The sequence below is a fragment of the Cerasicoccus maritimus genome, from assembly GCA_031296935.1.
In the GTDB taxonomy this organism is placed as follows: Bacteria; Verrucomicrobiota; Verrucomicrobiia; order Opitutales; family Cerasicoccaceae; genus Cerasicoccus; species Cerasicoccus maritimus.
The window spans coordinates 1-114,497 of record JAVDPD010000004.1 but is presented as its reverse complement, the minus strand read 5'-3'; the positions used below and the strand labels follow the sequence as shown (position 1 = coordinate 114,497).

At 56.2% G+C, this 114,497-nt stretch carries 100 protein-coding genes and 1 tRNA gene; 50 read left to right on the top strand and 51 right to left on the bottom strand.

Features of this window, described 5'->3' with window-relative positions; all coding sequences use genetic code 11:
- Positions 1-3: 3 nt before the first annotated feature.
- Positions 4-567, top strand: coding sequence for a peroxiredoxin-like family protein (locus RBB62_RS03605; RefSeq protein WP_309397136.1), 564 nt, complete (start codon positions 4-6; stop codon positions 565-567).
- Between the two features lie 75 nt (positions 568-642).
- On the opposite strand, the gene RBB62_RS03600 is transcribed toward RBB62_RS03605, so the two are convergent.
- The 3 genes from RBB62_RS03600 to RBB62_RS03590 form a co-directional block, all read right to left on the bottom strand.
- The gene (locus tag RBB62_RS03600; protein WP_309397134.1) at positions 643-1,119 is read right to left on the bottom strand and encodes a NanQ anomerase/TabA/YiaL family protein; all 477 of its coding nucleotides are present in this window, start codon (positions 1,117-1,119) and stop codon (positions 643-645) included.
- Between the two features lie 159 nt (positions 1,120-1,278).
- The gene (carB, locus tag RBB62_RS03595; protein ID WP_309397132.1) at positions 1,279-4,512 is read right to left on the bottom strand and encodes a carbamoyl-phosphate synthase large subunit; all 3,234 of its coding nucleotides are present in this window, start codon (positions 4,510-4,512) and stop codon (positions 1,279-1,281) included.
- Positions 4,513-4,659: 147 nt separating this feature from the next.
- The gene (locus tag RBB62_RS03590) at positions 4,660-5,238 is read right to left on the bottom strand and encodes an HD domain-containing protein (RefSeq protein WP_309397130.1); all 579 of its coding nucleotides are present in this window, start codon (positions 5,236-5,238) and stop codon (positions 4,660-4,662) included.
- An 83-nt stretch (positions 5,239-5,321) separates the two neighbouring features.
- Here RBB62_RS03590 and RBB62_RS03585 point away from each other — a divergent pair, with 83 nt between their 5' ends.
- The 8 genes from RBB62_RS03585 to RBB62_RS03550 all read left to right on the top strand — a co-directional run bounded on the left by RBB62_RS03585 (position 5,322) and on the right by RBB62_RS03550 (position 14,630).
- Entirely contained in the window at positions 5,322-5,669 is a 348-nt protein-coding gene (locus RBB62_RS03585; RefSeq protein ID WP_309397128.1) for a hypothetical protein, read from the top strand.
- A 409-nt stretch (positions 5,670-6,078) separates the two neighbouring features.
- Entirely contained in the window at positions 6,079-6,864 is a 786-nt protein-coding gene (locus RBB62_RS03580; RefSeq protein WP_309397126.1) for a cytochrome c oxidase assembly protein, read from the top strand.
- A gap of 803 nt (positions 6,865-7,667) precedes the next feature.
- Positions 7,668-8,723, top strand: coding sequence for a LacI family DNA-binding transcriptional regulator (locus tag RBB62_RS03575; RefSeq protein ID WP_309397124.1), 1,056 nt, complete (start codon positions 7,668-7,670; stop codon positions 8,721-8,723).
- Between the two features lie 72 nt (positions 8,724-8,795).
- On the top strand, positions 8,796-10,061 hold the full coding sequence (locus RBB62_RS03570) for an alginate lyase family protein (RefSeq protein WP_309397122.1): 1,266 nt from the start codon (positions 8,796-8,798) through the stop codon (positions 10,059-10,061).
- A 155-nt stretch (positions 10,062-10,216) separates the two neighbouring features.
- Positions 10,217-11,146 (top strand): hypothetical protein, encoded by a 930-nt coding sequence (locus tag RBB62_RS03565; RefSeq protein ID WP_309397120.1) that lies wholly within the window; start codon positions 10,217-10,219, stop codon positions 11,144-11,146.
- A gap of 116 nt (positions 11,147-11,262) precedes the next feature.
- A complete protein-coding gene (locus RBB62_RS03560) occupies positions 11,263-11,973 on the top strand; it encodes a type II secretion system protein (RefSeq protein WP_309397118.1) in 711 nt (236 codons plus the stop codon).
- 38 nt (positions 11,974-12,011) lie between these two features.
- Positions 12,012-13,016, top strand: coding sequence for a hydroxyacid dehydrogenase (locus RBB62_RS03555; RefSeq protein ID WP_309397116.1), 1,005 nt, complete (start codon positions 12,012-12,014; stop codon positions 13,014-13,016).
- Between the two features lie 114 nt (positions 13,017-13,130).
- Positions 13,131-14,630 (top strand): ADP-ribosylglycohydrolase family protein, encoded by a 1,500-nt coding sequence (locus tag RBB62_RS03550; RefSeq protein ID WP_309397115.1) that lies wholly within the window; start codon positions 13,131-13,133, stop codon positions 14,628-14,630.
- Between the two features lie 232 nt (positions 14,631-14,862).
- On the opposite strand, the gene RBB62_RS03545 is transcribed toward RBB62_RS03550, so the two are convergent.
- Positions 14,863-14,994 carry a hypothetical protein gene (locus tag RBB62_RS03545; protein ID WP_309397114.1) on the bottom strand — a complete coding sequence of 44 codons (132 nt, stop codon included), beginning with the start codon at positions 14,992-14,994 and terminating at the stop codon, positions 14,863-14,865.
- Between the two features lie 182 nt (positions 14,995-15,176).
- Between RBB62_RS03545 and RBB62_RS03540 the strand changes: the two genes are divergently transcribed.
- On the top strand, positions 15,177-16,181 hold the full coding sequence (locus RBB62_RS03540) for a virulence RhuM family protein (protein WP_309397113.1): 1,005 nt from the start codon (positions 15,177-15,179) through the stop codon (positions 16,179-16,181).
- Positions 16,182-16,260: 79 nt separating this feature from the next.
- Here the strand turns inward: RBB62_RS03540 and RBB62_RS03535 are convergent, their stop codons facing one another.
- The 8 genes from RBB62_RS03535 to RBB62_RS03500 all read right to left on the bottom strand — a co-directional run bounded on the left by RBB62_RS03535 (position 16,261) and on the right by RBB62_RS03500 (position 26,065).
- On the bottom strand, positions 16,261-17,133 hold the full coding sequence (locus RBB62_RS03535) for a hypothetical protein (RefSeq protein WP_309397111.1): 873 nt from the start codon (positions 17,131-17,133) through the stop codon (positions 16,261-16,263).
- Between the two features lies 1 nt (position 17,134).
- Positions 17,135-18,154, bottom strand: a complete 1,020-nt coding sequence (locus tag RBB62_RS03530) for a hypothetical protein (protein WP_309397109.1) — start codon at positions 18,152-18,154, stop codon at positions 17,135-17,137.
- 69 nt (positions 18,155-18,223) lie between these two features.
- A complete protein-coding gene (locus RBB62_RS03525) occupies positions 18,224-19,498 on the bottom strand; it encodes an NERD domain-containing protein (RefSeq protein ID WP_309397107.1) in 1,275 nt (424 codons plus the stop codon).
- Positions 19,499-19,892: 394 nt separating this feature from the next.
- Positions 19,893-20,600: a DNA-binding domain-containing protein gene (locus RBB62_RS03520; RefSeq protein WP_309397105.1), complete on the bottom strand. Its 708-nt coding sequence runs from the start codon at positions 20,598-20,600 to the stop codon at positions 19,893-19,895.
- Between the two features lie 888 nt (positions 20,601-21,488).
- On the bottom strand, positions 21,489-22,793 hold the full coding sequence (locus tag RBB62_RS03515; protein ID WP_309397103.1) for an IS1182 family transposase: 1,305 nt from the start codon (positions 22,791-22,793) through the stop codon (positions 21,489-21,491).
- A 139-nt stretch (positions 22,794-22,932) separates the two neighbouring features.
- Positions 22,933-23,775, bottom strand: a complete 843-nt coding sequence (locus RBB62_RS03510) for a carbohydrate ABC transporter permease (RefSeq protein ID WP_309397101.1) — start codon at positions 23,773-23,775, stop codon at positions 22,933-22,935.
- The gene (locus tag RBB62_RS03505; protein ID WP_309397099.1) at positions 23,772-24,689 is read right to left on the bottom strand and encodes a carbohydrate ABC transporter permease; all 918 of its coding nucleotides are present in this window, start codon (positions 24,687-24,689) and stop codon (positions 23,772-23,774) included. Before RBB62_RS03505 ends, RBB62_RS03510 begins: the two co-directional genes overlap by 4 nt.
- Positions 24,686-26,065 carry an ABC transporter substrate-binding protein gene (locus RBB62_RS03500; protein WP_309397097.1) on the bottom strand — a complete coding sequence of 460 codons (1,380 nt, stop codon included), beginning with the start codon at positions 26,063-26,065 and terminating at the stop codon, positions 24,686-24,688. Before RBB62_RS03500 ends, RBB62_RS03505 begins: the two co-directional genes overlap by 4 nt.
- A gap of 290 nt (positions 26,066-26,355) precedes the next feature.
- Between RBB62_RS03500 and RBB62_RS03495 the strand changes: the two genes are divergently transcribed.
- The 4 genes from RBB62_RS03495 (at position 26,356) to RBB62_RS03480 (ending at position 29,176) form a co-directional block, all read left to right on the top strand.
- Positions 26,356-27,102, top strand: coding sequence for a hypothetical protein (locus RBB62_RS03495; RefSeq protein ID WP_309397095.1), 747 nt, complete (start codon positions 26,356-26,358; stop codon positions 27,100-27,102).
- Positions 27,103-27,739: 637 nt separating this feature from the next.
- Positions 27,740-28,321, top strand: coding sequence for a hypothetical protein (locus RBB62_RS03490; RefSeq protein ID WP_309397093.1), 582 nt, complete (start codon positions 27,740-27,742; stop codon positions 28,319-28,321).
- 9 nt (positions 28,322-28,330) lie between these two features.
- Positions 28,331-28,570, top strand: coding sequence for a hypothetical protein (locus tag RBB62_RS03485; RefSeq protein WP_309397091.1), 240 nt, complete (start codon positions 28,331-28,333; stop codon positions 28,568-28,570).
- 9 nt (positions 28,571-28,579) lie between these two features.
- Positions 28,580-29,176: an NTP transferase domain-containing protein gene (locus tag RBB62_RS03480; protein ID WP_309397089.1), complete on the top strand. Its 597-nt coding sequence runs from the start codon at positions 28,580-28,582 to the stop codon at positions 29,174-29,176.
- 18 nt (positions 29,177-29,194) lie between these two features.
- Here the strand turns inward: RBB62_RS03480 and RBB62_RS03475 are convergent, their stop codons facing one another.
- Complete coding sequence (locus tag RBB62_RS03475; protein ID WP_309397087.1) at positions 29,195-29,974, bottom strand: carboxylesterase family protein; 780 nt, start codon at positions 29,972-29,974, stop codon at positions 29,195-29,197.
- Positions 29,975-30,058: 84 nt separating this feature from the next.
- Positions 30,059-30,697, bottom strand: a complete 639-nt coding sequence (locus RBB62_RS03470; protein WP_309397085.1) for a GOLPH3/VPS74 family protein — start codon at positions 30,695-30,697, stop codon at positions 30,059-30,061.
- Positions 30,698-30,987: 290 nt separating this feature from the next.
- Here RBB62_RS03470 and RBB62_RS03465 point away from each other — a divergent pair, with 290 nt between their 5' ends.
- Genes RBB62_RS03465 through gnd form a run of 3 tightly spaced genes read left to right on the top strand, consistent with a single transcriptional unit; the run spans position 30,988 to position 33,464 of the window.
- Entirely contained in the window at positions 30,988-31,629 is a 642-nt protein-coding gene (locus RBB62_RS03465) for a phosphatase PAP2 family protein (protein WP_309397083.1), read from the top strand.
- A 9-nt stretch (positions 31,630-31,638) separates the two neighbouring features.
- Positions 31,639-32,466, top strand: coding sequence for a polysaccharide deacetylase family protein (locus RBB62_RS03460; protein WP_309397081.1), 828 nt, complete (start codon positions 31,639-31,641; stop codon positions 32,464-32,466).
- Positions 32,457-33,464: a phosphogluconate dehydrogenase (NAD(+)-dependent, decarboxylating) gene (gene gnd / locus RBB62_RS03455; protein WP_309397079.1), complete on the top strand. Its 1,008-nt coding sequence runs from the start codon at positions 32,457-32,459 to the stop codon at positions 33,462-33,464. Before RBB62_RS03460 ends, gnd begins: the two co-directional genes overlap by 10 nt.
- 89 nt (positions 33,465-33,553) lie before the next feature.
- Here the strand turns inward: gnd and RBB62_RS03450 are convergent, their stop codons facing one another.
- Positions 33,554-35,050, bottom strand: a complete 1,497-nt coding sequence (locus RBB62_RS03450) for a trypsin-like peptidase domain-containing protein (RefSeq protein WP_309397076.1) — start codon at positions 35,048-35,050, stop codon at positions 33,554-33,556.
- A gap of 363 nt (positions 35,051-35,413) precedes the next feature.
- Between RBB62_RS03450 and RBB62_RS03445 the strand changes: the two genes are divergently transcribed.
- A complete protein-coding gene (locus RBB62_RS03445) occupies positions 35,414-36,751 on the top strand; it encodes a thymidine phosphorylase (protein WP_309397075.1) in 1,338 nt (445 codons plus the stop codon).
- Positions 36,752-37,073: 322 nt separating this feature from the next.
- On the opposite strand, the gene RBB62_RS03440 is transcribed toward RBB62_RS03445, so the two are convergent.
- The 6 genes from RBB62_RS03440 to RBB62_RS03415 form a co-directional block, all read right to left on the bottom strand.
- The gene (locus RBB62_RS03440; RefSeq protein WP_309397073.1) at positions 37,074-37,787 is read right to left on the bottom strand and encodes an IS630 family transposase; all 714 of its coding nucleotides are present in this window, start codon (positions 37,785-37,787) and stop codon (positions 37,074-37,076) included.
- A 136-nt stretch (positions 37,788-37,923) separates the two neighbouring features.
- A complete protein-coding gene (locus RBB62_RS03435) occupies positions 37,924-38,805 on the bottom strand; it encodes a sulfotransferase domain-containing protein (protein WP_309397071.1) in 882 nt (293 codons plus the stop codon).
- Between the two features lie 100 nt (positions 38,806-38,905).
- On the bottom strand, positions 38,906-40,849 hold the full coding sequence (locus RBB62_RS03430) for a mechanosensitive ion channel family protein (protein ID WP_309397069.1): 1,944 nt from the start codon (positions 40,847-40,849) through the stop codon (positions 38,906-38,908).
- A gap of 150 nt (positions 40,850-40,999) precedes the next feature.
- Positions 41,000-41,269, bottom strand: a complete 270-nt coding sequence (locus RBB62_RS03425; protein ID WP_309397067.1) for a hypothetical protein — start codon at positions 41,267-41,269, stop codon at positions 41,000-41,002.
- Between the two features lie 47 nt (positions 41,270-41,316).
- A complete protein-coding gene (locus tag RBB62_RS03420) occupies positions 41,317-42,261 on the bottom strand; it encodes a Gfo/Idh/MocA family protein (protein ID WP_309397065.1) in 945 nt (314 codons plus the stop codon).
- Positions 42,262-42,309: 48 nt separating this feature from the next.
- A complete protein-coding gene (locus tag RBB62_RS03415; RefSeq protein ID WP_309397063.1) occupies positions 42,310-42,924 on the bottom strand; it encodes a YiiX/YebB-like N1pC/P60 family cysteine hydrolase in 615 nt (204 codons plus the stop codon).
- A gap of 270 nt (positions 42,925-43,194) precedes the next feature.
- Between RBB62_RS03415 and RBB62_RS03410 the strand changes: the two genes are divergently transcribed.
- The 4 genes from RBB62_RS03410 to RBB62_RS03395 all read left to right on the top strand — a co-directional run bounded on the left by RBB62_RS03410 (position 43,195) and on the right by RBB62_RS03395 (position 48,173).
- A complete protein-coding gene (locus tag RBB62_RS03410) occupies positions 43,195-43,401 on the top strand; it encodes a hypothetical protein (protein ID WP_309397061.1) in 207 nt (68 codons plus the stop codon).
- An 86-nt stretch (positions 43,402-43,487) separates the two neighbouring features.
- Complete coding sequence (locus tag RBB62_RS03405) at positions 43,488-45,053, top strand: YifB family Mg chelatase-like AAA ATPase (RefSeq protein WP_309397059.1); 1,566 nt, start codon at positions 43,488-43,490, stop codon at positions 45,051-45,053.
- A gap of 178 nt (positions 45,054-45,231) precedes the next feature.
- Positions 45,232-46,752, top strand: a complete 1,521-nt coding sequence (locus RBB62_RS03400; protein ID WP_309397057.1) for an ankyrin repeat domain-containing protein — start codon at positions 45,232-45,234, stop codon at positions 46,750-46,752.
- Positions 46,753-47,213: 461 nt separating this feature from the next.
- Positions 47,214-48,173, top strand: a complete 960-nt coding sequence (locus RBB62_RS03395; protein WP_309397055.1) for a Gfo/Idh/MocA family protein — start codon at positions 47,214-47,216, stop codon at positions 48,171-48,173.
- Between the two features lie 52 nt (positions 48,174-48,225).
- Here the strand turns inward: RBB62_RS03395 and RBB62_RS03390 are convergent, their stop codons facing one another.
- Positions 48,226-50,850 (bottom strand): family 16 glycosylhydrolase, encoded by a 2,625-nt coding sequence (locus RBB62_RS03390; RefSeq protein WP_309397053.1) that lies wholly within the window; start codon positions 50,848-50,850, stop codon positions 48,226-48,228.
- A 193-nt stretch (positions 50,851-51,043) separates the two neighbouring features.
- Here RBB62_RS03390 and RBB62_RS03385 point away from each other — a divergent pair, with 193 nt between their 5' ends.
- On the top strand, positions 51,044-52,873 hold the full coding sequence (locus tag RBB62_RS03385) for an ABC transporter substrate-binding protein (RefSeq protein ID WP_309397051.1): 1,830 nt from the start codon (positions 51,044-51,046) through the stop codon (positions 52,871-52,873).
- Positions 52,874-52,878: 5 nt separating this feature from the next.
- The gene (locus RBB62_RS03380) at positions 52,879-55,134 is read left to right on the top strand and encodes an ABC transporter permease subunit (RefSeq protein ID WP_309397049.1); all 2,256 of its coding nucleotides are present in this window, start codon (positions 52,879-52,881) and stop codon (positions 55,132-55,134) included.
- A 271-nt stretch (positions 55,135-55,405) separates the two neighbouring features.
- On the opposite strand, the gene RBB62_RS03375 is transcribed toward RBB62_RS03380, so the two are convergent.
- The gene (locus RBB62_RS03375; RefSeq protein ID WP_309397047.1) at positions 55,406-56,836 is read right to left on the bottom strand and encodes a hypothetical protein; all 1,431 of its coding nucleotides are present in this window, start codon (positions 56,834-56,836) and stop codon (positions 55,406-55,408) included.
- A gap of 204 nt (positions 56,837-57,040) precedes the next feature.
- On the opposite strand from RBB62_RS03375, the gene RBB62_RS03370 reads away from it, so the two are divergent.
- Positions 57,041-62,344: an Ig-like domain-containing protein gene (locus RBB62_RS03370; protein WP_309397045.1), complete on the top strand. Its 5,304-nt coding sequence runs from the start codon at positions 57,041-57,043 to the stop codon at positions 62,342-62,344.
- A 79-nt stretch (positions 62,345-62,423) separates the two neighbouring features.
- Here RBB62_RS03370 and RBB62_RS03365 read toward each other — a convergent pair whose 3' ends face one another.
- Positions 62,424-65,303, bottom strand: a complete 2,880-nt coding sequence (locus RBB62_RS03365) for an FAD-dependent oxidoreductase (protein ID WP_309397043.1) — start codon at positions 65,301-65,303, stop codon at positions 62,424-62,426.
- Positions 65,304-65,373: 70 nt separating this feature from the next.
- On the opposite strand from RBB62_RS03365, the gene RBB62_RS03360 reads away from it, so the two are divergent.
- Positions 65,374-66,210, top strand: coding sequence for a helix-turn-helix domain-containing protein (locus RBB62_RS03360; RefSeq protein ID WP_309397040.1), 837 nt, complete (start codon positions 65,374-65,376; stop codon positions 66,208-66,210).
- A 5-nt stretch (positions 66,211-66,215) separates the two neighbouring features.
- Here the strand turns inward: RBB62_RS03360 and RBB62_RS03355 are convergent, their stop codons facing one another.
- The 3 genes from RBB62_RS03355 to RBB62_RS03345 all read right to left on the bottom strand — a co-directional run bounded on the left by RBB62_RS03355 (position 66,216) and on the right by RBB62_RS03345 (position 69,276).
- The gene (locus RBB62_RS03355; protein WP_309397038.1) at positions 66,216-67,265 is read right to left on the bottom strand and encodes a PEP-CTERM sorting domain-containing protein; all 1,050 of its coding nucleotides are present in this window, start codon (positions 67,263-67,265) and stop codon (positions 66,216-66,218) included.
- 214 nt (positions 67,266-67,479) lie between these two features.
- Positions 67,480-68,283 carry an alpha/beta hydrolase gene (locus RBB62_RS03350; protein WP_309397036.1) on the bottom strand — a complete coding sequence of 268 codons (804 nt, stop codon included), beginning with the start codon at positions 68,281-68,283 and terminating at the stop codon, positions 67,480-67,482.
- A gap of 75 nt (positions 68,284-68,358) precedes the next feature.
- Positions 68,359-69,276, bottom strand: a complete 918-nt coding sequence (locus RBB62_RS03345) for an SRPBCC family protein (protein WP_309397034.1) — start codon at positions 69,274-69,276, stop codon at positions 68,359-68,361.
- 225 nt (positions 69,277-69,501) lie between these two features.
- Here RBB62_RS03345 and leuD point away from each other — a divergent pair, with 225 nt between their 5' ends.
- From leuD to ffh, 3 genes are read left to right on the top strand one after another with little or no spacing between them, the layout of a single operon-like run.
- Positions 69,502-70,101, top strand: coding sequence for a 3-isopropylmalate dehydratase small subunit (gene leuD, locus RBB62_RS03340; protein WP_309397032.1), 600 nt, complete (start codon positions 69,502-69,504; stop codon positions 70,099-70,101).
- Positions 70,102-70,109: 8 nt separating this feature from the next.
- Positions 70,110-70,445, top strand: a complete 336-nt coding sequence (locus RBB62_RS03335) for a hypothetical protein (protein ID WP_309397030.1) — start codon at positions 70,110-70,112, stop codon at positions 70,443-70,445.
- A 33-nt stretch (positions 70,446-70,478) separates the two neighbouring features.
- Positions 70,479-71,837 (top strand): signal recognition particle protein, encoded by a 1,359-nt coding sequence (gene ffh, locus RBB62_RS03330; protein WP_309397028.1) that lies wholly within the window; start codon positions 70,479-70,481, stop codon positions 71,835-71,837.
- Positions 71,838-72,022: 185 nt separating this feature from the next.
- Here the strand turns inward: ffh and gmk are convergent, their stop codons facing one another.
- Both gmk and RBB62_RS03320 read right to left on the bottom strand, forming a co-directional pair.
- Positions 72,023-72,622 (bottom strand): guanylate kinase, encoded by a 600-nt coding sequence (gene gmk, locus RBB62_RS03325; RefSeq protein ID WP_309397024.1) that lies wholly within the window; start codon positions 72,620-72,622, stop codon positions 72,023-72,025.
- Positions 72,623-72,780: 158 nt separating this feature from the next.
- Complete coding sequence (locus RBB62_RS03320; protein ID WP_309397022.1) at positions 72,781-73,320, bottom strand: hypothetical protein; 540 nt, start codon at positions 73,318-73,320, stop codon at positions 72,781-72,783.
- Positions 73,321-73,534: 214 nt separating this feature from the next.
- Between RBB62_RS03320 and RBB62_RS03315 the strand changes: the two genes are divergently transcribed.
- Entirely contained in the window at positions 73,535-73,744 is a 210-nt protein-coding gene (locus RBB62_RS03315; protein WP_309397017.1) for a hypothetical protein, read from the top strand.
- A gap of 72 nt (positions 73,745-73,816) precedes the next feature.
- Here the strand turns inward: RBB62_RS03315 and RBB62_RS03310 are convergent, their stop codons facing one another.
- Positions 73,817-74,017, bottom strand: a complete 201-nt coding sequence (locus tag RBB62_RS03310; RefSeq protein WP_309397015.1) for a hypothetical protein — start codon at positions 74,015-74,017, stop codon at positions 73,817-73,819.
- On the bottom strand, positions 74,014-74,700 hold the full coding sequence (locus RBB62_RS03305; RefSeq protein WP_309397013.1) for an arylesterase: 687 nt from the start codon (positions 74,698-74,700) through the stop codon (positions 74,014-74,016). The genes RBB62_RS03310 and RBB62_RS03305 overlap by 4 nt, the downstream gene beginning before the upstream one ends.
- 39 nt (positions 74,701-74,739) lie before the next feature.
- Here RBB62_RS03305 and RBB62_RS03300 point away from each other — a divergent pair, with 39 nt between their 5' ends.
- From RBB62_RS03300 to RBB62_RS03290, 3 genes are read left to right on the top strand one after another with little or no spacing between them, the layout of a single operon-like run.
- Positions 74,740-75,438 carry an ABC transporter ATP-binding protein gene (locus RBB62_RS03300; RefSeq protein WP_309397009.1) on the top strand — a complete coding sequence of 233 codons (699 nt, stop codon included), beginning with the start codon at positions 74,740-74,742 and terminating at the stop codon, positions 75,436-75,438.
- Positions 75,439-75,447: 9 nt separating this feature from the next.
- Positions 75,448-75,798, top strand: a complete 351-nt coding sequence (locus RBB62_RS03295; RefSeq protein ID WP_309397007.1) for a VOC family protein — start codon at positions 75,448-75,450, stop codon at positions 75,796-75,798.
- A complete protein-coding gene (locus RBB62_RS03290; RefSeq protein ID WP_309397004.1) occupies positions 75,798-78,323 on the top strand; it encodes an ABC transporter permease in 2,526 nt (841 codons plus the stop codon). Before RBB62_RS03295 ends, RBB62_RS03290 begins: the two co-directional genes overlap by 1 nt.
- A gap of 233 nt (positions 78,324-78,556) precedes the next feature.
- On the opposite strand, the gene RBB62_RS03285 is transcribed toward RBB62_RS03290, so the two are convergent.
- On the bottom strand, positions 78,557-78,946 hold the full coding sequence (locus tag RBB62_RS03285; protein ID WP_309397000.1) for a hypothetical protein: 390 nt from the start codon (positions 78,944-78,946) through the stop codon (positions 78,557-78,559).
- Positions 78,947-79,593: 647 nt separating this feature from the next.
- Here RBB62_RS03285 and RBB62_RS03280 point away from each other — a divergent pair.
- Positions 79,594-80,853, top strand: coding sequence for a hypothetical protein (locus RBB62_RS03280; protein WP_309396998.1), 1,260 nt, complete (start codon positions 79,594-79,596; stop codon positions 80,851-80,853).
- Between the two features lie 3 nt (positions 80,854-80,856).
- Positions 80,857-81,726, top strand: a complete 870-nt coding sequence (locus RBB62_RS03275; RefSeq protein ID WP_309396992.1) for a hypothetical protein — start codon at positions 80,857-80,859, stop codon at positions 81,724-81,726.
- 74 nt (positions 81,727-81,800) lie between these two features.
- On the opposite strand, the gene RBB62_RS03270 is transcribed toward RBB62_RS03275, so the two are convergent.
- Positions 81,801-82,028 carry a DNA-3-methyladenine glycosylase I gene (locus RBB62_RS03270; RefSeq protein ID WP_309396989.1) on the bottom strand — a complete coding sequence of 76 codons (228 nt, stop codon included), beginning with the start codon at positions 82,026-82,028 and terminating at the stop codon, positions 81,801-81,803.
- A gap of 222 nt (positions 82,029-82,250) precedes the next feature.
- Positions 82,251-82,325: transfer RNA gene (locus tag RBB62_RS03265), tRNA-Gly, on the bottom strand.
- Positions 82,326-82,445: 120 nt separating this feature from the next.
- Here RBB62_RS03265 and RBB62_RS03260 point away from each other — a divergent pair.
- From RBB62_RS03260 to RBB62_RS03250, 3 genes are all read left to right on the top strand, one after another.
- Complete coding sequence (locus tag RBB62_RS03260) at positions 82,446-83,609, top strand: type II secretion system F family protein (protein ID WP_309396987.1); 1,164 nt, start codon at positions 82,446-82,448, stop codon at positions 83,607-83,609.
- A gap of 36 nt (positions 83,610-83,645) precedes the next feature.
- Entirely contained in the window at positions 83,646-84,167 is a 522-nt protein-coding gene (locus tag RBB62_RS03255) for a response regulator (protein WP_309396985.1), read from the top strand.
- A gap of 251 nt (positions 84,168-84,418) precedes the next feature.
- A complete protein-coding gene (locus RBB62_RS03250) occupies positions 84,419-84,952 on the top strand; it encodes a hypothetical protein (protein WP_309396983.1) in 534 nt (177 codons plus the stop codon).
- Between the two features lie 93 nt (positions 84,953-85,045).
- Here RBB62_RS03250 and RBB62_RS03245 read toward each other — a convergent pair whose 3' ends face one another.
- Entirely contained in the window at positions 85,046-85,540 is a 495-nt protein-coding gene (locus RBB62_RS03245) for a UvrB/UvrC motif-containing protein (protein WP_309396981.1), read from the bottom strand.
- Between the two features lie 580 nt (positions 85,541-86,120).
- On the opposite strand from RBB62_RS03245, the gene infC reads away from it, so the two are divergent.
- Genes infC through RBB62_RS03225 form a run of 4 tightly spaced genes read left to right on the top strand, consistent with a single transcriptional unit; the run spans position 86,121 to position 89,866 of the window.
- Positions 86,121-86,780, top strand: coding sequence for a translation initiation factor IF-3 (gene infC / locus RBB62_RS03240; protein ID WP_309396979.1), 660 nt, complete (start codon positions 86,121-86,123; stop codon positions 86,778-86,780).
- On the top strand, positions 86,777-87,814 hold the full coding sequence (locus tag RBB62_RS03235) for an N-acetylmuramoyl-L-alanine amidase family protein (RefSeq protein ID WP_309396977.1): 1,038 nt from the start codon (positions 86,777-86,779) through the stop codon (positions 87,812-87,814). The genes infC and RBB62_RS03235 overlap by 4 nt, the downstream gene beginning before the upstream one ends.
- Positions 87,811-88,188, top strand: a complete 378-nt coding sequence (gene crcB, locus RBB62_RS03230; RefSeq protein WP_309396975.1) for a fluoride efflux transporter CrcB — start codon at positions 87,811-87,813, stop codon at positions 88,186-88,188. The genes RBB62_RS03235 and crcB overlap by 4 nt, the downstream gene beginning before the upstream one ends.
- A 10-nt stretch (positions 88,189-88,198) precedes the next feature.
- The gene (locus RBB62_RS03225) at positions 88,199-89,866 is read left to right on the top strand and encodes a TIGR03790 family protein (protein ID WP_309396973.1); all 1,668 of its coding nucleotides are present in this window, start codon (positions 88,199-88,201) and stop codon (positions 89,864-89,866) included.
- 53 nt (positions 89,867-89,919) lie between these two features.
- On the opposite strand, the gene RBB62_RS03220 is transcribed toward RBB62_RS03225, so the two are convergent.
- The 9 genes from RBB62_RS03220 to RBB62_RS03180 form a co-directional block, all read right to left on the bottom strand.
- Positions 89,920-90,540, bottom strand: coding sequence for a ClpP family protease (locus RBB62_RS03220; RefSeq protein ID WP_309396971.1), 621 nt, complete (start codon positions 90,538-90,540; stop codon positions 89,920-89,922).
- Positions 90,541-90,724: 184 nt separating this feature from the next.
- Entirely contained in the window at positions 90,725-91,270 is a 546-nt protein-coding gene (locus tag RBB62_RS03215; RefSeq protein ID WP_309396968.1) for a hypothetical protein, read from the bottom strand.
- Between the two features lie 78 nt (positions 91,271-91,348).
- Positions 91,349-91,909, bottom strand: a complete 561-nt coding sequence (gene sufT, locus RBB62_RS03210) for a putative Fe-S cluster assembly protein SufT (protein ID WP_309396966.1) — start codon at positions 91,907-91,909, stop codon at positions 91,349-91,351.
- The gene (locus tag RBB62_RS03205; protein ID WP_309396961.1) at positions 91,906-93,774 is read right to left on the bottom strand and encodes a mechanosensitive ion channel family protein; all 1,869 of its coding nucleotides are present in this window, start codon (positions 93,772-93,774) and stop codon (positions 91,906-91,908) included. The genes sufT and RBB62_RS03205 overlap by 4 nt, the downstream gene beginning before the upstream one ends.
- Positions 93,775-93,830: 56 nt before the next feature.
- Positions 93,831-95,168 carry a Fe-S cluster assembly protein SufD gene (gene sufD / locus RBB62_RS03200; protein ID WP_309396959.1) on the bottom strand — a complete coding sequence of 446 codons (1,338 nt, stop codon included), beginning with the start codon at positions 95,166-95,168 and terminating at the stop codon, positions 93,831-93,833.
- Positions 95,169-95,232: 64 nt separating this feature from the next.
- Positions 95,233-96,642: a Fe-S cluster assembly protein SufB gene (gene sufB, locus RBB62_RS03195; RefSeq protein ID WP_309396957.1), complete on the bottom strand. Its 1,410-nt coding sequence runs from the start codon at positions 96,640-96,642 to the stop codon at positions 95,233-95,235.
- A 31-nt stretch (positions 96,643-96,673) separates the two neighbouring features.
- On the bottom strand, positions 96,674-97,582 hold the full coding sequence (locus RBB62_RS03190) for a ribosomal protein L7/L12 (RefSeq protein WP_309396955.1): 909 nt from the start codon (positions 97,580-97,582) through the stop codon (positions 96,674-96,676).
- 9 nt (positions 97,583-97,591) lie between these two features.
- Positions 97,592-98,350, bottom strand: a complete 759-nt coding sequence (sufC, locus tag RBB62_RS03185; RefSeq protein WP_309396953.1) for a Fe-S cluster assembly ATPase SufC — start codon at positions 98,348-98,350, stop codon at positions 97,592-97,594.
- A 43-nt stretch (positions 98,351-98,393) separates the two neighbouring features.
- Positions 98,394-98,840 (bottom strand): Fur family transcriptional regulator, encoded by a 447-nt coding sequence (locus tag RBB62_RS03180; RefSeq protein ID WP_309396951.1) that lies wholly within the window; start codon positions 98,838-98,840, stop codon positions 98,394-98,396.
- A 464-nt stretch (positions 98,841-99,304) separates the two neighbouring features.
- On the opposite strand from RBB62_RS03180, the gene RBB62_RS03175 reads away from it, so the two are divergent.
- The 4 genes from RBB62_RS03175 (at position 99,305) to queF (ending at position 102,245) form a co-directional block, all read left to right on the top strand.
- Positions 99,305-100,303: a hypothetical protein gene (locus RBB62_RS03175; RefSeq protein ID WP_309396949.1), complete on the top strand. Its 999-nt coding sequence runs from the start codon at positions 99,305-99,307 to the stop codon at positions 100,301-100,303.
- 22 nt (positions 100,304-100,325) lie between these two features.
- Entirely contained in the window at positions 100,326-100,949 is a 624-nt protein-coding gene (locus RBB62_RS03170; RefSeq protein WP_309396947.1) for a PEP-CTERM sorting domain-containing protein, read from the top strand.
- 63 nt (positions 100,950-101,012) lie between these two features.
- Positions 101,013-101,810 carry a LolA-like protein gene (locus RBB62_RS03165; protein WP_309396945.1) on the top strand — a complete coding sequence of 266 codons (798 nt, stop codon included), beginning with the start codon at positions 101,013-101,015 and terminating at the stop codon, positions 101,808-101,810.
- A 63-nt stretch (positions 101,811-101,873) separates the two neighbouring features.
- Positions 101,874-102,245 carry a preQ(1) synthase gene (gene queF, locus RBB62_RS03160; RefSeq protein WP_309396944.1) on the top strand — a complete coding sequence of 124 codons (372 nt, stop codon included), beginning with the start codon at positions 101,874-101,876 and terminating at the stop codon, positions 102,243-102,245.
- Between the two features lie 116 nt (positions 102,246-102,361).
- On the opposite strand, the gene RBB62_RS03155 is transcribed toward queF, so the two are convergent.
- On the bottom strand, positions 102,362-103,012 hold the full coding sequence (locus tag RBB62_RS03155) for a 7-carboxy-7-deazaguanine synthase QueE (RefSeq protein ID WP_309396943.1): 651 nt from the start codon (positions 103,010-103,012) through the stop codon (positions 102,362-102,364).
- A 67-nt stretch (positions 103,013-103,079) separates the two neighbouring features.
- Between RBB62_RS03155 and RBB62_RS03150 the strand changes: the two genes are divergently transcribed.
- Positions 103,080-103,574, top strand: coding sequence for a hypothetical protein (locus RBB62_RS03150; RefSeq protein ID WP_309396941.1), 495 nt, complete (start codon positions 103,080-103,082; stop codon positions 103,572-103,574).
- 13 nt (positions 103,575-103,587) lie between these two features.
- On the opposite strand, the gene RBB62_RS03145 is transcribed toward RBB62_RS03150, so the two are convergent.
- Together RBB62_RS03145 and queC are read right to left on the bottom strand one after the other, a co-directional pair.
- Positions 103,588-104,022 (bottom strand): 6-pyruvoyl trahydropterin synthase family protein, encoded by a 435-nt coding sequence (locus tag RBB62_RS03145; RefSeq protein ID WP_309396939.1) that lies wholly within the window; start codon positions 104,020-104,022, stop codon positions 103,588-103,590.
- Positions 104,019-104,723 carry a 7-cyano-7-deazaguanine synthase QueC gene (gene queC, locus RBB62_RS03140; RefSeq protein ID WP_309396937.1) on the bottom strand — a complete coding sequence of 235 codons (705 nt, stop codon included), beginning with the start codon at positions 104,721-104,723 and terminating at the stop codon, positions 104,019-104,021. Before queC ends, RBB62_RS03145 begins: the two co-directional genes overlap by 4 nt.
- A 320-nt stretch (positions 104,724-105,043) precedes the next feature.
- Between queC and RBB62_RS20240 the strand changes: the two genes are divergently transcribed.
- Together RBB62_RS20240 and RBB62_RS03130 are read left to right on the top strand one after the other, a co-directional pair.
- Entirely contained in the window at positions 105,044-106,762 is a 1,719-nt protein-coding gene (locus RBB62_RS20240) for an SDR family NAD(P)-dependent oxidoreductase (protein ID WP_425499879.1), read from the top strand.
- Between the two features lie 66 nt (positions 106,763-106,828).
- On the top strand, positions 106,829-107,353 hold the full coding sequence (locus RBB62_RS03130) for a discoidin domain-containing protein (RefSeq protein WP_309396936.1): 525 nt from the start codon (positions 106,829-106,831) through the stop codon (positions 107,351-107,353).
- Positions 107,354-107,407: 54 nt separating this feature from the next.
- On the opposite strand, the gene RBB62_RS03125 is transcribed toward RBB62_RS03130, so the two are convergent.
- The 4 genes from RBB62_RS03125 to RBB62_RS03110 form a co-directional block, all read right to left on the bottom strand.
- Entirely contained in the window at positions 107,408-108,106 is a 699-nt protein-coding gene (locus tag RBB62_RS03125; RefSeq protein WP_309396934.1) for a carbonic anhydrase, read from the bottom strand.
- A 111-nt stretch (positions 108,107-108,217) separates the two neighbouring features.
- Complete coding sequence (locus RBB62_RS03120; protein WP_309396932.1) at positions 108,218-109,525, bottom strand: PDZ domain-containing protein; 1,308 nt, start codon at positions 109,523-109,525, stop codon at positions 108,218-108,220.
- Between the two features lie 87 nt (positions 109,526-109,612).
- Positions 109,613-111,196 carry a glycerol-3-phosphate dehydrogenase/oxidase gene (locus RBB62_RS03115; protein WP_309396929.1) on the bottom strand — a complete coding sequence of 528 codons (1,584 nt, stop codon included), beginning with the start codon at positions 111,194-111,196 and terminating at the stop codon, positions 109,613-109,615.
- Between the two features lie 229 nt (positions 111,197-111,425).
- Positions 111,426-112,772: a competence/damage-inducible protein A gene (locus RBB62_RS03110; RefSeq protein WP_309396927.1), complete on the bottom strand. Its 1,347-nt coding sequence runs from the start codon at positions 112,770-112,772 to the stop codon at positions 111,426-111,428.
- A gap of 159 nt (positions 112,773-112,931) precedes the next feature.
- Between RBB62_RS03110 and RBB62_RS03105 the strand changes: the two genes are divergently transcribed.
- On the top strand, positions 112,932-114,398 hold the full coding sequence (locus tag RBB62_RS03105; protein ID WP_309396925.1) for an excinuclease ABC subunit UvrC: 1,467 nt from the start codon (positions 112,932-112,934) through the stop codon (positions 114,396-114,398).
- Positions 114,399-114,497 lie beyond the last annotated feature (99 nt).

Sequence of the window (114,497 nt, the reverse complement as noted above, 5' to 3'; positions counted from 1 at the left end):
GTCATGTCTGCTGTCGAAATTGGCCAATCCCTCCCTGACTCCATTCGCGCGCTGACCTTGCTCCGCGCCGACGGCGAGTCCGTGTCGCTCGCATCGCTGATAGCTAAGCCGGCGATGGTGCTCGTGTTTCTGCGTCACTTTGGCTGCCTGGCGTGCCGCGAGCATGTGGGCTTGTGGAAGCCGCATTTGGCGAAGTTTGTGGAGCTTGGTGTGCGGGTGCATTTCGTGGGCAATGGCGATGTCGCGCACCTGCGGGAGTTCATTGATAAGGCTGGGCTGACCGATGCGTCGGCCGACGTCTTGACCGACCCTGAGCAGCGTGTCTATGCGGCGCTGGGATTGGAAAACTCCGTGGCCTCGGTGCTGAGCCCGGGCGCGATGTTCAACGCCCTGCGCGCGGTCGCACGAGGTAATATTCAAACCTCCGTGGAGGGCGACCCGACGCAGCAAGGCGGCGTGTTGATTGTCGATGCTGACGGCCAGGTCGTGCTGCTCCACCGCGAGGCGCGCTTGGGTGATTATCTACCGGTCGAAGACGCGCTCGCCAGCGTCCCGCTGGACCGATAGATTTGCACATTGTGCAAATGCCATTCTGGCGTGGCGGCTTGTCTGGAGACTGCGCCCTACCTTTGGGCAGATTGCCTACAGCTTCAGGCGGCTGAGGCCGACTTTGACGACGACCTTCTTCACGCTGACGATTTCGCTGCCGGGATTGAGCGCGGGCATGTGGGCGTCTTGCGGGAGGAGGAGGGCGAACGTGCCGGGGCGCATGGTCAGTTGGAGCTGGGCGGGCGTCTCGTAGTGGTAGAACTCGGCGTCCTTTTCGGCCAGGTAGCCGGTCTTTGATTTGAGCGTGTGCGTCGGATAAACGGCTATGCGCTCGGCTTCCACGAGCGACATCTGGATGTCGGCAAACTTCTCGTGCGACTCAAGGATCGCGTCGGGCGCGTCGGCGGCCTTGGTGTCGTAGGTCATGACGCGGGCAAAGAGGTCATCGCCGTCGATCGGGTATTCGCCATCGGCGGTGTAGGGGCCGATGGAGGTCAGGAAGGCAAACGCCTTCTCCCAAGCTTCGCCGAGCGTGTAAGTTTGCCAGTTGGAAATGTGGTCAACGATCATTCTACAAGCAGATGCGAACCCCAGTGCGAACGCAAGCCGTCACGTTCGCTAATGCTGGTTGAGCACAAAAAAGTTCGGCTTGGCGAAACTCAATCCACCAAGCCGAACTTTAAACTTTTTCCTTTAATCTTTAATCTCACGCGCCATTGGAGCGGGCCCTTACAGCTCGCGAGCGAACTCCTGCAAGGAGCGCACTTCAAGCGGGCTTTCCTTGAGGGCCTTGATGCCGTTGAGCGCACCTTCGGCGAAGCTGAGCGTCGTCATGATACACACCTTGCGGAGCACGGCTTCTTCGCGGATCTGGTTTTCGTCCATGCGCGGAGTCTGGCCGCTGGGCGTGTTGATGATCAGCTGCATCTGGCCGTTTTTGAGCATGTCGAGCACGTTCGGGCGGGCGCCTTCACTGAGCTTGAACAGGCGCTTGACCGGGATGCCCGCTTCTTCGAGGACGGCGGCGGTGCCGGAGGTGGAATGGATCTTGAAGCCGAGCTTGTCGAGCTCACGGGCCAGCTCTACGGCGCGTGGCTTATCGCTGTCGCGGACGGATAGGAAGACGTTGCCTTCGGTCGGCAGGGCGGGCTGAGCCGCCATCTGGCTCTTGGCGATGGCCAGGCCGAGGTCGTAGTCGAGGCCCATGACTTCACCCGTGGAGCGCATTTCCGGCGAGAGCGTGATCGCGGCGCCCGGGAAGCGGACGAACGGGAACACGGCCTCCTTGACGGCCCAGTAATGCGGGGTGACTTCCTTGGTGAAGCCGATGTCCGTGAGCTTCTCGCCAGCCATGACGCGGGCGGCGTATTTGGCCAACGGCGTGCCGATCGCCTTGGAGATGAACGGCGCGGTGCGTGAGGCGCGCGGGTTGACTTCGAGGATGTAAAGTTCGTCGTCCTTGATCGCGTATTGGACGTTCATCAGGCCGATGACTTCCAGCTCGCGGGCGAGGTTATAAGTCGCTTCGCGCACGGTATCGAGCATCTCCTTGGAGAGCGTGTGCGGAGGCATGACCATGGCCGCGTCACCGGAGTGAACGCCGGCGTATTCGATGTGCTCAAGCATGCCGCCGATGACGACCGTTTCGCCGTCGCTGATGGCATCCACGTCGAGCTCGATGGCGTCTTCGAGGAACTTGTCGATGAGCACGGGCTTGCCGGGAGCGGCGTCGAAGGCTTCGCGGATCACGCGCTTCATGTCGTCGGTATTATAGACGATGAACATGCCGCGGCCTCCGAGCACGAAGCTCGGGCGCAGGAGGATCGGGAAGCCGATTTCGCCCGCCAGCTCGTAAGCCTGCTCCGGCGAGAGCGCGGTGGCGTTGCGCGGCTGCTTGAGGCCGACGCGGTCGAGGATCTGCTTGAAAAGCTCGCGGTCTTCAGCGGCGTCGATCATTTCCGGCGAGGTGCCGATGATGTTCACGCCGTTTTCCTTGAGCTGCGTGGCGAGGTTGAGCGGGGTCTGGCCGCCGAACTGCACGATGGCACCGCAGCAGCCTTCCTGATGGTAAACTTCGAGGACGTCCTCCAGCGTGAGCGGCTCGAAGAAGAGGCGGTCGGAGGTGTCGTAGTCCGTGGAAACGGTTTCCGGGTTGGAGTTGACCATCACGGTCTCGTAGCCGGCGTCGCGCAGGGCGTAGCTGGCGTGGACGCAGCAGTAGTCAAACTCGATGCCCTGGCCGATGCGGTTTGGGCCGCCGCCGATGATCATGACCTTCTTGGTGTCGGTCTTGGTGATCTCGTTTTCGACGCCGTAGGTGGAATAATAGTAAGGCGTGTAGGCCTCAAACTCAGCCGCGCAGGTGTCGACCAGGCGGTAAACCGTCTTAATATCCCACTCGTCGCGGAGCTTTTTGACGTTGCGGATCTTGGTGTTGAGGATCTCTCCGAGCTGCACGTCGCTGAAGCCGCTTTCCTTGGCTTCGCGGAGAAGCTCCGGGGTGAGGCCGGACAGCTTGACTTCGCCGAGCCTCTTTTCGAGCTCTACGATTTCCTGGAGCTGCACGAGGAACCAGCGGTCGATCTTGGTGAACTCGAAAATCTCGTCCAGAGTCATGCCGGCGAGGAGGCCGTAGCGGATGTAGAACACGCGCTCCATGGTGGGCTTGGCGAGGCCGGCGCGGATCGAGGTCTTGTCGGGCAGGTCGTTGCCGCCGTATTTGCCGCCGCCGCCGCCGAAGCCGCGTGCGCCGATTTCGAGCGAGCGAAGCGCCTTTTGGAAGGATTCCTTGAACGTGCGGCCGATGGCCATGGCTTCGCCGACTGACTTCATGGAAGACGTCAGGGTCGGGTCGGCACCCACGAACTTTTCAAAGGTGAAGCGCGGCATCTTCGTGACGACGTAGTCGATGGTTGGCTCGAAGGAGGCTGGGGTCTCGCGCGTGATGTCGTTCTTGAGCTCGTCCATCGAGTAGCCCACCGCGAGCTTGGCGGCGATCTTGGCGATCGGGAAGCCCGTGGCCTTGGAGGCCAGCGCCGAAGAGCGCGATACGCGGGGATTCATCTCGATGACGATCATGCGGCCGTTCTCGGGATTGACGGCGAACTGGATGTTCGAGCCGCCGGTCTCGACGCCAATGGCGCGGATAACGGCGAACGACGCGTCGCGCATGAGCTGGTATTCCTTGTCGGACAAGGTCATCGCCGGGGCGATGGTGATGGAGTCGCCCGTGTGGACGCCCATCGGGTCAAAGTTTTCAATGGAGCAAATGACCACGCACTGGTCCTTGTGGTCACGCATGACCTCCATTTCGTATTCCTTCCAACCCAGGAGGCATTCTTCGACGAGCACTTCGTTGACCGGGGATGCGTCCAGGCCGTAGGCGATCATCTTGTCGAATTCTTCCTTGTTGTAGGCAATGCCGCCGCCAGTGCCGCCGAGGGTGTAGCTCGGGCGGATGATGAGCGGATACTGGCCGATCTCCAACGCGGCTTCGCGCGCGCCCTCGAGGGTGTGAACCGTCTTGGACTTCGGGATGTCGAGGCCGATCTCGATCATGATCTGGCGGAACTTTTCACGGTCTTCGCCGCGCTCGATGGCATCCTTTTTCGCGCCGATCAGCTCCACGTTGTATTTCTGGAGGATGCCGAGCTCGTCCAGCTTGAGGGAGAGGTTGAGACCGGTCTGGCCGCCGAGGGTCGGCAGCAGGGCGTCGGGCTTCTCGCGCTCGATGATCTTTTCGAGGATCTCCGGGGTCAACGGCTCGACGTAAGTGGCGTCGGCGAAGTCCGGGTCGGTCATGATCGTAGCCGGGTTGGAATTAACCAGGACAACACGGTAGCCCTCTTCTTTAAGAGCTTTACAGGCTTGGGCGCCAGAGTAGTCGAATTCACAGGCTTGGCCGATGATAATCGGGCCGGAGCCAATGATCAGGATGGTTTCAATGTCGGTGCGCTTGGGCATAGTCGGGTTCTAGATTTGGGCAAAATTTGGCGGAGTTTTGGCGCCTACTTGCGCGGGCGCAAGTAAGATTAAAGGAAAAAGGAAAAAGATTAAAGTGGTCGAAATACGGCTATTGGGGCCGTTTAATCGCAAGTTACTGATGGTGAGTTATTTCAATAAACCGTCGGCCATGGCTTGGTCGAGCTTGCCTTTGACCACCTCCCAGACGGCCTCGCTGCCCTTGGCAATGCGGCTGTTGACCGCATAAACGCTGGCCGCCGGGATGTTGTGGGTCTTCCAGCTGTGGCCGTCGCTGTTGATGTTTTGCAGGATCGGCGGAATGCGGTCGATGGCGCGCGCGTAACGGGAGTCCGCAGTCTCGCCGGCCTCGAATTCATACCAGAGCGCGAGGTAGTCCGCAGCCTGGGCGTTGGGCAGGTAGGCCAGGAGGCGTTTGACGCCCTCGGCTTCCTCGGCCTTCAGCTCGGGGGCCTCGCTGGCGTAGATAATGGTGTCGCCGACGTCGATCTCGCCCAAATCATGGATAATGAGCATGCGGATGACGCGGTCGATGTCGATGGGCTCGTTGGCGTGGTCGCGCAGCGTCAGGGCGAGCAGGCAGACGTGCCAGCTGTGCTCGGCGGAGTTCTCATAGCGGTCGAGGCCGGTTGGCTTTGTCTTGCGGTGGACGTTTTTCAGTTTTTCGACTTCGACAATGAAGTCTAGAATGCGCGTAATTTCCTCCATAGTGATATGTAAAAGCGTGCCCCGTTGTTAAAGTGCAGCATTAGGTAGCACATGAACCCCAAAATGGCTATTCTGCAAATCCCGTGAAAGAAGACTACGTCATCATCCTGCTGGGCTGGGAGAAGCGGCGGCTGGTTTACAACGGCTTGCTCATCGCGGTGACGGTGGCGCTCTGTGTGCAATACAACCTTTGGGCGCGTCTGGGGAAGGAGTTCTTTCAGTTCAATTTGGTGATCCTGGCAATGGGCGCGAATTTGCTCTACCTGACGGGCCCGGCGATGGAGTGCTACCTCACGCACCGCGGGCGCGACTGCTTCTGGATTCGACGCGGGATGTTTTGGGGCGGCACGCTATTTTCGATGGTCCTCGCGGCCTACACGCTCCACAGCATCGCCAACCCGCTACAGTATCGGATGCTATTTTCGTTTTAGGCAACGAGTAGTCCGGGTATTCATTCTGAGCGCGACGGCGTGGATTCATCCTGGCCAATGGAAACGGGTATTTTGCTTTCGAGAGTTCTACCCCAAGGGGGGCTACGCATCAATAGCCCAGGGTTGGCTTGAGGCCACAAAGCGGCTGAATGCCTACCCTGGAATCATACGGAATACTAGAGGTAGGGACGGTTGCCCTCAACCGTCCGGCTTCATCGGGTTGGCATTCATGCGTGGCGGACGGTTGAGGCAACCGCCCCTACCTTGCGCTCACGCAACGGACGGCGTCGCGTCAATGTTGGTCTTAGCGGGCTTGGCATGATCAGTTGACAATGGCCGACGATCACGGAGCATTGCCGCCAGTTTGGCCAGTTGCTTTTCTCCTTTAATCTGCTCACTTTAATCTCCCATGCCCATCCCCCTGCATTGGCACACTGAGCCCCTTTTGCTGCTGCTCCTGATTGGGGCGGGCTGGCTCTATGCCTTGGCGACGGGGCCGCTGCGCGAAAAACTCGCGCCCGGCGAATGCTTCAATGCGCGCAAGGCCACGAGCTTTTACCTGGGCCTGATCGCGGCGTATTTGACGGTGGGCTCGCCGCTGGATCAGTGGGGTGAGGACTTCCTGTTTTCGGCGCACATGGTGCAGCACATGTTGCTCGTTTACCTCGTGCCGCCGCTGCTGATCCGCGGTTTGCCAATGTGGCTCGCGGACTGGCTCCTCGCGCCCAAAGCGGTGCGCGCGGTGGTGAGGATTTTGGTTCACCCCTTTGTGGCGTGGCTAAGCTTCACGTTTCTCTACACGGTGTGGCACATTCCGGCGCTCTACGAGCTGGCGCTCCAGCAGAAGTGGGCGCACATCCTGGAGCACTGGAGCATGTTTATTCCGGCGGTAATGATGTGGTGGCCAATCATCAGCCCAAGCAAGCTCGTGCCGCCGATCAACTACGGGCCGCGCATGCTCTACCTGTTTTTGCTGATGGTTGGGCAGCTGCCGGTGTTTGGCTTTTTAACGCTGTCCGAGACCGTGCTTTACCCGACCTACGAATGGGCGCCGCGCGTGGTCGACCTCAGCCCGCTGCAAGACCAGATTCTCGGCGGCCTGATTATGAAAATCACCAACATGGGCGTCTCGCTGACGCTGCTTGCGTGGTGTTTTTACGCGTGGTATCGGCAGGATAATCCCGAGACGCCCTGAGCTTCGCGTGGGTGCGTAATTTTTTTTCACTTTATTGGAATAAATGGCCGCACGAGGCGTCTTACATTCGTAAATGCGAAAGCAAAGAGATCGTTTAAAGAGTTAGCATTAAAGATAGCAGCATACATAAAGTCAGAATAGCAGGTTCAAGCAGGCGGCGGTCTTAGGAGTGAGACCGCCGCCTCTCTTGTCCCAATATGGTATTAATCACCGTCTTTGCCGAATGAAAACTGTTGCAGGAAGCTACCTCCGCTCGGCGTCGCTGTGATAAACGAATGAGTGTGCGTGATTCTCTGGACATGAAGACCACTCCAGCCTTCCGCACTCCTCCCGAGACGACGTTTTTTCAACTAAGGCGCGATGTTCCCTTGTCGCACTTACTCACTTTTTATTCAGAATCTGGGACCACGCAGATGCTCTGCTCGTTCCCTAATCCATCCACCAGAATATTTAAGACGAAGGTGCCTCCACCATCAATTAAATGGTTCATCGCCAAATACGGGGGAATGTAGTGCAAGGAAGCAGTGAATTCGGCGAGGCAAGCATATGACTACCGGGACCGCCCCAAGCTCGCATTGGATAGCCCCATCTGAAAGATTGTATTCGGATTTTCTTGGGCGGAAGAAAGAGGCTTAGGAAACTGGCCAATTGAGCCCGAGGACGTTTCGCACCCTCCGGCAGCGGCTAATTCACCTCAGGGGCAGAAGTAGGCAGGGCTGAAACTTCCCTCACGGACAGACTCATCGGTTGAAATGCTTGCGGTAAAAAAATGCTGCGACTAGAAGAAACGGCTTTAGCACAGTATGCCTCAAAATCTCAAAGTAGAGAAAGGAGCCAAAAGGACGACACAAAAGGACCTCGCAAATGAGCTTGGGCTGGCGCAGTCAACTGTGTCAATGGCACTTCGACATCATCCTGACCTTCCTCAGGAAACCATTGACCGAGTCCTTAAGCACGCTAAAAAAATCGGATACAGGCCAGACCCTTACCTTACCGGGCTGGCTGCATACCGGAAAAAGAATGCGCCCGCACATTATACTGCAACTGTTGCTTGGTTATCAGTAGTACCCACTGAATGGTGTTGGAGGCATTCTCGGATATATAGTGCTTATTTTGATGGCGCTTGCCAACGTGCTGAGGAGCTAGGATATCGCATCGAAGAGCATGTCTTCGATTTGGAAAAAGACAATTCCAAGTCTTTAAAGAGAGTTTTTAACGCTAGAAATATTCAGGGTATTCTGATTGCGCCTTTGCCTGGATATGACAATTCCCTGGAATTTGACTTTTCTCGTTTTTACGCAATTGCCTTCGGATTTACGCTTCAATCTCCTAAGCTACACCTTGTATCGCATCAGCACTTGCAGTCTGCATTTATGGCGATGGATGAGCTATTCTCTCGAGGCTACCGAAGAATTGGTTGTTGTATTTCGTCTGAATCTGATAGGCGGACGTTTCATGGGTGGAGCGCAGGAGTGCGCTCATATCAGGCTAAGTTGCGTAAGGAAGAACGAATTCCTATTCACTTTACTGAGATCAATCAAGAAGGTGATGAATTGGAGTGGTATCTCAAAGCTAAGCCTGATGTGATTTTGACTCAAGGAGCACACATTTACGATATCCTAACTGCCGCAGGAATTGCGGTCCCAGAAGACGTGGGGTATGCTGTCCTTGATGCATGGAAGGAGACTCCATTTTTATCCGGAGTTGATCAAAATGCTCACTTGACCGGAGCGCGAGCGTTAGAGCTTCTAGTAGAGAAAATCAATATTCAGGAGATTGGTGTTCCTCAGATTGCTACGCATGTCTTGGTGGAAGGTTCTTGGAACGAAGGAATGACCTTACGTAAGCGGGTTGAATGAGAGTCATGCCACTGAACTGTATCAGTTGCGTGTTTCTTGATGAAATAACCTGCGGTCCTCAATATTGTCTTCATGCAAACCCCCTGGATAAGTTGCTTTGTAGCAGTTGCTGGCCTTTTTTTTGTAGTTGGTTGCAATAATACCCAAAAGGCGAGCACAGTGCCGGACATGTCTGAGCATTCGGAAGCTCAATATGGGCCTTCCACCGATGCTATTCCAAATACTACAATATGGCAGGGTGAGTGGCTTGCAGAAATGCAAGCAAACTACAGAGAGAACCCGGATATGAAGTCTCCAGAGGTTGAGGAATTGATTCGCCTTGCGGAAGAGGCTCTGAATCGCCAACCCGCCACTATCGTAAATAAAACATCACTTCCGGCAAGTGGAGACCGCCATGATTATTCAAGTATGGGACCCTATTGGTGGCCCAATCCGAACACTGACGATGGCAAACCTTACATTCGAAAGGATGGGCAATTCAACAAGGATAACTTTAAAGACATGGAAAGCATGGGGGCTGTCCTGAATGCGGTGCGTCGACTTTCATTAGCATACTATATTACTGACGATGAACGATATTCTGAGTGTGCTGCTCTTTGGCTGCGGACATTCTTTCTCAATGAATCGACTCGAATGAATCCGCATTTGCGCTATGCGCAGGCGATACCTGGATTGTGTGAAGGTCGCTCAATTGGCATGATAGACACATGGTCTCTGCCAACTATGCTTGATGCCGTGGTGCTCATTCAAGGCTCAGCGCATTGGACAGATGAAGATAACGCTGCACTTCAACTATGGGTAAGCGAATTGCTTGATTGGTTTTTGACAAGTGACTTCGCGGCGGAAGAGTCTGCACAAAAGAATAATCATGGAGTCTGGTATTTTGCGCAAATTGGGGCTTACGGCGTGTTCAGTGGGCGAGGTGACGAAATTCGAGGCATTTACGCTGAGAAGGCGCCTAGTCTGACTCAGCAGATTCAGCCTGATGGCAGTATGCCAGTGGAACTTGAACGCACACGACCGTTGCACTATTCTACTTTTTGTCTGCAAGCCTACCTCAATATTTTGGCAGTTAGCGATAAGCTTGGGATGGCTTTTCCTGAGCAAGACAAGAGCATCCATCGGGCAGTTGCCTATTTGGGATATTATATGGATCATCCTGAGGAGTGGCCGTACAGCGAGCTTAAGGAGAACGATGGTAAAGACCTCTGGGGGGTATTTCGCCGTGCGGGGAAGCGCTTTGACGACCCACGCTGTCGCCTCTGGGAATTGGAAGCGCCAAAGCCCAAGAAAAAAGATACTTACATTCGTTTGGTATTTGCTCCTGTGCCTGAGTAAGTTGATCGGCTGTTTTTCTAAGAGGGCGTCTAAAAAGTCTGATCGATTCGCTGAACTGTATCAGGAATGCCAATATTGATTGGCCAACCAATACTTGCATAATGTCAAATTAAATCCCCTTTCACCCCTAAACAATAACACAAAATCAAAATAAGATGTTAATAAACAACCCCTTACATGGAAGTATTCTCTCAACCGCGTTGACCTTGGTATTGTCTGGTGCCTTCACTTCCAGCCAAGCGGCTACAGTCTTCGAATTCGGGCCTTCGGCATCCTATGTTGATAGCGATACCAGCTTTGAACGCACTGCAAGCGAGTCGGGCTCGGGCCCATACATTTTTGAGAACGCCTTTAGCGATACAACCGCTCTGAGTCCCTCAAGCGGCTACTCGGGTCCCAAAGTCTATGGTGGCTACATCTTTACTAGTAGCGACATTGATAGCGGATTCTCGAATCAAGCCGTACGAAACAATTACTCCAACCTCGGTTCTAACGATACCCTTTGGCTGCAAACCTTTCGCTCGCTGGGATGGGGAAGCGGCACATTCTCATTTGCTGCCGTCTATCTATTTAAGCAGGAGGAGTTCAACGCCGGTTTTGAAACTGGAAACGTAGGTGTTGATGGATTTTCGATTAGCTTCTACCAGAATTCAAGTGGTTCGCCAGCAGACAAGTTCTCACCTGTAGGACGGTGGATGGTTGAAATTGATGGAGTGTATTATCTCTCGGAAGCAACCATAAGCGGTGGTAACGGTGTCGGAAACACAATTTCAATCAGTGGTAGTGAATTGTCCTCTACTCAGTGGGCTGTTTATTCTCCAGAAAGCTCGATACTGTTCGATGCTGGCTCAGCAACCTTCGAAACCATTAGCTTGAGCGGTGTAACTGCTGTAGGTGTCAATTTTAGCGATGATAGCTTTACTGGTGATGCTAGCGGTTCTTCAGTCGTTTCATTTGGCGTCTCGGAATTTTCTGTGACTGGAACCACTATTCCTGAAGCAAATTCATTCATGTTGATATTACCAGCGGTCTTCCTGGTTGGCATTCGTTGCTTCTCTAGAAAACATCGTCGTGGAGGAGCCTAATGGCTCTGACACGATAGACGTTCTCTAATAATATACGATTTGGATTAACCTCAAGAATTGAGGGCGGCTTTTTGTTGAAAAATGTAGTCGATGCATCCCTCCAATTCATCTCTCCAATGAATGTTTTATCCCATTTGGGCGTGCCAAATAAGAGTCAAATCTTGCAGCAGAAAGCCCTCTCCCAAGGCTTTACGCTCGTGGAACTATTGACCGTTATTGCCATTCTCGCGATTCTCGGCACGCTAGCTCTAGCGGGTATACCACGAGTCCGTAACTATGCAGCGCTTAGTAAAAGCATAAGCAATCTGCGCTCACTGCAATTAGCCAATACTTTATATAGTAATGAGCATATGGGTGCCTTCGTTCCCGTAGCCTATTGGTCAGAGGAGGGCGATTCCTTTACGTGGTACACTGATCCAGAGTTTTGCCAATATCTTGCCATTGAGCCAGGGAAAAATTGGCCAGAAGGATTAGTTGCACCCAACGCAGAAATCTCGAATTCAAAAGGGCTAAGAATCGAGCGGGCCTATGGCTATAATGTTACAAGCCTTAGCGCAAAATGGGGTGAGCCCAACGAAAAATATCAAGTGAACATTTCTGATATTTTCAACCCGCCCCGGAAACTCGCGTTTTCTGATGCATTAGATTGGATTATCCACATCGATGGTGCAGACAAATATCCAGGTTCCGAAGTTTATACGAAACATGCTGTCGCTTATCGATATGATGGTAAGACTGCCGCCGTTTACTTTGGCGGGAATGCAGAGGCGCTAACGCGAGAGGATGTAGTTGGCAATGACAGGCTGTGGCGGGTAACCGAAAAGTAATATTATATTAAATAGCCACATTCGTACAATTCAAATCTATGTCAAAACTTCCACAAAGTGCGTATATACTAAGTTCTGTTTCATTAAGAAGAATCTATTCGGAACAAACGCAACGGCGGATAGGCAAATTGACCCGTCCCCTTGGTAGAATAATCACAGCGGAAAATTGGCGCGAGCATACAGATGAATTAGCTACCGTTGAATGCATTCTGTCAGGTTGGGGAATGCCATTGATGGATGATTATTTCCTGGATGCGATGCCCCAGTTAAAGCATGTATTTTATGGGGCTGGCTCAATTCGTGGGTTTTATACGGAAGCAGCCCGATCCCGATCCATAGGCGTGTCCTCTTCTTGGCGAGCGAATGCGATCCCAACTGCAGAGTTTGCCTATGCTGCAATCTTGCTAAGCCTTAAAAAATATTGGCGTGCACAGCAACGCACTGAGATGAGCCATGCATGGCAAAAGCCGCCAGAGGCAGCGGGCATTTTTCGCTCAACAGTTGGCATTGTTTCTTTAGGAGCAGTTGGTCGAAAAGTTGCTAGCTTTTTGACTCATGGGCATTCGCTCAATGTCCTTGCTTACGATCCTTTCATTAGTCAAGAGTCGGCGAATGCAATTGGCGCTCATGGTGTTTCGCTAGAGGAGTTATTTGCTTCATCGGATGTCGTCAGCCTACACGCACCGAGTCTTCCTGAAACAGAAGGAATGATAGATAATACATTGCTGGCGTCTATGAAGCCGCATGCAACACTGATCAATACAGCTCGCGGTGCTTTAATCGATGAAGCGACGTTGATTTCTTTTCTACAGGAGCGTACCGATATCGATGCTGTTTTAGATGTTACCAGTCCTGAGCCATGCCCGGCCGACAGCTTGTTGTGGAAATTGCCAAATGCATTTATCACACCTCACATTGCGGGTAGCCTGAATACTGAATGCTATCGCTTGGGTGAATACATGGCAGATGAACTTGAACGCTACTTAGAGGGACTTGATTTGGAGCACGAAGTCACAGAAGAAGTTTTATTAACGATGGCATAGTGCTAGATGCTGTGAATATCTACTCCAAGTTTATTGAGATAAGCCTCAATGATATGTGTTTACGTGCGAACGCATACTTTAGGGGGATTTAATCAAGTCAGGAGACAAATACATATGACATTTTCAAAGGTAAAAGAAGACGTCCTCGCAATACCAAATTATCGTGATCGAGTAATGGGGTGCTGGCTGGGAAAGGCAGTAGGGGGGACACTGGGGATGCCATACGAGGGGCACACTGGGCCCCTTAAGCTGACTTACTACGACCCAGTGCCCGAGACGATGCTTGCTAACGACGACTTAGACCTTCAGGTGCTGTGGGCATGTCTATTAGATGAAAGAGGAGAGCGTCCTAACGTTTGTCCAGAGCTCTTTATCAAAGGATGGCGTGACCATATTAATTTTCCCTGGGATGAGTATGGTGTATGTAAAAGAAATCTTGAAAATGATATTTTGCCTCCATTGACCGGCGCTTATGACAATTGGTTTGCAAACGGCATGGGCGCGGCGATTCGTAGCGAAATATGGGCGTGCTTGGCTCCTGGAAATCCCGCACTCGCGGCCGCCTATGCTCGTGAAGACGCATGCTTGGATCACGCCGGGGATGGGCTTTGGGCAGAGGTCTGGTTAGCCTCCCTTCAGAGTGCTGCCTTTGTCGAAAGTGACATCAATAAAGTTATTAGTATCGGCTTGGAGTATATCCCTGAGGGTGCGCAGTTGCGACAAGCCATCCAGGACACCCAACTTTGGTGGGACCAGTGTCATGATTGGAAAAAAATACGTGCCAAAGTCTTAGCTAAATACGGACATGAGAATTTTACGAATGTCACTGAGAATTTGGCTTTCATCTATCTTGCTCTATTAGATGGAGCAGGTGATTTTAGTCGTAGTATCTGCACCGCAGCAAATTGCGGCAAGGATACGGATTGTACCGCAGCGACAGTTGGTGCACTTCTCGGAATTATGAACCCTCAGTGTATAGATGAAAAATGGCTTCGTCCAATTGGTCGTAACCTGGTTCTGAGTAAGGAAATTACTGGTATTCAGCCACCAGATACGCTTGGTGGCTTTACAGATTTAATATTAAGTTTGAACAAGCGCTTGGATGGAAAGTGGCCTAAACGGGCAACCCCGCATACAATCGACCGGGATCTGGAAATTCGGGCATATGTTGGTAGTAAGGATGTCGATTGGTTTAGTCATGGCTGGCAAACGGGTAAGCCCTATTTACTTGATTTACCACCAATGACACCGGTTAATTTCGATGGTACATTTGCTCGTTTTGACATCAGCCAGGTCCACGAAAACGCAATTTTTGTTCAATACCGGTTTAGGTTGGAGCAACGCATGCGCACACGAGTTATGTTTAACTCGCCTCATCCATGCCTGGTATTCCTCAACAATCAGTTTTGCTTTGGACGGGAGGAAGGTCGAATGGCGCCTTCCCCACATCGGGTCCCAATGCATCAATCAGTCGACATGCATTTAGATAAGGGGGAACACACGCTACATGCTGTTTTGAACAAACCGGATAGCACGAAATTCGTCGAGTGGGTCGTCGGTTTAAGTAATTGCGATGATAATGATCTGTGGCTTTCGTTTCCATGGATAAAATAATTCGACTTGGACACCTGCCAGACACCGCTGCTCAATTCTACGGGTCAGTTCGCACACAAACAGCCTGCCGGATTTAAATGCGTTTATGCGGGATTGGGAGCATTTCGGGGGGTGGCTTGACCCTGCCTTGTTCGTCGAAAAGTAACTCTGAGGCATTCTCGCGGCTCGAAAAATTAAAGCCGACAGGCTGCCAGGGCGGCCTTGCCGTTCTTGACCATGCGCGGGCCCAGTGTCAGCGCGGCAAAGTCCTTGCGGTCGAGTAGCTCGGCCTTGCGCTGTCCTCCTCAATCAGCTCAGGGTCGAGGCTGCTCCAGGCAACGTGAAAGGACGGGTCGAGAAAAGGGTGCGGCTGTGGTTCGCTCATGGCCCTGCTGGACATTTAGCCAGCCCACAAAGTCAATTGCCGATGCGAGATGTCACGCATGGGCGGGGGTGATACCTGTGTGCAGTTGGCTGTCCGTCATTCCGTCACGAGCGCCGTTTTGTCACGGAAAACCCTTGCGCGAATCGGCTGCATATCACGAAATATCGTCAACGATTGATTCCATGGCTGACGACTTGATACTCTACACCTCGCCCGATGGCGAAACGCGCATCGACCTCCGCGTCGAGGGCGGCACGGTCTGGCTCACCCAATTGGAAATCGCCGAGCTGTTTCAGGTCACCAAGCAAAACGTCAGCCTCCACGCCAACAATATCTTTGAAGAGGGTGAGCTAACCGCCGAGGCAACTGTCAAGGAATCCTTGACAGTTCAAACCGAAGGCCAGCGGCAGGTAAAGCGCCGGATTACGCTCCACAATCTCGACCTCATTCTCGCCATCGGCTATCGCGTTCGCTCCGAGCGCGGGACGCAATTCCGGCAATGGGCCACGCGCCACCTGCGGGAATACCTCGTCAAAGGTTTTGTCATGGACGACGAGCGCCTTAAGGACCCCGGCGGCTGGGATTACTTTGATGAGCTGCTCGCGCGCATTCGGGACATCCGCGCCTCAGAGAAGCGCTTCTACCAAAAGGTGCGCGATCTCTTTGCCTTGAGCCGCGACTACCAAAGCAACGATCGCGACGCCCAACTCTTCTTCGCCGAAACGCAAAACAAGCTCCTCTACGCCGTCACGGAGTTGACCGCCGCCGAGCTCATCCGCGAGCGCGCCAACCCGGAATTACCCAACATGGGCCTGACGGCCTGGAAGGGCTCACGGGTGCGCAAATTGGATGTTGTCGTTGCCAAGAACTACCTGACGGCCGACGAGATCGATACGCTCAACCGCCTTGTGGTGATCTTCCTGGAGCAAGCCGAGCTGCGCGCCAAGCAGCGTCAGGACCTCACGCTCGATTTCTGGCGCCGCAATGTCGACCGCCTCCTTGAGTTCAATGAACGCCCCGTCCTCGATCACCATGGTTCCCTGACTGGCGATGAGGCCCGCACTCTGGCTGAAGACCGCTACGAAACCTTCGATGCCCACCGCCGCCAACAAGAAGCTGACGCCGAGGACTTGATTGAGCTAGAGCAGATTGAAGAGGAGCTGAAGCGGATGCCTAAGCCGGAGTGATGGTGGGCGAGTATGGGATTAAGGTCTGATTTTGTTTAATGTCTAATGTTCATGCATTTCCCATGTTGGTATGCATCGATTACGAACTGGCGATGCTTCTAAGTATCTCAAAGTATATTATTCCAATCCAGTTAATGAATATTGGGTTTAATATTCTGAAGAATTCGTTTGGCTCTTTTATTTGATAAGTGTCTATATTTTTTTGGCCGCCTATTGCAAAATGGAAATATTTATTTCTGATAGTGACTATAGCGTTGATGATCTCAGAATATTTTATTGATGCTTCATTCGTTTGTGTGTCGACAGTTATCATGCCGTCTAACTTTTCACTGTAGCAAGAGGTGAATCTTGCTGCCAGTATAGGGTCTAGCCCGACTAGATTGATGTCTGCGGTTGCATTTAAAATAGGATCTCCATCGAATAGTTTGTTGACGAACTTGTTGAAGAACTTGAGTTCCCCGCCATCTCCCCTGAAGAAGCCTTTTAGCATTGTGAAGGTTCCTTGGAAGTTGCTTGAATTGGATGCGTGAACTAATGGGAATGAGTATGAAATATACTCTAGTATTCTGTAGATATGTAGGAATGCCGGGAGGTGTGTGTGTTCTTGTGAATAATGAAAGTAATAAGCTAATTCACATGAGACATTTCTGAATAGCCCGGAGTTTGGTCGAGAGAAGTCTCTTAAGTATTTTTCGCATTCATTAAATGTTAGCGGTCTTAAGGAATCTCTTAGTGTTTTTGATGTGATGTTTGTGTGGGAGATTTCTGTTGCGGTAGTCAGGTTTTTCCTCTGTGTGATGGAATTGCCGGTTGTGGTATGTTTTATGTCGCATGTTCCTGTAAGCATTCGGATGACGAATAACTCCCAGTTTTCATTCGATGTGATTTGAAGGCTCTGCGGGACATGCCTCAGATAGCGAGAGCCAATTGCCTCGGTATATTGAAATGGCATTTTAATCTAATTCATTAAACCGCAATAGCATGTCGTCACTATCCATGACCTGGAAGGTAATGAAATCGCTAAACAGTTCTTCTGTTAGTTTTCGACGCTCTCTACTGAGCTTGATTTTTGATACATCTAGATCTGAAAATGCTTTTTCAAAGGTTTTGATCGTGTTTAGAAAAGATTCAGTGTCGCATGATTTGACTTCTCTTAGGGAGTCTTTCACCCCAACTGCGAATCCAATTAAGTTATTTAGGTTTTTAAACCACTTCATGAGGTATTCTATCCTTGTAAATCGGGCGATCTCTTTGATTACATCGCCAAACTCAATGTCACTTGACGTATTTTTGGATTCAATAATCTGACGAGCAATGAGCTCATCCATCTTGGACTCGATTATTTTGGCGCTTTCTATATTAGTGCTACCGCTCAGAAATGCAATGTAAGCAGATATGATATCTGACTTTTTAAAGGCGTCTCTTGGCCGTTTTTGTGCTGACTCTTTTTCGGTTACTATGTTAATTCCAAGCTTTTTAAAGTCGTAGATATTGGCTGCCAGCATTTCAATTTGATGCCTAGCGGTCATAGGCTTTTGCCCATTGTTCAAAGTGATCATCCGATACAGTAGATTGTCTTTGGAATGGCAGATGATTATGTTGAGGAATATTGGCAGGTCTATGTCTAGGTTTCCTCTATCATATACTCTTTTCAGCGTGTTTAAGCGCTGTATCCCGTCTAGTACGAATGCGCTTCTAATGTTTTTGTTGACTAGGGATTCCAGCTCTTTAAGCGACGCATTTGAAAGGTTTTTATCATCTACAAGCGCTAAGGTTAATGGAGGCATAATGCAGCCCTTTGTAAGGTCAGTCTCCAATCTCTTATAGAACTTCTCATTTTGAATTTTCCTCTGGATGTGAAGTCTGTTGATGAGTGGATAAATGTTTTGAATTGAATATCCATAGCTGGTGTTGCCCGTTAAGAAAATGCCATTGATTACGCCATCTTCATTTTTGGTGTTCAGTTTTATCATATCTATGGATACTGCGAATGTTCTATAGGCAATCAACTTATAAGTGTGGAATCGCTATATTTAATTTGCTCAATTCAACGACTCCGCGTTCTCGCGCCAGAGGGCGGCGTCGATGCGGTTGAGGGTGGTGGTTTCGAGTGGGTAGGGTGAGTGGAAGGCGTAGCTCTTGATCATGGCGTCGTTGATGACGGCGGGGCCGCGGCCCTGGTTTTGGTAGTCGATCCACCAGCCGGGGATGACGATGATCGGGGTGACGGAGATTTGGTGGCCCAGCTGGCCGGAGAGCCATTCGGCGAAGGTGCGCGCGTTAGCCTGGGCTTGGGCGATGGGCTCGTCGTAGGAGCCTTGGGGGAAGTGGAGGCGCTGGCCGTCGTAGCGGACTTTGTAGTTCGGCTTTTGGTCGGCGTCGAGGGGCTTGCGGCGGGTCTTGGTCTCGATAACGAACACGCCGCCCGGGCCGGCGACCACGTGGTCGATGTTAAACTTTTTGCCCGCGCGCTCGAAGACGAAGTCGTGGTAAACGCAGCTGACTTCCGGTCGCCGCATTTGCCGGTTGAGCGCCTGGCCGACGTGGCGCTCGCCATCGAACCCGAGGCTGTAGGCGGCGACTTTCTTGAGGAGAGCTCGCAGCTTCACCGATTGCCAAAAGCCGGTGAAGAACAAGACCGCAAGCGTGGTGATCACGAAGAGGAAGGTCCAGATGTTAAATTCCGCGTTGGGGTCAGCTGGGACACGCGGCACCAGCAAAAACAGGAATATGCTCAGCCATGCTAGCATGAAGATGAAGAGCAGTTTGCCAACGTAGTCCCATTGCAGGTCTTCGAGTTTGCGGCGGGTAGACTCACCGGGTGGTCGCGAGGTGTCGTTGGAAAACGGGCGGGCGGATGTCTTCTTTTTCCGGTAATCGAGGAACGCCCAACCGGCGAACCACATGGCAGGCAGGCTGAGGATGAAGGCAAAGAATATGCGGATGGCCATTGAAGTTATTACCCTATCCGCCGGGTGCCGAAGCGACTTCTTTGCGCCCTCATTTTTGAGGGGGGCGGCGGTGTGCGCGGTGAGGTCGCAGGCGTGGCGGGTGTGCATGACATCCTCGATTTCGCGTTGCCCACCTGATCCGATTTCTACCATTTTGTTGACGTCAACAAAATGGTTGGAGCCTTCGCAAGCGGTTTCAGCCTTGGCAATTGTCTTTAAGAAATTGCGCCACTCGGTGTAACCCAGCAATGACTGATCGCCGTTTCGTGGAATTGGTTGTGGCTTGGCGCGGTGCGGCGACGACGGAGCGTCGCCCTCCAGCTTGAGCGGAGATTCATAGGCGCACGAGGTCGCGTTTGGGCCCACTGGTGTTTTTTGACAAAATCCACCAGTGTTTTCTGTCGGTTTGCCCCAGTGTTTTTTGTCGGTTTGCCCCAGTGTTTAGTGACGCAATCCACTGGTGGGTTGTGTCGCAACCCTTAGGTGTTTTGCGTCGGAAAACACTGGTTGGTTGGGTTACAAAACTCCGGAGTTTTTGATCAGAAAACACCAGTGGTTTTTGTCAGTTTGCCCCATTGGATTCTGTTAAAAAACACCAGTGGAATTTGGCAAAAAACAGCAGTGGGTTTTCGCAAAATGCACCAGTGGGTTTTGCTGGAAAACACTGGTGGTTTTCCAAGGTCTGGGGTACGCACAAAAAAACGCCCCCGCCGTGGCAGGCGGGGACGTTGGTGGTTGGCAGCTGTGGATCTCGTTAGGCTTAGGCCGTGGCCAGGGTGGCTTCGAGGCGGCTGGCGCGCAGGGCACCGGTTGGCGTGAAGCGCTTGCGCAGCTCGAGCGCAAAGCTCGTGGCCGCAGGCAGGTCGGCGGGGACGAGGAACAGGAGTTCCTTGGGCACGTTGTGCGGGACTTGCTCGACGCGGGTTTCCGTTTGGTCCGTGAGGTTGATGAGGAACAGGCCTTCGTCAGCCCGGACGGCGTTGTAGTTGAGCAGGTCGCCTTTCAGCGTGGCGGTATTGGCCGGCGAGAGGATGTTGTCGTAGGTGGTCGAACCGTGGTCATAGAGCCGCTGGAGAATGGGCAGGACGCCCGGTTCGGTCAGCTTCTCGACTTCCGCGGCGTCGCGCAGACCATTCAGGAGGCTGCGGTCAGCAACGGCGTGAAGCACGAGCTCGTGGCGTGATTCGTCGTAGGCGTCATCGGGCCCGAGGAACACGCCGCGAATGGACGGGAACAACCGGACGAGGCCGCCGAGGTTGACGCGTTTGCCCGCGAGGACCTGGCGCTTGATGACGCGCAGGAACTCGATCAGCACGGCGCGCGTTTCGGACTCGGCGACGGTGGTGCCGCGTTCGTCCATGTCGGCGATGATGGCTTCGAGATCGAATGGATCGCCGAGGCGCATCGATGCAGCGTAGCTGCCGTCGTTGGTCAGTGCGTTGGGGAGGAGTTTGTATTTGATGCTCATAGTGGTGTTGTGATTTTCGAAGGTTCGTAAGTGAGAACGTTCGTGAGTTATTTGGATTGATGTTAAGTGTCGCTTGGGCGGGCGCCTTCGCCCCAGTGACGAGTGGATAATATCAAGAAGCATGAGAACGGTCAATGACTGCACGGGCTACACAGGTTGCGTGGGCTATATGGGCTGCGTGGGCCACTTTTTCGATATTATGTCTATTTTCTGGCGCCACTGAGAGCTACTCACTCGTAGTGAAAGCCACTGACTAATAGTGAGTGGCTCTAGCTAATAGTGAAACGGGGCTTTGCGGGCGGGAAATTCGGGGCCGCAGAAAACTTTTTTGAAAAAAGTTGGGGAAAGGTGAGGAAGGTGGAGACGGGGCTAGCGGGGCGTGGGTTTTGAACAGAAGGGAGGAAAGAGAGCAAAGCCAGGGATGCGTATTTTTTAAACAGGAAGATCGGGAAGAGCGGGAAGCTAACGAGACGAGGGGTTAACCGCAGAGAACGCGGAGAGCGCGGAGGGTGGGGAGGGCACGGAGGGTAGGGAGGAGTCTCTAGGGCCAACGGACATTCATTCTGAGCGCCAAAGGCGCGGTCTCATGCTAGCCTAGGGTCAGCAAGGAGCTCAGCGACGCAGCGCAGCCCTAGGAATAATCAACCTGTTTTTGGAGTGCTGAAAGCACTGCCTCATGAAGCCGCCCCTTCAGGGCTTAGCAGTTTGTTTGTGTCCTGATACCTAGCAGCCTGTCGGCTTTAAGAGTTTCCTTTAAGAGCTGTGTCTGTCGAGGAGTTGGTCGCTGCGTGGTCTATTGGTGATGTTTGATATGAGCCGGTGGTTTTTCGGGGGTATTGGAGTTTTGTGGCAGTGGTTTGGTGAGCCGCTGGGGCTTGTTGGTGGATTTTAGGCGTTTTGTGGTTGTTGGGTGAGGTTGAAGAGGCGTTTGCAGTTGTAGGCGAGGCATACGAGGGTCCACTCGGCGCTGACTTTGGAGAGGCCACGGAGTAAAAACTGGCGAAAGCCCATGGCTTGTTTGATGATGCCGAAGACTGGTTCGACGCTTTGTTGGCGCAGGGCGTAGATTTTGCGTCCGGCTTCGGTGCGGATTTTTTCGCGCATGTCGATGAGGGTGGGATGGACGAGTTTTTGGGGTGCTTTGGCGAGGGCTTTTTCGGGTCGTAAATCGTAGCGGCGCTGGTTGTGGGCGGCTTCGTTTTGAACGCTCACATACAGGTCGATGCCGCTTTGCTGGATGCGTTCGATGGCTTCGATCTGGACGAAGCCGCTGTCGGCAAGACCTCGCTCAGGGCTCCCCAGTTGGGCGGGGATGTTTTGGATGCCTGCTTCGAGCTCGCCGTTGTCGGCGCTGCATTGGCTGATGTGGGCGCTGACGACCAGTTGGCTGCCGTCGGCGTCAACGCTGGCCTGGGCGTTGTAGCTTTGCGTCACTGAGCCGTTTTTGCCTTTGCGCATCAGGCGCGAATCCGGGTCGCTCAGATTGGTTTGTTCGCCGGGGTCAGGTTGGTCGCTCGGCGGCTTGGGACGACGGCCCTTGCCATTGCGCTTTTGGTGCGCCTGAAGTTTGGCTTCGTAGGCTGGGCGCTGGGCGGCGGCGCGCTCTTTGGCCCGTGCTTGCAGGGTCCGCTGGGCCGCATCCATCTGCTCACGCAGGGCCTGGCGACGGGCAATCTCCGCCGGCAAGCGCTCGTCTACTTCCGTGTTGTCGGCCTGCTCGGCCCGAGTGCAAAGCGCCTCGATGTCCGCGCTCAGGCGCGTTTCGAGCTGCCGGGCTCGTTCGTAGGTGACGTTGCGGTCCTTGCTCGCGTTGGCCCTCAGGTGCGTGCCATCGATGGCGACCGTGCCCAGCTTGAACAGCTTCAACTCGCGCGCCAGCAGCAGCACCTCAAGAAAACACGCCGTGAAGGCTGCGTGGTTTTCACGACGAAAAGCGCAAATGGTGTCGTGGTCCGGGTGCGTGTCGCCCGTCAGGTAACGCACGCAAACGTCCCGGTAGGTCGCACGCTCGATTCGGCGGGAACCGAACAATCCGTGGCTGTAACTGTAAATCAGCAGCGCCAACAGCATCCGCGGCGGATACTGCGACTTGCCCGCTCGCGTGCGTTTTACCTTGAAAGCGCTCAAGTCAACGCGATCAACCGCCTCCAGGATGAAATGCACCGGGTCGTCTTCCGCAACCCAATCACGCATATCAACCGGCAACAAAAGAGGCGTGTCACGATCTACTGTCACAAAATCCATCAAAACAGCAAATCAACTTCACCACAGCTAGGCCATCAAATCCGACAGGCTGCTAGCAATCAATAAAAATATTATTTCCAGATAACAATCAGCCTTTGCCGCCGGTGGTGGCGATGCCTTCGACGAAGTAGCGTTGGCAGAAGAAGTAGAGCACGATGACCGGGAGCACGATGAGCGTGGATGCGGCCATGAGGTAATTCCAGCTCGTGCCGCCGCCCTGCGATTGGTAGGACTGTAGGCCGAGGGCGAGCGTCATGTCCTGCTGATCATTGAGGTAGATCAGCGGGCCGATGAAGTCGTTCCAGGTCGCCATGAATTGAAACAGCGCGACCACGATTATCGCCGGCCGAGCCAGCGGCATGATCACGTGCCAGAAGATTTGAAACTCGTTGCAGCCGTCGATGCGCGCGGCCTCGGACAGCTCCTTGGGCAAGGTGAGGAAGAACTGCCGCAACAGGAATACATTGAACGCGCCCGCGAAGAAAGTCGGCACCCAGAGCGGCTTGAAGGTGCCCGTCCAGCCGATGATCTTGAACAGCGTGTAGATCGGCACCATGACGACGGGGAACGGAATCATCATCGTGGCGAGCACGAGGATAAACACCTTGTCGCGGCCGCGCCATTCGATGCGCGAAAAGCCGTAGGCGGCCACCGCGCTGCTGCACACCGTGCCAATGACGGTCATCACGCAGAGGAAAAGTGTGTTGCCGAGGTAGCGCCAAAAGAAGCGCATTTCGTCAATCGCCTCGGGATAGTTCTCCCACAGGAACTCGCTGGGAATCCACCGCGGCGGGATGGACATCGTTTCGTTGAGTGGCTTGAGCGAGGTCGACACCATCCACAAAAACGGCGCGAGAAACATCGCCGCACCCAGCACGAGCAGCACGTAAAGGCAGATGGTTTGGGTCTTTCTGGCGGCGTCGGACTTCATTTGCCTTCGTAGTGGATGTGGCGCTCGGAGAGCTTCGTCGCCGCCAGGGTGAGCCCGAGGATGATCAAGAACAGCACCAGCGAAATGGCGCACGCGTAGCCCATGCTGAGGCTGCGGAAGGTCTTGTTGAAAATATACGTTGCCGCAAAAAGCATCGAGCGGCCGGGGCCTTCGCCACCACCCGTCATCACGTAAGGGACGGCGAAAACCTGGAACGAACCAATGAGCGACATGATGCCGTTAAAGTAAATGACGGGCGAGATGATGGGCAGAGTCACGTGGCGTGTTTTCTGCCAGAAGTTCGCCCCGTCGAGGTCGGCGGCTTCGTAAAGCGCGCGCGGCACATCCTGCAAGCCGGCGAGGAAAATGACGACCATGTTGCCGACGCCCCACGCGCCCGCGAGGATCAGCCCGAGCTTCGCGTAGGCAGGGTCGGCCAGCCAGTTCGGGGGCATGAAGTTCGTGCCGAATGCGCCGTTGAGAAAATCCGTGAACGGCCGCAGCGCATTGTTGATGAGCCCGATGCGGCCATTGAGCATCCATTGCCACAGCACCGCGAGACAGACCATGGGCACGAGCGACGGGAGGAAGTAAATTGTGCGGAAAATCTTTTTACCCGGCAGATCGAAGTTGAGCAGGATGGCTAGGAAAAGCGCGATGCCGAGGTTGAGCGGAATGCTGATTGCGGCGAAGTAGGCGGTATTCCAAATGGACTGCCAGAAGAGTTTATCGACGGCCATGTCGGCATAGTTTTCGCCGCCGATGAAGACTGGCTTCGACAAGGTCGAGTAGTCCGTAAACGACAGCGCGAACGAACTGACCAGTGGGTAGAGCGACATCAGCAGGAAGCCGGTCAACCACGGGCTGATGAAGAGCAGGCCCAGGCGCAGGTTGCGTTTTTCGCGGCCGGTCATCGGGCGGCCTCCTGGTCAAGCGCGTCCCATTCGGCCTCGCGCGTTTCCTTCACCTGGTTCCACCGTCGCTGCATGCGGTCGAACTGTTTTTGCTGGCGCTGCTGAACTTTACCCAAGGCCTCGGCGGGCGTGGCGACGGCGCGGCTCACGCTGTTGTTGGCGTTGTTCATGTCGGCCTGATATTCGTGCATCGTGGTCAGCGGCGGGCGGGCGGTGGCGCGGGGATCGGCGGCGAGGTCGCGGTAAATTTTAATGTAGGGGTTCGGGTGCTCGGCGTAAAATGTGTCGCTGACTTGGATGAGCGGCGAGAACTTCCGCTGCAGGAGGCAGAGCTTTTCGATGTGCTCGCGCTGCTGCATCCACGCGATGAATTCGAACGCCGCGTTGGGGTGCTTGGCGCCGCGCGGGATGACGAGCAGGTTCGTTTCGACAACGTTCACGCCGTAGTCTTCGGGCTTCTCCGTGGGGAAGGGCGCGACTCCCCATTCGAAGTCTTCAGGCGCAAAGTTGTTGATGAAATTATACATCCACGGCCCTTGAATCTGCATGGCGATGCGGCCTTGGAAAAACGGGTTTTGCGGCGAGGCGAAGTTGCCGCTCAGGTCCTGAAATGCGAGTAACTTGTCGCGGCCAAAGCGCTCGGGGTAAGTGCCGATCCACGTGAGCGCGCGGATGTTGCCCGGGGCGTCGGCAGTGATCTGCTCGCCATCCCAATACTGCCCGCCAAACCAGTAGCACCACGCGTCCTGCCACCAGCCGGGATCGCTGGGCAGGTGGCCGAGCACTTCGATTTCGCCGCGCTCGTTGAAGCGGGTGATTTGTTCGTTGATGGCTTCGAGTTCGGCAATGGTTTTGGGCGGCGTGTCGGGGTCGAGCCCGGCTTCGCGGAAGAGCTTTTTGTTCCAATGGAGCGCGGTGTTGCCGGGGGTGGTGGGCAGCCCCCAGAGGCGGTCATGCAGGTTGATCATGTTCCACACGGCGGGCAGGTAGTCGTCCTGCGCAATGCCGTAAAGCTTGGCGTAGCGGTTGAGCGGGGTTAGCGCGCCGTTCTCGGCAAAGACGGGGATATCGGCTGAGCGCACGCCAGCGATGTCGGGCGGGTTGCCGCCAGCAGTGGCCAGCAGGAGCTTACGCTCCATCTGGCTGACCGACAGGAAGTTGATGGTGATGCGGTCCTGCGAGGCGTTAAAGTCATTAACGAGCTGCTGCATCGCATCGCGTTCAAAGCCGCTCCAGACCTCCCAGTAATCCAAATGAATGCGGCCATCGTCGGGCTCATTGTCCGCGCATCCGCCGAGCAGGCACACCGCGACCAGCATGGCGCAGGCGGCAAACAGAAGTTGTGAATAGCTGGCGGGGGGATGGCGCCCGGTCATGGGCATGGAGTCAACAGCCGTGCGTTCGGAAAAGCAAGCGGGCTTTGCGGCGGTGGGTCTGAAATGCACGCACCCGTAGCGAAGCTCCGAAGGAAGTGCGGCCATCTTCGCTGTGCGCCCCGCATTCATACGCCTCAATCGTAACCATGCTTGGCCCTTTGGCTGCCGGAGTCGCAATAAGCATGATAGTGCAGCAACTTGTCGGGTCGATCTAAAGTCCGTAAGTCATCTTTAACGAACCTGCGAACTCTTCGTAAATCATGCTTGGTAATTTTGGTGCAAACGCCAGAATGCTCCGCATGGCCGAAGTGTATTTTATTCTGGGTGCCGAGGGTGCCGGACGCCGTGGAGTCGTGCGTGACCTGATCGAAGGCGGTTTTGCCGACGACGAGGTTGTCGTAGTTGCTCAGCATGCCAGCGAATCTGATTCCACCGCCACCGAGCAGCTCGAAGCGCGCGCCAGCAATCGCGTGCTCGCTTACGAAGAACTGCGCCACATTCAGGCGCCCGCCGATGCCGAGGCCATCTTCATCATCGCCTCCGGACGCGGCAACCCGTTGGACTACCTTGAGGCTTTTGGCGAGTGGCTTCAAATCAGCGGTGAGTCACTGGCGCGCATCATTACGGTGGTTCATTGTCAACTTCTTCACGCACAGCCGAAGTTGGAGCTTTGGCACCGTGCCTGTATTCACTTTTCCGACGTCGTGCTCCTCGACCGCCGCGAAGGCGTGCCCAACAAGTGGTTCAGCGACTTTAAGAAACCCTACGAGCAAGACCACTACCCATGCCTTTTTGAGCTCGTAAAAAAGGGCCGCGTGAAGAACCCTGCGCTCATTCTTGAACCACAGCCGCGCCGTCTTTCTCTAGCCTTCGATGACGATATCGACGCGATAGACTTGCTCGACATCGACGAGGACGACCTGCCCGAGGAGCCCATCGATCTCACTCGTCCGACTGATCCCTGGCTGGTCCGTCTGCCGAGTGGTCACTGGGAAAAGCACCTGCCGGATATCGCAACTTTCCTCGATTCGGAATGATCACTTGGCGACTTGTCGCGCTGAGTTATCGTCAATTGGGCGTGGAGACGTGCGACTGGGCCCGCTTCAATAACCGCCGTCCAGTCGGCAGCTACACTGGACCGTGCCCAATTAGATATGGGCTTTGGCGAATTCCGCAAGCGTGGGAGAGTCAATTAGGCTGACTTGCGACCTAGAAGTCGGCGGAACAGACCGCCGCGTGGGGCAGTATCCTGACTGGTGCACGTTATGCCATTTAGCTTCATCATTCCTGTGCCTTCCGTGTGGCTGCGAGTGTAGGCCGGTACGGCTTGGTGAAGCGGAGCGTGGTTGAGTGCTGACAGGTCTGGCTTCTTGTTTCTCATGGTTTCAATAGTGCCCGAGTAACGCGAAAAAACAAAATTATTCTTGATCGGGGATTCCCTATCTCCTTGAAATGCAAATATCTAGAGGTTTGATTAGATCAGGGAGACTCAAAGGGATAACTGGGAGTGAGCCCCCGGAGGCTGAGCTAAGTATTAACCTGTAGATCCTCTTAAATATAAGCCTCTGTTGTCTAAAAATGCCCAGCTTGAGGCAGCATTAATAAAGGCTTTTTACTGGATTTTACACTTCGATTGCTTCACACTTTAATTTCCTTAACCAATTCGAAATGACCATGAAATACCTTACTACGCTTCTTGTTTTTTCTCTCGGCGTTTCCAGCGCCTCCGCAGGCTTTTTTGATAGCCTCAAAGACTCGGCGACTGAACAGGCAAAATCCAGCGCCGAAAGCGCAGCGAGTGACGCGATCGGATCGGACGCCGCCAGCACGCTGTCGCAGGCTGCCTCGATGCAATCTATGGTCGCCAACGCTGTGGATACTTCCAAGCAGTTGCAATCCTTGCTGGGCAGCAACCCTGAGCTTCAGTCATTGTTGACCAATTCCATGACTTCGCTTGCGCAGAAGCAGGACTACATTGCGCTGCAAGACATTAATAAGCTCATGGACGCCAAACTGACTGACGAGCAGAAGGGCCTCGCAACTTCGCTGCGTAGCGATGTGGAAGTACTCGCGCTCAAGCGTCAACTGCCGGATTCCGGCCCCGTGACCGCCGCGACTAAGGCGATTCAAGGGGGGGATTATCAAGGTGCGGTCGCCCAGCTTAATACAGTGATGAAAAGCGGGACACTGACTGATGGGCAAAAGCAGCTCGTATCGTCGATCATCAGTGAGCACGCGCCGACCGTCGCGAAGTAGCCGGTCAGTATGCGCAATTTGCGAAATATTGGCATTGGGGTGATGATTTTGGGCAGCCTGTGGCAAACGGGTTGCCAAAGCGCTGAGAATTCCCAAGCTCAAGCTTCAGTCGCTGAGGCGCAGCTGGTTTTGCCTGATTTTAGCCCGGAACGTGCTGCCAGCGAAGCCGACGCATTCAACTCGTATAAATCCAAACCAGATTTCACCCAGCTCGACGTCGTGGCGATCGTCCCGGCTGACGAGAATTAGTCCAAAGCTATGTCATTTGTTCAGGAAAATCTCTACGGCCTGGTATTGGCCGGAGGCCGTAGCCGCCGTCTTGGACGCGATAAAGCCACGCTCGTTTACAAAGGCCAGCTTCAGCTTGATCGCAGCATCGGGATGCTCAAGCGCTACTGCGAGCAGGTGTTTATCTCCGTTCGAGACGATCAGGATTACACGGTAGGTGCCGAGCCGATCATTGACCGTATGGGTGAGATTGGCCCGTTGGGCGGCATCCTTTCTGCCTTCTTTTACCACCGGGACAAAGATTGGCTCGTGCTGGGCGTCGACATGCCCTTCATCAACGTCTTTACGATCAAGGAAATCATCGCTGCTCGCGACAAGGAGAAGTTAGCCACCTGTTTTAAGACGCCCAGCGGTGAGCCTGAGCCGCTCTGCACGATTTACGAAAACAAGTTCAAGGCCAGCTTGCTCAACGCCGCCAAATCTGGCGAGCGCTCGCCCAAGCGTATTTTGCAAGAGCAGGGGGACGCCGTCCAGATGGTCGCTCCGAAGGACCCGACTCAGCTGGATTGTATTGTGACGGCCGATGACTACCTGGCCGCGCAAACGCGTTTTCTCGGCGGGCGGTAGTAGCGCGCCTCGCGCTAGCTAATCCTCCACCTTCACGCGTTCTTCGCGTGAGTGGGAGAGCATCCAGTCGTAGAGGGCGTCGTTGCTGTAGGTGGGGTCCCAGGAGTTGTGGCCCACGCCCTCATAGACAGTAAATTCCGGTTCGCCGCCGGCTTCGGCGACTGCGTCGATTGCTTTTTGGCCTTTAGATAACTCCACTGCTTGGTCTTCGTCACCATGGAATGCCCAGATGGGCATATCCTTGAGCGCAGCGTAATTCACATCAGGGCCCCAGCCGCATACCGGCGCAATGGCGGCGAATTTCTCAGGGTTGTTCACGGCCCAATTCCAAGTGCCGTTGCCGCCCATGCTAATGCCGGTCAGGTAGACTCGGTCTGGATCGACGCGGTAAGTTTCCATGATGTCGTCGTAGAAAGCGTTGAGCATCTCCACGCTCCACCAACCGCCGTGTGGGCACTGGGGGGAGACTATGATCATGGGGAATTCCTTGCCCTTCTCGACCAGCTTGGGCGGGCCGTGGCAGGCGACTTTTTTCAGGTTGTTGCCTCGTTCGCCGGAACCATGCAGGAAGATCATGAGCGGCCACTTCTTGGCGGGTTCCTCTTCGTAGCCCTCTGGCAGATACAGTAGGTAATCGGCCTCGACTGTCTTGACGATCTCGCGCTCAAAGTGCGCACTGCGTTGTCGGTTAATTTCGGTTCCGGCACGAAGCGGCGTCCCCAGCACCAACAGTGTTAGTGCAAATAGACCCGCACAGAAGCTGCGCGTATGAATCAGTTGCAAGTCACGAGCTGTCATAGCGGTATGATGTTGTCTCTTAAAATCTGCTCCCGCAAGTGAGAAACGCTGGGGGCATTGGCTTGGGGCGAGCCGACAAATAGGCTATTCGTCGCGGATGTCCGCGGCCTTGGCGAGCGCCTCGGTGATGCCCTGGCCGATAAAGTCCATCTTGGCAAACTGGCTGATCTTTTTACGGCAGTGGCTGAGCTCGTCGTTGATGAAGATCACGCGGTAAAGCTTGGTCGCCTCCATGAGTGCGATGATTGCCACGTCGCGCGGATCGGGGATTGCACCTTCGGCGAGGATTGTCATGCGGATGCGGGTGCGCACCTCGGTTTCCTCCTTACCATCGATCATGGGGTAGGTTCGCTCGCCCTTAATCCACAGAAACTTCTTTTCGCGCTCCTCCAGGATGCCCTTGTGGACAAGGCCCGCGAAGATGCGCGGCTCGAAGTGCTCGGCTTTGGCTGCGAGTGCTTCGATGGTGGCGACGATACTGGGCTGTGCGCCGAGCCCGCTAATGATCGACAACGCTTCATCGAGCAGCGGATCGCTGGTCGGCTTGGTGTCGATGAGGATCAGATTTTCCGTGTCGGTGTCGATCTGGTTGATGAAGGCCAGTTCCATCATGAGCGCACCGGCGATCGCGTAATCAAAAGCGCGGCGGGGCACATTACGGTGCATGACGCCGGTTTCATCGTTCAAGGCAAGCAGGGTAATTTCTTCGGCAAATCGGAGCATGTCAGGCTTTATTACGTTCAGAGATAGCAGTGGCAACGAAATTGTCGGGCCGAAGGGCGTCCTCCGGTTACTATTTGGGTTTGATTGGATGTAAGCCATTGGTAATCAGCGACATGTGGAGATTTTTGGCGGTTTGCCTTTTCGTAAAACAGTACTTTTATGCCATTTTTGGTGCATTTTAGAGGCAATTTGTGGAATGTAGCGCAAACTTTTGTGCTGTGCACTGGCCTGTTGGCAAGAATACGGGTTGTCAGTTCGCCCAAATTCGTCCGTGCTAAGCGGCGATGTCGATGAGCTGGAAACAACGCCTTGTGGCCCATTTTTGGCTAAAGGCTATTGGGGAGACGATGGCGATCACGCTTTTCATGGTCGTTTATTTTTACGTGATGCGTAACCCGCTCTTCCCGGTCCGCGTCATGCCGCTGATGACGCCAGATCACTGGGCTCCGCTCTTGCCGTGGACCACCTGGGTCTACTTTTCACTTTGGATATACATATGCATTCCGACGGTCTTCATGGGCGCACGGCAAGTGCTTTGGAATTATTTTCTCGGCGCCTTGCTTATGGCGATCATTGGGCTGGGTGTTTTTGTGGGCTACCCGACGATGGCGCCGCCTTTTGACATCGATTGGGACCAATACCCCGCGTGGCTCTCCTTCATGAAAGGCGAGGAGATGGCCGGTAATGCCTGCCCCTCGATGCACGTTAGCTACACGGTGCTTGCCGCGCTGTGGACCACATGGATGCTGCGTGTGGTCAAAGGCCCAGGCTGGTTGCATGCGCTTAACATCGTCTGGGGGCTGGCTATCGTCGTGTCGACTATGACGACCAAGCAGCACGTTTTCATCGACGTCGCCCTTGGCGTTCTGCTTGGCGTGATGGTATTTGCCATAAATATGTATTGTGTGCGTCGGGCTCGGGTGGCACTCTAGCTCCGTGCTATGAAAGGGCGGCTCTTGGCAGCGTGTATTGGGCTTAAGCTGACTGGACTTTTGATCGTCTGGGGCGCGCATATGCCATTGCTCGGCTGGACGGTATTCTTTCTGTGTGGCGGCGGCCTTGCTGTGGCGCACCTGGTCATTCCGCAGTGGCAAGGCGTGTGCGATGTCGTGACAGCTTTTGACTCTGGGCAACAACCAGCCGTTTGGCTGACCATCGATGACGGGCCCGATCCGGAAGACACCCCACGCCTGCTGGAGCTGTTGGCGAAGCACCAGGCCCGCGCCACGTTTTTCCTCATTGGCGAACGCGCCGCGCACTACCCGGAGCTGGTCCAGCAGATCCGCGACGCCGGCCACGAGCTCGGCTGCCACACCTATTCGCACCCGCGCTTTTCATTCTGGAGAATGGGTCCCCGCGCCGCCGCGGCCGAGATCGACCGCGCGTTGCCCTTCCTCGAAGCAACCCGTGGCGAGGTGACCCTTTTTCGGCCGGCCGTCGGCATTAAAAACCTTTGGCTCAATGGCATCCTCAAGGCGCGCAAATTACATTGCGTGGCTTGGACAATTCGCAGTGGGGATGGCTTGGGCCGCGACCCGCAGGCCATCATCCGCCACGTCGCCAACCGGGCCCGCCCCGGCGCGATCATCCTCATGCACGAGGGGCCCGAGGTTGCGGGAAACGTCCGCCTGGCCGCCATTGCCGGCGTGCTGGAGAGCCTCAGCGCGCAGGGCTACGCCTTTATCCTGCCGACGGAGGATCAATTCCGCTTCGCGCCAGTCAAATTCACCACCACTCCAACCTCAACGAAGGAACTACTATGCAACTAGGAATGATCGGCCTCGGCCGCATGGGCGCCAACATCGTACGCCGCCTCATGAAGAACGGCCACACCTGCGTCGTCTTCGACACCAACCCGGACTCTATCGCCGCGCTTGAAAAGGAAGGCGCCGTCGGCGCAACCACCCTCCAGGAATTTGTCGACAAGCTCGAAAAGCCCCGCGCGGCCTGGGTCATGATCCCTGCCGCCATCACCGAAAAAGTCGTCTTCGAACTCGCCGAGCTCCTCGACGAGGGAGACATCGTCATCGACGGCGGCAACTCCTATTTCCGCGACGACCGCGCCCGCGCCGCCAAGCTCGCCCCCCGCGGCATCCACTACATCGACTGCGGCACCAGCGGTGGCGTTTGGGGCCTGGAGCGCGGCTACTGCCTCATGATTGGCGGGCCCAAGGACGCCGTCCAGCACCTCGACCCGATCTTTGCCACCATCGCCCCCGGCGAGGGTGACGTCGAGGCCACCCCCGGCCGCCCCGAAGGCGGCACCGCGCAAAAGGGCTACCTGCATTGCGGCCCCGCCGGCGCCGGGCACTTTGTCAAAATGGTCCACAACGGCATCGAATACGGCATCATGGCCGCCTACGCCGAGGGCCTCGACATCCTCAGCAACGCCAACTGCGACACCAAGTCCAAAGAGATCGACGCCGAGACTGCGCCCTCCATGCACGGCGACTTGGACTACGACCTCGACCTCGGCGAAATCTCCGAAGTCTGGCGCCGCGGCTCCGTCATCGCCTCCTGGTTACTCGACTTGACCGCCGCCTCCTTCGTTGGTGATCCCAAGCTGGACAAATTCTCCGGCCGCGTCTCGGACTCCGGCGAAGGTCGTTGGACGATCGAAGCCGCCATCGAGTCGGCGACCCCGGCGCCCGTCCTCACCAGTGCGTTGTATGAGCGCTTCCGCTCCCGCGAAGACGCCGCCTTCGCCGACAAGGTCTGCTCCGCCATGCGCTTCCAATTCGGCGGCCACCTGGAGAAGAAGGAGTAGGGGCAGTGGCGGACTCCCACATTTAGCACGCATTGACACCAAAGCCCCTTGGGGTGCGTCTCAAGGGGCCTTGGCGAAGCAATCGGCATTCAGGATTTTGATTTTGGGGTGATGAGGGGGACGTAGCGGAAACTGTCCTCGTAGTAAACGTAGAGGCGGTTCATTCCGTCAGGGTTGAGGGCGGCTTTGGCTTCATCGAAGCTCTGGACGGGGGCTCCGTTGATGGATTCGATGACTGTGCCGGGCTGAAGGATCTGGCTGTATTTTTCGCTGACTTCGGCAACGAGCAGACCGTCGATGTCGGCGGGGATCTTATGCTCCAAGCGGTCGCGCGGCGAAATGGGCATCACGCTGATCCCGGAAATGAGCGTATCTGGCTTGGCATGAGTTTGCGGCTGCGCTGGGGTTTGGGGCGCTGGAGCAGAGCCATTAATCAACGCTTCGCGGTCGCCTAGCGTGACATTGATTTTTATCGGCTGGCCACTGCGGAAGACCGAAAGGCCCACCTCTGTGCCAGGCGCGCGGCTGGAAATCAGGTAGATCAGCTCTTGAACGGAGTCTACGCCCTGGCCGTCGACGGCGGTCACGATGTCACCATGCATAAGGCCGGCGTCGGCGCCTGGCATGCCAGGCGTCACGCGTACGACCAATGCGCCGCGGGTGCTGCTGAGCCCAAAGGCCTGAGCGAGCTCGCGGGATAGCTGGTCGAGCTGCACGCCGATGAAGCCGCGGCGGACCTCGCCGTCGTTGACAAGGCTGTCCATGATGCGGGCCGCGAAGTTAATGGGGATGGCAAAACCGATGCCAATGCTGCCGCCTGTCGGGCTAGCGATGGCGGAGTTAATGCCCACTACGCGGCCTTGGGCATCGACTAGTGGGCCGCCGGAGTTGCCCCGGTTGATCGAGGCATCGGTTTGGATAAAGTTTTCCATTCCGGGCCCGTTGCGGGTGTTGTAGATGCCGAGGTCTGTGCGATCGAGCGCGGAGACGATGCCTTGGGTAACGGTCAGCCCGATGCCCAGTGGGTTGCCCGCAGCAAACACGATGTCGCCCACGCGGAGCTGTGCGCTGTCTCCCAGTGGCAGGAAGGGGAGTTGCTCGCTGCCGACGTCGATCTTGAGCACCGCCACGTCGGAGGAGGCGTCGGCTCCGACTACGGTGGCTTCGAATTCACGGCCATCGTCGAGCTTGACGATGACTTCGTCGGCCTGGCTGTTGCCGCCGCTCGACACCACGTGGTTGTTGGTCAGCACGTAGCCATCGGCGGTCACGACAAAGCCTGAGCCCACGCCCTGGACTGTCGGGTTTTCGTCCATGCGATAGTAGCGGCGCAGCATGCGCTCCTGGCGGCTAAGCTCGGCGTAGCTGGACGTGTGGACGCTGACTACGGCGGGCGTGACGTCTTCCAGCACGTCGGCAAAGCTGACAATGCGCGGCCCGTTGCGGTCGAGCGGCGAGGCGTCGCGCTCGACTTTAGCCGGCGGCAGGTCGTCTTTGGCGGCGAGTTGATTGGCGGCGAACCCGGCTACAATCGCCGACGCCGCAGTTATCGTGAATGCGAGGGTGAGCTGGAGGGAACGTTTCATGATGCTTTTTGGAAATTAGTCGTCTGGCTCTGGGATAATCATGGTCCCCAGCGAGTGCCGATGCTTGGGATCGCTATAATATACCCGATCGGCGCCTGGGTGCAAGTTTGGGAGCTCGCAAGTGTGAAGGGTGGTCGGCGTCCGCAAATGTATGTGCGATAAGGGACAATGATTTGCGCCCAAGGTTTCGTTGATGATGGAATCCTGCTCAAAATTCTCTCGGAATCGAGTGATTGGCGACAAAATGACCCGCCGAGCTGGGGGTTTTACCAGAAAAAGCTCGACAGGAAGCCGGTTTTACGCCTCTATAGAAGGTTTACGCGCAGTAGCGCTCAATCAACTCACAAGCTATCTAAAATATCAATGGCGCAGAAATCGTTATTGGCTTCTCGCAAGTTCATTAAGCCCTCTTTCTCATACCTTATTGAGAAAAAACGCGACGGGGGCGAGTTCACGGACGAAGAAATTCGCTTCATTGTCGACTCGATTCTCGACAAGGAAATGCCCGAATTTCAAATGGCCGCATTGGCTATGGCCATCTATTTCCAGGGCATGTCTGCTCAGGAAACGGCTGTTCTGGCAGAAGAGATGATGCTCTCCGGCGAGGTTATTGACCTTTCAAAATTAACGCGTCCCAAGATCGCCAAGTATTCCACTGGCGGCGTTGGCGACAAAACAACCCTCGTGCTCGCGCCTTTGGCCGCTGCTTGCGGGGTCATCATGCCTGCGATGAACGGGGTCGACGAAAATTTCGTCATCAGCAATCTCGATAAGCTCAGTGCGGTGCCGAAGTTCAAGCCCGATATGGACCTGAAGGACTTCATCAAGCAGCTCGACACTGTTGGCTGCGCGATCGTTTCCCAGCACCCGGAAATCGCACCGGTCGATGGCATCCTTTACAACCTGCGCCAGAGCACGGCCACCATCCCGAGCCTCCAGCTCATCACCGGCAGCGTGCTGTCGAAGAAGCTATCGGAAGGCGCGGAAGGTCTTGTGGTCGACGTCAAGTGGGGCAATGGCTCCTACATCAAGGACGTCGAGCAGGCCAAGCAACTCGCGCGCAGCATCACCCGCGTCGGTCGCAGCATGAAGCGCCGTTGCGTGGCCTTGGTCACCGACATGAACCAACCGCTCGGCGACACCGTCGGCACTGGTCTGGAACTGCTCGAAGCCGTCCAACTGCTCAAGGGCGAAGGCCCGGAAGACCTGCAAGAGCTCGTGCTCAAGCTCGGTATGGAAATCGTCCGCCTCGCCGGTGTGGCTGGCTCGACTCTGTCGGCCAAGCAGACCGTGCAAAAGCATCTTAAGGACGGCTCCGCGCTCGAAAAGTTTAAGGAAATGCTCGAAGCCCAAGGCGGTGACACCAGCTTCATCGACGATCCGGAAAAGATGCCGACCGCCAAATATGTGCGTAAGCTTCCGGCTCCGAAGCGTGGCTATGTCCACACGATCAACGCCGGTCAGATTGCCCGCGGCGTGCAGATCCTCGGCCAGAAGAAGAACGGCAAGTATGATCCAGCCGTCGGCGTATCGGAAATCAAGAAGGTGGGCACCCAGGTCAAGCAGGGTGAGCCGCTCATGATGATCCACTACAACGACGAGTCCAAGCTGGATAGCGCCCTCGAATACCTGCGCAGCGCTTACCGCCTGGCGCCGAAGCGCCCGAATCCGCCCGAGCTCATCGTCGAACGCGTCGCCTAAGCGCAGCTTAGGAATCTCGATGCTCCGCATCGCAGCGCCCAAAGTTTGGTCGCACGGTGAGGTTAGCGAAAGGAGATGTTTATAGTTTACAGCAAAAGCCCCCGGCCAGAAATGACCGGGGGCTTTTTTGCGGTTCATCGTCATTTACCGAGGAATGCATGTTTAATCATAAGGCCACTTCGATTAGCAGACTGTTTCCACGCTGCAGATGATCGTTTGTTGCTTTTCGATGTTCGCAGAGCGCGCGTGGAGGACTGTGAGGGCTCCGCGATGATGTATTTGAGTTATACCACATCTCACTAGTATCGTGAGTTATGAAGTTTCATGAAGCATTTGCTGAAGCGCGTGCCCATCCATTACCAACGAGCTTGATGACCCGCCTCTTGTCTGCCCACCAGTCTTCTAGGTGTGCTGCGACGACTTGGCCTAGGGTTTCGGTGCTTGGCCACAGTTGGTTGGCGGTGTGATCTTGGATGAGATCCCAGAGTTTCTCGATCGGATTGAGCTCTGGGCTATACGCTGGCAGCATGATCGTGTGGACTCCCTCGGGGATCTTCGGGTGGCCGTCTTCGCTCGGATGGAAGCCCTCACCGTCCCTCACAACAACGTGCTGATGCTCGGGAAACTCAGCCTTGATTTGTTCCAGGAAGGCCTGTGTCCAGTCGAGATTCACGCTCGGGGTTTGGATGAAAACAGCTTCGCCATCGACGATGTCGAGCGCCCCGTAACAGTAGCTCCACGTGTATTTGCTCTGCCATAGCTTGTGCGGACGATGCCCTTTGAGCGTCCAGACCCGACGCAGGCTTGGTAGCAGTCCATAACGACTCTCGTCGGTGACCCACACCTTGACTGGCAACGACTTACGAATCAGCAACGCCTTCAGTTTGCCATAAAACGAGCGCTTAAACTTTTCGGCTTTGATCGGGTTCCTCTTTTCGTGGGCGGGGCGCGGTTCCGAGCGAAGCGACAAAGACCGGACGCGTTGGCGGACCGGACCACCCGCAGCACCCCAGCCACTTTTTTTAACCAGCGCCAAACCGTTTTGTAGCTAAAGCGACGGCCAAAATGACTTTCAAGCTGCTGCTGAGCTTGCACAGCGGTGTTCCAGTGAGACGCTGCTAACAGTGTTGTATGTCGCAGCTTGGTGCCGCGATGATGCCCGAGCGGGTGCCTCAGTTCTTGAGCGCGCGCCCGGCGAATTGGTTTACCCAGTCAATTTCGTTGGCAAAGAGATCGCGTAGGATTGCTTCGTATCGCTCTGGTAGTGCGCGTTTGTCGTTTTTCTTGTCGGTGGGGGACACGACTTTGCCCATGCGATGCGTGAGAAATTTTTCGTGTGCCTGCACACCAATGAAGCGCATGGTGTCGAGCAGGAGTTGCTCGGGGTTGTCGCGCAAGTCATCGAAGAGCCCGACGAACAAGTTGCCGGTGGCAACTTTGCTTTTCCAGAGGGAATGTATTGCAGAAAAATTGCCGCAGCCGCGCTGGTAGTCGCTGGTGAGGAACGCCTCAACTTCCGCGGACGGAATGTCCTCAATGGTGCGGTATTTCGCGTTGTAGAGGCTCTGATTGGAGATGTCTATTTTCAAATGCGCCCACGCCCGTTTTATCGGGTTGCGGAGCATGATGATGACTTTGATTTCGGGGTTGAGTGTGAGTATTTCGTCAATCGTCTCAGGGGGCAGCATGGCGGCATAACTGGCGGTGCCTTCGCCAATGGCTTTGATGCGGAAGAGCTGCTTGTAGTAGCGGAAGTAGGCTATCTGCCGACACAGGCGCTCTTTGGGCGAGAGGCGAAAGTAGTCCAAATACCACTCCAGGCTGCGCGTTTCAAACTGCGGGTGGTCCGGTTGGGTAAGGCGATTGAAGTAGAACATTTCCTTGGGGGTGCTGAAGAGAATCTCCGGATGCACCGCGAGGTTTTCGGCAAGCCAAGTTGTGCCAGTACGCTGTGGGCCGACGATGAGGAAGTCGGGGAAAGCGTTACTCGACAGTGACTCGCCGTCGATTTCACAGTAACGCAGATCGCTCTTCTGGATTGAGATGCTGGCCATGATTTGCTTGGGTGCAGAATCCTGTACGGGCGGCTTGGTAAGGCGAGGCCTTTTTCGCTCGCGGCAGGCCGTCAACCGCTGGTCGCTGCGAGCCTCAGGCTTAGGGCGCCGGTTGCTCGTCGAGCGAGGCCTTCGCGTTTTGGAGTACGATGGTTTGCGTGGGGAAGGCGAACTCGATGCCCGCGGCGTTGAAGCGGCGAAGGATCTCGCTGTTCACCCAAGTGGCGTGCTTGAGATACTCCATATAGTCAGCGGGGTGATACCAGTAGAGCACCATGATGTTGAGCGAGTCGGCGTTCATCTTGTCGAAGAAGACGCGAGGAGCGAAGTCTGGATAGTTGATGGACGCGTTGCTCGGGGGGGCGTCTTCGTCGTTAGCCTCGGCTTTTTCGGCGGCTTCGGCGTCGGCCTCGGCGGCTTCCTGTTTGGCTTCTTCGAGCTTTTGCTCATCGGCTGCGGTGGGCTGGGTTTCGTGGTGCGCCAGGAGGTCTTCGATGATGCGCATGCCCTCGGCAATTTTTTCCGGTGTGGTGTCGTAGGTGACGCCCACGTTGAAGAGCCGCTTGATGTAGGGGCGGCGACCTACGTTTTCGATCTCGGCGCTGGAGAGCTCGTCGTTCGGGATGGAGACGAGGTGGCCGTCGAGCGTGCGAATGCGGGTGGAGCGCAAGCCGATCTCTTCGACGATCCCATCGACCCCACCGGTGATGATGCGCTCGCCGATTACGAATGGCTTATCGAGCACCAGCATGATACTGCCAAAGACATTCTTGAGCGTGCTTTGCGCGGCGAGGGCCACGGCCAGGCCGGATACCGATGCCCCGGCGAGGAGGGTGGCGCCGGAGAAGCCCAGTGCTTGCAAGCCCTGGATCAGCACGCCGATTGCGATGACAATGCTCAGGATGCGGATGCCGAGGCGGATCAGGTATTGGTCGATGCGGTGGCTGTCGGCATACATTTTTTCCGACTTCAGGGCGAGTTCGGCGATGAGGCTGCCGATGACCACGATGATGGTGATATTTGCCGCGAGTACAATGATGTCGGAGATCGTGACGATGAGCTGCCAGGCTTCGCCGGTCAGGAACACCTGCTCGTCGAGGAAGTAAATTACGGCCTTGGTCAGGCCAATGGCGAGCAGTGGACGAATCATCGAAAACGCGTTCACTGCGAGCGGCCCCATGTCCTTGGTGATGCGCTTGATGCTGATGTGTACCACGTAGAGCACGCCGAACATGACAGTGAAGGTCGCCAGGGTGAGGATCCATTGCCAGATGGTTTGCTCGTAGATATCGGTGCTCATCCAGTCGGGCAGGGCGCGGATGAAGCGCGTGGGAATCATGGGGCCCGAGGTGAGGAAGTAGAGGTCGTAAAAGCCCTTGAACTGATCGCGCAGGTAGGGGTAGTTGGCGGCCTGGTTGTAGAGGTCGAGCGCGTCGTCGAGCGTGGTGTTGACGAAGAGGTAGTGGCCCTCGAGGTCGCCGTGGTTGATTCGGGCAATTTCGATAGGCGTGTCCGGAATGCGGTAAACGCCCAGGCGACCTTCGCGCACGGCCTTGGCCATCTCGTCCTCATCGGGGATCTCGCTGAGTGGCGGCAGGCCTCGGCGGGAGAGGTACTCGCACATGTAGACGGTGGCTTCGATGGCGGCTTCGGCTTGAAAATTCTCCGGGATGTCGTCCATGTCGAAGAGGTCGGCGAGCTCGTTGGCGATGTTGTCGAGGTCGTCCTCATTATCCCAAGTAACGCCGTCTGCGTTGATGAGGGTGTAGTAACTGTCGGCCAGGTAGAAGAAGCTCTCGAGCGTTGCGCGCGGGCTGCGCGTGTCCGAGGCAAAAGTGGTCATCTGGTCGATGAGGTTGTCGGCCGCGAGTTTTTGGTCGACGTAATCGAGTGCGCCGAGGTGCGCTCGTTTGTATTGGTCGGAAGTGGACTCGTTAGAGGTCACGCTGGTGTCGTTGGGCCCTTCGCCGAGGTCGACCGCCGATTCCTGCGCATAGGTGAAAACACACACAGACAGGCACAGTAATGAAAATAGCAGCTTCATTGTAGTAAGGTATCGACCTTATCTAACGCTTCCTAACCGCTGAGCGCAATTTTTTAATAAGAAATATGGCAAGCCGTTTGGGTCGCTTCGTGCTCGCAGTCAGGGTGAGTTACGCGCTGTCTCAACGGTAGTGGCACCGCTGCCGGACGTTTATTCTGTCGGGTGTACCTGAAATGTAGCGTAAGACATCACGAAGAGCACGCCTGCGCAGATTCCTAGTCCACAAAGCCCGAGAATGTAGAACTTGAGTAGCCGCGGTTTGATCGCCTGCACTAGCAGCCCAAGGCCAACGATGATGCAGACGCCGCTCATCATCAGCGGCAGTGCGTCGGATTGGTTCTGCTCCAAGCCCATGAACGGCAAAAACACGCCACAAAGAAAGATGATGAAACCGCCTATGCCGATGGCATTGCTGGACATTTGGGGTGGGGAATCATGTGCCTGCATGGCTGATAATGGCTAGCCTATCAGCATGTAGTGTTCAATCGTAAAATATCGCAGCAAAGTTCCAGCGATGGCAACACATCCCGAGGCGTGGGCGTGGGTTGGCGGTCTTCGACGAGGCTTGCGATGAATTCCGCGGTCTCGGCGTAGGAGCCGTTTTTGATGAAGCCGGGCTGGTCCTTGCCGGGCTCGGTGTGGATGACTTTCGCGCCGTCATCCCAAGCCATGAACTCGCCGGTGCTCATCTCGCCATTACTGGTGTGGACACGGAAGCGGTCGCCGAAAAATTCGTAGGCCTCGTCGCGCATGCCAGCGGTTGGGTAAACTTCGAGGAGCCCTGCGACGCCGTTCGCGAACTGGATGTCCACGCGATACCAGATGACGCCGTTGACATCCCGCGTGGTCACTTGGTAATCGGCGATGTCTCCGGCAAACCAACGCATGGCGTCGACCACATGCAGGCCGGTCTCGGAGAAAAACTGCGGTTCGGTGCGGTCCTTGCGGAACATCGTTGCGCGGAAAAACTCCACTTTGCGCCTGGCCATCCACTCCTTGGCGGCGACGAGAGCGGGGTCGAACCGGCGGTTGACGCTCACCATCACGCGGGCGTTTTTCGCGGCAACGAGGTCGCAGATTTCCTGGGCCTCGGGCACGTCCACGCCGGGCGGTTTTTCAATGACCAGTGGAATGTCTGCCTCGATGATTTGCGTGGCGATCGCCTTGGTGAACTTAACCGGGGTAATCGCGATGACGCCGTCGAGCGCTTCGTTGGCGAGCATGTCATCGATGCTCGTATAGCTGCGCGCAAAGCCGTACTCGGCGGCCGTGTTCTGCGCGACCTCCGGGTTGATGTCGCAAAAGGCAGACAGCTCAATGACTCTGGGATGCTCGGAAACGTAGCGTTGCAGGGAGGGGAGGTGATTGGCGCGGGAGTGAGCCCCACCGCCAATAAGGCCGATTTTTTTCATGGGGGCTTATGAAAGTTCCCAATCGTGATTGGCTAGGCAAGTCTTGATTTAGCTCGCTTTCAACAACGGCTCAGCTGCGTCGTCGTCCGCGCCGGTGTCGATGAGCAGCTCCATCTGCGGGCTTTCGAGCTGGCTGCCGGGGGAGACGGTGCGGCGGTCCCACGGAATAAGGCCCGCAAACCACCAGCGCCAAAAGCTGAGGCCGTGGTCGGGATTGGCGGCGAGGAGCTCACGGAAGGTCACCTCGGCTCCGATGCGACGTCCGGTGGCTTCGTGATAGCATTCCTGGACGAATTTCGAACAGTAGAGTCGGCGTCCATCGAGGTCGAAACCGATGTCATACCAGCGGCCTAGGCGGGACTCTGCTGCGCGGTGGAGGGCGCGGCCTTGGGCTTCAGTCAGAGGCGCAGTCGGGCGGGTAATGGCGTAGCGGCGCTTGTCACTACGGGCAATGAACGATTCCAGCGAGACGCGGCGTGCGCGCGGAATGGCGCTTTCGTAGACCCACGGCGTCCCCTCTTTGTCATGGAGAATCATCCCGACGTGAGACGTCCAGCTCATGCTGGCGGCTGCGACGGCGCGAAACAGAAAGCTTGGCACGGCGATGAAGATGAGGTCGCCGTTTTGCAGCGAGCCCGGCTGTGGTAATTGTGTTAGGTCCATGCTGGTGTGGTTGCGTTTGTCGGGCCAATTTGATGGCTTAATTGTTAAGTAATTGAAGGACAAATGATTGTAAAAGTGGATAGGCGATGCTTCCAACCGTTGCCCTATCTATATTTGACGGGAAACCTCCAGTGGTGTTCAAAAAATGTCGGTTCGTGTAAGGAGGATTTCTATGGTTACCCCAGGTTTTGCCATACGGCAATCTACTGATAAAAAATTGAGGGGTTGAGAACCTTGACTCAAATACGTGTTTAAACAGTATCTTTACTCGTGAATGCTGACCTGCAACAATACTTGCCGGTGATTTTGGTCATCGGTGGGGTGATTGCTACTGGGCTTTTTGTGAAGAAGACCGGTTGGTTTGGCGTTATTTTGATCGGCGTGCTCGCTGCAATTTGGATCTTTAAGACCAACCCGCAGTGGTTCAGTAACTTCGATGGCGCGATGGAGCGCCTGGTTAAAGTGGAGCGTAAGTGACGCATTCAGTGCCTGAATCTGGCAAGTGGCCAGTTTTTCATGGATAATGCTTGTGCTCGTTTGGATACGCTATAATAAAACGCGGCATGCTCGCTACGATTCAATCTGGAGCCCTGCTGGGTATTGACGCACATTCCGTACAGGTGGAGGTCAATGCGGGTGAACACGGTGATCCCAAGGTATTTATGGTGGGGCTGCCAGACTCCGCCGTTAAGGAGTCCATTGATCGCGTGCGCTCTGCGCTGAGCAACACCGGCTTTAAAAACCCGGAAACGCGGACCACGATCAACCTGGCCCCGGGTGACATTCGCAAGGAGGGCCCAATGTATGACCTGCCCATCGCGCTGGGCATGCTCGGCGCTACGCGGCAGATCGGTGACGAGAAGCTGGCTGGCTTTCTCGACCAATACATCATTGCTGGCGAGCTGAGTTTGTCCGGAGGTCTACGCCCTATTCGAGGAGGGTTGGCGTTGGCCATGCTAGCGCGGCAGACGGGTAAGCGTGGCGTGATCCTGCCGCCGGAGTCGGCGGACGAAGCTGCGCTCGTGGAAGACGTCGAAGTCATTCCCGTGCGCTCGCTCGACGAAGCCGTCCGACTAATCGAAGGCGAGCTGAGTGTGCAGCCACTTGACTCCAAGCAGAGCCCGTTTCGCCAACCGCCGGACGCCGCGCACTGGATCGATTTTTCTGAAGTCAAAGGCCAACATACGGTGCGACGTGCGGTGGAGATCGCGGTCGCTGGTGGGCATAATCTCCTTTTGGTCGGCCCGCCTGGCAGTGGCAAGAGCATGATCGCGAAGCGCATTCCGACGATCATGCCCGAGCCCACGCTCGACGAATATTTGGAAATCCTCGCGGTGCAGTCGGCCGCGGGTGTGAGTTTTAAAGACGAGAACCGCTGCTTTGCGCGGCCTTTCCGCTCGCCGCATCACACGATCAGTGACGTGGGTTTGATTGGTGGCGGCGCGAACCCAGGCCCGGGTGAGATTTCCCTCGCGCACCACGGGGTGCTGTTCCTCGATGAGATGCCGGAGTTTAAGCGCTCTACGCTCGAGGTGCTGCGCCAGCCGCTCGAAGATGGCGACGTGACGATCTCCCGCAGCGCGGGCAAGGTAACGCTCCCAGCCGCTTTGATGCTCGTGGCGGCGATGAATCCGTGCCCGTGTGGCTACCTCGGAGACAACCGCCACGAATGCCGCTGTAACCCGACGACGATTCAGCGCTACCGCAGTCGTATTTCGGGTCCTTTGCTGGACCGTATCGACTTGCACGTCGAGGCACCGGCTTTGACTTTTGAGGAACTTCGTTCCGCCGAGAAGGGCGAGAGCTCAGCCGTGATGCGTGAGCGCGTGATGGAAGCCCGCGGCGTGCAGGGTCGACGTTTTCTGTCCGATAAAAATGGCAGTCGCTTGACGGCCTGCAATGCGCGCATGAGCCATCGGCAGATTCGCCAGCATTGCGCGATCAACCGCGAGCAAGGCGATCTGCTTCAACAAGCGATGGAAGAGCTAAAGCTCAGTGCCCGTGCCTACGACCGCATTTTAAAAGTGGCCCGCACAATCGCCGACCTCTCCGGCGCGGCATCGATCGAGACTGTGCATTTGCTGGAGGCCATCCAATACCGCAGTCTCGACCGCCGTTTGTTTTATTGACATAAATTTTCGTGCATTCAAACATCGGCGGCGTTGTTTCAGGCAGCATCCTCGTCCGCGGAAAGGGCTACGCCCACCTGTAGTATCCACAGTCATCTTTGGTATGGCGAACCTTCTCGTCGGCTCGCGGGCGTCCGGCAATCAACCATCAGGCAGTAAGCTGCCAAGGAGGTAAGTCATGAAACAATCACCGGATCCCCAATGGGTCAGCCCATTACCTGCTAAGCCCAATTGGGAGCAGCAACAAAAGCGCGCCAAGCAATTGCTGAGGGCATATTGGAAAAATGAACCAGACGCGGTTGAACGCATTCGGGCGCTTCACCCGAAAGCGCCCACTCCGGCCGAGAGTAAGCTGCTCGACGCTCAGTTGGTCATTGCGCGCGGTTATGGCTTTGCCTCGTGGGCGAAGCTGAAGCTGAAAATCGAGTCCCTCACGCAGACGCCAGTTGAGCAATTCGTTGCTGCGGTCAAGCGACGTGACCTTGCCGCTGCGCGTGCGCTTTTGGAGTCGCATGTAGCGGTGAGGGCCCAGATCAATGCTCCGCTGTTTTCTTTTGATTCCATGGCGGTGCATGCCGTGGCTGATGACCTGGAGTTTCTTGCGATGCTCAAGGAGTTCGGGGCGGATTTAAACAGCGCAACCCAGTGGAAATGCGGTGGCTTTACACTGCTCGACCAAGCCAAGCCCGAGCTCTTGCCGCAACTGCTTGAGCTCGGCGCGTCATTGACTGTGTTTGCGGCGGCGCGGCTAAACTTAGTCAATGAACTGCGTGCGATGTTGGAGTCCGATCCCGCTCTCGCCCGGGCGCGAGGAGGCGACGGGCAAACTCCGTTGCACGTGGCCGCGAGCACGGAGGTGATCGATCTATTGGTTCAATATGGCGCGGACCTGGATGCGCGCGATGTGGACCACACTGCTACGCCCGCGCAATATTTGGTTGGTCAGCCGAACCTGTGTCGTCATTTGCTCAGTCTTGGCACCACGCCCGACTTGTTTATGGCCGTGATGCTTAACGATGTCGCACTGGCGCAACGGTGTATCGAGCAAGATCCGATTTGTTTGGAGCATCGCATCGGCTTGCCGCCTTACGCGAATGATGAAGGCGGCCACATTTATATTTGGCAGTTGAAGGTGGCAGCTCCTTTGGAATTGGCGCGTCGGCTAAAGCATAAAGAGGTGGAGGCATTTTTGAATGCCCATAGTCCGGAATCGGTTGTCTTTTTGGATGCGCTTTGGCGGGCAGATGAAGTCACTGCGAAAAAGCTCCTGACGCGTGCGCCGGAATCCATGCGCACACTGGCGAATGGGAGTCGTCTCATGGCGGAAGCCGCGTGGGAATGTCGCTTGGATTCGGTGAAGTTGATGTTGGATATCGGACTCGATCCGCATGCGCGCGGCGTGCATGAATCCACTCCGCTGGATCGCGCTGCGTTCCATGGTTATGCGGAGGTGGTGGCGCTGCTGCTTGAGCGTGATCCGAATCCGCCATTAACGGCTCGTAATGAGTTTGGCGGCCAGCCACTGATGACCTGTAACCATGGTGCCCAGTATGGTTGGGAAACGGGCAAGCCGCGCGATCACGTTGCTGTGACCAAGCTTCTGCTCAATGCAGGGGCGCCGCTCGACCCAAGCTGGATGCCCACTGGTCACGAGGCTTTGGATGAGTGCTACCGCAAGCACTGGCTGGCACCACACTAGCGCGCCCGAAGAGCGGATGGTTGCGGCGATGCGGCGTGAGTATCCAGCGTCCCGCTCGACAGGTTGTTTGGTTGGAGGGCAACGCTTTGTCGTTGCCGCAACCTGCTGGCCACTCTGCCTCCCCGAAAATCTGATCCCACCTAATGCGGCAACGACGAAGCGTTGCCCTCCAGTGGGCGTTGCCTGCCTTGGGAACTGACAGTTCCTAACCGAGGAACCGGCGCGGAGCTGGTGAAATCGAGCCATTTTCGGGATGTTGGGCTATGCCTCAGCGGAATACTGGTGGTGCTGAGTCATCGCACGACCGCTGCTAAGGTTTAGCACAGGCAGTGCTAAGTAATGACACAGGCTGCGCTAAGGTTTAGCAGCGTCGGTGCTGAATAATCGCACAGGCGGTGTGATTTTATATGGAAACGAGCCCGATGTTGCCAAGGGGCGGGAGCTCGCTAGGGTTCCCGTTTATGCATGAACTTAATTGGGGGATTATCGGTTGTGGCGATGTGGTGGAAAAGAAAAGCGGTCCGTCGATTGCGTTGTGCCCGCGTAGTCGCATCTCTGCGGTCATGCGTCGTGCCGTCGCCAAACTGACGCCATTTGCGGACGCTTATGATGTGCCGCTGCGCACGGATGATGCGGACGAAGTGCTGAATTGCGAGGACGTCAATATCGTCTACATCGCTACGCCGCCGAGTCGCCATAAGGACTACGTGATCGCGGCGGCGGAGCGTGGGCATCACGTGCTGGTGGAGAAGCCGATGGGCATGACGGCGGAGGATTCGCAAGCGATGATCGATGCCTGCGAGCGCGCGGGGGTGGAGTTGTTCGTGGCCTACTACCGGCGCTTTCATCCGCACGTGGCAAAGATGCGCGAGCTGATTGCTGGCGGCGCCCTCGGCGAGTTGATTCATGGGCAGGCCGAATATTCCATGCCGTATCGGCCGGGGAAAGAGCACGGCTGGCGTGTCGATCCGCAGGTTTCCGGGGGCGGGTTGTTTGTGGATATTCTGGCGCACCGCATTGATCTGATGAACGACTTTCTAGGCGACCCAGCGGCCATGCATGGCGCTATGCGTCGTTTGCACGAAGACTCGCTGATAGAAGATTTAGCGACGATGCTGGTGACGTATGATGGTGGCGGGCAAGCTGTGTTTGTTGGGAACTTTGCGTCGCAAAGTTTTATTGATCGATTTGTGCTCTCAGGAACGCTGGGCGAAATTCGAACCGATAGCTTGGACAGTGGAAAATTTACTTTGCGATGCAAAGCGGGAGAAGAGAACTTTGCCTGTGCTCCCGATGTCGCGCCGCATGTTGGCTTAATGCGCCACATTGAATCCGTGTTGCTGGATGGCGCGCCAAATGAAACGTCTGGTCGAGATGGTCTCCTGACTGACCGTGTGTTGGATGCTCATCGCGCCTCATGATAAAACGCGGCAACCTAGGATGCCGCGTTTTATGAGGGTCCATTTGTGTAGATCAATTGCTGAGGCTGAGCCAGTCGACACGCAGTGAGTCGATGCCTGCGCCGTCGCGCCAGAGCTTGATGACGTTACTGCCCGCTTGTAGATCGATTGTCATTTGGAAGACGCCGGAGTAGTCGTTCCAGCCGGTAGTGGTGGGGAAGGTTAGCAGGGTGTCGACGCCATTGACGTTTAGCATTTTGAGTGATTCCGATCCAGTGCCATTGCCGTAGCCAATGGTCAGCGTGGCTTGCATGTCTGCGGGTGCCGTGACGATCCACTCGATGCCGGATGCAGACTTGTTGAAGCGGTCTACATAAGCCCCGTTGGATGCATTGGCGTGCGTGCCCTGGATGGCTTGGCCGAACTCCAGGCCTTCGGCTTCGGTGTATTCATCGATGCTGGCTGTGGCTGTGGTTTCGATGACGATGTAGTCGATGCGCAGGGCCGCGCCGTCGGTACTGTCGTTGTGCTTGCGATAGATTTTTATGTTATCGCTGCCGGTTAGGGTGACGGTGGCTTGGACCGAGCCGCTGAAGTCTGTCAACGAGGAGGTGGCGGGAAACGTCACATCCTGCGAGACGCCGTTGACTTCGAGGGCTTTGTTGGAGGAGGCACCGGAGCCATTGGCGTAGTAGATAGTGATCGTCGCCTGGCCGCTGCCTGCCGTGATGCTCGGGAACTCGACGCCGGCATTGGATTTGTTGAGGCCTTTGACGTAGGCGCCATAGGATGCGTTGGCGTGAGTCGCTACGTAGGCTTCGTTGCCGGGGTTGCCGAGCATGATGTTGCCGGAGTCTTCCGCTTCGATCGTGGTGATTTGGCCACCGCCGGTTACGGGCAGCGGTTCGTCGCGGGTGAAGATCACGGAATCGACGCGGATGTTCTGGTTGCTGATGGCGTTGGATTCAAGAATGACGGTGTTGTTGGCGCCAGCGAGCATGTTGGGGAGTGTCAGGGTGATGTTCTTCCAATGATTCCAACTGCCAGTGCTGACAAACGGGATGAGCAGATCGCTGCCGTTGTTCTGGAGGTATGCGCCGTTGACCTTCACCTTGACGCCGGTGGTCTTGTTAACGTTGGTGTTGTACCAGCTGTAGCGTAGTGTCATGGTGACATCTCCGCCGTCGTTGAAGCCATCGACGTTGTCAAATTGCGCGGTGTGGACGGTGGTTGTGGAACCAAAGCCAGTGATGAATTGGCTGCCGGAGCAGAGCTCAGAGCCGATGATGGTCGGTCCGCTGAGCGTGGCGGATTCACCTTCGCGGGCGTCGGCCTTGGTGCCGAGGTAGTCGAAATGAATGGCGTCGAAGTTGATGTCGCGGCTGTTTTCGAAGCGCACGGTAAAGGTGTCGCCGCTTTGCAGGTAAAGGTATGATGGAATACTTTGCGTTGCAAAGCTTGTCCAGCCGCCTGTGTCGTCCGTGCGGTTGAGGCCGAGTTGTTCGCCGTTGGCGTAGAAGAGCATCATGCCGTTGTCGGAATTGTCGCTGGTGTCCTGCACGCGGGCGATGTCGACCGAGGCGCTGTAGTAGCCGGGCTGCGTGGTGGAGATCGTGTATTCAAGCCATTCATTAACGCTGGGCTCGGAAACGTAGTAGCCGTTGCTGGCGGAGGCATCGGCGTCGATATCCACATCCTCCCCGCTGCGGTAAGTGGTGTTCGTGCCAGGGCCGCTGTCGGACTTGTCATAGTAGGCAACGCCTTTGCCACCGACGTCGAAGTTTTCCGCTTCGAGTGTGCCGGGGATGGGGTCGCTGTTAAACGCGGCTTGGCCGGAAACGCTGTCTTTTAGATTATAAACGCGCACATACTCGACGGTGAACTTCGGATTCGTGCTGGCGCCTTTTGCGCCATAGCCGCCCTCCGGCGTAACGCCGGCCCAGTTGACATTACTCGCGACTTCGGAGCTCAGGATGATGTTGGAGTAGGCGAAGGAAAGGCCATCGGTCGTTTCCCAAACCTTGGTTCCGTCGAAGTAGAACTCGTATTTTTCGGGCGTCCAGAGCACCGCGTAGGTGTGGAACTGGCCGTCCATCAGCGAGTCACCGTTATTCAGCGGCTGCGGGTCGGGGTCCGTGCCAGTTTTCTGGTGGCCGCCGTAGTAGCCGTTCCAGTGGAGCGCGCAGTGCATATCAGCAGTGAGGTCGATGGGTGTCACCTTGCGCGTGTAGCGGTATTCGATGATGTCGATTTCCGCGCCAGTCTCAGCATCGGGCGTTCCCCAAATCGGGGTGCTGCCGCCGGGCATGAGCCAGAAGGCGTGCCACGCGCCGGTGGCCCCCTGGTCGAAGCGGATGCTGGCCTCGAAGTAGCCAAAGGGGTGCAGGAAGAGATCGTTGGTGGTGATGAAGCCGGTGTGGTGGACGTCGTTGGCCGTGCCGGTTTGGTTGTCTTCGGTCCAGGTGGAGATGGTTAGTTGGCCGTTCGAGACTTCGATTGCGTCGGCGACATTGATCGCATCTTTGCGCGCGCCTTCGTCGATGTGCCAGATGGAGGGGTCGAGGGAGGAGCCGGTGAACTCGTCCTCGAAGACGAGCTCGTAGTTGGTGGGTGGTGAGGCTACGGCGCTCAGCGCGAGGGTGGCCGAGCAGAGCCAGAGCGGCACCCGGCGAAGTCGATCACGGGTAGATACAAGCATAGGGGTTTTTATGAGGTTAGCTGGATTCGTTGGCACGGTGCCACGAGTTAAGGGTATGCCTGAGAGTATGCGCATATCGCGCCCGACTGGCCATGCTGTCGTTCTGAAACCTTAATCAGTCAGTATTCAACGAGCGCGGAAACTCGCAGCGTTTACTTGCCTTTATGCGCGAGGGTCTTTTCTTTGGGCGACGTTGAACAAGCCACGTCTCATCAGTATTTTATTTTGCCTGCTCGCTCTGTTGGCGGGTTGCGACACCACGCCGCCTCCAATTATCCGCGGTGAGTATCCAATTCCGGATGAAGCGATGGTCTCGGAAGCGCCTCCTGGCGAATACGGCGGTTTGTTTGTGTCTTCGGAAAGTTCGCAGCCGACCACGTTCAATTATCTGGTTCCGAATAACCTCACGACATCAGTCATCATCAGTCGTATGTTTGCCGGGTTGACTGATTTTGATCCTAAGAAAATGAAAGTCGTGCCCGCATTGGCCAAGAGCTGGGAAGTTGGCGATGATCAAAAGACTTACACCTTTCATTTGCGCAAAGGCATTAAGTGGTCTGATGGCGCGCCCTTTACGGCGGACGATGTCGCGTTCACCTTCAATCTGATCCTCGCTGAAGATGTTGATCCGGAAACAGGAGAAAAAACTCCCCGCTATCCAACGCGGCAGTACTCAGATTTCCAATACGAGCATGGTGCCTTATCGTGCGAGAAAGTGGATGAATATACGGTCCGCTTTCGTACGCCCGACATTTATGCGCCGTTCATGTTTGATATTATGAGCCTGCCTATTTTGCCCAAGCACAAGCTGGAGGCATCGGACAAAGATCGCACATTTATGAAGATGTGGTCGACGCAGACCGGGATTGAAAATCCGTCTGAAATCGTCGGCACCGGCCCCTTCGTGCTGGAAAGCTACCGCCCCGGGGAACGCCTGATTTTAAAGCCCAATCCGCACTACTGGAAGGTTGATTCCAAAGGCCAGCGACTACCTTATCTGGATCGTCTGATCCTGAAATTCGTTGGTGACTCGAATACGTCGATCATTTCATTCGCGACGGGACAGACCAGCATTGCCGGTATTGGGCCGACTGATTACCCGTGGGTGAAGGACAATGAAGAACTCTATAATTTCTCCATCTATGAGCGTGGGCCGTCGACGTCGGTGTCGATGATTTGGTTTAACCTCAAGCCTGGGGAAAACGAAGAGGGCAAGCCCTACGTCGAGCCCTACAAGCAGGCTTGGTTTAACAACAAGCTGTTCCGCCAAGCGATGTTTTACGCCTTCGACCGCGAGGCTGTGATTGACGCCATTTTCTTCGGGCGTGGGCAGCCGCTCGACTCCATGGTCGCCAAGGCACAGGGCGACTGGTATAATGACGACGTTCGCAAATATCGCTACAACCCCGATAAGGCGCGCGAGCTGCTGACCAAAGCCGGCTTTAAGTGGAGCCCCAATGGCAAGCTGATGGGCCCCGAGGACAATGAGGTGGAGTTCAACTTGCTCATCCCGTCTGGTTCCAGTGCCTGGGAAGACATGGTAGTGACCTACAAGGAAAACCTGTCGGACATCGGCGTGACGCTGAATATCGTGCCCATCGATTTCGCAACGCTCATTCGGCGCATGGATTACACTTACGACTATGAGGCGGCAGTGATTGGCTGGGGCTCCAGCTCCGCAGCATACGATCCCTCGGGCAGTAAGGCGCTATACCTTAGCTCGGGCATTTACCACATTTGGAATCCCAGACAGGAAACGCCGGCTACTGAATGGGAAGCCCGCATTGATGATCTTTTCTATGAGCAGGAGTCCACGCTCGACTTGAAGCGTCGACAGGAGCTCATGCACGAGATACAGGCCATCCTTGCTGAGGAGTGCCCGATGATCATGCTCGCGTCTGTCGAGAGCTATGTAGGCGTGCAGAACCGCTGGCGCAATATTCGCATCCCGGCCGCTGGCATTACGACTTGGAATATTGAAGAAATCTGGACCGATCAGCCTCAGGACGAACCGGAGAAATAACCAATATGCTCAGCTACATCCTTAGACGCCTGCTAACGCTGATCCCGCTCATCCTTGCGGTGACCTTATTGGCGTCCGTCCTCATGTATATTTCGCCGGGCGATGTGCTGACGAAGCTGCGTGCACAGCCCGATGTGCCACAAGAGGTCGTTCAGCGCCTGGAGCAGCAGTATTCGCTCGTTGACTCCGAGGGTGAACCAACGCGTTGGTATGTGCGCTATGCGTCCTGGTTGGGTAACCTCATGCATGGCAATTTGGGCGAGTCCATCACCTACCGAATACCGGTTCTGACACTGATCATGCAACGCCTGCCGGCAACGTTGATCCTCTCGATGACCTCCATCGCATTTGCCTGGATGGTCGCCATTCCGCTGGGGGTTCTGGCGGCTATTTACAAAGACTCGATTTGGGATCGTTTGTCGGCGCTACTGGCATATGCTGCACTGTCGATACCGGAGTTTTTTCTGGCGATTTTGGCGGTGTATTTTGCGGCAGTCACGGGGTGGTTCCCGGTTGGCGGGCGCAGTGCGATCGGCAGTGAGTTCTATCCGATGGGCATGCAGCTCGCCGACTATGCCTACCACTTGATGTTGCCAACGCTCGTTCTTGGGGTCGGCAGTGTCGCTAGCATGATGCGTGTCATGCGCGCTAATTTCATCGACTTCATGCGGCAGGAATTTGCCACGACTGCGCGCGCCAAAGGTCTGAGTGAAAAAGTCGTGATGTTCAAGCACGTGCTGCGCAACGCGATTAACCCGCTAATTACTTCGCTGGGTTTTGCATTTTCCAGTTTGCTTTCCGGTGCCTTGTTGGTGGAAAACGTGATGAACTACCCGGGCCTTGGACAGTTGATTTTTCAGTCGCTACTGGAGGAAGACGAATACGTGGTCATGGCTGCGCTAATGATCTCGGTAATCATGCTCGTCTTGGGTAACTTGCTTGCAGATATGTTTTTGGCCTGGTCGGACCCGCGGGTGCGTTTGAGTGAGGCTGGCTCGCGCAGCAAGTCCTTTAGCCCTCTGCGCCTAGCGGTTCTTTCCGCGGTGGTCATTGGCGTGGTCATGCTCGAAATTGCGATCGAAGCTTTTGCGCCGGGTGCGATTCCCGCATTGCTCGGTGTCTTGAAGTGGGTCGCGATCATTATCGGCGGGCTCATCGTGATTTGTTGCCTGGCAATGGTAGCCTATATCGCATTTCAACTCTTTAAGCGTCTAGGTGGATCTTTGTTAAGGCGTCCATTGGGCCTCACGGCGGCGATTATTTTATTCGTATTGTATTTTGGAGCTGCATTCGCCGGATTTTTGGCACCTTATTCGGTTAGTAAAAACAACCTCTCGCAGTCTTTCCATCCACCGACGGCGATCTTTTGGGACGGTGGTTTTCGCGTGCAAGCATACGAAAATGTCGACCGTGCGGTGAGTCGATATGAGCCTGTCGAAGGCAAAAGCTATCCGCTGGAGTTTTTTGTTGAGGCAGAGGAGCCGTCGAAGGTTTTGGGCTTTATCCCGGTTAGTGTGAAATGCTTTGGCGTGCAGTCAGATGATCCGACTGTGCGCGTCTACTTGCTGGGCAGCGACAACATGGGGCGTGATGTTTTTTCACGCTTGCTCTATGGTTCGCAAATTTCCCTGACGATTGGCTTGATCGGCATTTCCATCACGCTGACACTCGGTTTTATCGTTGGTGGCTTGGCGGGTTACTTTGGTGGATCGGTGGACTTTATTGGCATGCGTGTGGTGGAGTTTCTGCTATCGATTCCGGGGCTGTATCTGCTGCTCGCGTTGCGCTCGGCGCTGTTTCAGCCAGGCTTTTCTTCCGGGCAGGTGTATTTGGCGATCATCATTATTTTATCGATCATTGGCTGGGCTGGCGCTGCGCGTGTGATTCGCGGTATGACGCTTTCGGTCAGCAGTCGTCAGTATGTGATGGCCGCTGAAAGCATGGGCCAACCGGCATGGAAGATTCTCTACAAACACATTCTGCCTAATCTCGCCAGCTACCTTCTGGTTGCTGCAACTTTATCGATTCCCGGATACATCTTGGGTGAGGCTGCACTGTCCTTCTTGGGGCTTGGCATTCAGGAGCCGTCGGCTTCTTGGGGGCTGATGCTTAAGCAATCGCAAAGTGACATGAAGGTGCTGTTTCTCAACTTCTGGTGGCTGCTCACACCGGGGTTCATGATCTTTGTAACCGTGGTTTCCTACAACGTTTTGGGTGACGTTCTCCGCGACATCGTCGACCCCAAAATGAAAACCCAATAGGCAGCGTCCCGCTGCACCGGCAGATGCCTTGCATCTGGATTTGCCCATTGGGCAAATGGCTTATCCAGCTAAATGGGGTAGGGCGCAGTATCCAGACAAGCCGCAACGTTGCCTCACTGCAGATAGTGCGCAGTCTCCAATTCGATTCCGCTCATGACAGGCTAGATATGCCGCAACCTTTGATGGATGCGTATTCGATAAACGCAAAAAGGACAGGCGCCATTTGACGCCTGTCTCAGGTTAACTTTGCAATGCAAAGCTTGGGGGAGTCTTAGCCTTTGGTCTTGATGTAGATTGGATACGGGCCGATCTCCACGCTGACCTTGCCGTTTTTGACGGGCAGCCTCTTTTCGTTGCCGACGAGGTCGTAGATGGAAACTTGGCCGCTGGCGTCGACGTCGATCTCGACTTGCTTCGGTCCGAGGACGTTCCAGGCGACGACGGTGTTGGTTTTGTTGCCAGTCTTGTGGTCACTGATGAACTCGTAGATGAAGCTGTTGTCTTGGCCGTCCGATTGTGCGCCGGTCAGCTTGGGATTCGGCATGAGCGAGGTGATGTTTTTGGTCGCGTAAGCAACCGGGCGCCACTCGAAGTCTGAGCGTGCCATGAAGCCGCCATTGTAGCCGTCGGTATCGTGCAGGTGCATGATGAAGACGCGCTGCACGCCCAGGCGTATCGCCATTAGGTAGGTGCGGATCACGTGCGCGGCATTTTCGTCATCACTCACGCGTATGCTTGTGTGTTTGGGCTCGTCCTTGTAGCGGCCGCCCGAGGCTGAGCTGATTTCGTGTCCAACCTCAGTCCACCAGATGGGCTTGAGGCCGCCATGTGACTCCAGAAGCTCGCGCATACGCATGGTGTTTTTGGCCACGTTAACGGCGCCCCATTTCTTCAGCTTGTTGGCTTCAATCGGAGCGCCGTGTGTGTAGGGGTGTGTCGAAAAGATGTCGTAGGTCTGGGCGATGGCGTCACCGCCGTCGCGATAGACGCCTTCGACAAAGCGGTAGTCTGCGCTGGTGGCCCCACCGCCGCCGCAGGAAAAGCCGACGATGGGCAGCGCGTTCGGATGGCTGTGGACGACTTCGGCCACGGCTGGCAATACTTTGGCATACAAAGCTTCGCGCTCCGCCTCGACTTCCGCGCGCGGTTCGCGATCGGGGATGACATATTGATAGTTAGGCTCATTGAGTGCTTCAATCGCGGAGATTGGCGACTTCAGCCCCGTGCCTTCATACAGCGTGCCGTTGGGGCCATATTTATCGAGGAAGGCAGCGTAGGTCTTCTTAATGCTGGCGATGTATTCCTCGTCCGATTCAAATGCCGGGCGCTTGCGCTTCTCGCGGTATTGCGGCCAGACGCATTGGTTATCGACGGTGTACATGACTTCCACGTCGTTGCGGGCGGCGATTATCAGGGCCTCGTCGGATTCGTAGGCGGGGCCGGCGATACGCAGCGACTTCACGCCCATCTTGTTGATCTCTTTGTAGGCGCGCTCGTATTCGCCGCCCCACAAGTAAATGCCATACACCGGGCGATCCTGACAGGGCAGGGCGGTGATTGTCGATAGCGGTGGGAAGGCGGGCTCTGCTGGCTGCCACTCGCGCTTGGCCGGATTTTCGGTAGGCTGGGCAAAGTAGTCGCTTGGCACGGCAACAGCTAAACTCGCGGCAAGGAGGGTGGGGGTGATTAGGGGAATTTTCATAACTATTGGGTTATAGGGATAGTATAGCTATAACTTAGCTGGCGGTAAACCAAAGGGCCTTCGACTGCATCGAATCGGGATTGGCATGCACTAATCAGACCTGGTCCGCTCGTGACTGTTCATATTTGGGTGGCGTCTGAAAATTTGCTCGCCAAATCTCGTATCAAGTGCTTAATTTGAATAATCACAAGATTGATTAGCCTAATGAATACCCCAAAATTATCCCTGATATGTCTCCTTTTCATGCTGGTTTCCCCGCTGTGGGCCTACGACACCTTGCCGGATCGAAACCCGATTCCGAACATCGCCGAGGCTCAGGAAGTGGTTGCCATGTGGGCGGATATTGACGCCAGCGCCCCGTCGATTACGCTGAATTTTCTCTTTGAGAAAGACTACGAAATCTACCGCCGCATTTACGGTGAGACTGATTGGGGTGCGGCGCTGACCAACTCCACCGGGCTCGCGGCGAGCTGGACGGATTCCACGGTGATTACGGGGGTTTGTTATGAATACGCGGCCAAAGTCGTGGACGAAGCAGTTTATGGCTACTTGACGGCGGGCATCGGGGTGGATGAGGCTGGACCGCGCGGCACGCTGATCCTTGTCATTGCGGAAAATATCATTGTCGGCAATGAAGACCGCCTCAAGACGCTGCTCGAAGACCTGGTTGGCGACGGGTGGAAAGTCCGCACGATCCTTACGCCAGTTTACGACGATAAGGCCTTCAATTTTGAAAGCAATGCCTGCCTGGGCATCTACAGCTACGACTATACGCGTGAGCTACGAAACCAGATCCGCGACATTTACAACGAGGACCCCGCGGGCACGAAGATGCTCTATTTCCTCGGGCACACGCCCACGGCGCAGACAGGGCTACAGATGTCGCATCCCGATGGTCACGGCAGCCGCTCGGCTTATGTGACAGATTATTTTTACGCGGACATGGATGGTGTTTGGTCGGACAGCAAATTTTCCAACGCATCGCTCTCCACCAGCGACGAGCTGACCTTACCGAATGTGCCGGGCGACGGTATTTACGACCCCAACACCATGCCCAGCACACTTGAGCTCGCGCATGGTCGTGTAGACCCGTTTAACTCCAACGGGGTGGACAGCGTGTTGGGCGAAACGCACGCAGTGACGGTTGCTGGCTACCTCGACAAGGCACACCATTACAAGCACTACGAGCCGTTTGGGCCCGTGGGGTCGGAGGTGTTGATCGGGCGTCGCACGGCCTTGCGTTACAATGGCGGTGGCCAGCAGGGCAACGTTTGCACGGCGATGCAGTTCCTCGGCATGGTTGGCCTCGGCAATGCGCTGGATTACCACAACACCTCAGGCTTGTCTGACTACGAATACATCACGGCGAACGGTCCATTCCTCTACTACGGACAAAATTCTTCTTCGCCGCCCTCGGGCGACACCGAGCTCTATGGCCTGGCTGCTCATCGCTTCAGCATGCAGAGCTGGTGGGGAGACTGGTTTGCGAACGAAAGCTCGCGCATCAACCTGTTCCGTCCGGAGAACATGACGATGACTTGGAGTTATGGCGGCCGTTGGGATTCGCAATACCACCTGCATCTGTTGGGCATGGGAAAAACATTTGGCGAGGCTTTCCAGCTGTCGCAAAATTACGAGTTCAACGAATACTTCACCGGCTCTTCAACGCCGTCCTTTGAGAGCCGTGAATACTTGCGCAACTTGGTGGGTGATCCGTCCTTGCGGCTCTTTCCTGTGGCTCCGGCGCAAAGCCCGACTGCCACGCGTAATGGCAGTAGCGTCGACCTCGCTTGGAGCGCGCCTGTGGAGTTGAGCGAGTTTGTCGAATATCGTATTTACCGAGCAACCAGCTTGTTGAGTGACTTTGCGCTAATCGCTACTGGCGTGACCGCCACGACCTTCACCGATGACAGCCCGTTGGTCGGCTCCAACGTTTACATGATCCAAGCCGTGCACGAAGTGGCCTCGGGCGGCGGCACGTTTTTCACGAATGCGCAGGGCGTCTTCGCTAGTGTGGGCCTCACGATCGATCAGCCAATCCTGCCGCCTTTCCCGGTGGGCGAAGACGTGGACTTCGACCTGACGGTGTCCGGCGCCAACGGCTCGCCGACGTGGTCCTTGGCTACCGGTATTTTGCCGCCCGGGCTGGAGCTTCTTTCCACGGGTAAACTGCAGGGCAATCCCATTGCCCCGGGGCAATACCGCTTGACCCTGCAAGTGATCGATGACGACAGCGCGCCGGTGGAGATTGAATACTCGCTGCTCATCGATGGCGACATGACTGAGATCCTTAATCTGGATCTCCGCGCCAATGGCCTGGGCATTGCTGACAAAAGCCACTTCCAGCGCAGCTTCACCGTGTGGGGAAATCCTCAAGTTGGCGCGGAGGGCACGGTCTTTGATGGCGATGACGCGATCCAGGTCCACTCGATGGGCGAGGGCACGGACGACTTTACCGACTACAACATGCTGCCTCACGGCAATGGCAAGAACTGGACCATTACGCTGGACTTCAAGGCCGAGCCCGACAGCCAGGGTGGCGTGCTGATTTCGCGCGCATACAACCTCATTACTGGGTGGACGGATTGCTTGACGAATTATGCGATTTACATGCAGGCTGATGGCACGGTACGTGGCCAGATTACTTCGCGCCGCGCCACCACGAGCGAAAGCTTTAATGATGGCCAATGGCACCAGGCAACTTTCCGCGGAAATGGCGATTTCTACGTGGACAATGTGCTGATCGGCAACGCTCTGCCGGCGAGCAAAACGGTCGATCACGACATGCTCATTGGCGCGCGGTGGGAGGATTCTACGGGCAGTGGTTTAGCCGACTGCTTCGACGGTATGATTGCGAACGTGAGGGTCTTTCGCTCGCAGATTTCAGATGGCGAGATCCGTTCGCTCTATGAGCGCTTCACACGTGAGCGAACGGATGTCTCGCCACATGCGCCGACCATTGCCGGCTTGCCCACGATAGCGCCGATTGACCCGGATAACCTTGGCGATTTGCGCTTCCCGTTCACTGCCACAGACGAAGATGGCGAGCCGATTAAGTTCGTCATGATTCCGTCGGATCTCGAAGCGGTTACGCATTATGAGGTGGTGCAGACGAGCAGCGGCTATGAGCTGTTTGTTCAGTTGGTGAATACTGACAACGCGCCGCAAAGCTTGTTGATCGCTGCGGAGGATGGCTGGCCCGGGCATACGGATATGCACACCATCGACTTCGTTTTTGCTGGCGGATCAGCGGATTCTTTTAAGTTAGGCTTGGGGCCAAGTCGCCTCGATGTGCTTGCCAATGACATTTCGCTGGATGGGGAAACGATGAGCTTTGGCGGCATTGTCGGCCAGCCCGCGCAAGGCTACGTGCGCATAGAGGATGGCGAGGTCGTTTTCTATCCGCCGACGTTGTGGGACCGCGCATTGACGTTTGAATACGCCTTAAACTTCGAGCCGTCGGGCGAGACGCGCAACGTCACGGTGACGGTTGCGCCGGACAATTTGCCCCAGCCGGGTAATGACCAATTCGACATGACGGGTGTTGAGGCCGTGCTGTTTGATGTGTTGGGCAATGACGTGGACCCCGCCGGTGAAATGTTGACGCTGGTTCGTGTTGATCAGCCCGCGCGTGGCTCAGTGCGCATTGTGGATGGCCAAGTCGAATACACGCCGTCCGCGGGGTATAGTCTGCCCACGGATTCCTTCACTTATGCGGTGCGCAATGAGTCTGGCTTTGTTGCCAGCGCGGCGGTTGCCGTGAACCGAACGGATATCGCGCTGAGTGATCCGCTGGTGAATTTATTACTCGATGAAACGACTGGCTCGGTCGCGGCAAACTCGGGCACGCTTGGCTCAACAGCGGATGGAACGGTGAGTGGAACTGCGAGCTGGGTGAGTGGCTTGGATGGCAATGCCTTGTCGTTCGATGGCGCGACGAATTATGTGAGCCTCGGCAATCCTGCGGAGTTAAACTTTAACCCTGCCACGGATAGTTTCTCGATTGTGATGATGGTATACCTCGATGTGACCACGCAAATTCTCGGAAGCAATTATACTTTGCTTTGCAAAGCTAACGATGCTGGCGATACGCAGTTTGTGCTCGAGGCGGGTAACGTCCCGACAAACGTTGGAAGCTTTTATGCGGGGGCGCACGTGCAGGTTAAGGGGGACTACATTGAGCCCTATGCATCTAGTCCGTTGGCTTCTTTGTTCTATGAATTGGTTTACTACTGGCCTTTCCTTGGCGACAACGACTGGAAGCAGGTTAGCGTGATTAACGATGCGCAGACGCGCCAGCTTTCGATCTACGTGGATCAATGCATCGTCGCGCAGGTCGACACGTCGGCGATGGATTGGGATCAAGCCGACACTGGCACGCCGTGGATCATTGGTGCCCGGCCTGACGGCGCTGGCGGTTACAAGAATTTCTTCGTCGGAGAAATGGACAACATCGTCATTTATGATCGCGCGATTGAGCCGACTGAGTTGAAGCCCTATCTGGCTTTGGGCGGCTTTGAAACAGAGCTTTCGCCGGTGGCCGAGCGCAGTGGTTTCACGCCGGGCGTGGAGAACACATTTGCGGTTGGGAAGGCCTACACCTTTACGCCTGATTATATTGATGGTGATAGCGTTGAGTCTGAAATTGATGTGCAATGGCAGGTCTACGACCCGAATGCCCGCACGACCGAATACATCGATAGTTACGAGCTGAACTACACGTTCTCGTCTGCCGGCAGTTGGCGCATTCGCTATTCGGTGTGGAATTATTCTATGAATCGGAGCGGGCAGGCTTCGGCCTCGGATTACATTTACCTGACGGTGGCTGAAATGGAAAACCTGGTCGATACGTTCCGCTTGACGACGAGCTCTCCGCTCGCGGTTGCCGCCGAGGCGGAGGCCAATGTCGCCATTGCCGCAACGGGCGGCGAGACGCCTTATGCTTTTAGCTTGGTCAATGGCGCGCTGCCAGCGGGCTTAACGCTGAACGCCGATGGTTCAATTACCGGACAGACTTCCGCCACTGGTTTGCACGTCTTCGAAGTGATGGTCGTGGATGCGGTTGGTGCCAAAATCCTGGCCAACTACCAACTGCGGGTGACTGGTGCGGACGGCGATCTCGACGGCATGCCGGATGACTGGGAACTCGCTAACTTGGGCGGTTCGGGTATGGGCCCGGGTGATCGCGATAGCTTTGGCGTGCCAGCCTTGGTTCGCTATGCGCTGGGCGTGGATGCCGGTCTGCCTGTGGGTTATCCGTTTACGATGGGCTATACGCGGGACTCGATGGTCAATGGCGACGACCAGTATTTTGTCATCGAGTTTCAGCGTCGCAGCAATCTTGCGGGTATCGATGTGGAGCTGAAATGCAGCACCGATTTGAGCGAGTGGAGTGTGGTGGACGCTGTGCAGGAGGTAGTCGCTGATGACGGCGAACTACAGACCATCGAAATCCGCGCGCCACGCGCGGGCGATGACGCCAAGTTCTTCCAGCTCTCGGTGGAGTAGTTGAAAAGAACGCAGCCAACTTTGCGTTACAAAGTTGGCTGCGAGTCAATGTGCTTTGCAATGCAAAGTATGTCGTTGCTTACTTCGCGGCGACTGCTTCCTCTGCCGGGGCGTTTTGCAAATCTGCGAGCAGGGCGTTGGCATGGCGGGCGTAGTGGCCGCGCAAATCCTTGGCGTAATCAGCGAGAATGCGGGCTGCTTTGCCATCGGAGTCGCCGCAAATCAGCAAGGCGCGGGCTACATGGATTTCGATCAGCGACTTGTTGCGCAAGAGCGTGTTTTCCATGTTGTCGTCGACCGCGTTGTTGTAGGCGACTTGCGTGGTAAGTGCGTGTCCGGTAATGCCCGGCAGCTCCAGCAGCGCGGCCAGTTGCGTGGCGGCTTCGGCGTTGGGCTGGCGTGCGTTGAGGATCTCGCAGGTCATGGAGACGGCGCGGAAGTGCGAGAACTCGGACTCGCTCGTGAGCGTCTGCATCTTGTTGAAAATAGTCTGCCAGGCGCTGGCGTCGCTACACTCGGCGAGTGCGACGAGGCAGGCATCGAGGTCGGACATGCTCATGCCAAATTGGCCCATGCCGGTGTAATTCCAGCCGGTATCCCAGTCGCGGGACTCGACGTTGGCCTGCAGCTCGGCCTGGGCGTGGTTGTCGCCTATCAGTGCAAGCAGCTGAGCGTAGCGCAGCGACTGCGCGCTTTGTTCACCGCCGAGTGCGTCGTAAGCTTTGCGAAGCAAAGTGAGCGTGCGGTCCTTTTCACGTAGGATTACGGCCACGCCGGCGGCGGTGTCCCAGCCAGTGGCGACTTGCTCGGCGAGGACTTCATCGGAAACGGGGAAGGAGTCTTCGTCGGTCAGCACGCGCTCGGGCAAGCTGCCAATGTCGACGAGGTGCTGTTGCACGGCCTTCAGGTCGATGTCGCGCAGCTTCTGGCCGGTCTTGGCGGAAAGGGCCGCTATGTAACCAGAGGCATAGCCGTGGTTTTGCACGTCGGGCTGCATGCGGATCACGGGCAGCGCATCGCGGTGCGCGCTGACGCCGAGGCCGGTGACCATGATGCCTTCGAAACCCTTGGGCAGAAAGCAGCGCAGCGGCACGTCCGCCCACAGGCGTTCCTTGTTCGGAGGGATGACCATGAAGCTCGGGTCAATCGTGAAGCCGTGGGTGTCGAAGTTGGAGCTCGCTACGCAGAGGGTGTCCGGGAAGCGGCGCTGGAAAAGAATGTCGACTGCGGTGATCGAGTAGTCGCCAATGATCTGACGGCGCTCACGGGAGTCCACCAGCTCGCCCGAATCAAAGTCATTCGGGAACTTCTTGCGCGAGCTGACGAAGAACGCGGTGGCGTCCACGACGTCGGTGTCGTCGGAAAAATTGTGGTCGGAGTTGTTGTAATCGCGGCCGGGTTTGATGCCCGCGAGGCCCACGCCCTGCACCGCCACGTGGTCCTTGCCGATCACACGGGTTTCCGCGCCAGCGGCGGCGGGGATGTCGGCGCAACCAGTGCTGTCGATCACGCACTTGGCCTTCACGAGGCCATAGCCATTCGGGCCTGCCACGAGCACGCCGCGTACAGCGTTGTCGACGACCCAGGCACCTACGCAAAAGGTGTTGAGCCAGTAGTCCGAGCCAGCCTTGGCACCGGTGTCGAGCAGCCAGTGGGCTTTGGCGGGCACGGACCATGCGCCCTTGCCGCCCTGGTATTTCTTGTTCACTTCGAGCGAAGCGACGCCAGCGTCGATCTCCTTGGTGAAGCCCACGCGGTTGCCATACCAATAGCGGCCGATTTGGCCAACGGTGCCCACGCCACCGAGGGCGGAGCAGGCTTCGAGCGTGAGGGTGGAAGCTTCGGCGCGGGCAGCGCCAATAGCGGCGGGCGCGCCACCGGTGCCGCCGCCAACGACGACCACATCATACTCGCCGAGCACAGGCGCGGACTGCGGATCGCAGGGGACAAATTCGGCAACTGCGTCAATCGGGCGCAAGCCCTGGGGCAGCGAGCGGAGCTGGCCGGTCTCGACGGACTCCGCGCCCGCGCAGGCAACGGTGAGGCTGGCGCTGGTTGCTGATGGCAGCGAGACGGCCAGAGCTTGCCCGAGGGCGCGGCCGAGCGTCATGGCGCGGACTGGATCAGTAAAGTTCACTTCCGCGCCACCGTTAATTTGGGCGGCTTCGGTGAAGGCCATCAAGCCGGGCTGTCGCATCAGGCTGCGCAGGGAAGGCTGGGCCTCGCTGGCGGGCAGGTTGACGCACACCACGCTTTGGCAGCGGAATTCCTGGGGAACCCAGCAGGTTTGCGTGGCCTGGATGAGCGCCTTGCCGCGGGCGGCGGGCGAGCCGTCGCCAAAATCCACCGTGAGCGTGTAAGCGCGGGCGGTTAGTTGGTAGTCTTCGGCTTCGTAGGCGGGCAGCGGCTGCACGGTGAGGCCCTCGGCGTTAGCGCCTTCGCCGTCGCACAGGGTGACCCAGCTGATGCTCTGCTCGCCGGTGGGGCGGTGAACGGCGATGCCCGCTTGCTCCAGGGCGAGGCCTTCGAGGGTGGCGTCCACCACAAGGCGGGCGCGAATGGCTTGGCGGCCGCCGCGGTTGGCGATCACTGCTCCAGCCACGCGGCCATCGGCATCTTGCAGGAGGCCGGCGGGGAGGCTGTTAAAGAGGAAAGGGATGTCGGCGTCGACGAGTGCTTGCTCGAGCGTGGACTTGACGCGGAGCGGGGTCGGCGGCTTGGGCTCGCTGAACACGGCGTCGGCCAAGGTGTCTTCGGCGGCGGGGGTGGCGGTCGGCCAATAGCGGTAGGCACCGCAGATGTCTTCACCGAGGTAGGTGCGCGGGGCGACTACGAAAACGCTGAGGCCGGAAGCCTGAACGCTGAGTGCCAGGCTAATGGCACCGCTGGTTCCGCCGAGGATGAGCACGTCGACATTCTTGACGATGGGTAACTGCTGGGATGCGTCGAAAACGTTCATGATGCCCATAATCTAGCGTGGGCGGAAGCTTCGGGGCGATGGGATTTTCCTATACAGAGTGTGCGGTTTGTTGTATAAACAGCTCATTCCGCGCAAAAGCATCAGTCACGATCCTCCTGAATACATCCTAGGCGCTACCTATGATCGAGAGGTGGAACTTGAGCATCATGTGATCCCGCGTATGGTTGAGCTCTTTTATACCAGCTGGTATATTCGTGCGGGTATTGCAGAAATTCAATCCGGCGGCAAAACGCATTGGGCGCATGCTGGGCAGTGGGTTTTGTTCGATCCGATGTGCGAGCGCGGGCACCGCTTGAGCAATGGGCCGGCGCTGGTGTCGATCCGTTTTCGCATCAGTTGGCAGGGGCTGGATTACCTGCCGCCGTTGGCCGGGATACGCATCGTAGATGGGGCGGGGAAGCCCGGCATGCTGGCTGCCGCCGAGGCGCTGTGCCAGGCGAATGCCGTGGAGCATCACCCGACGTCAGCCGCTTATTTTGACCGGCAGGCGAAGTTTTACGATTGGCTGGCGATGTGGCGCGCTGAGCGCGAGGCGCTGGGCCCGGCTACGCTCACGCTGAATGATCCGCGGGTGCTGGCGATCATTGAAACCATGACGCAGCGGATCTCGATTCAGCCGATGGATTACGAGGAGCTACAGCGGGCGGTGGGGCTCTCCCGCGCGCAGATCAACCGCGTGTTTCACGAGGAAACGGGCCTGACTCCACGGCAGTGGATGGTGGCTCGCGTCCTGGGTGACGCACAGCGGAAGATCCGGCACGGGGCCTTCTCACTCAAGGAAATTGCGGTTTCACTGGGGTTCTTTGACGCCTCGCATTTTACGCGTTGGCATCGCCGACAGACCGGGCAGTCGCCCACGGACTGGCGGGACCAGCAAGCGGTTTGATTTTTCTAAAAGGAGCGTGTTGAAACTCGGCGGCGGCGGATGGCGATCACGGCGAGGGAAGCCAGACCGGCAATCAGCGCGTAGGTCTGCGGCTCGGGCACGGCGCCAAGGGTGTCGATACCGCTGCCATTCCAGCCGACGCTGTCGTAGAGCTCACCGCCTTCGAGGAGATCTCCAAGGCCATCGAGGTCGCCCAGGGAGTTGTAAACAGAGGCGAGAATGTCATAATTCTCATTGTCCCCGGTGTTGCCATTCCACTCCATGATGAGGCTCTCGTAGGTGCCAAAGTCCGTCGTGCTGACGTAGATGTTGCCGAACTCATCGGCGTAGAGGCCGCCGGCGCCTGCGGGCAGGCTGGATAGCAAGGTGGCGTCGGAGACACCTAGGGCTGTCCAGGAGCTGGTGTCCGCGAGGAAACTGGTGATGTCGCCATTGGCGAAGCTGATCAGCACATTGTCATCAAGGCCGTTGGTGCCGTAGATGAGGTTGCCCGTGATGTCGAAAGAGAAATCGGCCGAATACAGTCCTGCGCTGGCGAAAAGCACGGCGCTGTAGTCATTACTGGCGTCCAGGTAGTAGATACTGTTGCTGGCGATGACAAAGGCGTTGCCGCTGGAGTCGAACTCCAAGTCGTAGTTGAAGGAAACCGTCGTCTTCAAGTTCCAGGTTGGGGTGCTGTCGAGGTTGGTGACTTCGTAGATGCGGTCATCCGAGCCATCGTAGGTGGAGAAGCCAACCCAGACAGAAGTGCCGTCGGGAGACTGGCGAACAAAGCTGATGTAGGCGCTGTCGGCGTAGCTGTCTGGTGCGGCACCGTAGTCGGCGAGCACGCCACCGTTGGCGACGTCGTAGTTGCGCAGTGTGCTGGTGGTGGAGTCCCAGCCATAGGCTTTGGCACCGCCGTCATCGTAGATGTCGTAGGCACCTAGCGTGTAGGAGGAAAGAGCCTGGCCCACCGAATAACCCGCTGACGGATTGAGCGATTGTGCGTTAACTTGTGTTGCGACAGAGGCAAGCGCCCCAGCCAGCAGGAATGCAGGCAGTTTTGTTTTCATTTTGGAATAAAATTTTCTGCTAATATGCAGCCCTGGAATTAGAATGCAATATCTTAATTGCAGCATCCTGCCAAAAGTAGCCGGTGTTTGGCGGTCAAAAGTTTGCTTTAGATGACATGGGACTTTTGTAAGTCGTTGATATAGCTCAGGCCAAGTGCATAAAAGTACTGCTTTGCCCGAGCGAATTATCTAAGTGGGTTTTGCAAGTGTCAGATCACGAAAGGCTTGCGTTGTTTTTGACGCCAGGTAGCCATTCGAGGACCTCTTGGATCATTTTATCCCAATAGCCCCACTCGTGCGTGCCGCCGTTTTCGATGTAGTTCAGGGGCACGTCGAGCTCCTTGCAGACGTTGGCGAAGTTGCGGTTGTGCTCGATCAGGAAGTCCTGACGCCCGCAGCAGGCAAAGAGCTTAGGCAGGTCCACGCCTTCGGCCTTGAGCTGGGCCAGGCGATGGAAGAGGTCGGCCTGCGTGCCGCCGAGCTTGGCAGCTTGGTCGCCGAAAACAAAGGTCATGAATTCGCGGCGCCCGGGCTCGGTCATTTCGCCCATCGCAATGACGTCCAATGCGCCGGAGAGGCTGGCGGCGGCGCAGTAGCGCTCGGGATTGGCCAGGGCGAGCTTGATGGCGCCGTAGCCGCCCATGGACAGGCCGGCGATGTAGTTGTCTTCCCGCTTATCGGAGAGCGGAAAGAAGGAGCGGGCGACCTCGGGCAGCTCGTTTTCAAAGAAGTCGCCATAGCGGGAGCCGCCGTCAATGTTGTGGTAAAAACTGAGGTTGGCCTGCGGCATGATGACCGCCAGCCCGAGGCTCGACACGTAGCGCTCGATCGAGGTGCGGCGCATCCAGATCGTGTGGTCGTCCGAGCGCCCATGCAGGAGCCAGAGCGTCTTGTGTCGCCCCTGGCCGACGGCGCCGGTCATGCCGATCTGGCCGCTGGTTGCCTGCGGCAGGATCACGTTCATGCTGGTGGAAAAGCCCAGCACTTCGCTAAAGAAATCACACTGGATGAAGGCCATAAACCTCAACCAAGCCACACCCAAACGGGCAGCGCAAGGATTCTTCCGCGCGCCACATGGTAAACCGTTGCGCTGCTACTTGAGCGGGAAATGGACCACCGTCACCAGTTCGCGCTCAGGCGTTTCGCGCGGGTCGTTTTCGTAAGTTTCAAACGGCGGAAGCTTGCTGCTCGCGAAGGCTTTTGCACGCTGACGTGTCATCCCGGCTGACCACGGGTTGCCCAGCAGCTCGTAGGCGCCGGTGTGTTGAAGCGAAAAGACCTGGCAGCTCGGGATATTGCCCGCGGTGACGCCTTCTGGCGCTGAGCCATTGACGTTGGTGGGGATGCCAATGGTGAATTCGACGCGGCTTTTACCCAAGTCCCACTTGTGGTAGATGGAAAACGGCGCTCCCGTGGGTTCAAGCCCGGCAGCGTCCATTTTTTCAACGATCGAGCCGAAGGCCTTTTCCATCGCCGGTCCGACGTCGTTCATGGCGCATTGGTGGCGTATGCCCAGGTAGTCAAAGCCGTTAAAGGTTTCCTCGCCGCGAATATCCAGCGCGCAACCGCGGTCGCCGGTCTCAACGTAGTTCTTGAGCATCAGGAGGCCGCGCTCGTAGTCCATGCCGATCATGTTCTTCATCATCTTGGTGAGGAAAAACAGGAAGAAGGGCAGGGAGCTGTCCATTTTCCAGATGACTTTGGTCTGATCACCGGCGTTGGCGAACTCGAAGCGGACCTTGCTCTTGGACTTGAAAGGCTTGAGGAACGTCAAGTCGTAGTCGATGGAAACGCCCTCCTCTTCTTTGGTGACGACGATGTCGCCCGCGCCCACGAACTGGCCATTCCAGGCGTAGCGGCGTCCGTCCTTGGCAAACTCCAGATCGGCGTCGGGCTCGCAAATGAGCCACGGTGACCACTGGGGCCATTGGTGAAAGTCGCGGACCGTGGCATAGACTTTGCCGCGGGGCGCATTGAGCAACACAGAGCGTTCGACGGAAAACTTAGGCATGAGAGTAGCGGTGATGGAAGTCCTCCGTTTTAGGAAAAAATGTTAGCAGCGCGAGTTTTTTTGAACTACGAATGGCGCAGATGACCGCAGATATCCATCAGGCAATAGTCATTATCTGCGTCCATCTGCGCCATTCGTAGTTAACTCTCACATTGGAGTGGCTCCCACCTTTTTCGTTGAATCTGGCGCGGCGACCCGCTTAGCTGCTGAGTTTCCAGTTTAGCAATGAGTACTCTTCCCGCAATTAAGCAAGTTTCTGGCCGCGCCGTTCCTGTGCCCGGCGACGACGTCGACACCGACCGCATCATCCCGGCGCGCTTCATGAAGTGCGTCACATTCGATGGCCTGGGTGAATACGCCTTCTACGACGTGCGCTTCGATGCCGACGGCAACAAGAAGCAGCACCCGCTCAACGAAGAGCGCTTCGATGGTGCCTCAATCATGCTCGTGGGCTCCAACTTCGGCTGCGGCAGCTCCCGTGAGCACGCCCCCCAGAGCCTGCACAAGTTCGGCGTCCGCGCGATCATCGGCCTCAGCTATGCAGAAATTTTCTTTGGCAACTCGACCACGCTCGGCATTCCCTGTGTGAGCGTTTCCGAAGCCGACCGCGACGCCCTCGTCAAGATCGTCGACGCCGACCCGACCACCGAGATCAACGTCGACCTCGAAGGCAAGAAGGTCACCGCCGCGGGCCAAGAGTTTGCCCTGACCATGACGGAGTCCGCCCGCGAAGCCCTGCTCAACGCTGAGTGGGACGCCCTCGCGCTGCTCCTCAAGGACCAGGAAGACATCGAAGCCGTCGCCGGTAAGCTTTACAGCGTGTAGTTTGATGTATGCTTGGTTTTGGCAGAGACAAAAAGGCTGAGCCAAGATGGAAGAGCCACTACCCAATTCAGGAAGTGGATCATGTGTTACTGAAGTCCAACAGTATCTCGGTGGAGTTTTCTACTGCTCAGGGGAAAGAGCTATTGAGATTAGTTGGGCCGGAAACACCGCAGCATGGAAGTGCCTTTCTATACTGCCAAGAAATCCAAATACACGATAACAACGTAGAGGAGGGGAATTCATTAGAATTTGGTCGTTGGCGTGTCGAAATCTGGGATGAAGATAATCCCATCGACGCATTCGACTGCGATGAATATTCTCTCACTCCCGCAGTGCCAAATTGATATTCACGTTCTAGCCTCCCAATTGATTAGCCCATGCTCGAATCCTTAACAGACCGCATGACATCTGCCCTCCGCAACCTTCGCGGGGTGGGCAAGCTGTCCGAGGAAAACATGGCCGAGGCGCTCAAGGAAGTGCGCACGGCGCTGCTTTCGGCGGACGTGCACTTCAAGGTCGCGCGGCAGTTCATCAGCAACGTTAAGGAAAAGGCGGAGGGCCAGGAGGTCCTGAAGTCCGTCACCCCGGGCCAGCAGATCATTAAGATCATCAACGACGAGCTGGAGTCGCTGCTCGGCGAAGGCAGCACCGCGCTCGTCGACAAGAAGCCGCTGCGCATCATGATGGTCGGTTTGCATGGCGCGGGTAAAACGACCACCTCCGCCAAGCTCGCCAAGCGCATGGCCAAGCAGGGCTACAAGCCCGCGCTCATCGCGTGTGACGTCTATCGCCCGGCCGCCATCGACCAGCTCGAGACCCTCGGCCAGCGCGAGGAAATTCCGGTCTACACCGACCGCGATTCCAAGGACGTGCCGAAGATCGGCAAGCAGGGCCTCGCCTGGGCCAAGGAGCAAGAGCGCGACCTGATCATTTTCGACACCGCCGGCCGCCTACAGATCGATGAGGACCTCGTCCAGGAAATCATCAAGCTCAAGCAGGAGATTCAGCCGGACGAAGTTTTGCTCGTCGCGGACTCCGCGCTCGGCCAGGAGGCGGTCAACGTCGCCCAGCATTTCAATGAAGCGGTCCAGCTGACCGGTATTGTGCTGACCAAGCTCGATGGTGACGCCCGTGGTGGCGCCGCGTTGTCGATGAAGGCCATCACCGAGGTGCCGATCAAGTTCATGGGCACGGGCGAGAAGATCGACGAGTTCGACGTCTTCCACCCCGACCGCATGGCCCAGCGCATCCTTGGCATGGGCGACGTCGTGTCGCTCGTCGAGAAGGCCCAGGAAAACATCGACCAGAGCGAAGCCGAGCGCCTTGCCGAGAAGATGAAGAAGGCCGACTTCGACCTGGAAGACTTCCTCTCGCAGATGCGTCAGATCAAGAAAATGGGCTCCCTCGGCGGCATCATGAAGATGCTCCCCGGCGCGCACGGCCTTGAAATTGGCGACGAGCACGAGCAGCAGCTCAAGCGCACGGAAGCCATGATTTTATCCATGACGCCGCATGAGCGTCGCAACCCGCAAATCATCAACGGCAGCCGTCGCAAGCGCATTGCGATGGGCTCCGGCATGGAGGTCCGCGACCTCAACCAACTGCTCAAGCAGTTCGGCCAGATGCGCAAAATGATGAAGATGATGAAGGGCGGCAAGGGCCGGAAGCAAATGATGAAGATGGCCAAGCAAATGGGCGGCATGGGCGGCGGCGGCATGGGCCTCCCCGGCATGTAGCAGCGTGCCGCTGCACTGATAGATTTGCCCATTGGGCAAATTGCTTATCCAGCTGAATGGGGTATCGTCGCGGTCGCACAAAGGCTCATTATGGACCTGTAGCGACCCTTTTCGCACCAGTCGATTTGCTAGAGATAACATGAAATCACTGCGACCTGATCGGCCTACTTAAAAGAAAAGTGCTGCTATGCCCGCGCTTTGCGCTCAGTTTCGTAGATGGCGGCGAGGCGGGCGAAGTCTTCGTCGCGACTGCCGCTGACGATTACGTGGTCGTAGTGGACGGCTTCTTCGAGCTCCTTGGTCGCTGTTTCGATGCGGCGTTGTATTTCTGCATCGTCATCGCTGTTGCGGTGTTCGAGGCGTTCCCTGACTTGCTCGGGCGAGATCTGAATGAAGACCGTGACCACGCGGCCGCGAAGGGCGTCGTTATCCAGAGATGCTTGGCGGTAGGTCGCGGCACCTTGTACGTCTACGTTGAGCAGTAGGTCGATGCCAGCGGCGAGTTTGGCGTCAATCTCTCGCTTGAGGGAGCCATAGTAGCGGCCATGTACTTGGGCGTGCTCGTAGAACTCGCCGTGGTCGATCATTTTGCCGAATTCCTCTGGCGGGAAGAAATAGTAGTCGACGCCATCGGCTTCGCCGGGCCGGGGATCACGACTGGTAGAGGTGATGACGCGGCCAATCGTGTCGTAGTTCTCCAGCATGCGGTCGCAGACGGTGGTTTTACCGCTGCCCGCTGGACCTGAGACGACGAGCATGAGTCCGGACGAAGCGTGGGGTTCCATGCGTGGAAAATGGGGGGCGAAGGTGAAAGTTTAAAGGAAAAAGGAGAATGTTAAAGAATCTCTCCGCCTGAAAAGTTGGCGCTGAGCGTCTCGATCCGCCGTTTCATCCTGCTGGCATTTGCACACGGTGCAACTCCTTGGATGCAACGGCAGGCTGCTTAATAGGTAAACGAGGTCGCGACGAGTAGCGCGCCATAGGCGACGAAGGCGCCGCCGAAAAGCTTTGGGCGCTTGGGCTGTGCCCAGAGCCATTGGAAGAGGTCGCGCATGAGGTAGGGCATTGTGCCAATGAACATCGCTGCCACAATTAATAGGTAAACGGCGCTGACGAGCAGAAGGCGCTGGGGCAAGTCGTATTGCATGTAGGCGGCGTGGAGCAGCGGGCTCGCCGCGAGGAGAATCAGTCCGGCCAAGCCGCGCACGGCCAGGAAGTCAGGGGTGTATTTAAAGGCGCCGATAGCGGCAGCGCCAAAAACAAACAGCATGATCATCTTGTAGTCACCGAAGTCGGCTTTGCCCAGCTGAGTCACGAGCCACAGGAACCACAGCGCCGCGCCGCCAAAGAGCACGTAAGCCGCACTTTGCGAGCGCAGGAGCTTGGTGGCGCGTTGTTGGACGCCAGGACCGCCTTTCAGGAAAGGCAGCCCCCACGCAATTAGCGCGAGACCGGTCAACAAGGTTGCAAGAAAAAGCGACATGAAGCCTTGCACGATGGGGCATGCTGCTACGCATGAAAAGCCCAAAAATTTCAATCCGGCTAGACTTTGGCCCTCTGTCGCTGCGGGTTTTCAGCCCGGTAGTAAAATGGGGTTTAATGTTTAAATCACATTTTAGGTCTAAATTATCTAAAATTCTTACCGATATGAGCCGCATCTACCTCTGTTCTTCCCAGAAATATCATCAAATAGAAAAATGTCTCAAGAAAATCAGTCCGGATGCCGGGGTGACCTGTCACCCAAGCAGCGCTTTGAAATGGAACGCTGGGCGCGTTTGCATGGCATGACGATGGAAGAGTTCATGAGCAGCAATATTGCGGAACAGCAGCGAATTTTCCGTAATGTTCAGAGCCGGTCAGCCGCGTCGTGTTGTGAAAACGAGCCCGACACGGGCAACCGCCTGTAGGCCGATTGGCGAGTGGGCCAATGCTAGGTCACTGCGTTGGAAAATAAGCATTGGGAAGCATCCAGATACTCCCTACAAATCGACGCTTAAGTCTGACTGTGGTGGATTTAGTGCACTGTCCTCGACGACTGCACCGGATTTTTTAAGTTGGCTGGCGCCAGCCTTCATTGCTTCCCGGTCTTTGGCTTCCTGTGCCTTTTGCTCGGCGGTGGGTTCAGTGGTGGCGCAGGCGGTGAGCAGCGCGGCGGCAATTAATGCGACGGCGAGTTTCATGATTGTGGCGAGTCGGTCGTGAGTAGCGGCTTGATAATGGGCCAAAGGTTGTCGGCTATGATTTGCTGGCCTTTGGCGTTGGGGTGCATGCCGTCGGGCAGATTCAGCTTGGGGTCGCCCGCGACGCCATCGAGCAAATACGGGATCAGTATGGCGTCATTGGCTTCAGCTAGACTGACGTAGGCATTGGCGAATTCTTCACGGTAGGCCTCGCCGAGATTTGGCGGCATGAACATCCGGGCGACGACTACCTGCGCGTCCGGGTAGCGAGCTTTGACCGTGTCGAGGATCGCTTGCAAATTTTCCTGCATGTTGGCAACGGGCAGCCCGCGGAGCCCGTCGTTGGACCCCAGCGCGAGCACGAACACCGCGACGTCCTGCTTTTTACGTTTGAGGCCCGTCAGCGCCCACTTGATGCGCGCCTGTCCGCCAGCCGAGGTTTCTCCGCTGACCGCGGATGCGACGACCTCGTAGTCCGCCTGCAAGTTGTCTGCCTCGACCTTCTGCTGTAGCAGCGCTGGGTAGCCTTGATCGGGATCGAGCTGGTAGGCGGCGGTCAGGCTGTCGCCATAAAAGACCACGGCTGCGGGTTTCGCGAATGCTCCGAGCGTCGCCATTAATAAGAGAACCACGGCGAAAAAGCGATGGAACCAGTTGGCGCTCTGCGTGTTGTTTAACGTCATCGTTTGCAAAAGAGTCTGAAGCGTGTTCCTAAATTAGCAATGCCGGATAACCAACCAACACCTGCCAGCGCGCCCGTGCTGGAAGCCATCGACGTGCGCAAGAGCTACCAGGCTGCCCACGGAACGCTGGAGATCCTGAAGGGCGTCAACTTCACTATCGGCGCCGGCGAGACGCTGGCCATTGTCGGCCCGTCCGGTTGTGGTAAGACAACGCTTTTGGGGCTTTGTGCCGGGCTCGATAACCCGAGCGCGGGCTCGATCCGTTTGCAGGGCGTCGCTTGGGAAAACCTCACCGAGGACGGCCGCGCCAAGCTCCGGAACGAGCACGTGGGCTTCGTGTTTCAAAACTTCCAGCTGATCCCGACCCTCACCGCGCGCGAAAACGTGCTGGCCCCGCTCGAGCTGCGCGGCGAACGCGGTGTGGAAAAGAAGGCGCTCAAGTGGCTGGACAAAGTCGGTCTCGTCGACCGCGAAGACCATTACCCGATCCAACTCTCCGGCGGCGAGCAGCAGCGTGTGGCGCTGGCCCGCGCGTTCATCAACGACCCGAAGATTCTCTTTGCCGACGAGCCCACGGGTAACCTCGACCCCGAGACCGGCGAGCGCATTGAAGAGCTCCTCTTCGAGCTCAACCGCGACCACGGCGCAACGCTGGTCCTCGTCACTCACGATCTCGATCTGGCCAACCGCTGTCAGCGCCGACTCGGCGTCCGCGACGGGCAAATTGTTCAACTGTAAGGGAGTGCCATGGAGTTGAATTTAATCGTCTTACGATCACCGGACCCGGAAAAATTGGCCAAGTTTTACGAGGCGCTTTTGGGGCGTTCTTTGCCGAAGCATCGCCACGGGAAAGGGCCGGAGCATTTCGGAACCGAGCTGGGGAAGGTCGTCTTCGAAATTTATCCTCAGCGCGATGAGAGCGACTTAACCACTTGCCTACGCTTCGGGCTTGCAGTGCCAGATTTTGACCAAGTCTTCGTGATGGTTGAAGCCTCCGGCGGGAAAATTGTTTCGCCGCCCAAAGATTCGGAGTGGGGCCGTCGTATGGTCATCGACGATCCGGATGGGCACCGCATTGAAATCACCGCAGCCTCCTAATGTCCTTCACGCTCCTGACTGCCTGGCGCGATGCGCGCACCCAAAAGAAGCGACTGCTGTTGTGCGCGATTTCGATTGTGTTCGGTGTGGCGGCGCTGGTGGCGATTAATTCCTTTGGGGACAACCTCCGCTCCACGATGGACGAGGAGGCGCAAACGCTCCTCGGTTCGGACCTGCGGATTTCTTCGCGCACGCCTTATAGTGAGGCGGCCAAGTTCTACATTGAAAGCCTTGGCGGCGACCAGTCCCGTGAGACGCGCTTTAGCTCGATGGCGTATTTCCCGAGCACCGAAGATACGCGTCTCGTGCAGGTGCGCGCGGTCGAGGGAAACTACCCCTACTACGGTGAGTTTGAAACGCTGCCCGCCGGTGTGCGGGTGGGTGATCGCAGCGAGGCAATCGCGGTCGTCGACCCCGTGCTCCTTGCGCTTTTTAACCTGAAGGTCGGCGACCCGATCAAGCTCGGGCAGCAGACGTTTACCATCGCCGCGGAAATTGTCGAGGTGCCCGGCGAGTCGGCTTTTGCGGGGCTCTTCGCGCCGCGCGTTTACATTGCGGCGCGGTATCTGGAGGCCACGGATTTGATCGGCTTCGGCACGATCGCCTTCCATCGTTACGACATTAAGCTGCCCGATGGCGTCGATGCTGATGCGGTGGCCGAGCAGGCGAAGCAACGGCTTGGTGGCGAGCGCGTGCGCCTTACCACGATTGCTAAGCGCAAGGAAGATCTCGGGCAGTCGCTGGAAAATCTTTATCGCTTCTTCAACCTCGTGGGGATGATCGCGCTGCTGCTGGGTGGCGTGGGTGTGGCGGGCGCCGTGCAGGCTTACTTGCGTGGCAAGCTGGAGTCGGTCGCCGTGTTGCGCTTCCTTGGTTGCTCCGTGGGCGCGGCGTGTCGGGTGTTTCTCTGGCAGGTGTTGGCGGTGACCTTTGTGGGCGCATTGATCGGCGCCTCGCTCGGCGTGCTCGCGCAGGTGTGGCTGCCGGCGGTGATTGGGCCGCTGTTGCCGTTTGAGATCGAGAGCTTTGTCAGCTGGCCGCGCGTGCTCGAAGGCATGCTGTTCGGCTGGCTGATCGCGGCGCTGTTTTCCCTGCTGCCGCTCTTGCCCCTACGCAAGGTGAGCCCGCTGCGTGCGTTGCGGGCCAGCTTTCAGCCGCGCCGTCAATTTGACCCACTGGTGGCCTTGGTTTGGGGCGTGATTGTGGTCTTGCTCATTGCGTATTGCTCCTCGCAAACTGAAACCTGGTGGCATGGCGCGGCGTTTGCGGTCGGGTTGTTGGTGGCGTTGGTGGTCTTCACTGCGGCAGCAGCTTTGCTTCGCAAAGTATTGTCGCTAGTTGCCGGACGCGTGCAGAGCTACGTGTGCCGCCAAGGTTTGGCGAATTTGCACCGGCCCAACAACCGCACGCTGTTTCTCGTAGTGACGCTCGGCATGGGCGCGTTTCTGATTCAGACGCTGTTCCTGATCGAAGGCGTGCTCTTGAGCGATACACAACTGGTCGACGACGCTAACGAGCCGAACACCATGTTTTTTGATATCCAGACGGATCAACTCGCAGGCTTCGAGGACATCGTTCAGGGTGAGGGGATGACCATCGCTGATGGCGCGCCAATCGTTGCCATGCGTTTGGAGAAAGTGAATGGCCGCACGGTGGCGCAGATTAAGGCCGACCCAACCAGCGATATCGACAACTGGATTATCAACCGTGAGTGGCGCTCTACGTGGCGCGGCCAGCCCTCGGTGACGGAAACTGTGGTGGCCGGAGAGTTCGCCGGGCAGTGGAATGGCTTTGAGGAGCCGGTGCCGATTTCCCTCGAAGACGGCATGGCGGAAGACCTGAGGATCGGCGTCGGCGACACACTTACGTTCAATATTCAGGGCCTCACTTTGCAATGCAAAGTATCCTCGCTGCGCGAAGTAGATTGGAAACGCATGCGCCCGAATTTTTTCGCGGTCTTTCCGGAAGGCGTGCTCGAAGGCGCGCCCACCTGGCACCTCGCCTTTATCCGCGCGCCGGACAAAGAATCGCTCGCTACTTTGCAACGCAAAGTGGTGCAGGCCTACCCGAACATCACGGCCGTCGATCTGAGCATCGTCCTCGATGGCCTGCGCGACATCCTCGGGCGCGTGGCGTTCGCCCTGCGCTTCATGGCGTCGTTCACGCTGCTGACGGGCGTTGTGGTCCTGGCCTCGGCAGTCATCACCAGCCGCTACCAGCGCTTCCGCGAAAGCGTGCTCTTGCGAACCATCGGCGCCAGCGCCAAACAGATCCGCGCCATCATGGCCGTCGAATACTTGGCGGTCGGCCTGCTGGCGGGGCTGGTCGGCGCGTTACTGGCGTGGGCGGCAGCCGCGGGGCTGGCCATCTGGGTTTTCGAAACCGATCCGCCCGTGCCGATTATCGCCACGTTGGTTACGATCATCGTCACGACTGCGTTGACGCTCTTCACCGGCCTGGCCAACAGCCGCGGCATTTCCAACAGCCCACCACTGGCCGTCCTGCGCTCGGAAGAAGCGGGCTGATGGGGCTGGTCGAGATTAGGGTCCCGATTTCAGGCGATACGACTTGGCTCGGCCGCAAAGAGTCGCAAAAGCCACATAATATAAAGCATCACCCACTGCTTTGCGTTCTTATGCGCCTCTTTGTGGCCACTCATGTTTGATATTCGATAGCATTCGAAAAGAAAAGCGCCGCGCCCATTGGCAGGGCGCGGCGGCTTGAGATGGCGTTGAATTGCCTGCGGAATGATGGTCGCCTAAGCGGCCTCAGCTTCCGGCGAATTGTCCGTTGTCGCTTCAGCCTCGACGCTCGTGCGACGGGAGAGGCCGCTGGCCCGTTCCGAGCGCGGAACGTAGCCCATGGCCCGGTAGAGGGGGCTGTCATCGCCGTGGGCAGGGTTGCCGCATACACTATTACTGATTAGGCGTAGCGAATCGCGTTCGCCGCGCAACAGGAGGCTGTAGGTTTGCCGATCGCTGCTCAGCTGGAGCTTGCGTTGATCGACCTGGGCCTTGGCGTCTTCGATAGCCTGAAACTTGGCGGTGAATTCCGCCAAAGTCAGGCCACCAAAGGATTCTTCAGGCGCGAGTTGGGTCCACGCGCTCAAGATGGCGCGCATGCGTTCATGGTATTTTTGGTAGCTCATTCGTGGTGTGGTGGATGGTGGTTAGGCGCGCCCGGCCTTCGTGGCCAGACGTCATAGGAATCGCTCCCACACATAATATAATGAACAAAATGCGCCCAGAATAAAGCGCTAAATTTACTAAAAAGATTAAAATAGTAAATTATTCGCGGAGAATCGGCTTAGTTTACTAGCAGATTGACCTGTTTTTCCCGAAAACCAAGTCGATCCCGCGCCAAACCGAGTCGATCCTGGCTCAAACCGTGTCGATCCCGAGCAAAACCAAGACGTTCCAACGAAAATCCGGCTCGATTCGCCGAAGAACCCGTTGGTTCTTGCGGCGAAGCTGGGCGGCTCAGGGGAGGATTGGTTGGTCCCCATGTGGTCGATTCATTGCCGATGGGATGGTTTTGTAGAATCAAAGATCGATCCTGAATGAACTCCAAGGAAGCGTTGAATTTGACCGTCCTGTTCTGCGCGGAAGCGAGGGCTTAACTATCAGCGATAGTGTGGCGCGTTACGCGGGCCATGCTTCTCGTCCGAAGCGGCTAGAGTAATTGGGCCATCGGCTCATGATGAGGAGCATACATGACATTTAAAAAGCATCCCATCACTTGTTGTGCTAAAAAAGAAAACCTCGCGATTTGATTAAAGTCCTACATAGTTCTTCAATGCCTGTAGCAACAGAAAAAAGAAAAGCAAGAAGCGGAACCTTCATCGATAATTTGAAGCTTCCTGTTCATCGTTGGTTTCGTTACTCGGCTGGATTTTCGGCTGAATGGGTGAAGTCAGTGATCGAAGAGAACCGAGCTACATCCATCTTCGATCCATTTGTAGGATCAGGAACTACTTTATTGGCCGGTGATTCTTGCAGCATTCCCAGCGAAGGAATTGAATCGCATGTTTTTGTTAAGAGAATTGCTGATGCGAAGCTGTCTTGGGATTTTGACAGAAAGCGTTTTGCTGACTTCGTCAGCGACTTCCTTGCAAGAGTAGAGAACTTGAACGATGTAGAAGATCGCAGTGATGATAAATTGCTTGGAAAAATTTACGATAGAGAGACGCTGTCTATCCTAGAAAGATTTCGGCTATCGTATCTTGATTGTGAACTCCCAAAGGAGGCTAAGGAAGCAAAGCTGATTTGGCTCGGGATTACATCAATTCTACGACCATGTAGTCATGCTGGGACTGCTCAGTGGCAGTATGTTCTCCCGAACAAAAAGAAGAATTCGAGTAAATCACCATTTGATGCTTTTAATGCTTATTGCGATCAAGTGGTAGCAGATTCATTTCAAGTTCTTACTGAGGGATGGCACAAGAATTCAAGTGTTAGCTTGCACGATGCAAGAGAGACGATCGTTACTAACCGAGAGTATGATTTATTGGTTACGTCGCCGCCTTATCCAAATAATTACGATTACGCAGATGCGACGCGATTAGAAATGACGTTCTGGAAGGAAGTTGAAGGTTGGAAGGATTTGCAATCGGTGGTAAGGAAAAACCTTTTGCGTTCCTGCTCACAGCACTCAGCTGCAGAGCGCCTTGATCTCAATAGTTTGCTTAAGGAAGATTTACTCTCTCCGGTCATCGATGAAATAAGACCTGTTTGTGAGACGCTTGCTGAGGTTAGGATGACTAAAGGCGGAAAGAAAACCTACCATACGATGGTAGCCGCCTATTTTAGTGATTTAGCTAAGATCTTCAGCAATCTAAGGCCGATCATGGCCCAGGGCAGTAAAGTGTGCTTCGTAATCGGTGATTCAGCACCATATGGCGTTCATGTCCCAGCAGATAGGTGGCTGGGAGAACTTGCAGTAGCAGCTGGTTTCAAGGGGTACAGCTTTGAAAAGTTGAGGGATAGAAATATAAAGTGGGATAACCGGGTCCATAAAGTTCCACTTCACGAAGGAAACCTCTGGATCGAAGGATAGTTTATGGCAGAATCACCAGCACATAAGTTTGGGCAGATGATCGGGAACATGTTGGAGGAGATCATCTTTCCTTTTCTAAAAGAATTTTCCGATGAATATGGATACTACGTTGATCAAGCCGGCTTGAGAGGAAAGGCCAGAGCAGGGAAAAAGGTTAAGTGGCAAGATAAGTATGGGAATGACCATGATCTAGATTTTGTGATCGAAGATGGAGGTTCTAAAGATGTTAGAGGACGACCTCTTGCATTTATTGAGGCCGCATGGCGGCGATATACTAAGCATTCACGAAACAAGGCCCAAGAAATCCAAGGGGCTGTATTGCCTATCGCAGAACATTATGCATGGGATGCGCCATTTCTAGGGGCTGTAGTTGCAGGGATTTTCACTGAAAGTTCGTTGCAGCAGTTGAAATCAGTTGGTTTTAATGTTCTATACTTTTCTTATGATTCAATTATTTCGGCATTTTGCTCAGTCGGTATTGATGCGGAGTTCGATGAGGCTACACCTGATGAAGACTTCGCCAGATGTATTCAGGAAATCAAAGAATTAAATGCGGCGAAAAGACAGCAGTTGAAAGACAGATTAAAGGATCTGAATGCTACAGAAATAACAGTATTCATCGAGCGCCTCAGGAGCGTTTTAACGAGATCAATTCAGAAGATCATTATTAGCCCTCTCTTTGGCTCCTCTAGCGAATTTTCGGATATCGAACAGGCTGTTTCATTCTTGGGTGGGCGGTTTGATATTCCTGCAAGAAGTGAATTTAGGAAGATCGAAATTATAGTGGTCTACACGAACGGAGATAAAATCGAAGGGAGTTTTGCTACAGCTGAAAAAGGCGTAAAGTTCCTCGAATACGCCCAAAAAGAATAGGCACAACAAAGCGGTGTAGGTATCGACCTATGGTGGTGTGTCACATTGAAGATGCAGTTCCTGTGTAATTCACGCTAGGCTGGGCCCTTCAGCTCCCGGTGTCGGAAGCAGGCGGTTGTGTGGTCGTTGACCATGTCGACGGCTTGTATGAAGGCGTAGCAGATGGTGGAGTCGGCGAAGCAGAAGGCATGCTTTTTAAATTTCATGCGGATGGTGCTGGTTGTCTTGCTCTCGTTGGCGCACCGGGCGTTAAGTGTTCTGTGTGACCGGCTGGGGACAAATGTAAAAAACGCGCTAAACATGTGCCGTTTGGGTGCTTGTTGGGCGTTTTCTCTGATCTTCAGTCGGGCCGCTTGGGGGCAGGTGGAGTGAGTGCGGTGGAGTCGGCAGCAGACTGTAAATTTAAGGCAATTTCCCTGGTTGGACGTGGTTGTGTCTGGGCGCAACGCCTTACCCTGGCTTGGGCTCTCCCTTATTTGGGAGGCGTTTATCTGGTAGGTGGCTGAGCCCTTACAGGTGAAACTTGGTGCGGGCGGAGGGAATCGAACCCTCATCCCAAGTTTGGAAGACTCGTATACTAGCCGTTGTACTACGCCCGCATGACAAGGGGAAGGCTTGACCTTGTTCACTAATTAGGTCAAGTATAATTGCTCAAATTGCGCACCTTCAATCATTACTGCTATTGCGCGACGAAAGAACCAATTGATCCTGCATTAACTATGGCGATGTTAAGTCAAAGCGCGGCGACCACCTCAACCGGTGGGAGCGCCAAGAAGAAACCCTCTTTCGCAGAATCGCAGCGGCTGGCCAAGCAAAAGGCTTATGAGAAGCAGGCCCATCGCAAGAAGATCAAGCTGGATGAACTGGCTGTTTTCACGCAGCAAATTTCTTCGATGCTTGAGGCCGGTTTGCCGTTGGTGAGTGCGTTGGAAGCGTTGCAGGACCAAACGGAGAATCCGGTTTTTAAGATTATTATTCGAGATGTGCGCAATGACATCGCGGGAGGCACTGCCTTCTCCGATGCGGTGCGAAAGTTTCCTCGCGCCTTCCCGAACCTGTTCATTTCCATGGTGGAGGCTGGTGAGGCGTCGGGTGCGCTGGCGGACATTATGTCCAAGGTCGCGCTCTACTTTGAAGACTCCCTGGCCCTCATCAAAAAGGTCAAGAGCGCGATGACTTACCCGATTGCGGTTATCGGTTTGGCGGTAGTTCTGGTGAATGTGCTGCTCATTTTTGTGATCCCGGTATTCGCGGAAATGTTTGCTGATTTCGGTGCTGAGCTGCCGAAGCCGACGCAGATGCTGATCGATATTTCTAACTTCCTAAAGTTCAACATTCACTGGTTGATCCTTGGGGGTGTGGCTTTCTTCTGGACGCTTAAGCGCATCGTTGCCACGCCTCGCGGCCGTCGCGCTCAGCATGTTTTCTTCAGTAAGCTGCCGATTATTGGCAACCTCTCTCAAAAGGTGAATATTTCTCGCTTCTGCCGCACCTATGCGATTCTGCTGCGAAGCGGCGTGCCGATCCTCCGCACGCTCGAAATTTGCTCCAGCGCTTCGAATAACACCTTCATTGAAGACGCCTGCGTGAACTTTAGCCGACATATCAGCCAAGGGGGGCAATTGTCGGAAATCATTGCTGACACGCCTTACTTCCCGTCGATGGTCAAGCACATGGCCAAGGCCGGTGAGCAGACGGGTAATGTGGATGGCATGATGAATAAAATTGCCGACTTCTACGACGTGGAAGTGAACAATATTGTCGAATCACTGACATCGCTGATGGAGCCGATCCTCATTTGTGTGCTGGGTGTGGTCATTGGTGGTATCGTGATGGCGATGTTCCTGCCGATCTTCCAGTTGTCCAGTGTTGTGGGCGGCTAAAGTCGCGCGTTCTCCCCTCCCTTCACCGATCGATTTATGCCCAGTTTACTCATTGTTGATGACTTGCCTGCAATTCATGAAATGCTGACCGGGCTCATGGGCGCTACTGGCTATTTGTGTGCGGGCGCATCTTCGGGGGAGGAGGCATTGATGCGCTATCGGCAGAGCCGTTTCGATGTGGTGTTGATTGACTATGCCATGGAGCCGATGGATGGGCTTGAGCTGGCGCGCCGTCTTCTGGAGACTGATCCCAGTGTAATCATCATACTGATGTCAGGATTCTCCAGCGAGGAACTCTCTTCTGCTGCTATTGCTGCTGGCGTTTTTCTGGTCATTGAGAAACCCATTCAGGTGGATTCGCTTATGGTTGCCGTTGAGCGGGCGTATGAAGAGTCCAAGGTTCGCCGCCCGCAATTGTGTGAATCCGAGATCGAGAGCCTGCCGACTTTGGCAGAGCACCTTCAGCTTGCTGAGGAAAATTACGTGGGCTTTGTTATGGATGTTTGTGACGGCGATAAAGCTAAGGCATCCGCCATTCTTGGCATTGATCCATCTTAATGCCCTCCGGCGGTTTGGTCGGATTGCAGTCAAATGGGTTGGGCAAGTGTGGATGGTGTCTCCCGTGATCTGTTTCCTAGGGTATTGCCAATCGGTCTGGCGTCAACTTCAGTCATGTGGTTGCGGTCGGTTGGCGTGTTTCGATGGGGGGCGGCATTATCCATCCTCAATGTTCAAAAAAATCTTGCGACCAACTGCGGTTTAGCTTCGTGCTCTAGCTGCATTGCCTATCCGCCTTCTCACCGATCTTTATGAGCGAATCCAATCCCAAGAACTTCGACCTCGAAAACGGCGCGACTGTCGCTCAGTTGCCCGATGGGCAGTTTGGTGAGTTACGGATCGATTTCGACGACCATAGCCTGTTTGCCGTTGGGGAGGTGGATGGGCTTGGCGAGATGCGGGTATCGTTCGCGATTCCGGGGTTTTCATCCGAGTTGTCTTTTGGAGAGGAGGATGCCGATGGTAACGTGCCGCTCAATGCCGAGCTTCGCGTGTCGATTCAGGATCTGCATGCTGGCATTGCGCAGATTGATGAGCTCAACCAGCGTTGGGAATTCCTGTGGCCTACGGTGCTCGACGCCCTGATGGACGCACGTGCGGAATTTGAGCGTCCCAACGCGCCGACGCCTCAAAATTGCCAAATTAAGATTTCAGCACCCGGTCTATATGAAGGTGATGACAGCGGCCACTGGGCTTGCGATCTCTCTTTGACGCCCAGTGACGGCAATTTCTATGTCTTTTTCTCGCTCGATGGCGAAATTTTCGACACGGGGGCCGAGTTTTAATGCTGGAAGTCTGGGTGAGGCGCTGGTTTTTGATCGGATGGCCTATAGGTGAGTGCTCTAAGGCCAACAGGTTGGCTTGAGGTCAAACGCCCTCTAGGAATTGTGCGGCTTCCAGGATTTGAGTTCAGCCATGAGGTCGCGTGTCTGAGCAGCGTCCTCAAAGCGCTCTTCCTGAACGGCGGAGTCGAGCTGACGTTGCAGCTCTTGAATACGGTTGGCGACAAGTCCGGGGGTAATGGCGGCGTGGGGGATCTTGCCGCGGTGCACGCTGTCGGTATGCAGGCGTTTGAGTGCGGGCATGATTTTCTCTTCAAAGGCTTGGTAGCAATCCGCACAGCCAAAGCGGCCAGTGCGTTTCCAATCCCGCAAAGTGAAACCGCAGCTGGGGCATTTGGCCGAGTTGTGGTGCTGTTCGGCATGGTTGGTCTCGGCGGAGTCGAGTAATGCGTATGCGCCCGGTGAGAGCAGCCCAAGCTCGTCCGCGTGCTCAAGGCAGTAAGCACTGTGTGCTGAGTGGCCGGTTTTTACCAGGTTGATAAATACCTTTGCTGTCGCGCCGCAAATTACGCATTTCTTTTTACCACTCACGACTTTATATATGTCAGCAATTCGCCAATATTTCAATGAATCAACGACAGAACTGGTAATTTTTCGCCTGTATGATTTTTTTGGGGAACATTCGTCGCGAAGAAAAGTCCCATTAATTATACTGATCAAACAATAAATTTGGGGTGATAAATAAATTTAAGAAAAAGCTGTTGACATTGGCACAAACGAAGCTACAGTTAGCAGCATAATCAACTTTCTCCTACGGGAGATGGGGTAACAAGCAACGAGATAAAGTAGAAAACAATGGCTGGCGGTTTAGGGGTAGGCCGCCAGCCTTCAATTTCCGAAAGCGTCTTCTTAGAAAAGAAGGCGCTTTCATCTTTTTCGGTCTAAGCGAAGGTGGCGGATGGAGGTGCTTCATTGGGGAGTCGTCGCTGCCGGAGAAAACGCCTTTTGGAGCGTTCTTTTTATTTAACGCAAAATAGATTGAAAAAATCTGGAGGCGTATTCTTAATAGGATTCTGATTTTTATGCCAAAGTATACATTCGTTAACTCAACGAACCTTAACCTACGCGAGACCCCGCGCTGTGGCGGGCAATTGCGAGCATCCGACTCTTAATGGGAAAAGCACCATTCGGAAGAGGACGCGGCCGCAATTTTAACCGTGGCCCACGCAAAAACGAACGCATCCGCGTGCCGGAGATCCGTGTGATCGGACCCGATGGCAGACAAGTGGGCGTAATGAAGACCAAGGACGCTCTCGACTTAGCCAAGCAGGCTGGTTTGGACTTGCTCGAAGTTTCGCCGAACGCGCGCCCGCCGGTATGTCGTATTCTCGACTACGGTAAATACCAGTACGAGCAGAGTAAGCGTGAGAAGGATAGCAAGAAGTCGGCATCTGCCTCGCGCATGAAGGAAGTTAAGTTCCGTGTGCGCATTGAGGAGCACGACTACATGACCAAGCTCCGTCGCGCCGAAGATTTTCTCAATCACGGCTCCAAGCTGAAGATCACGCTCATGTTCCGTGGCCGTGAAATGCAGCATCAGGACCTCGGTTTCGTCGTCGTCAAGCGCGCCATCAACGACCTTCTGCACATCGGCCAGTCCGATAATCCGCCGAAGCTCGTGGGTCGTAATATCACCACGACGATGTCGCCGTTGCCTGCGGGCAAGCGCCAGCCGCTCAAGTATAGCCACCACCGTGGCGAAGACCCGGACGAGCACGAAGAAGATCACGACGACCACGCGGAAGAGCACGAGGACGAGCGCGAAGAATGATTTCGAGCGCTGAGCAGCTCGATCTACACGCATTCGCGCCGACGCTTCGCCGCTCTCATATCATCCGCGCTGTCTGGCTGATGCTCGCGTGCCTGTGTGCGTGGGTGCCGCTCGAAGGCGCAGTGACCCTGCACGGGCATCGCTACATTCCGCTGCCCGAGGTGGCGTCGCGTTTCGGCATGGACCACACGTGGCGCATTCGGGGGCAAGAGGCATCGATCCATAGTAAGTGGTCCAATCTCCGTTTCACGCTTCACCAAAGCCACTTCACTTACAACGGGCAGAAGGTTTACCTCGGCGAGCCAATCGCTCTGTCTGGCGGAGTGCTACATGTGACAGAGGTGGACTATGAGAATACGATCAAGCCGCTCTTTTTTCCACAGCAGTATGATCCGAAGCCTAAGCTTTACCACATCGTGCTCGACCCCGGACATGGTGGCAAGGACAGCGGTGCGCAGAATGCCAGCCTCAAGCTGAAGGAGAAATACTTGGCGATGGACTTGGCTAAGCGCGTGAAGGCTCGGCTGGAACGCTACGGCTACAAGGTAACGCTTACGCGGACGGACGACCGCTATATTCCGCTGGCCGACCGCCCGGAGTTCGCCAACCGCGTGAATGCCGATCTCTTTGTGAGCCTGCACTTCAATGCGATCACGAACGCCAAGGTTGACGGTATCGAAACTTACGTTTTCACCCCGGCGGGGCATGCTTCGACGAACGCGAAAACCGCGGACAAGCGTACCTATCCGGGCAATCGCGATGCTCCTTGGAGCATGTTGGCGGGTTACCACATTCAGTCGCAGATGATTAACAAAACGAAGGCGGATGACCGCGGCGTGAAGAAAGCCCGTTTTGCGGTGTTGAAGACGCTGAATTGCCCGGGCGTTCTAGTGGAAGGCGGTTTTGTAAGCCACCCACGTGAGGGGCGTAATATCGGCAGTTCAGCCTATCGCGACAAGTTAGCCGATGCGATCGTGGCTGGAATACTTAACTACCAAAAAGCCATCAACCGCGCGCGCGGCATCGACTCATGAACGCGACTCAGCTGCTCTTAATTGCCCTGGGGGGTGGCCTTGGCGCGGTTTCACGGGCGCTGGTTGGCCAGTGGTTGAAGGGTGATTTTCCTTGGGCCACGTTAACAGTCAATGTGCTGGGCTCGTTGATCATCGGGGTGGTTCTGGGCTGGTTTATGATTAGGACGAATACGCCCAATGCATTGAAATTGCTGTTTGCGACGGGCTTTTGTGGCGCCTTTACGACCTTTTCCACCTTCAGCTACGAAACGTTGGCCATGCTACAGGAGCAGCGCTGGGCGGCGGGCCTTGGCAACATCGCGCTCAATGTCGTCCTCTGCCTGGTGGCGACCTACGTGGGAATCAGGCTGGCCATTAGCTTGGGCAGCGCCTAGCGTGGCCAACATGCGTTTACATGCCCTGTTCGCAAGTTTCCTGCTAACCCTGACCCTGCATGCGGTAGAGCCGCAGCAAGTGGTGGTGATCGCCAATTCCAACGACCCTGACTCTCTGGCCATTGCCGAGTATTATCTGGCCAAGCGGAACATTCCGGAGCAAAACCTGATCACCATTGCGACCTCCAAGGGTGAGCGTCTGACGTGCCAGGAGTTCGTGGAGCAGATATTCAATCCCCTACGGGAAAAGCTCGTTGAAAAAAAATGGATGAACGCCGTGCTTTCCGACGATTACGACGCGGCCGGTCGCCGAAAAATGGTCCCGATGGGTCACAGTATCGGTTATCTGGTGCTCTGCCGTCTGCCGTATCAGGTGCATGGATACGAGGCTGGGGCGGTTAAGGCCTTCTCTCCGAATGCCACGGGCGCGATGGCTAACAGCCAGGCTTCGGTCGACAGTGAGTTGACCTACCTGCCAGTTGTGGACACGCCCCTCGCGGGCCCTGGTAAGAATCCGCTTTTTCAACAGAAAGTGCCCAATTATATGCAGCTGGGCAGCGTGATCAAGGTGGCGCGGCTCGATGGGCCGAGCGTGGCCGCGGTCAAACGCCTCATCGACAGCGCCTTGTTAGGCGAAGCCAATGGACTCAAGGGCCGAGGCTACATTGACAAGGGTGGACCGCATAAGCAGGGGGAGGGATGGCTGGACCAAGCCACGGCGCAGATCGAGAAGCTCGATTACCCGGTTTCCATCGATACGGCTAAACCACGTTTTGGCTGGACTGCGCGCATGGATGCGCCGGCGATTTACTTTGGTTGGTGGACGCACACGCCGGATGGGCCTTTTTCGGACCAGCGTTTTCGCTTTCCGGCGGGCGCCGTGGCGATTCACATCAGCAGTTTTTCGGGGCAGCATCTGCGCAAGCCGAACACTCGCTGGGGTGGGGGGCTCGTCGAGCGCGGCGTCGCCGCGACGGTCGGTAATGTTTACGAGCCCTACTTGCAACTGACGAACCAGCCGCAGCTTTATCTGGGGGCGCTGATGGACGGGATGTCCGCTGGCGATGCCGCATATTATTCGCTGCAAGGCCTGAGCTGGATGACGATTGTGCTCGGCGACCCACTTTACCAGCCCTTCAAGGTATCGCTTGAGGAACAGCTTGAAAACCTTGATCCGACCAACGAGCTTTCTCAATACGTCGTGCTGCGGCAGGCGGAAAAGATCCGCGACGCCGAGGGCGACGATGCGGCGTTCGAGTACCTGCGGCGACAATATCACCACGCGCCGGGTTTGGCGATTGCCTATGAGATTGCGCTAGGTTGGGAGAAGCGTTTTGAGCGGGCAAAGGCTGTAGCGCAGTTGGATTTTGTGACGCAGATGACTGCTTTTGCGCCGGAAAATGTCGGCTTGGCCTTTCAAATTTCCGAGCTCTTTGTGGAAATGCGAGAGCGAGAAAAGGCTTACCAGATTCTGCGGGTCATTGCCAACGATGCGCCAAACCGCAGCGCCAAGCTGGCCTTTCTTCCCAAGGCGATTCCGCTGGCCAATCAGTTTGGCGACCGTGTTTTGGCGAAGAATTGGCAATCGGACCTGGATGCGATCAAAGAGCAAATGCGGAAGGAGGCCGAGGAGCGCAAAGCTCGTCGCGAAGCGGCCAAGGCAGCCAAAAAGAAATAAGGCGCGGATCGCTCCACGCCTTATCGTTATAAAATGAACTGAGTCGCGCTGGCTTAGAGCGGGCCTTCGAAGATGCCGTCGGCGAGTCCGTATTCGATGGCTTCCTGGGCGTTCAGGTAGAAGTCGCGGTCGGTGTCCTTGCGGATCTTTTCCATCGGCTGGCCGGAGGCTTCGGCGAGGATGCGGTTGAGCTCTTCGCGGAGCTTTTCCATTTCTTCGGCCTGGATGTTGATGTCTACTGCCGGGGCGACGATGCGGCCCATGATCAGCGGCTGGTGAATCAGCACGCGTGAGTGTGGGAACACGAAGCGACGGCCCTTAGTGCCACCGGAGAGCAGGATACTGCCCATGGAGGCGGCCATGCCGTGGACGATGCAGCTAATCGGTGAGCTGATGAGCTGCATGGTGTCATAGACGGCCATGCCAGCGGTGATCGAGCCGCCAGGGCTGTTGATGTAAAATTTGATCTCTTCGCCAGGCTTTTCGGCTTCGAGGAAGAGCATCTTTTCCATGATGGCCTTCATCGACTCATCATTGACTTCGCCCCAGAGGAAAATCTTCCGTTCCTCGAGGAACTTCTTTTCCATCTGCATTTGAATGCCGCCCTTTTCGGCGTCTTTTTTCTTTTCGTCGCCGCAGTCTGAAACCGGAGTTTTCGCTATGGATTGGATCATGGCCCTAATGTGATGCGGAAAGTGCGGAATTTCCAATCAAAAAGGTATTTTGCGGGCGATGTATTAGCGTAGCATAGGCGTCCCGCCTGTGCTTTAACCAATCAAATATCCTTCAAAGTATCTTCAATTTGCACAGCTGAGATTGCTTCTTCCGGCAGTTGAACGCCCGCCTTCTGTGGATTATTCAAAATATACTCACGATAATACTGCAGTTCAGCTTCATTGCGGACGATTCGGTTATAGGATTCATTTTGCCAAAGTAGGCCATCGCGTTCGAATTGCTGATTGAGCTGCTTTGCGGTGAATGATTTCCAGGAATGAAGAATTTCCGACAACGGATGGTTGTTGGCGGCATCGCTAACAGGTGGACATGGTTGGGCATGATCACCCAGTGGTCTAGCAGGTAGCGATCTTTGTCGAAATGGTTTAGTGCGCTGGCGACTGTTTCGATCGCGCGCTTTTCATGAAGCAGGCAACTGCCCATGCCGGAATCGAGCCAAGTTTCGAGGCGCATGGAAAAGCGTGCGTCGTAGTCCGCTTGTGCTTGTTCGGTGGTGGGCTGCCCGTTTTGGGCCAGCCAGAGATCCCGCTCTTCGCGCCAAGTGCGGAGTTTGTCTGCGGGGATCGAATCGCCCAGGCGGAAGGTGACGAAGTAGATAACGCCAGTTTGTCGCCAATGAGGGAGTGCGCGCTGCGATGTCTTCAGTGGTTGGTTTGGACTGAAGAACATGGAGACGAATGATTGAATAGGGCACAGGCGGGACGCCTATGCTACTTCTAATCGTTGAAGAAGGAAGGATCAGCGGCCTTAGATCAGGCCGAGCTCCATTTTGCCTTCTTCGGAGATCATGTCCTGTGTCCAGGGGGGATCCCACACGATGTCGACCTGGGCGGAGGTGACGCCGGGCACGGACTCGACGCGGCCCTTGGCGTCCTCGGCAATGGCCGGGCCCATGCCGCAACCGGGGGCGGTCAGGGTCATTTGCACGGACACGTGATACTGCTCTGCTTCTTCCATGATCTCCATGGAGTAAACCAGACCAAGGTCCACGATATTGACCGGAATTTCCGGGTCGTAAACGGACTTCAATGCTTCCCAGATTGCGTCTTCGGCGGGTGGGCCGGAGTGGTCGCCCGCGGCGCTGCCGGCTTCGGCTTGGGCCGCGGTCTCAGGGAGCTCTTCGCCGAGTGCTTCGGCGTCGGCGCCGAGGATGCGGAACATGCCGTAGTCACAGACCACGGTGAAGTTGCCGCCCAGGCGGTGCGTGATGTCCACCTTGGATCCGGCAGGCAGCGTTACTTTATCCCCGGCCGGGATGACCGTGGCTTCGACGTCCCGAGAGAGGACTCGTTGGTTATTGGCGCTCATGTTGGTGAGTTGTCTGATGTTGGATTTTTCTCGGTGGTATCAGCCTCGATTTGAGGAAATGGTGTTACCTTTTCGCCCGCAAGATGAATCGTCTGAGTGGGGAATGCAAATTCGATGCCTGCTTCGCTGAAGCGCCGTATGATTTCCTCGTTAACCTTCTGGCTAAATTCGAGGAAATCCCAGTAAGCGGGCGGGTGGTACCAGTAGATCATGAGGATATTCAGCGAAGCGGGATTGAACTCATTGAAGAATACCCGTGGCGGGAACATTGGGCGGTTGATGGGATCGTTGGGGTGGGTGTTACCATCGGTTGGCAAGTAATCTTCGGGGACAGATAATGCTTCTCGGATGATCTCTACCGCCAGTGGGATTTTCTCCTGTGGCGTGTCGTAGGTGATGGTGATGTTTGACACGCGTCGAATGTAGGGGCGCCGGGCAACGTTTTCGATTTCGACGTCGGCAAGTCTGTCGTTGGGAATGCTGGTAACATGACCAGTGAGCAGGCGAACTTTCGTTGAGCGCAGGCCGATTTCCTCGACTGCGCCATCGACTGCGCCTATTTTTACGCGGTCGCCTACTCGAAATGGTTTGTCTAATAGCAGCATTAAGCTGCCGAATATGTTGCGCAGTGTGCTTTGCGCCGCCAAAGCGACGGCGAGGCCAGTGACGCCCGCGCCGGCGACCACGGTTGCCAGCGAGAAACCGATTTCCTGAAGACCACGGATCAGGATTGCCAGGCAGACGATGATGCTGAGGATGCGAACGCCGATCCGTGTTAGCTGTGCGTCGAAGCTCCTGTTTTCCAGGCGCTCGGAGCCGCCGACGATATCTGCTAGCAGGGTGCCAAGCATAAACGTCATGGTGATGGAGGCCGCTAGTATGATGGAATAGATGACGTAGACGGTCATCTGAAATACCTCTCCAGTTATGAAGATCTTATCGTCGATGATGTCGTAAGTAATGTAGGCAGCAATGATGGCACCGATGGGAGTGGTCAGGCTCAACGCGTGACGAGTTTTGTCTTTCAACTTTTTGCCTACTCGCCTCACGACAATATAAATCGCGATTACACCGATCAGCGCGATCAGCATCACAATTATCATACATGCCCACTGCCATACGGTTTGTTCGGCAAAGTCTTCCAGCGCCCAATCGGGCAGGGAGTTAATCCACTCCTTGGGGATGATTGGATTGGGTGTTAGGAAAAAGTAATAGTAAAAGTCTTCGGCTGCGCGGGATTTGTAGGGCAGGTTGCGGACTTCTTTAAAGAGGGGGCGAACTTCGCGTAGTGTTTCATCGCTGAATACGTAGTGGCCGGCGTTTTCGCCTTCATCAACGCGAATGATTTCAAAAGGGGTTTCCGGTACTTGCCAGCGGGCGGGGAAGCCTTTGTCGATAGCCATATACATGGTCTCTTCGTCGGGAATCTCCTCAACTGGAGGGAGCCCAATGCGGTCGATGGTTTCGCGTAAGTAGATTGCGCTGGCGGTTGCGTAATCGGCGCGAAGGGAGGGGGCTATTTGCCGCAGATCAAAAAAGTCTTCTACTTGCTCAAAGAGATAGAAGACTTCGATGCGGTCCTGTTGTGAGTAATCGTCGTCGGAGATCAGATCATAGAAGCGCTGGGTGATCTTCATGAAGCTGATCATCGTGTCCCGCGGACTGCTGGTATTGGGTGGATGTAAAATGAACTCGCGTGTCGTTTGGTCGGGCTCGGCGGCTAACTCGTCCAATATGTTCTGAATCGGGCTTGGGTCTTCCAGTGGTGTAACCGGATTGTAATCCTCAGAAGTGTTGGTTTGCGCTGTCAGCCGTATGGCTAGCAGTAGGCCAAAAATAAAGTAATAAAAATGAAAACGCCCCATACCGTATCGACGGTAAGGGGCGTTTGCGCTAAAATCAAATCTGATTGTAAATTGAACTACATTTCGTTGCCAAATTTCGCCTGCACGAGCTTGCGGACGTTTTCGCGGAGCTCTTCGTTGCTGATTTTTTCGACGATTTCCTCGAAGAAGCCGAAGACCAGCAACTGATAGGCGGTTTGGCGTGGAATGCCACGCGCCATCAAGTAGAAGAGTTCGCTTTCGTCAACCTGGCCGGTGGTGGCGCCGTGGGAGCACTTCACGTCGTTGGCCTCGATCTCCAGGCCGGGGAGGCTGTTGGCCTCGGCGGTTTTGGAGAGCAGGAGGTTGCGGTTGGTTTGGTAGGCGTCGGTTTGCTGGGCATCCTTGGCCACCTTGATCAAGCCGGAGAAGATCGTGCGCGAGCTGTCGAGCAGCGCGTTCTTAAAGAGCAGGTCGCTGACGGCGTGTGGCGCTTCGTGGATTTGCAGCGTGCGCTGGTCGAACTCCTGTTCGTCCTTGGAAACGGTCAGGCCATACATCTTCACGTCAGCGCCGGGGCCAACGATGCGGGTGTGGTTCTGCAAGCGCGCATACTTGGAGCCGAGGTTGACGGCGATGGTCTTCACCTGGCTGTCGCGGTCGGCGATGTTGGCTTCCAACTGGAAGGACAGGGCCTCCTCGTTGAAATTCTGCACGATTTTGCGGAAGACCTGCGCGCCCTGGCCGGCGTAGATGGTGCCCACGCCGCAGGAGAGGGTGGAGCAGCAACCGGTATCGAGGCTGCCGTAGTAGTCCACGAAGTCGACCTTGGCGTTGTCTTCGACGACGAGCAGGGTGTGCGGGAAAATGGCTTCGCCGCATTCGATGGACCAATAGTAGGCCGCGATAGGCTGCTCGATCTCGACGCCCTTGGGCACGTAGAGGAAGCTGCCGCCGTGGAAGAACGCATTGTGCAGGGCCAGGAGCTTTTCCGAGCCGAGCTGGTTTTCTTCCTCAAGGAAATACTTCTGCACGAGCTCCGGGTGCTCAATGGCAGCCTGTTGGAGCGGCATCCAGATGACGCCCTTGGCCTTGAGCTCTTCGCTGAGACCTTCGAACTCGAGCAGGAAGTTGTCTCCAAAGACTACTTTACCGGCGGGTTCGCCAACGAGATTGCTGCGCGCGATGGCGTCGGCCTTTTGGGCTTCGGTGGGCTCTTGCGCGGGGCGGTAGCCGTCGAGCTTGAGCTTGCGCAGGTCGGAGAAGCGGTAGCGCTCGTCGCTGCGGGTGGGCAGCGGTAGCTCCTGGTAGGTCTTCCAGTTTTGCTGCTTGAGCTCCTGCACCCAGGGCACGTTCAACCAGAACGCATCGAGGTGGTGGCGGAAGTTTTCCTCGCTGAATTTTTCGGTGTCGGATGTGGTCGTGGCGACTGACATGATTGGTAAATGCAAAATTAAGAATTCAGAATGCAGAAACCGGTTGGTTGAAACCGGTGCTTGATTAGCCCACCGAGCCTTCCATTTCGAGGTCGATCAGGCGCTTCAGCTCGACGGAGTATTCCATCGGGAATTCGCGCACGAGGTCGTTGACGAAGCCGTTAACGGCGAGCGACATCGCTTCGCCTTCTTCCAAGCCGCGCTGCTGCATGTAGAAGATCTGCTCGGCGCTGACCTTGGAGACGCTGGCTTCGTGCTGGACGGAGTTGTGGTCGCCGCGGACGGTGATCGCCGGGTAGGTGTCGGTGCGGGAGTTGGTGTTGATCAGCAACGCGTCACACTCGGTGTTGTTTTTGCAATTCGAGAGACGCTTCGGGATGCTGACCTGGCCGCGGTAAGTGCTGCGGCCTTCGCCGATCGAGATGGACTTGGAAATAACGTTCGAAGTCGTGTTCGAGGCGGCGTGGATCATCTTCGCGCCGGTGTCTTGGTGCTGACCGTCGTTGGCCAAGGCGATGGAAATGACTTCGCCGCGGGCGCGCTCGCCCTTGAGCACGACGCCCGGGTATTTCATGGTCAGGCGGCTGCCGATGTTGCAGTCGATCCAGCGGATCTCGGCGTCTTCTTCGGCCATGCCACGCTTGGTGACGAGGTTGAAGACGTTGTTGGACCAGTTTTGCACGGTGACGTATTGGATCTTCGCGCCCTTGAGAGCGACGAGCTCCACGACGGCGGCGTGCAGAGTGGCGGTCTCAAACTTCGGTGCCGTGCAGCCTTCCATATACATGACCTCGGAGCCTTCGTCGGCGATGATCAGCGTGCGCTCGAACTGGCCGAAATTTTCCGCGTTGATGCGGAAGTAGGCCTGGAGCGGCTGGGCAACCTTCACGCCCGGGGGGACGTAGATGAAGCTGCCGCCGGAGAAGCAGGCGCTGTTGAGCGCGGAGAACTTGTTGTCGCCGATGGGGATGACTTTGCCGAAGAACTTCTTGAAGATTTCCGGGTGCTCGTGGAGGCCTTCATGCGGGCCAACGAAGATCACGCCGAGCTTTTCCATCTCCTCCTTCATGCGGGAGTAGGCGGCCTCGGAGTCAAACTGTGCTTCGACGCCGGCGAGGAACGCGCGTTCCTGCTCGGGGATGCCGAGGCGCTCGAAGGTCTGCTTCACGTCGTCGGGCACGTCGTCCCAAGTGCGGGACGGTTTCTGGCCCTTGGACAAATAGTAGCGGACGTCTTCGAACTTGATGGTGTTGAGGTCGTCGCTGGCCCAGTGCGTCGGCATGGGCTTGTCTTGGAAAATCTTGAGCGCCTTCTGGCGGTATTCATTCACCCAGGCATCCTCGCCTTTGACGTTGGAAATGTAGTCAATGGTGTCGGGCGAGAGGCCGATGCCGGCGTCGTACTTGTAGTCTTCGGCAAAGGAGAAGTCGCCCTTGCTGCGGTCGATGTTGATTTCGGGTGTCTCGGTGCTCATGGTGTGCTCCTCGTTGGATCTTAAATGTTGCTTACTTGGATGCTTTCAGTTCAACCGTGGCGCCGGCTGCTTTCAGCTTTTTTTCAATTTCAATGGCTCGTCTGAGATTTACTCCCTCGACGACTGCCGCCGGCGCATTATCTCCAATGTCTTTGCCCTCACGCGGGCCTAATCCGGTGATTTCGCGAATGGCTTTAATCGTCGCAATTTTATTACCGCCGAAAGATTTCAAAATGATGTTATACTCGCCTAAGTGAGCGATCACGGCTTCAGCGGTGATCGCGGCGGAGGCCGGGTTTTGGCCGGTAATTAAATTGCCGTCGACGATCACGTTCGGTTGGAATTTCTCGACGCGGACGAATTTGCCGCCCAGTTCGACGAGCTTGTCTTCTAATAAGAAAGGCATCTCGTCGGTCAGGCCGACGGCGGCTTCCTCGGCATTGGTGAAGCCGGTGACTTCCTTGTCGCGGAAAATCCAGCCGCCATAGTCGTCGGTGGCGGTCAGCAGGCCTGCTGGGCCGTGGCAAACCGCGGCGACAGGCTTGCCCAGCGCGTAGTGCTGGACCACGATCATGCCGACTTGCTGGTTGTTGGCCAAGTCCCACATCGGGCCATGGCCGCCGGGCAGGAAGACGGCACTGTAGTCGTTGCCGACCACGTCGTCCAGCTTGACGGTGTTGGCGAATACCGCCTGGGCCTGTTCGTCATCCTGGTAGCGCTTGACCGACCACGTGATGCCGCGGCCTTCCATGCTGCGGGGATCAATCGGCATCACGCCACCCTCGGGGGAGGCGACCACCACTTCGTAACCCGCGTCTTTAAACTCGTAGTAAGGCGTGGTGACTTCCTCCATCCAGACGCCGGTTGGTTTCCCGCCGTCGCCCATCGTCCCCATGCTGGTGACGATGAATAGGATGATAAACTGGACGCTTTCGACCATGAAAATTCCTTACGCGCCAGCCGTGGCGAGCTCTTCTTTAACCCAGTCGTAGCCCTTTTCTTCCATTTCGAGGGCCAGGTTCTTGTCGCCAGTCTTGACGATGCGGCCATCCCACATGATGTGGACTACGTCCGGCACGATGTAGTCGAGCAGGCGCTGGTAGTGGGTGATGACGAGGAAGCCGCGGTCGGGCGAACGCATGTTGTTGACGCCTTCGGCGACGATCTTGAGCGCGTCGATGTCGAGACCGGAGTCGGTTTCGTCCATGATGACGTATTTCGGGTCGAGCATCTTCATTTGAAGGATCTCGCAGCGCTTCTTTTCACCGCCGGAGAAGCCTTCGTTGACGTTGCGCGCGGAGAAAGCTCGGTCAATCTTGAGCTCGTCCATGTAGGCGCGGAGGGTCTTGTAATAGTCCGTCGCGACGATCTTTTCGCCCTCGGGCAGGCGCGCCTGCAGGGCTGCACGGATGAAATTAGCGATGGTCACGCCGGGGATTTCCACCGGGTATTGGAACGCCACAAACAGGCCGAGGCGGGCAATCTCGTCCGGCTCCATGCCGACGACGTTTTCGCCGTCGAGCAGGGCTTCGCCGCCGCTGATTTCGTAATCTTCATGGCCAGCGAGCGCCTTTGCGAGGGTGCTCTTGCCGGTGCCATTCGGGCCCATGATTGCGTGGACTTGGCCTGCGGGCACTTCCAGGGAGAAGTCGCGCAGGATCTGCTTTTCGCCAATGTTGACGTTCAGGTTTTTGATTTCGAGTGACATGACTTTTTCTTTTAAAATTCGGTGGTTTGGAAAGTTTTCGGCGCTACAAGGAGTTGGTGTCCAGGTCGTTTGGGGCGTAGCCAGTGAAGGTCAGTTTGACCTTCTTGGCCTCGAATCCGCGGGGCAGAATCTTGGAGACCATGGACTGAAAATCTTCGGGCAGCAGGATGTCGTAGACACGGCCATTGGCTTCGTCGAGAAAATGCGCATGCTCGCCATCGTTCGGGCAGAAACGGCTGGGTTCGCGCTCGTAGTTGAGCTTTTTGACCAAATTGCAGTCCACGAGGGTTTCGAGGCAATTATAGACCGTGGCCAGGGAAATGGTCGGCATGACCTCCTTGGCGCGGGCGTAAACTTCGTCGGCCGTGGGATGGTCGCGTCGCTTGAGTAACACCGCGTAAATTTGCTCGCGCTGCCGCGTGGAGCGGAGGCCACTGTTGGCGAGCGCTTCATCGAGGTTGGCCTTGGCGGTGTCGTTTAAATTGATCATTATCTCAAAACTAAATTGGAATGATTCCAAAAATCAACTCTATTTGAGAACTAATTTCATTCCAATTAGCGGGCTGCGGACGTATCGCTGGTGCTTGCACGGTCTATTCGCAGGTTGGGGCTCGGCGGTGCCTTTCTGCTGGTTTGGCGTTTGCGCGTTCAGAACAACCCTTTAGCACTGGCGAAACAACGGTTAAGCACGGCCTGAACAACGGTTTAGCACAGGCTGTGTCATTCCTTAGCATCGTTCGTATCAAGGGTTTGGCGTGTTGTTGCCAATTTGCGGCAGCTGGATGATCGGCGCTGTGTGGCAACGAGTCGGAGCCCTTTACTGTTGCGTGGATAAAAATTCGTAAAAAGGGAATTTTTCTGCACTTATTAATTCTAGCTTTAGGTTTACCTGATACAATAGTCTTGAAAAATAAACCTATTTACTGCCTAATGCCATTTCCAGCCCAGTCTTGTATGAAAGTTTTTTCCCCTCTTGCTCTTCTAGCAAGCCTCACGCTTGCTGTCTCTTCCCACGCCGCCACGACGGATGTCATGGGCGGTATTGTGGTTACGATTCAAGGCGACGACAGCTACAATTTTATTTCGGTTCCTTTTGTCAATTCGCCGGCATTTGTTGGGCAGGCAACGGGTGGCAGCGCTACGACATTAGACTGCTCCACTGCTAGTTGGACGGTTGATGAATTTGCGACCAACTACTTTGTCGAGATCACTTCAGCTGGCACTGGCGACACGGGCTTGGGTGAAGGCCTGATGGTGGACATTGTTTCCAACACCGCGACCCAATTGACTTTGGCGGATGACATCTCCTCCTATTCGCTCGAAGGAGACGAAACCTTCACCATCCGCGAACACGCAACACTCTCCAGCCTATTTGGTGAAAATAACTCGGCGGGATTGCTGGGCGGTAGTACTGCTGGGGCTGCGGATGAGGTTAGACTTTGGAGCCCAAGTGAGCAGAAGTTTTACACCTACTTTTACAGCACGATCTACAATCGCTGGGCCCCTAGCTCTGCGCCATTTACGGAAGATTCATCTGATGAAATTGTTTATTCAGATCAAGGTGTTGTAATCTATCGTAAGGGGGCAGGAACGCTGGATCTCGTCCTGTCGGGGGCGGTCAAGACGGGCGTTAGTCAAGCCCAAGTCTATACTGGATATAATTTTTACGATAACAAGAAGCCGATCGATGTTACTTTAGCTGAAACTGGTTGGGAAAATGATCTTACCTCTGGTAGTACCGGTGGCAGTTCTGATGAGATTGGTGTCTGGAATAGTAGCGAGAACCGACTGGATCTATACTTTTACAGTAGTATTTATTCGCGATGGACTCCAAGTTCCGCTCCTTTTACCGGTGATGCTTCTGATGTTTTAATTCCTGCTGATGCTGCCATAGTGATCCAGCGTAAATCTGTGGATACTGTCATTTCTGAAAGTGCCGTATCGGTAAACTAATTTTCTACATCCCTATATTCAAATGAGAATCAAGCAGCTTACACCGGTCACCTTACTTTTAGCGGCTAGCATTAATGTTAGTGCTATTGACATATCGCTCAGTGTTGCTGGGGCATCTTCCTTGCAGGACAGTTCTTCAAGCTTTTTATCTGACGGTAGTGTCGTATGGATTGGTTCATTTGATACTGGCTTCGATATTTCTGCAAATGTCACTAACTTTAGTGTTCTAAGTGCCAATTTTGGCTACTTTGATGATAGTGGTATCTTCCAGGGTAGTTCACAGATGTTGACTACAACTATTTTTAACCCTGGGGGTAGTTTGCCTGGCACTTTTGCTGCTTCCGGTACAGTAGAGGATGCAGGTGGAACTCAACCTGCAATCTATGTTTGGGCATTCAATAATTCTGTTGCTTCCTCCGCTACCGAATACGGCATTTTTCAAATGCCAAATTTGGTTTCAGGTGAGGTGCCATCGACTAGCCAATCGCTTGATTTTGCTGCGGACTTGGTAGCTACTTGGTATGGTACTTTCAATTCCGAAACTGGCATTGGCCAGCTCCAAGCAGTTCCTGAACCATCGACTTACGCTCTGCTCCTTGGTGTCGCGACGCTTGGTTGGGTCTTCCAGCGCCGTCGCCTCAAGTAGTCTTTCGTTTAGGATATTTCTTAAGGCCTTCCTTTTTGATGAGGAAGGCCTTTTTATAAACTCATGAATTCGTTGTCTCGCTGCCTGCTGCTTTTAGCTCTGCTTTGTTCGCATGTGGGATGGGGTATTGGTGTGTGGGCTGGTTTTGATCCTGATGATTTGAACTTTGAGGGGCCGAGCGTGAATGAATCGGCCCTTGATACCGAGGTGGTGAAATTGATCGCGGAGCATCGCAAGGCTATGCTGGTTGGTGTTTCCAGTGAAGAGGTTCAGGCGATTCAACTAGCAGGACGCTACATCGACGCAGATGGCGAAAGTCGAATTGTGATTCAGAAAATGCGTCCAGCGTTTTTACGCGTAGTGCTTCAATCCCAACGTGTATCCTTTACTCAGTTGTTTAATGGCAGAGAGGGCTGGAATATAGTTACTAAGCTCGGTGAGGCACCTCAGGTTATTCCTATGGGCATTGCCAGTAGCGAAGCGACCCGACTGAGCGCCTCGATCTTCAATTATCTGATCGAGTCGGACCAGAAGGGGCGCATTGAGTATCAAATGCTGTCTGATGATTCTAGTGGTAATAAGGGCATCGAGGTGACCGTGAATGGCGTGAATGTCATTCACTATTGGCTCGATCCAGATACTTTCTTGATTCGGCGTGAGGTGAAAAGTGATCACAATGACGCGGAGTTTGAATTTAAGACGGTCCTCTATGATGATTACCGGGTCGTGGATGGCTTGCAGATACCATATGTGATCCAGCACCTGGGAAAAAATGTTGTTGAATACGAGCTGCACATCGATCGGGTGGAGGTCGTAGATTCGTTTCCGGAATCGATGTTTTCGCCGCTTGGTGAGTATTGATCGGGTGCTGCTAGGAAGCATTTTAAATTTGCTTCCCGAACCGCAGTGGCTATCTCCGTGCTTATGGACATCGAAACCTTTCCCAATCCGACGCCGGCGCGTAACTACATCATCCAGCATGTTGCGGAGGAATTTACCTCGCTGTGCCCGAAGACTGGGCACCCGGATTTCGCGACCATCGTCCTGACTTACGTGCCCGAGGAGGTGTGTGTGGAGCTGAAGGCTTACAAGCTCTATCTGCAGGATTTCCGCACCAAGGGCATCTTCTACGAAGCCGTGACGAATGCCATTTTCGACGAAATGTGGAAGCTGACCAAGCCGCGTTGGATGCGCCTGGAGACGATTTGGACCGGCCGTGGCGGCATTCGCTCGACGCTGGTTGCTGAGGATGCGCAGGACGGTTACAAAGGGCCGATCCCGCCGTATTTCGGTTAAAGGTGCATAGGGTGTATAAGTGTGAAGGGTGTGTAGGTTGATTAATGCCGATTCGGTTCGCGGACCATGTTCGTTGTTCAGCCTACTCAATACACACTTACACACCTGCGAACGTTCTACAGAACCCGGTAGAGCTTGTGTAGCTGCCAGCCGGCGCGGAAGGGCGCGCCGCGCTCGTGCACGGTATCGGCAATGAGTGCGAGGATGTCCGGGTTTTCGCGTTGGCCCCACTCGGGGTGGAGCCACACATGGCGATCTTTGCGGGCTAGCTCGTCGCCGAGCTTTTCCTCCCAGTAGGTTATGCTGTCGGCGTTTTCAACGATTAGTTTGAGCTCGTCGGCGCGTTGGATTAGCTCGGGCAGCGGGTCTTTGTAAAGCTTGGGGCTCACGGTGACCCAGTCGAAGTCACCCTTGAGGGGGAAGGTTCCGCTGGTTTCGATGTGCACGCGGAGGCCGGCTTCGCGGAGTCCGGTAGTCAGGGGGGCGAGGTCGTGGACTGCCGGTTCGCCGCCGGTGATGACCACGAAATCCGGCTTGTTGGCGATGGCCAACTCAATCAGCTCGGCGGCGGACATTTTGGGCACATTTTTCGGTCGATGGTCGGGATGCCAAGTGTTGGCGGAGTCGCACCAGGGGCAATGGACCGGGCATCCATAGGTGCGAATGAAGAACGCCGAGCGTCCGCTGTGGCAGCCCTCACCTTGAAAGGTCCCAAAGTACTCTACTGTCGGGTAGTAGGTTTTCTGTAATTGTAAACTGAATGTCATAATTGGCTTTACAGGTGGTAGGGCTAGACATTCAACTAGTTTGCCCCATAATCTCCAAGTAATCTCGATGACTATTCCTCAGCTCAAGAAATTTCTTAAAACCGCGAGAAAGCAAGATCGCTGGTGGGTTGCTGTTGGTGAAAACGTGCTGGACGAAACCCAGACGATGCCCGACATCAAGGCGCTCAGTGAGAAATATCCAGACTGGGAGATTTGTTTCCTCCATGAAGATATGGCGGGCGATGACGCGGAGTGGATCCTGCTGACCGACGAAGAAGTCGAAGGGGAGAAAAATCCTTTCCGCCCGGCAGGCCCGATTGAGACGATGCTTGGCGAAATGTCCAAGTTGAAAAAGGACCTCGCTGACGCGCACCGGATCGTCGATATTTTGCGCGAATTTACGACGTTCAACGAGCAATACGAAGCGCGTAAGGAAGAGCTGGAGGAGCGTGATCGCTACCTGCAGGAGTCCGAAGAGGCGCTGATGAACAAGGCGCAAGAGTTGGAAGTGCTCCGCGTGGAGCTGGAGCACAAGCAGGAAAAAGCCGCCAAGACCGTCTAAGCGGCAAGAGTGACTAAAATTTCGGCGCATACTTCGCCGAGTTTTTACTGTCTTCCTCGATCTCGACTTCCGTCACCCAGGCGCGGCCATTGGTTTCTGCGCGCACGAGTTTGTCGAACTCTTCAAATACCAGCACGGCCAAGCCTTCGTTGGAGCAGTCATCGACCAGGAAAACTTTCCAGGCTTCGGGCGCGGCGTTGACCAGCGTGTCGAGCAGCGGGTCGTCTTTGCGAAATACGCAGGCGTGGTCCAGGTTTTCGTCGATCCACTGCTTGAGGAAGCCGAGCTTGCCGTAGTCGACCACGAAGCCGTTGATATCGCGTTCGTCGCAGCCGAAGGTCACCGTGATGGACCAGTTGTGTCCGTGGATGAACTTGCAATGGCCGTCGTGAAACGGCTGGCGGTGGCCAAACGGGATGTCCAGGTAAGTTTTGCGGCAGGTAATCATGAGAGTCTCCAGGCTTGTTGAATGAGCTCGTCGACGGTCGGGGCGCTGTCTTCGTAAGGCGTCGGGTCGTCGACTTCGGCCAGGTAAAATGCTTCGCGTCGTTCGATACAGGTGCCGCAGCAGCCACAGTGTTTTTCGCCTCCTTCGTAGCACGACCAGGTGTCGGCGAAGGGAATGCCGAGTTCTTCGCCACGCTTGGCGATGTCGGCCTTGGTCCAGCTGACGAACGGGCGGTAAAGTTTCACCTGGTGCCAATCGGCGAGCTGGATGGCCTGGTCGAGCGCGTCGGCAAACTCGCGTCGGCAGTCCGGGTAAATGGCGTGGTCGCCGGAGTGCGCGGCATAGGCGACGTTGTCGGCCTGGCGGCTGATCGCCCAGCCCGTCGCGACGGACAGCATGATCATGTTGCGGTTGGGCACGACGGTGGCCTTCATCGTGGTCTCGGTGTAGTGTCCCTTGGGGACGGCGGTGTTGTGGTCCGTCAGGCTGTTGTCGCCGAGCAGCGGCGCGAGGCTGGTCAGGTCGGCCACGCGATGCTCGATGCCGAGCGCGGCGCAGTTCTTTTTCGCGCAATCGATCTCGCGCGAGTGGCGTTGGCCGTAGTTCACACTGAGCGCGGCGAGGTCTGCTCCGGCGGCGTGAAGGTGGTAAAGGAGGACGGTCGAGTCGAGGCCTCCGGAATAGATGATTACAGACTTCATGAGCGCATTCAGTATTTATGCCGTGATTGGCGTTTCCCTGGGAATGGCTTAGCAGGGTAGCGCATAACTTGCGCCGATTGGGTAAGTTTGTCCATCGAAAAGCTGATGTGGGGTATGGGTTGGGCTGCCAGTAAATACCCTGTATCCAGTCTTGCGCCCGGCGGGGTCTGCGTCTTTCCTAGCGCCTTCGATTGCATTGCACACCACCACTTTCAATTGCTCAAAACAGCTACTCCGCCACTTGTCTGGCCCGCCGCGCAACGACTGCGCTGGCCCGCCGATTGGCCCGCGTTGTGATTGAGCGATCATAAAACAAACCCATGGACATAGCACTTGTGACCGGCGCCGAGCGCGGCATTGGCCTGCAGATCGCCCGGAAATTAATTCAACTCGGATTTCGTGTTTACGGATTCGCTCAGGACTTTTCGAAGTGCCCTTACGAGCATCCGGACTTCATCGGCGTGAGCGTCGACCTGACGTCTCGCGCGGAGCTCGAAAGCGCCTATGCGCAGATCATTGCGCGTAACCCGATGATCAACGTGGTCGTCAACGCCGCGCGCCACCAGCCGGTCGAGGCCTTCGAGGCTACGCCGCTGGAGGAGATCGAATACGCGCTGCAAACGGAGTTGCTCAGCGCCGTTTACCTGACGCGCCTCGCGCTGCCGACGCTCATCAAATATCACGGCTACGTGATCAACATCGCCTACAACGGCCAAGGCCCGGCGAGCTGCGCCACGGCCGCTGCCGCGCAAGGAGGGTTGCATTTCTTCGGGCAACAGCTCTTCGAAGAGGTCCGCGACACGGGTGTGAAAGTCAGCACGCTTTACCCGCAGCTCAACGCTGGCGAGCCCGACCCGAAGGCGCGCATCCAAATGGAGCCGCAGAGCGACATCGAGTATGCGCTGTTCGCGGAGGCTGTGGAGACCGTTCTCCGCTTTAAGGAGAACAACTGCGTCAGCCAGATCGTTGTCCGCCCGCAGGGCACGCGCGAAGAGCCGAAGATTCCGGTCGCCGTTTCCCCGCTGCCCAAGGCCGCTCACCAAGTGCAGCTGCCCGAGCGCAAGAATTTCCCTGTCGAGCCCGAGCTCATCTACACGCCGCCGCGTCAACGCCCGGCCGACGCCCCGCCTCCCGGTGAGGACGACGATTGGGACGAGGATGAATGGGATGAAGATGACGAGCTCGACGAGCTGCTCGAAGAGTCCCGCCGCCTGATGAAAAAGCAGAAGGAGGAGGCCAAGAAGCAACTCGACCGCACCCGCGACCGCAAACAGAAGCAAAAGGACCGCGGTGGTCGTGACCGCTCGAACCGTGGCCGTGATCAGCAGCAGCCCAAGGGCGATGATTCGCAGGATGACTCGCAAGGTGAAGGCCAGGGCGAGCAGGATGCAAATCAGCAGCAGTCAGGCGAAGGCCAGGGTGAAGATCAGAAAAAACGTCGCCGCCGTCGTCGCCGTGGTGGGCGCAATCGTCGCAACCGCGATGGTCAGGGCGACCAGCAGGGCGGGGAGCAATCCCAGTCTGGCGAGGGCCAGCAAGATCGTTCTCAGGGGGGCGACCGCGAAGAGGGCAAGCCGCAGGGAGATCAGCCCAAGCGCGAAGATCGCCGTCAAGACGACCGTCAGCGTGACGACCGCAAACCGCGTGAGTCGGACCAACCTCGCGAGTCCGAGACGCCGCGTCAGCCGCGTTCGCCCAGTGAGCTGGTGAAGCCGAAGTCTGCTGAGCAAGCAAAGCCAGCTGAGCAACCGAAGCCCGCCGCCAAAAAGCCTGCTCCAAAGGAAAGTAAGCCCAAGGTCGACAGTGCTCCAAAGCCTGCACCGGCGGCAGAAAAGCCTAAGGCAGACAGCGCTCCGAAGTCTGCCAAGGAGAAGCCAAAGCCTGCCAAGAAGGCCGCTAAAAAGGCTGCCAAGAAGGCCGCGAAGAAAGCGGTGGCCAAGAAGGCAGCCAAGAAAGCCGTGAAAAAAGCCGCCAAGAAGGCGACCAAGAAAGCTGCTAAAAAGGCTGCTAAAAAAGCGACTGAGCCGAGCGAGTCTTAATCTGGCTCGCCAAGTGGCAATAGAGGGGTTATGCGTTTCGGCGCGTAACCCACAACCACTATTGCCATGAAGTTTTCCCGTATTGTTTCCTTCGCCGCTGCGGCGGTGCTCCTCACGCCCGCCTTTGCGCTGGATAAAACGCAGGTCACCGCCGTGGCCAACCATGCTGAGTCAAAAGCCGCTGGCGGCTGGGGCGATTATCCGGCATCCTTGGCGATAGATGGCGAAGTGTCGGGCAAGTCATCCTGGCGTGGCGAAAAACAGCCCGGCGCCGAGGGCGAGCCCGAGCAGCCGCCCACGATCACCTTTACCTTTCCGAAAAAGGTCGAGCTCGACGGCGTGACGATTGTTTTCTTCAAGCACTTCGACCGCGTTTATACGATCGATATTCTGGGGGCGACGAGCGATAACGGCAAATTTAAGATGCTGGCCAAGGGCGTGAAAAACCCCGGCGAAGGCGAGAACCAAACCGTCTTTGAGTTTAAGAAAACCAAGCTCAAGCAGCTGCGGATCGTCGGCCACGGCAACAGCAACGAGAAGTTCGCCGACTGGACGAACATCATCGAAATTTACTTCAACGAACCCGCCTAGCAAGCAACCTCCGGTTGCATTGGTCGATTTGCCCAATGGGCAAATGGGGAGCGGTTAGTCGAGGTCGAGTAGCTCGACTTTGCCGGTTTCCAAGTGGTAAACGCCGCCGACTACCTTGAGGTTCCCTTCGGCAATTGCGCGTGGGAGGATGGTACCCGCGAGCTCCACGTGCTTGGCGGCGACGCGGACGTTTTCATCGATCGCGGCTTCGAGCGTCACCTCGCCGTGGGCGCTGGCAATGGCCACGGCGGGCTCAATGCTGTCGAGCAGTGTGTCGATGGAGCCAGGGAAAGTCGCGCCATCGCGGTAGGCTTTGATGCCGGCATCGACGGCACCGCAGCTTTCGTGGCCGAGCACCATGATCAGCTGGCATTGCAGGACGGCCACGGCGTATTCCATGCTGGCTTGGCCTTCTTCGGTTAGTGTGTTGCCGGCTAGGCGGATGACAAACAAGTCGCCGACACCGGCGTCGAATAGGATCTCCGGCGCTACGCGTGAGTCCGCGCAGCTCAGGATGATTGCCATCGGGCGTTGGCTGGTGGCGACTTTGGCGCGGGCCGCCTTGTCGCGGTCGGGATTCATTTTATCACCCGAGATGAAGCGGGCGTTGCCGTCCATGAGTTGCTTGAGGGCGGTTTCGCCGTCGACGACGGTTAAGGTCGTGTCGCGGCGCGCCGTTTGAGCAAATAGCGGTTGGGCGCAGAGCAGGGCGATGAGCGCACAGGCTAGCGTAGAGACAGTAGTTTTGAACATGAGTCCAAAGTATTCGCTATGATAAATAGCCGCAACCCCTTTGTCCGCCAGAGATACCCCAGCTGTGGAGCCCATGCCATGTCCCTGCTGAAATTCCCGAAAGAATCGAGCCTAGCTACGCGGTAGGCGGTAGGTGATCTCCTGCTCTTTGCCGCCTTGCTTGACGGTCAGTGTGACTTTGTCGCCCTCGGCGTAGTTCATCTTGAACCACGTCATGAACTGGCGAGTGTCGAGGTCGTCGCGCATGCCGTCGACGGCGACGACTTCCATGTTCGGCTTCAGGCCAGCTTTGGTTGCGGGGTGGTTCGGCTTACCCCTGGTGTAGGCCTTGAGTGACAGTGAGCCCTTGCCCTGATTGGGGCCTTTGAGCGGGAAAAAGCCCGGACTCGGGCCGATGGGGCCATCGTAGATCGACTTGCGCCAGTAGTTCTTCGTCGCTTTCCAGCCTTCGCCCGTTTGGATCACTGCTTGGGCTGGCTGGCCGCCGCGGTTGTAGTAAACCGCGATCTTGGCGGGGCCGTTGCTCGCGCGGTGAAGCGCCCCGCGAAAATCGGTGCTGCTGAAGAGTTTGCGCCCGTCGGCCACAACAAGGGTATCGCCGGGCTTAAGGCCGGCTTGGTCGGCAGCGCTGCCGGGCTCAACGGTTTTGATGAGCAAGCCTTGGTCGACATCAAGCTCCAGGCCGACATTTTCCGGAAACGGCCAGTCGTAGAAATCGGTGGCTTTGTTGAAATCGGCCGACTGCATTTTCTCGGTGCGCAGGATGTCGTTGACCTGGTGGCAATGCAGACAGGGCTGGTCTTTAAGCTTGGGGTGTTCACTCAGGTAGGCCTTGGCACCGGGGAAGTCGTAGGGGGTGCGGGCGTTGCCGCTGAGGTTGGGCGCGTCGCCATCGATGTCCCACGCCGGGCGGCGCGGATCATAGTGATGGGCGAGGATGCGTTCCATGGCCTTGGCAAGGCCTTCTTCGCTGATGCGGGTCTGATCGGAGACTTCATCTTTGCCGCCATAGACACCGTAGATGCGGCCATCGGGTGAGAGAAAGTAGCCCCACCAGGAGAGGTCGAGGTCCTGGAATTCGCGCACCTTGAACACGCGCTCGTCGAGGTATTTGGCGTCGGTGATGCGCGCGGTAACGAACTGCTGGTAAAGCGGCGTCAGGCGCTGGCTACCGCGCAAGACTACGGCGTCGAACCACGAGCATTGGTCGCAGGGGGGGCAGCGAAAGGTAACGAAGAGCGGGCGGTTTTCGCGCTTGGCCTCGACGAATGCGGCGTCGAGGTCGTCGCGCCATTCGACGCTTTCCTGGTATGGTGCTGGTATGGTGCCTTCGCTGGGGCCCATGACTTCGCGCCAGTTCGTGGCGGCTTGGGCGGACAGAGCGAGGCAGGTGAGGGGGAGGAGTAAGCGGAGTTTCATGGCTGGGTGATAGTGGGAGATTGGACGCAGAATACTGATTCCGCAGCCTATGTCTATCACTTTAAGCCAACGATTGATTGGAGATTGTTAATCTCTCTGCGGATGCTCCGGTGTCACCCGGTAGCCGTTGGCCAATTTACGGAAGCGCTGGGCTTCGGCTTCGGCCCAACCGACGCTTTTACCGAGCTCGCCGGCCAGAATTTCAGCCACAGTTTGAGCGCTGTCGTGCGCGGCTTGGGCGTTGAGAAACAGCGCACGCATGCGGCGGGCCAGGACGTCTTCGGCTTTGCGCGCCATCTCATGTTTCACAGCCCAGTGGACCTCGCCGACCGTGTAGGGGAGATCGGGGTGCAACTGGGCGGCGTGCTCGGGATGCGCGGCGTTGCCGGCATGGATGTCTACACTGTCGCTGCCGTAAAGGCTCATTAGCGGGTGGTCGGTGGCGGGGGCATCGGTGTGGCCGTGGATCTTCAATTCGGCCGTGACGCAAGGGCGCTGCTCGAGGCCGGCAATCAGCTCGGCGTGGTCGATGCAGTCCTCGGCCATCTTGCGGTAGGTCGTCCACTTGCCGCCGCAAATGGTGACGAGGCCGCTGTCGGCGACGACGATGGTGTGGTCGCGCGAGATCGCCGCGGTGTTGCCCGAGCCGCCGCTTTTCACGAGCGGACGCAGGCCTGCAAAGACGCTGAGCACGTCGCTGCGCTGCGGATCGCGGGCGAGGTATTGGGCGGCGTTGGCCAGGATGAAGTCGATTTCCTCCTCGAGCGCGCGGGGCTCCAGGTCGATGTGGTCCAGCGGCGTATCGGTCGTGCCAACGACCACGTGCTCATGCCACGGCACGGCGAAGAGCACGCGCCCGTCGGTGGTGTGCGGGACCATCACGGCGGCGTCGCCGGGGACGAATTCCTTGGGCAACACGAGGTGCACGCCTTGGCTCGCAGCGATCATCGTTTGCGCGCTCGGATCGTCGAGGTGCCGTACGCTGTCCGTGAAAACACCGGTCGCGTTGATGACCGCTTTCGCGCGGATGTGGAAATGTTCGTTTGTCTCGATGTCCTCGCATTCGACGCCGGAGATAATGCCCGCTTCCTTCTCGAGGCCGACCGCCTTGACGTAGTTGATGGCGATACCGCCTTGGTCGAAAATCGTTTGCGCGAGATTCACCGCGAGTCGCGAGTCGTCGAACTGGCCGTCGTAGTAAATGACGCCGCCCAGCAAACCGTCTTTCTCCAGTGTGGGGATGCGCTCCAGCGTTTCTTCGCGGCTGAGGTTCTCGGAAGGCTCTAAGCCGAGTCGGCCAGCCAGCATGTCATAAACCTTCATGCCAATGCCGTAAAACGGGCCTTCCCACCAGCTGTAGATCGGCACAATGAACGCCTGATGGCTGACGAGGTGCGGGGCGTTTTCGCAGAGTCGGCCGCGCTCTTTGAGCGCCTCCAAAACGAGCGAAACATTGCCCTGCTTCAGGTAGCGCACGCCGCCGTGGACGAGCTTAGTGCTGCGGCTGGAGGTGGCCTGCGCGAAGTCCGCCATCTCGATGAGCGCCACGGAATGCCCGCGGCTGGCGGCGTCGACTGCGCAGCCGAGGCCGGTGGCCCCGCCTCCGATGATGACGAAGTCGAACGGCTCGTCGTGGTTCTTGAGTTTGTCGAGGGCAAGGTCGCGATTCATGGGGTCAGTGGGGGTTGGATTTCGTAGGTTATTTTACCAAAGATTTTTCGCATTAGCCATCACTAGTGCGCTGAGGACAAAGCCTAAGCATGGGAAGATGATGCCTTTGAGAAAAAGCTGCCATAGGAAGAGTAACGCCCCAACGGCGTTTGCTGCTTGAGTCTAACTCAGGACAGAGGGGGAGTTCTGGTCGGCTAACCGATGGCTTTGGCACGACTTGAGGCTGTATTTAAAAACGCCGGTTGTCGATTTCTTCTTCGACGGCTTCTTCTTCTTCTTCGTCGTCGTCGCGGAGCTCATGGCATTCGCACACGAGGGCCTCGGAGAAGTTGTATTTGTTGAGCTTACGGCGCATGATGTCCAAGGCGCGATTGACGGCGCGCACTTTGACGGTCACGCGTTCGCCCGGGTGAACCATGCGGATGCACCACGTGCCGAGTGGGCTGTGGTAGCCGATGTAAACCGTGCCGACGGGATTCTCCTCGGTGCCGCCGCAGGGGCCCGCAAAACCGGTGACGGACAATGCGTAGTCAGTGCCCAGGCGCTCGGCGGCGCCATCGGCCATCGCGACTGCGCACTCTGCGCTGACGGCGCCGTGCTGTAGGATGATGCACTCCGGCACGCCGAGCAGCTCCATCTTGGACTCATTGCTGTAGCAGACGATGCCGCCGGCGAAGACCTTGCTTGCACCGGGGATATCCGTAAACGCATTGGCCAACAAGCCGCCGGTACAGGACTCGGCTACAGCTAAAGTGCGCTCGTGGGCGCGTAGATAATTGAAGATGGACTTCGCGAGTTGGCAGTGGCCGAAGCACACAAAGTCATGGCCGAGCGCTTCGCGGCATTCGTCGCCGACGGCGCGCAGGTGGGCGTAATCCGCCTCCTTGCCCTCTTGGCTCAGCCGCACGTCAACCATGCCTTGGTGGGCGCAGTAGGCGATGTGGACATCGGGGTTGGCGTCGAGGATCGGGCGCAGCTTAATTTCCAGCGCGCTTTCGCCAATGCCCATAGTGCGAATTTGCAGGTAGGCGTCATCGATGCTGCAAAAGCCGTCCTGGCAAATGCGCGGCAGGACTTGTTCGGTGAACATCGGGCGCAGCTCTGAGGCTGGGCCGGGGAGCATGAACAGGTGCTTTTCGCCCAATCTCAAATAGATGCCGGGGGCGGTGCCATGCGGATTGTGCAACACCTCTGCACCATGCGGCACGTAGCATTGCTTCAGGTTGTTCTCGCACATGACGCGGCCAATGCGGTCAAAGCGCGCCTGAATGTGCGCCTCGATGTCGGCGTTGAACTCCAGCTCGCGGCCGAGGACTTCGGCAATGACTTCGCGGGTGTTGTCGTCACTGGTTGGGCCGAGGCCGCCGGTGGTGATGACGATGTCCGCAGTTTTCCAGGATTGCTCAAAGGCTTCAATGATTTCGTCGTGCAGGTCGCGACAGCTGACGTTGCGGCGGAGCGCCAGGCCGTGGCGCGCCAGCTCACCTCCAATATAGTGGAGGTGTCCGTTTTCGCGAATGCCGAGCAAAAGCTCGTCACCCAGCGTGATGAGATCGACTTTGGTCGAAGTGGGCATGGTTAGATAACTTTGGCGTAGCTATTGATAGTCAAAGGAGAAATCCGCATCGTGCAACCCGTTGACCGATTTTTGGGAGAAGTTCGGCCATGCTTTGACGACTTGCGAAAGTAACTTTCTTGGGTCAGCTTCATTTCTTTTTAACGCAAGAACCCTGCCATGATTTCCAGCACGCTCAAGGAAAAGGTCCGCCGTTTGCCGAGCGGACCCGGCGTTTACCTGATGAAGGATCGCTTCGGGGGCGTGCTGTACGTGGGCAAGGCCAAGAGCCTGAAAAAGCGGGTGTCGACTTACTTTCAGCCGTCGCGGAAGCAGGCCATTGCCCAGCCCAAGGTCGTCGCAATGATCGATCTCATCCATGACTTCGACATCATCCAGGTGCGCAGCGAGCAGGAGGCCCTCCTCCTCGAAGGCAAGCTGATCAAGCAATACAAGCCGAAGTACAACACCGACTTCACCGATAACAAGCAGTTCCTCCTTGTGCGGGTGGACGTGAGTAACGAGTTGCCGCGTTTTCGCCTGACCCGCAACAAGCTGGAGGACGGCGCTCGCTACTTTGGGCCGTTTGCGCATAGTGGACTGTTGCGGAAGACGCTGGCCGAAATGCGCACGCGCTTTGGCATCCTGCTCGGCGACGCCAAGCCGAAGAAATTGGAAGACGGTCGCTGGCGACTTTATGACGACGCCCGCGCGGAGATTTATGGTCAAACCGAGGACGTGACCACCGAGGAATACCACGAGCGGGTCACGGCGGGTTTGGCGTTTTTGGAAGGCAAGACGCGTGAGTGGGTGAAGGACATCGAAGCCGAGATGCAGCAGGCCGCCGCGGACCAGCGTTTTGAAAAAGCCGCCCACCTGCGCGACGTGATGTTTGCGCTCAAGAAGACCCTGCGGCAGCAGCGCCGGTTTGTGCGGGAGCCCCGCCTGGCCATGCCAGGCGCGGATGAGGCGGCGGACATCTTAAAAAAAGTCCTTGGCATGAAACGGCGCCCGCGCACGCTGGAGTGCTTTGATATTTCGCACATTTCGGGGAGCTTCGTGGTGGCCTCGATGGTGCGCTTTGCTGACGGCAAGCCCGACAAAGCGAACTACCGTCGCTACCGCATCAAGAGCTTCGTGGGCAATGACGACTTTCGCGCGATGGAGGAGGTCGTGGGCCGCCGCTACCGTCGTCTGTATGAGGAGGAAAAGGAGTTTCCGGACATTGTGGTGATCGACGGCGGGGTGGGGCAGGTCCACGCCGCGATGAAGGCGTTTCTGGTGCTGGGTATCGAGCCGCCGATGCTGTTTGGCTTGGCCAAACGGGAGGAAACGATCGTCTTTGGCGATGACCGCGAGTCGATCAATTTGCCCGACTACAGCCCCGCGCTGCACCTGCTTCAGCGATTGCGCGACGAGGCGCACCGTTTTGCCAACAGCTTCAATGCCGAGCTGCGCAGCAAGAAGATCCGCGAGAGCGTACTCGATGAGTTCGAGGGCTTGGGGCCGGTCCGCCGGGAGGCGTTGATGGAGCATTTTCGCAGCTTTGAGAAACTGCGTAACGCCTCGGTGGAGGAGCTACAGGGCGCGCCCGGCATCGGGCCGAAATTGGCTGCCCAACTGCACGACTTCTTGCGCAAGGACTAGAGATAACATGAAGTAGCCGGGGCCAGCCCTTGCTCACCCCGGCAACCGATGATAGATCAAAAAACAATACCTGGCCGTTAAGCTCGGCATCGATGTTCA

Bases quoted from the DNA above. Each gene is read 5' to 3' on its own strand.
- RBB62_RS03365 (WP_309397043.1), bottom strand. From the start codon at position 65,303: ATGAACGTTTTCGACGCATCCCAGCAGTTACCCATCGTCAAGAATGTC.
- sufD (WP_309396959.1), bottom strand. From the start codon at position 95,168: ATGTCAGTCGCCACGACCACATCCGACACCGAAAAATTCAGCGAGGAA.
- RBB62_RS03550 (WP_309397115.1), top strand. From the start codon at position 13,131: ATGACATTTTCAAAGGTAAAAGAAGACGTCCTCGCAATACCAAATTAT.
- RBB62_RS03505 (WP_309397099.1), bottom strand. From the start codon at position 24,689: ATGACCGGCCGCGAAAAACGCAACCTGCGCCTGGGCCTGCTCTTCATC.
- RBB62_RS03125 (WP_309396934.1), bottom strand. From the start codon at position 108,106: ATGTTCAAAACTACTGTCTCTACGCTAGCCTGTGCGCTCATCGCCCTG.
- gnd (WP_309397079.1), top strand. From the start codon at position 32,457: ATGCAACTAGGAATGATCGGCCTCGGCCGCATGGGCGCCAACATCGTA.
- RBB62_RS03130 (WP_309396936.1), top strand. From the start codon at position 106,829: ATGAAGTTTTCCCGTATTGTTTCCTTCGCCGCTGCGGCGGTGCTCCTC.
- RBB62_RS03425 (WP_309397067.1), bottom strand. From the start codon at position 41,269: ATGTCCAGCAATGCCATCGGCATAGGCGGTTTCATCATCTTTCTTTGT.
- RBB62_RS03275 (WP_309396992.1), top strand. From the start codon at position 80,857: ATGGCAGAATCACCAGCACATAAGTTTGGGCAGATGATCGGGAACATG.
- RBB62_RS03110 (WP_309396927.1), bottom strand. From the start codon at position 112,772: ATGCCCACTTCGACCAAAGTCGATCTCATCACGCTGGGTGACGAGCTT.
- RBB62_RS03285 (WP_309397000.1), bottom strand. From the start codon at position 78,946: ATGAGCTACCAAAAATACCATGAACGCATGCGCGCCATCTTGAGCGCG.
- RBB62_RS03565 (WP_309397120.1), top strand. From the start codon at position 10,217: ATGTTAATAAACAACCCCTTACATGGAAGTATTCTCTCAACCGCGTTG.
- RBB62_RS03180 (WP_309396951.1), bottom strand. From the start codon at position 98,840: ATGATCAATTTAAACGACACCGCCAAGGCCAACCTCGATGAAGCGCTC.
- RBB62_RS03510 (WP_309397101.1), bottom strand. From the start codon at position 23,775: ATGAAGTCCGACGCCGCCAGAAAGACCCAAACCATCTGCCTTTACGTG.
- RBB62_RS03280 (WP_309396998.1), top strand. From the start codon at position 79,594: ATGCCTGTAGCAACAGAAAAAAGAAAAGCAAGAAGCGGAACCTTCATC.
- RBB62_RS03150 (WP_309396941.1), top strand. From the start codon at position 103,080: ATGACTATTCCTCAGCTCAAGAAATTTCTTAAAACCGCGAGAAAGCAA.
- RBB62_RS03555 (WP_309397116.1), top strand. From the start codon at position 12,012: ATGTCAAAACTTCCACAAAGTGCGTATATACTAAGTTCTGTTTCATTA.
- RBB62_RS03225 (WP_309396973.1), top strand. From the start codon at position 88,199: ATGCGTTTACATGCCCTGTTCGCAAGTTTCCTGCTAACCCTGACCCTG.
- RBB62_RS03445 (WP_309397075.1), top strand. From the start codon at position 35,414: ATGGCGCAGAAATCGTTATTGGCTTCTCGCAAGTTCATTAAGCCCTCT.
- infC (WP_309396979.1), top strand. From the start codon at position 86,121: ATGGGAAAAGCACCATTCGGAAGAGGACGCGGCCGCAATTTTAACCGT.
- sufB (WP_309396957.1), bottom strand. From the start codon at position 96,642: ATGAGCACCGAGACACCCGAAATCAACATCGACCGCAGCAAGGGCGAC.
- RBB62_RS03155 (WP_309396943.1), bottom strand. From the start codon at position 103,012: ATGACATTCAGTTTACAATTACAGAAAACCTACTACCCGACAGTAGAG.
- RBB62_RS03335 (WP_309397030.1), top strand. From the start codon at position 70,110: ATGCTTGGTTTTGGCAGAGACAAAAAGGCTGAGCCAAGATGGAAGAGC.
- RBB62_RS03430 (WP_309397069.1), bottom strand. From the start codon at position 40,849: ATGAAGCTGCTATTTTCATTACTGTGCCTGTCTGTGTGTGTTTTCACC.
- RBB62_RS03350 (WP_309397036.1), bottom strand. From the start codon at position 68,283: ATGGCCTTCATCCAGTGTGATTTCTTTAGCGAAGTGCTGGGCTTTTCC.
- RBB62_RS03175 (WP_309396949.1), top strand. From the start codon at position 99,305: ATGAAAGTTTTTTCCCCTCTTGCTCTTCTAGCAAGCCTCACGCTTGCT.
- RBB62_RS03105 (WP_309396925.1), top strand. From the start codon at position 112,932: ATGATTTCCAGCACGCTCAAGGAAAAGGTCCGCCGTTTGCCGAGCGGA.
- RBB62_RS03490 (WP_309397093.1), top strand. From the start codon at position 27,740: ATGAAATACCTTACTACGCTTCTTGTTTTTTCTCTCGGCGTTTCCAGC.
- RBB62_RS03375 (WP_309397047.1), bottom strand. From the start codon at position 56,836: ATGAAAATTCCCCTAATCACCCCCACCCTCCTTGCCGCGAGTTTAGCT.
- RBB62_RS03345 (WP_309397034.1), bottom strand. From the start codon at position 69,276: ATGCCTAAGTTTTCCGTCGAACGCTCTGTGTTGCTCAATGCGCCCCGC.
- gmk (WP_309397024.1), bottom strand. From the start codon at position 72,622: ATGGAACCCCACGCTTCGTCCGGACTCATGCTCGTCGTCTCAGGTCCA.
- RBB62_RS03315 (WP_309397017.1), top strand. From the start codon at position 73,535: ATGTCTCAAGAAAATCAGTCCGGATGCCGGGGTGACCTGTCACCCAAG.
- RBB62_RS03450 (WP_309397076.1), bottom strand. From the start codon at position 35,050: ATGAAACGTTCCCTCCAGCTCACCCTCGCATTCACGATAACTGCGGCG.
- RBB62_RS03145 (WP_309396939.1), bottom strand. From the start codon at position 104,022: ATGATTACCTGCCGCAAAACTTACCTGGACATCCCGTTTGGCCACCGC.
- RBB62_RS03405 (WP_309397059.1), top strand. From the start codon at position 43,488: ATGCTCGCTACGATTCAATCTGGAGCCCTGCTGGGTATTGACGCACAT.
- RBB62_RS03465 (WP_309397083.1), top strand. From the start codon at position 30,988: ATGAGCTGGAAACAACGCCTTGTGGCCCATTTTTGGCTAAAGGCTATT.
- RBB62_RS03470 (WP_309397085.1), bottom strand. From the start codon at position 30,697: ATGCTCCGATTTGCCGAAGAAATTACCCTGCTTGCCTTGAACGATGAA.
- RBB62_RS03305 (WP_309397013.1), bottom strand. From the start codon at position 74,700: ATGACGTTAAACAACACGCAGAGCGCCAACTGGTTCCATCGCTTTTTC.
- RBB62_RS03170 (WP_309396947.1), top strand. From the start codon at position 100,326: ATGAGAATCAAGCAGCTTACACCGGTCACCTTACTTTTAGCGGCTAGC.
- RBB62_RS03190 (WP_309396955.1), bottom strand. From the start codon at position 97,582: ATGGTCGAAAGCGTCCAGTTTATCATCCTATTCATCGTCACCAGCATG.
- RBB62_RS03495 (WP_309397095.1), top strand. From the start codon at position 26,356: ATGCTCCGCATGGCCGAAGTGTATTTTATTCTGGGTGCCGAGGGTGCC.
- sufT (WP_309396966.1), bottom strand. From the start codon at position 91,909: ATGAGCGCCAATAACCAACGAGTCCTCTCTCGGGACGTCGAAGCCACG.
- RBB62_RS03295 (WP_309397007.1), top strand. From the start codon at position 75,448: ATGGAGTTGAATTTAATCGTCTTACGATCACCGGACCCGGAAAAATTG.
- RBB62_RS03520 (WP_309397105.1), bottom strand. From the start codon at position 20,600: ATGAGCATCAAATACAAACTCCTCCCCAACGCACTGACCAACGACGGC.
- RBB62_RS03605 (WP_309397136.1), top strand. From the start codon at position 4: ATGTCTGCTGTCGAAATTGGCCAATCCCTCCCTGACTCCATTCGCGCG.
- sufC (WP_309396953.1), bottom strand. From the start codon at position 98,350: ATGTCACTCGAAATCAAAAACCTGAACGTCAACATTGGCGAAAAGCAG.
- RBB62_RS03515 (WP_309397103.1), bottom strand. From the start codon at position 22,793: ATGCGTGATTGGGTTGCGGAAGACGACCCGGTGCATTTCATCCTGGAG.
- RBB62_RS03480 (WP_309397089.1), top strand. From the start codon at position 28,580: ATGTCATTTGTTCAGGAAAATCTCTACGGCCTGGTATTGGCCGGAGGC.
- RBB62_RS03570 (WP_309397122.1), top strand. From the start codon at position 8,796: ATGCAAACCCCCTGGATAAGTTGCTTTGTAGCAGTTGCTGGCCTTTTT.
- RBB62_RS20240 (WP_425499879.1), top strand. From the start codon at position 105,044: ATGGACATAGCACTTGTGACCGGCGCCGAGCGCGGCATTGGCCTGCAG.
- RBB62_RS03500 (WP_309397097.1), bottom strand. From the start codon at position 26,065: ATGACCGGGCGCCATCCCCCCGCCAGCTATTCACAACTTCTGTTTGCC.
- RBB62_RS03475 (WP_309397087.1), bottom strand. From the start codon at position 29,974: ATGACAGCTCGTGACTTGCAACTGATTCATACGCGCAGCTTCTGTGCG.
- RBB62_RS03205 (WP_309396961.1), bottom strand. From the start codon at position 93,774: ATGGGGCGTTTTCATTTTTATTACTTTATTTTTGGCCTACTGCTAGCC.
- RBB62_RS03420 (WP_309397065.1), bottom strand. From the start codon at position 42,261: ATGAAAAAAATCGGCCTTATTGGCGGTGGGGCTCACTCCCGCGCCAAT.
- RBB62_RS03165 (WP_309396945.1), top strand. From the start codon at position 101,013: ATGAATTCGTTGTCTCGCTGCCTGCTGCTTTTAGCTCTGCTTTGTTCG.
- RBB62_RS03600 (WP_309397134.1), bottom strand. From the start codon at position 1,119: ATGATCGTTGACCACATTTCCAACTGGCAAACTTACACGCTCGGCGAA.
- RBB62_RS03460 (WP_309397081.1), top strand. From the start codon at position 31,639: ATGAAAGGGCGGCTCTTGGCAGCGTGTATTGGGCTTAAGCTGACTGGA.
- RBB62_RS03370 (WP_309397045.1), top strand. From the start codon at position 57,041: ATGAATACCCCAAAATTATCCCTGATATGTCTCCTTTTCATGCTGGTT.
- RBB62_RS03545 (WP_309397114.1), bottom strand. From the start codon at position 14,994: ATGAGCGAACCACAGCCGCACCCTTTTCTCGACCCGTCCTTTCACGTT.
- RBB62_RS03215 (WP_309396968.1), bottom strand. From the start codon at position 91,270: ATGTTCTTCAGTCCAAACCAACCACTGAAGACATCGCAGCGCGCACTC.
- RBB62_RS03255 (WP_309396985.1), top strand. From the start codon at position 83,646: ATGCCCAGTTTACTCATTGTTGATGACTTGCCTGCAATTCATGAAATG.
- ffh (WP_309397028.1), top strand. From the start codon at position 70,479: ATGCTCGAATCCTTAACAGACCGCATGACATCTGCCCTCCGCAACCTT.
- RBB62_RS03220 (WP_309396971.1), bottom strand. From the start codon at position 90,540: ATGATCCAATCCATAGCGAAAACTCCGGTTTCAGACTGCGGCGACGAA.
- RBB62_RS03395 (WP_309397055.1), top strand. From the start codon at position 47,214: ATGCATGAACTTAATTGGGGGATTATCGGTTGTGGCGATGTGGTGGAA.
- RBB62_RS03310 (WP_309397015.1), bottom strand. From the start codon at position 74,017: ATGAAACTCGCCGTCGCATTAATTGCCGCCGCGCTGCTCACCGCCTGC.
- RBB62_RS03320 (WP_309397022.1), bottom strand. From the start codon at position 73,320: ATGTCGCTTTTTCTTGCAACCTTGTTGACCGGTCTCGCGCTAATTGCG.
- RBB62_RS03530 (WP_309397109.1), bottom strand. From the start codon at position 18,154: ATGATAAAACTGAACACCAAAAATGAAGATGGCGTAATCAATGGCATT.
- RBB62_RS03485 (WP_309397091.1), top strand. From the start codon at position 28,331: ATGCGCAATTTGCGAAATATTGGCATTGGGGTGATGATTTTGGGCAGC.
- RBB62_RS03270 (WP_309396989.1), bottom strand. From the start codon at position 82,028: ATGTTTAGCGCGTTTTTTACATTTGTCCCCAGCCGGTCACACAGAACA.
- RBB62_RS03560 (WP_309397118.1), top strand. From the start codon at position 11,263: ATGAATGTTTTATCCCATTTGGGCGTGCCAAATAAGAGTCAAATCTTG.
- RBB62_RS03390 (WP_309397053.1), bottom strand. From the start codon at position 50,850: ATGCTTGTATCTACCCGTGATCGACTTCGCCGGGTGCCGCTCTGGCTC.
- RBB62_RS03435 (WP_309397071.1), bottom strand. From the start codon at position 38,805: ATGGCCAGCATCTCAATCCAGAAGAGCGATCTGCGTTACTGTGAAATC.
- queF (WP_309396944.1), top strand. From the start codon at position 101,874: ATGGACATCGAAACCTTTCCCAATCCGACGCCGGCGCGTAACTACATC.
- carB (WP_309397132.1), bottom strand. From the start codon at position 4,512: ATGCCCAAGCGCACCGACATTGAAACCATCCTGATCATTGGCTCCGGC.
- RBB62_RS03260 (WP_309396987.1), top strand. From the start codon at position 82,446: ATGGCGATGTTAAGTCAAAGCGCGGCGACCACCTCAACCGGTGGGAGC.
- RBB62_RS03290 (WP_309397004.1), top strand. From the start codon at position 75,798: ATGTCCTTCACGCTCCTGACTGCCTGGCGCGATGCGCGCACCCAAAAG.
- RBB62_RS03300 (WP_309397009.1), top strand. From the start codon at position 74,740: ATGCCGGATAACCAACCAACACCTGCCAGCGCGCCCGTGCTGGAAGCC.
- RBB62_RS03380 (WP_309397049.1), top strand. From the start codon at position 52,879: ATGCTCAGCTACATCCTTAGACGCCTGCTAACGCTGATCCCGCTCATC.
- RBB62_RS03540 (WP_309397113.1), top strand. From the start codon at position 15,177: ATGGCTGACGACTTGATACTCTACACCTCGCCCGATGGCGAAACGCGC.
- RBB62_RS03575 (WP_309397124.1), top strand. From the start codon at position 7,668: ATGCCTCAAAATCTCAAAGTAGAGAAAGGAGCCAAAAGGACGACACAA.
- RBB62_RS03580 (WP_309397126.1), top strand. From the start codon at position 6,079: ATGCCCATCCCCCTGCATTGGCACACTGAGCCCCTTTTGCTGCTGCTC.
- RBB62_RS03120 (WP_309396932.1), bottom strand. From the start codon at position 109,525: ATGAAACTCCGCTTACTCCTCCCCCTCACCTGCCTCGCTCTGTCCGCC.
- RBB62_RS03355 (WP_309397038.1), bottom strand. From the start codon at position 67,265: ATGAAAACAAAACTGCCTGCATTCCTGCTGGCTGGGGCGCTTGCCTCT.
- leuD (WP_309397032.1), top strand. From the start codon at position 69,502: ATGAGTACTCTTCCCGCAATTAAGCAAGTTTCTGGCCGCGCCGTTCCT.
- queC (WP_309396937.1), bottom strand. From the start codon at position 104,723: ATGAAGTCTGTAATCATCTATTCCGGAGGCCTCGACTCGACCGTCCTC.
- crcB (WP_309396975.1), top strand. From the start codon at position 87,811: ATGAACGCGACTCAGCTGCTCTTAATTGCCCTGGGGGGTGGCCTTGGC.
- RBB62_RS03235 (WP_309396977.1), top strand. From the start codon at position 86,777: ATGATTTCGAGCGCTGAGCAGCTCGATCTACACGCATTCGCGCCGACG.
- RBB62_RS03535 (WP_309397111.1), bottom strand. From the start codon at position 17,133: ATGCCATTTCAATATACCGAGGCAATTGGCTCTCGCTATCTGAGGCAT.
- RBB62_RS03250 (WP_309396983.1), top strand. From the start codon at position 84,419: ATGAGCGAATCCAATCCCAAGAACTTCGACCTCGAAAACGGCGCGACT.
- RBB62_RS03115 (WP_309396929.1), bottom strand. From the start codon at position 111,196: ATGAATCGCGACCTTGCCCTCGACAAACTCAAGAACCACGACGAGCCG.
- RBB62_RS03590 (WP_309397130.1), bottom strand. From the start codon at position 5,238: ATGGAGGAAATTACGCGCATTCTAGACTTCATTGTCGAAGTCGAAAAA.
- RBB62_RS03400 (WP_309397057.1), top strand. From the start codon at position 45,232: ATGAAACAATCACCGGATCCCCAATGGGTCAGCCCATTACCTGCTAAG.
- RBB62_RS03415 (WP_309397063.1), bottom strand. From the start codon at position 42,924: ATGGACCTAACACAATTACCACAGCCGGGCTCGCTGCAAAACGGCGAC.